The organism is Mesorhizobium sp. M0029 (assembly GCF_040323735.1).
Lineage (GTDB): Bacteria > Pseudomonadota > Alphaproteobacteria > Rhizobiales > Rhizobiaceae > Mesorhizobium.
Map to the genome: position 1 here is coordinate 1 of NZ_JAMYVF010000007.1, position 113,876 is coordinate 113,876.

Genomic DNA, 113,876 nt, shown 5'->3' on the forward strand with positions numbered 1-113,876 from the left:
TGTATTGCGTCATGTGGCGGCGGGCCGGGGTCGAACTCAAAATATTCGCAACCCCCGTCAAGCTGCTCCCGGCCGGCGTCTACACCGGCGGCGTGTTGAAACAGGCGCGCGGCAAGCCGGAGCCCGGCGACACGATTTCGAGCTATGCGTTGCGCCAGGCGGCGTTCTCGCGCGACATCTGCGTCGAGGCGGTCCGCGGTGCCTTGGACGGAAAGTTGGCCACGATCAAGCCGGACCTGCCCTCGAAACAATGGTACCACCCGACGATCTGGTTCTATCTCTGGACCGGTGTGCGCCGGGGTGTGTGGTAAGGCACTGTCAATCTGACGGCTTGTATGCTATTGTCATACAGAAAGCGAGTTTGCCGATGTCAAATATGGCCCCCCTCAGTGTCCGCGTCACCTCTGATGAACGTGACATTCTTGAAGCCGCCGCCAGTCAGGCAAACACCAATCTCAGCGACTTTGTCAGGCGCAAGGCGGTCGAAGCCGCCGAAATGGAGGTACTGGACGGACGTATCGTGACGATTCCGGCCGCCGATTGGGAAAAGTTCGAGGCGTGGGCGAAGTCTCCCGCGAAAACCCGTCCCGGGCTGCGGAGGCTCGCTGCCTCACGACCTGTATGGCAGGACTAACGCCTCCCCGGCCTCTTGCGGCGGATGACGACAGAGAGGCCTTCGATTGCGGTCGCGAGTCGCTCAACAACTGGCTTCGCCGCCATGCCTGGCGCAATCAACAGGATGGGACCTCGCGCACCAGCATCATTTGTGATCTCGCGACCGGGGCTATCGCCGCCTATGTCACCTTAAGCACGGGTCAAATCGAGCGCGCCCATCTGCCAAAATCGGCGCAACGCAACCGCCCCGATCCCGTTCCAGTTATCTTGCTCGGCCAGCTTGCCGTGGACCGGCGGTATCAAGGTCATGGCTGTGGACGTTCGCTTCTCCTTTTCGCCTTGAGAACAGCGGTGCGGTTCTCAAGGGAAATAGGCTGCTTCGGTGTCCTGACGCATCCGCTCGATGATGCTGTAAGAGGCTTCTATCTCGCCTTCGACTTTGAAGATCTCCCATTCGACCCAAAACGCAGCATGATTGTTCGGATCGCGGATTTGAAACAAAACGGCTTCGAGGACGAATGACGACGCTGTTGGAAAGCGGCGATGTTCACCCTGCCAGGCGGTTTGTACGCACCCTCTTACCCTCGCCTCAGGCCATCTCAGCCCGTAACAAAGTCAAAGATTCTCGCCTTTCTTTTTGCGACTTCCAATAGCGTCGCTTTTGAATGCGCGCGCGTCGTCCCACAACAAGCAGCCCCACTGCGCATCCGGCAATGCTCGCACCTGCTGGACAAAGTGGTGGAGCGTCGTTTCCCTCATGGACGCACGGCGCTCTACAGGGAGTGAGAGAATTCATGGCCGATCTGATCGTCGTCTATTGGCGCGACATCCCCGCCCAGGTCATCGTCAAGAAGGGCCGGCAGAACGCCAAGCGCGAACTGCCGCTGCGCTTCACCGAGGCGATCGATATGTGCGCCATGCGCACCGGCGCCGGCGGCACCGACGATTACCTCGCCGAATGGCGCAAGGCCGATCCGATCCCGGTCGGCGACGACCTCGAAGCCGAGGTCGAGAAGGCATTCAGCGACATCGACGCGAAATACGACCGCGAGCGGCTGGTCGCTCTAGTCAAGGCAGGCGGGAAAGAAAATGTCTGAAACCACTCCTGCCAAAGAGGGGCCAAGGGTTACCCAGCCGGTTACCCAGGCCACTCAGGTCAAGAAAGCAGCGCCGAAATCCGACTACAAGCCGGCCGACGTATCGCCGCAGCGGCGCGTGCAGCGCTCGTTTGCGATCAGGCTGTGGTCGATCCGCCATTCGCGATTGCTCGAATGGTTCTACTCCAGATTCGCAGACATGTTCCTGCTGCTCCATCCGCTGTGGAAAGGCCTTGGCTACGGCCGCGTCGAAGCGCCGATCAAGTTCGTTGAAAAACGCGTAAAAGGCTTCATGTTCGACTGCCGCATGTGCGGTCAGTGCATATTGTCCTCGACCGGCATGTCGTGCCCGATGAACTGCCCCAAACAGCTGCGCAACGGCCCGTGTGGCGGCGTGCGCGCCAACGGCAATTGCGAGGTCGAGCCCGACATGCCTTGCGTCTGGGTCAAGGCCTGGGAAGGTTCGCGGAACATGGAGCATGGCGACAGGATCCTGACCGTTCAGAAGCCCGTAGACCAGTCGCTGCGCGAAACCTCGGCCTGGCTGCGGGTGACGGCGCAGTCGGCAGCGGCCCGTGAAGCCGCTGCCAAAGCCAACACTGGAGCGGCCGCGTGATCGGCCGCCAGCGCGACGAAAACCCGGCCGGCATCCATCTGCCGCTCGATCCCCTGCCCGGCCACTCCTCACGTGGCCGACTGGAGCGTGTGCTGCGGCGCGGCGAATTCGCGGTTACCACCGAGCTCAACCCGCCCGACAGCGCCGATCCCGAAGACGTCTATAACCGCGCGAAAATCTTCGACGGCTGGGTCGACGCCATCAATGCCGTCGATGCCTCCGGCGCCAACTGCCACATGTCGTCGGTCGGCATCTGCGCGCTTTTGACCCGCATGGGTTACGCGCCGATCATGCAGATCGCCTGCCGCGACAGGAACCGCATCGCCATCCAGGGCGACGTGCTGGGCGGTGCCGCCATGGGCGTCGCCAACATGCTGTGCCTCACCGGCGACGGCGTCCAGGCCGGCGACCAGCCCGGCGCCAAGCCTGTCTTCGACCTCGATTCCATGTCGTTGCTGGAAACCTGCCGCATTATGCGCGACAACGGCAAGTTCCTGTCCGGCCGCAAGTTGACGACGCCGCCGCAAATTTTCCTCGGCGCCGCCGTCAACCCCTTCGCGCCACCCTTCGATTTCCGCCCGATCCATCTCGGCAAAAAGATCGCCGCCGGCGCGCAGTTCGTGCAGACGCAGTATTGCTTCGACGTGCCGATGTTCAGAACCTTCATGCAGAGGGCGCGGGACTTGGGGCATACGGAAAAAGTTTTCATCCTGTGCGGCGTCGGCCCGCTGGCTTCGGCCAAGACGGCCAAATGGATCCGCTCCAACGTGCCGGGCATTCATATTCCCGACGCCATCATCAAGCGGCTGGAAGGCGCCCAGGACCAGAAGAAGGAAGGCAAGCAGCTCTGCACCGACATCATCAACGAGGTGAAGGAAATTCCTGGCGTCTCCGGCATCCATGTGATGGCGTACCGCCAGGAGGAATATGTCGCCGAGATCGTCGACGAATCGGGTGTGCTGAAAGGCCGCCAGCCATGGAAACGCGAGATCCGCCACGACGATCAGATGGTCGCCGACCGGCTCGAGAGCATACTGCACGACGACATTACCGAAACGCAGGTGGATATGGTGAAGACCGCGCACTGACAGCGCGGACGGCCAGCCATTCGCTTGAATGAAACCAGACAACGATATAAAGAAATCTTTATATCAGGCGGAGAGACTTCATGACCCGGACCATCGTCGCCTCGGCGACACGAGAGATCATCATCGGCTTCGACCAGCCTTTCTGCGTCATCGGCGAGCGCATCAACCCGACCGGCCGCAAGAAGCTGGCCGCCGAGATGATCGCCGGCAATTTCGAGACCGTCATCAAGGATGCGCTGGAACAGGCCGCCTGCGGCGCCACGATGCTCGACGTCAATGCCGGCGTCACCTCCGTTAATCCGAACGAAACCGAACCCGGCCTGCTGGTGCAGACGCTGGAGATCGTCCAGGGCCTGGTTGACCTGCCGCTGTCGATCGACTCGTCGGTGACCGCCGCCATCGAGGCAGCGCTCAAGGTCGCCAAGGGCCGGCCGCTGGTCAACTCCGTGACCGGCGAAGAGGAAAAGCTCGAAGCCATCCTGCCGCTGGTCAAGAAGTACAATGTTCCGGTCGTCGCGATCTCCAACGACGAGACCGGCATTTCGATGGACCCGGATGTGCGCTTCGCCGTCGCCAAGAAGATCGTGCAGCGCTGCGCCGATTTCGGCATTCCGGCGCATGACGTCGTCGTCGACCCGCTGGTGATGCCGATCGGCGCGCTGGGCGATGCCGGCCGCCAGGTGTTTGCGCTGCTGCGCCGTCTGCGCGAAGAGCTCAAGGTCAACACCACTTGCGGCCTGTCCAACATTTCGTTCGGCCTGCCGCATCGCCACGGCATCAACGCCGCCTTCATCCCGATGGTGATCGGCGCCGGCATGACCAGCGCTATCATGAACCCGGTTCGCCCGCAGGAAATGGAAGCCGTGCGCGGCGCCAATGTGCTCAACGGCACCGACGAGAACTGCACCAACTGGATCCGCACCTACAAGGATTACAAACCGGCCGAAGGCGGCCAGGCGGTCGCAGCGCCCACCGCGGTTAACGCTCCGGGCGAAGGCGGCGGCAATGGCGGTCGCCGGCGCGGCGGCCGTGAAGCCCGCATGGCCAGGGGATAAGCGCGAGACAGGGCAGCATTCTCTTGACGGATCAGGATCGCAAAAAGCTCGAAATGCCGGACTGGAAGATACCACTGACGGTGGGTTTTTGCAGCGTGTTCATGGTGTTGCCTGGAGCCTTCGCATTTGGCTACAAGAGCCGTGATTACCTCCGGTATTTCGATCTGTGCATTTACGCGACTTGCCTGATAATGGGTGCGCTGCTCGTTGTGCCGCTATGTCTCAGCGTAATTCCCATAAGGATATTGGACCGACAGAAATTGGAGAACTTCTCCATTTTTTGGCTGCGTTGGTATCCGTTGCCGCTCATAGCTTCCTTTCTGGCAAGCCTCGCATATGTGAAGTCTTTTCCTAGTGCCGGCTTGGTCGAGTAATGAAAATATGAATTCGCCTGCAAACATTACCGATCCGCTCGTGCTGTTCATGCCGTCAGGCAAGCGCGGGCGGTTTCCTGTCGGCACGCCGGTGCTCGATGCCGCGCGCCAGCTCGGCGTCTATGTCGAAAGCGTCTGCGGTGGCCGCGCCACCTGCGGGCGCTGCCAGATCGAGGTGCAGGAAGGCAATTTCGCCAAGCACAAGATCGTCTCCTCCAACGACCACATCTCGCCCAAGGGCGCCAAGGAAGAGCGCTATGAGCGCGTCCGCGGCCTGCCCGAGCGGCGCCGCCTGTCCTGCTCGGCGCAGATTCTCGGCGACCTCGTCATCGACGTGCCGCAGGACACGGTCATCAACGCCCAGACCATCCGCAAGGATGCCGACACGCGCGTCATCGCCCGCGATGCGGCGATCCGCATGTGCTATGTCGAGATCGAAGAGCCCGACATGCACAAGCCGCTGGGCGATCTCGACCGCCTCAAGATCGCCTTGATGAAGGATTGGGGCTTTAAAAACCTCGAATTCGATTTCTACCTGATGCCGCAGATGCAAGGCATACTGCGCAAGGGTAACTGGACCGCGACCGCGGCCATCCACAAGGATGCCGAAAGCGACATCGCCCGCGTCATAGCACTCTGGCCCGGCCTCAAGAACGAGGCCTATGGACTGGCCTGCGACATCGGCTCGACCACCATCGCCATGCATCTGGTGTCGTTGCTGTCGGGCCGCGTCGCCGCTTCGTCGGGCACCTCCAACCCGCAGATCCGCTTCGGCGAGGATCTGATGAGCCGCGTCTCCTATGTGATGATGAACCCGGACGGCCGCGAAGGCATGACGGTCGCCGTGCGCGAGGCGATCTCGGGCCTTGTCGACAAGGTCTGCGCGGAAGGCAATGTCCAGCGCAACGACATCCTGGATTCCGTCTTTGTCGGCAATCCGATCATGCACCATCTGTTCCTCGGCATCGATCCGACCGAACTCGGCGGCGCGCCCTTCGCACTCGCCGTCTCGGGCGCGGTGCGCATCAAAGCCTCCGATATCGGCCTGAAGCTCAACCAGGGCGCCCGCCTCTATATGCTGCCTTGCATTGCCGGCCATGTCGGCGCCGACGCCGCAGCCGTGACGCTGTCGGAAGGCCCGCACCGCCAGGACGAGATGATGCTGATCGTCGACGTCGGCACCAATGCCGAGATCGTGCTTGGCAACCGCAAGCGGGTGGTCGCAGCCTCCTCGCCCACCGGTCCCGCCTTCGAGGGCGCGGAAATCTCCGGCGGCCAGCGCGCTGCCCCCGGCGCCATCGAACGCGTGCGCATCGACCCCGATACGCTGGAGCCGAAATACCGCGTCATCGGCTCTGAACTCTGGTCCGACGATCCCAGCTTCCTCGACAGCGTGCAGGCGACCGGCGTCACCGGCATTTGCGGCTCCGGCATCATCGAGATCGTGGCCGAAATGTACCTCGCCGGCATCATCTCCGAGGATGGAGTGATCGACGGGTCGCTGGCCGAGCGGTCGCCGCGCGTCACGGTCAACGGCCGCACCTTCTCTTATGTCTTGAAGGAAGGCGAACCCAAGATCACCATCACCCAGACCGACGTGCGCGCCATCCAGCTTGCAAAGGCGGCGCTCTATGCCGGCACCAAGCTTCTGATGGAAAAGCAGAACACCGAACACGTCGACCGCATCCATTTCGCCGGCGCGTTCGGCTCGTTCATCGATCCGAAATACGCCATGGTGCTCGGCCTGATCCCGGATTGCGACCTCGACAAGGTCTCGGCCGTCGGCAACGCCGCCGGCGCCGGTGCGCGGATGGCGCTGCTCAATCGTGGCTATCGCCGCGAGATCGAGGACACGGTCAGCCACATCGAGAAGATCGAGACCGCTCTGGAGCCGAAATTCCAGGAGCATTTCGTCTACGCGATGGCGCTTCCCAACAAGGTCGATCCGTTCCCGAAACTGTCGGCGGCGGTGAAATTGCCGCCACGCAAGACCGTCAGCGAGGATGGCGTCGCCGGCGACGCCGCCCCGCGCCGGCGTTCGCGCGAAGGCCATGCCGCCAGGCGCAGCCGGGAATAAGCCGCCTTACGAAGGCCGCCAATTCGCCCAATTTCATTTGTATGCAAATGTTTCCAGATCGCACCGATCTGGAAACCGAAACGCTGTTTTGGCGCAATCCGTCCGATACAGACGTGAAGCATTTAACGGACATCGAATGGCGGACCGGACTATTCCGCCGCCACAACGCTCCAAAGGAGAATAGAGATGTTCGAGACCCTGGGCCGTTTTCGTGCGGCCATGAAGAATGCACAGGCCGTGCGCGCCATGAACAACCTGCCACCCGAAATCCAGAAGGACATCGGCTGGCCCGTGTCGCCGCGCATCGACGCCCAGACCAACCTGTCGCGTCTGATCCTGGGCTCGGGCCGCTGATGACCTTCGCCGACAAGTGCAAATTGCTGACCAAGCGCCGGGGCCGCCGCATGGTCCCGGCTGCGACCGACATCAAGCTGCGCGCCGCGCTGCTGCCCCGGCGCTGAGCCGCGCTGCGCAAAACAGCGGACCTGGCTGATCAAACAACCGTGTTGGCTTGGGCCAGAATCTTGACATTTCGGCTGGAGGTACGATCTTCGAGACAGTGGGGGAATTCTCTTAGTCGGCTGCGGCCGAGCTTGTGTACGCGAATGCCCAGTTTCAAAAGCCACCTCGTTTCCTTCATCCTCCGGCACAGCCGCAAGAAGGCATTTGCCAGCCCGGAAAACCTGCAGCGCTGGATCGCCTATGCCCGCAAGACCGAGGATCATCATCCCCCGGCATTGCTGCGGGAGCAGCTCGATATCACCGAGCGCAGCGTCGATGGCTTCCCTGTCTATGAAATCGCGCCGAAGGCCGGCGAACGCAGGCGCATCCTCTACATGCATGGCGGCGCCTATGTCTTCCAGATCACATCCTATCATTGGGGGTTGATCGCCGAGGTGGCCGAGCGCTTGGGTTTCGGCATCACCGTGCCGATCTATCCCATCGCGCCGGAGCATGATTTCCACGCCATGTTCGGCATGGTCGGCGACGTCTACCGGCAGATGCTGGATGAGACCGACGCTGAAGACATCGTCTTCATGGGCGATTCCGCGGGCGGCAACATGGCCGTCGTGCTGACCATGATGGCGGCTGAGGAAGGCCTGCCCTTGCCGTCGCGCCACGTGCTGATTTCACCCGGCCTCGACATGTCGCTGTCCAACCCCGAAATGTTCGAGGCGGAACGCAACGATCCGTGGCTCGGCATTTCCGGCGGGCTGGAAGCGATCCGCATGTACAGTGCCGGCATCGATCGCAGCGACTGGCATATCAGTCCGCTCTATGGCGACCTCTCGGTGCTGCCGCAGACCCTGCTTCTGACCGGCTCGCACGACCTGCTCAGCCCCGACAATCTGATCTTCGCCAAAAAGGCACGCGCTGCCGGCGTCGATATCGACGTCGTCTATGAGGAAGGCATGTTCCACGTCTGGCCGCTGATCGAGATGCCGGAGGCGCGTCGCGCCAGGGACAGCATCGTCGCCTTCCTTGAAGGTGAGCCCACCAAGCGGCGCGCAACTGCGCGGCGCACGGCGCGACCCGCTCTCGCGGCGCGCCCCGCCCAAGCAGCGGAATAGCAGAGCAATTCCAGGAAAAGTGTAAAACGGTTTTCCCGGGAAAGCGTGTAGCGCTTTCCCTTGGGAATTGAGTCAAAACAAGGAGTTAGAGCGGCTCGCCGTTTCCGTGAAACGGTGAACCGCTCTAGAACTTGCCGGTTTCGCGGAAAAGCTCGAACGTCGCACGGATATGGTCGGCGACGGCCTTGACCGGCGCGCTGGCGTCCGGCGACACCACCATCGCCAGATTGTAGGTGCCGATATCGGGCATGCCGTCCTTCGGGCAAAGCTCGACCATGTCGTTGCCCAGGAACGACTTCGGCAACGGTGCAACCGCGAGATCCGACATGATGGCGGCGCGCTGGCCTGCCGTGTGGGCGCTCATATAGGCGATGCGGTAATTGCGGCCTTCACGGCTCAGCGCATCGAGCGCGCCGGCCCGCCAGGCGCAGCCCTCTTCCCACAGCGACACCGGCAAAGGCTCGCGCAGATGCGCGCTGCCGCCCTTGGCGCCGGCCCAGACGATCGGCTCGGTGAGCAGCACCTCGGCGCCGAGTGCGCTGGTCTTGTAGGAATTGGTCAGCAGCGTGATGTCGAGCGCCCGGTCGTCCATGCGGCGGCGCAGATTGCTGCTCTGGTCGATGGTGACGTCGACGGCAATCGACGGATGCGACTGCGCGAAACGCTTCAGCACATGCGGCAACACGCGCTCGCCATAGTCGTCCGGCGAGCCGAGCCGCACCACGCCGACGATCTCAGGGATGATGAACTTCGACACCACCTCGCGGTTGATCGACAACAGCCGGCGGGCATAACCGAGCAGCATCTCGCCATCCGTGGTCAGCGTCACCGAGCGCGCATCCCGCGCGAAGACAGAGCGCCCGAGAATGTCCTCGAGCTTTTTGATCTGCATGGAGACCGCCGACGGGGTGCGGAACACCGCATTGGCCGCCGTGGTGAAACTGCCGGTCTCGGCAATGGCCACGAAGGTGCGCAAAACGTCGAGATCGAGCAGCGGCAGCGGATGATTGAGTGGGGCATTCATCGGGATCGACCTTCAATTTTTCTGATGTGAAGCATCATTCCATTTCGTTTGATTGAACATCAGATTGGGAGGATAGTCAACTCCATCGAAGGCAGGACGTGCCATGGCCCCAACGCTCCTGACACGGAATTGCACTCGATGCGGAATATCCAGGCGACGGAACGCGTTCATGCGGGACGTGCCACAACCAAAGGAGAATGAAATGTCTATCCTGTCATCCATCGGTCGGCTTGCGATCGAATTCAGCGCGGCCCGCGCTCGCTTCCAGACCGAACGTGCGATCCGCTCGCTGCCGATCGAACTGCAGAAGGATATCGGCTGGCCTGAAGCTGCCGACACCAAGACCGGTGCACGCCGCGGCGTCGGATCCTGGGCTGGAGCAAAGTAAACCATTGTGTACCATGCGCTGAAGGCCTGCCGCGCAGACCAGCCCGGCAGGCCTTCTCTATTTTGCCCCGCAGGCTTTCTCCAACTTATTTGCATTCAAATGATTTTCAGAGCCATGTCGCCGCTGCATGGCGTATATGCGTCACTTGCATGGCGCCTCAATGTCGCCGGTAACACGCTGTAAGTAATCGTAAATTTTGGGCACCATGCCCAATAATGTCGCAAACGATGTCGCATTTCCATTCAAGCGCTTCGCATTTGCGATTTAGTTTCTGCTCACGCAGGCCTATATCGACGCCAGCAAACGAGCTGCCCCACTCCATCAAGCGAAGGCGACCCGTCTGAGCAACCGATAGGAGATGATGATGAAGCTTTTTGCCCGCCTCTTTGCCCGCCGCGAAATGAACCTGACGACCGCTCTCGAGCGCCAGCGCCTTGCCAATACCATGCCCGGCCAGACCGGTGCCATGAATGCGGTGCGCCTCGGTTTCGTTGCCTGAGATAACGGCTAGCGCTCAGCGCTTCCCTGCCGCTGCCGATAGTCGATAACAGCGCCGCTTCGGCTTGACCGAAGCGGCGTTTCTCATTTTTGGCACCTATGCCGCCGCCACCATGCCCAATCCGTCGGCAGCCCGTGCCTGTCATCCCGGACGATTGCTCATTTGCGACCCATGTCGCAAATATAGTTTCCGCTTAGCCCCCTAGCCGATTGACAGGAATGGTTTTTCCTGATGTCGCTGTGCTGTTCGCGACATCCTGTTCGCGCCATGGCCGCGTGAGGTTCCCTTGAACGCCGTAAAGCATCCGATCAAGCGATCGTTTGTATTCTTCCTTGTCCCGGACTTCACCATGATCGCCTTTGCGACGGCGCTCGACCCGCTGCGCTCGGCCAACCGCATGCTCGGCTATGAGGCCTATCGCTGGCGCCTCGCCAGCATCGACGGCAAGCCGGTGCGCGCCTCCAACGGCGTCGAATGCGCCGTCAACACCTCGCTCGAGGAAGAGCGCAAGAAAATGGCCGGGCCGGATCGGCCGAACATGGCCATCGTCTGCAGCGGCATGAATGTCGAGCGCTACCAGAATAGGTCGGCCTTCGCCTGGCTGCGCGAGGAATACAACAGAGGCGTCGCCGTCGGCGGCCTGTGCACCGGCGCGCATATCCTTGCCGCCGCCGGCCTGCTCTCCAACAAGCGCTGCGCCATCCATTGGGAAAACCTGCCGGGCTTTTCCGAGGCCTTTCCCAAGGCCAACGTCTTTGCCGACCTCTTCGAGATCGACCAGAACATCTACACCTGCGCCGGCGGCACCGCCGCCCTCGACATGATGCTCAAGCTGATCGGCGACGATTTCGACGACAATCTGGTCAACCGCGTGTGCGAGCAGGTGCTGACCGACCGCGTGCGCAGCCCCACCGACCGCCAGCGCCTGCCGCTGCGCGCCCGCCTCGGCGTGCAGAATTCCAAGGTGCTGACCATCATCGAACTGATGGAAGGCAATCTCTCCGAACCGCTGTCGCTGATCGAGATCGCCGACCATGTCGACCTGTCGCGCCGCCAGATCGAGCGCCTGTTCCGCACCGAGATGGGCAGATCCCCTGCCCGCTACTACTTGGAAATCCGCCTCGACCGCGCCCGGCACCTGCTGATCCAGTCCTCGATGCCGGTGGTCGAGGTAGCGGTCGCCTGCGGCTTCGTCTCGGCGTCGCATTTCTCCAAATGCTACCGCGAACTCTATGCCCGCTCGCCGCAGCAGGAGCGCGTCGACCGCAAGCAATTGCTGGCGGCCTGATCCGAAAACGCACTCAGGCTTCGGCGGGCTGCGCCTGTACTGTGCGCATCGCCTCGACGCGGATATCCTCGGTCAGCCGCGCCTTGAGCGCCGAGAACTCCCGGCTGGTCTTCAGCGTATAGTGACGCGGATGCGGCAGGTCGATGGCGACATCCGACTTGATGCGGCCTGGCCGCGCGCTCATCACGATCACCCGCGAAGCCATGAAGATCGCCTCCTCGATGTCGTGGGTGACGAACAGCACTGTCTTCTTGCGCCGCTCCCAGATGCCGAGCAGCAGTTCCTGCATCAGTCCGCGCGTCTGGTTGTCGAGCGCACCGAACGGCTCGTCCAGCAACAGGATTTCGGGGTCGTTGGCCAGCGCCCGGGCGATCGCCGTGCGCTGCTGCATGCCGCCGGACAGCTGCTTTGGCCAATGGTTCTCGAAGCCCTTGAGCCCGACGAGGTCGACATAGGAAGCGACGATCCCGTCTCGCTCCTTTTCGGCCATGCCACGTTCGCGCAGGCCGAAGGCGATATTCTGCGCCACCGTTAGCCACGGAAACAGCGTGTAGGACTGGAACACCATGCCGCGATCCGGTCCCGGCCGCGTCACCGCCTTGCCGTCGAGCAGCACACGGCCTTCGCTCGGCGCTTCCAGGCCGGCAACGATCCTGAGCAGCGTCGACTTCCCGCAGCCGGACGGCCCCAGAATGGTGATGAAGTCGTTGGCCGCGACCGCAAGGTCGACCGGCATCAGCGCCTTGACCGGCTGCCCGCCGCGCACGCCGGCGAAGGTTCGCGAGACGCCTTCGATAAGCAACTTGCTCATGCCAGGCTCCAGGGAAAGAGCCAGCGATTGAACGCCTTGAAGGCGAAGTCGGACAACAGTCCGATCAGCCCGATGACGATGATGCCGAAGATGATCTGCCCTGTCGCCAGCCGCGACTGGCTGTTGATGATCATGTAGCCGATGCCTGAGGACGAACCGATCAGCTCGGCGACGATGACATAGGTCCAAGCCCAGCCGAGCACCAGCCGCAGCGTCTCGGCAATCTCGGGCGCATTGGCCGGCATGATGACCCGTTTGACGATGCCATTGTTGGTCGAGCCCAGCGTATAGGCCGCCTCGACCAGGTCGCGCCGCGTCGAGCCGACCTTGACCGCGACGATCAGGATGATCTGGAACACCGAGCCGACGAAGATGACCAGCAGCTTTTCCAGCTCGCCAATGCCGGCCCACAGGATGAGCAGCGGAATGAAGGCCGAAGCCGGGAGGTAGCGGGCGAAGGAGACGAACGGTTCCAGAAACGCCTCTATTGGCTTCCAGGCGCCCATGGCGATGCCGATCGGCACGGCGACGATCGACGCCAGCAGGAACCCGCCGAAGACCCGCCAGATGGTGATCAATATGTCGAGCCAGAAGCGATCCTCGACCAGCAGCCGCCAGCCATCCCGCAGCATTGACAGCGGATCGGCGAGGAAGATGCGGTTGACGTGGCCGCCAAGCGTGATCCACGCCCAGAAGGCGACGAACAGCACGAAGAAGGAAATGCCAAGCACGGTTCGAATGCCCGGCGACACCGGATGCAAGGGGCGCATCTTCAGATCGTCCGCATCGTCAGATCGTCCCCATGCTCAGTCGCGTTGCCCGGTAGAAAGCGGCGGCGCGCTGGCACCGCCGCATGATGGTCAAAGGCAGGACTATCAGTTCGCCACCGCGCTGGTATCGGCAAGCGCTGCAACATCTGGCGCTTCCTTGATCAACCCCATCTGCAGCAGAAGCTCGCCGGCGGTCTTGGAAAAGTCCTGGAATTCCTTGGTGAAGAACTGCTTGTTCTCCGCCTTGTCGGCCCATTTCAGGTATTTCGCCGAATCCTCGAATTCTTTCGCAGACTGCTTCACGTCGGCGCCCATGATCTCGTAGGATCTCTGCGGATCGCTCTTGATCAGCTCGAGCGCTTCGAAATAGCTGTCGGCCAGCGCCTTGGCGGCGTCGGGATTGGCGGTGAGGAATTCAGGCGTGCAGCCGACCGTGTCGAGCACCATCGGGTAGTCGAGCGTGGTCGCCAATATGTGGCCCTGATCGGACTTGTCGCGCACCGCCGAGATGAACGGCTCATAGGTGACCGCCGCATCGTTCTGGCCGGCGAGGAAGGCTTGCGCCGCCGCATCCGGTTCCAGGTTGACGACGGTCACATCCTTGGTCGACAGGCCGTTCTTGTTCAGCACCCAGGCCAGCATGAAATAGGGCGACGTGCCCGGCGCCGAGGACGCGACATTCTTGCCCTTGAGGTCGGCGACGGTCTTGATGTCGTTGCGCACGACAATGCCGTCGGCGCCATAGGATTTGTCGAGCTGGAAGATCTGCTTGGTGGTGACGCCGCTGGCGTTCCACACCAGCCAGGTCTCGACCGTGGTGGCGGCGCATTGCAGATCGCCGCTGGCGATGGCGAGCGGCCGGCTGGCCTGCGGCACCTTCTTCAGGGTCACGTCGAGGCCATGCTTCTCGAAGATGCCGGCCTGCTTGGCGAGCGTCAGCGGCGCAAAGCCGGTCCATCCGCTGATGCCGATGGTGACCGATGTGGCAGCCTCGGCCGGCACGGATATTGCAGCCGCAAGCGCCAATACCGCGGCAGCGACGATGGTCTTGTTCATGTCGGTTCCCCTTGTTTTTTCGGATGCCGAATTGTGTCACAGACGCCCATGGGCTTGTCAATGAAACCGGCCCTTCACGGCAGCGTGATGATGCGAACGCTAACGCGCATCGAACATCCAGCTGCGGTCGCGCCACATCTTTTCGCCGACCTGGCAGTCGGTCGGCCGGTCCTGCGCCAGCACCACCGGCGGATGCCCGGCCTCCTCGCGCGCCCGTTGCGGCGAAGCGGCGCCGGCCAGCTCCAGCACCAGCTTGCGGCGGATGGCTTCGGGAAACTGCGTCCAGTCATTGACCGGGATCATGAAGGATCCGGGACCGCCGATGACGCAGTCGCTGTAGTAGCGGTCGAGATTGTTGACGTCATAGGCGCCGCCGAACCCGCCGCGCGTCATCAGCGGCAGGCCGTTGATGATGATGCCTTGCTTGACCACCGCGTCGCGGGTGATGTCGACGGGCGCGCCCTGGTTGTTGGGCCCGTCGCCGGAAATATCGATGACGCGCTTTGTCCCCTGAAAACCGCTTTCGGCGAACAGATCGCTGCCGAATTCCAGCGCGCCGGAAATCGAGGTGCGCCGGGCGCTGGCCGGCGGATGGGCGGAAAGCTGCGCGGCCACCCGCTCGGCATCGGCCCGGCTGGCGATCACCGTCCACGGCACGACGACCTGCTGCGTGGTCGCTCCCGCCCATTCGACATAGGTGACGGCGACCTTGCCGTAGGCGCCATCGGCGATGGCCTGCAGAACATTGTCGTGCGTCAGCGCAGCAGCATAGCCGTGACGCTGGATTTCAAGTTCGCCCGGCGACATCGACAGCGACACGTCGACGGCCAGCACCAGCTCGACGTCGACCGGCTCGGCGGCTTGAACCGGCGGCACCAGCCAGAGCCCCAGCGCCAGCGCGGCGCTGCCTGAAAACAAATGTCGTGCGCAAGAAAATGCAGACATGCCCGAAGGTAAGCGAAAATCGGCTGCTGACAAAGCGAAAAGCCCGGCGAGGTGCCGGGCTTTTCGATGTGTTGGTTGGAACCTATGACGCTCAACTCCTCGGCTTCAAATTCTCTGGATCGTAGAGCGGCTTGTAACCAACCGCCGCCACCTCGACCGGGTAGGTCTCGCCGAAATATTCGATGGCGAACTTGCGGCCCTCCTGGGCATGGGCCCAGGGCAGATAGGCGAGGCCGATGTTCTTGCCGATGGTCGGGCCATAGGCCATCGACGTGGTGAAGGAGCGGCGGCCGAGTTCGTCGACCAGCGTCTCGCCGGTCTTCGGATCCATCACCGGCATGGTGCCGACGGGATAGCGGGCAACACCCTTCGAATCGACGTTTTCCGTCATCACCAGTGTGCACAGGATCGCCGGCTGGTGCTCGCGGGCGCGGTATTCGACATGTTTGGCCTTGCCGCAGAAATCGTTCTCCTTGACCTTCGGTCGGGCAAGGTCGGCCTCAAGCAGATTATACTCGGTCAGAAGGTCGGCGTTCTGCAGGCGCAGGCTCTTTTCCATGCGCCGCGTGTTGGCATAGGTCTCGACGCCGAACGGCATGACGCCGGTCGAGCGCAGCGCGTCCCAAACGGCCAGGCCGTCCTCGTAGCGCATGTGCAGTTCCCAGCCCTGCTCGCCGACATAGGAGATGCGGAAGGCGGTGACGTCCTTGCCGCCGATCCTGACCGGCTTGATCGCCGCGAAGGGGAAGTTCTCCAGCGAGAGACCATCCGGATTTTCGACCACTTTCCGCAGTGTCGCCCGCGCATTCGGTCCCCAGATGCCGATGGTGACATATTTTTCCGTCACGTCGGTGATGGTGACGTCAAAGCCTTTATCCTGCGCGGTGCGCTGCATGTAGCGGAAGTCGCGCGGGCCGGCGTCGGCGCCGTCGATCAGCCGGCAGCGGTCGGCCATGCGGATGACGGTGAAGTCGGCGCGCACCATGCCTTCCTCGTCGAGAAAGTGGGTGTAGATACCCTTGCCGATATTGTTGTCGCCACCAATCTTGGCCGCGCACAGCCACTCCAGCAGCGCGACATGGTCCGGCCCTTCGATGTCGTACATCGAGAAATGCGAGAGGTTGACGATGCCGCAATCCTCGCTCATCGCCAGGTGCTCGGCATTGGACACCCGCCAGAAATGGCGATTGTCCCATTCGTTCTCACGTATGGGAACCCGGTTGCCATACTTCTCCAGCAGATGCTCGTTGGCGGCATAGCCATGCGCGCGCTCCCAGCCGCCCAGCTCCATGAAGTAGCCGCCAAGCTCCTTCTCGCGCTCCCAGAACGGCGAGCGGCGGATGTTGCGGCCTTTGGAGAACGGCTCGCGCGGATGCACCGCTGGATTGTAGACCTTCATCGCCGTCTCGGTGCAGCGATCCCAGATGAACTGCTCTTTCGTCTGGTGCGGATAGAAGCGCGCATAGTCGATGGCGTGATGGTCGATTTCCGTGCGGCCGTCCGTCATCCAGTCGGCGATCAGCTTGCCCATGCCGGGGCCGTCCTTGACCCAGATGGCGACGGCGTACCAGAGGCCCCTCACCTTCTGGCTCTCGCCCATGGACGGGCCGCCATCGGCGGTCACCTGCAACAGGCCGTTGAAGGAATGGCTTTCATTGTAGCCGAGTTCGCCCAGGATCGGCGTCAGTTCCATGGCGCGCTCAAGCGGCGCCAGGATCTGCTCCATGTCGAGATCGCGCTGCGACGGCGACAGCCGCGCCTGATCCTTTTCCAGCAAATCGCGCGGATGGCAAAGACGCGGATTGGTCTCTTCGTAGTAACCCCATTCGATCTGGCCGCCCTCGGCAGTCTTGGGATCGCCGGTGTCGCGCATATAGGCCGAATTGCCTTGGTCGCGCAGCAGCGGCCAGCCGATCTCCTTGCCGGTGCCGGCGAACTCGTTGTAAGGCCCGAAGAAAGTCAGCGGATGGTCGATCGGCATGACCGGCAGGTCTTCGCCGACCATTTCGGCGATCAGCCGGCCCCAGATGCCGGCGCAGACGATGACATAGTCGGCCATGATCGTGCCGCGGTCGGTGACGACGCCCTTGATGCGGCCTTCCTCGACAATGAGGGATTTGGCCGGCGTGTTGGCGAACGACTTCAACTTGCCGGACGCTTCCGCCTGGTCGACCAGCTTGCCGGCGACGGTCTGCGAGCGCGGGATGACCAGGCCGGCATCGGGATCCCAAAGGCCACCCTGCACCATGGACTCTTCGATCAGCGGGAATTTTTCCTTGATCTCGGCCGGTTCGATCAGCCGGGCGCGGGTGCCGAAGGATTTGGCCGAGGCGATCTTGCGCTTGATCTCGTCCATGCGGCTGTCGTCGCCGACGCGCGCCACTTCGAGGCCGCCGATGCGGGCATAATGGCCCATCTTTTCGTAGAAATCGATCGAGTAGAGCGTCGTCCAGCACGACAGGAAATCATGGCTGGTGGTGTAGCAGAAGTCCGAGGCATGCGCCGTCGAGCCGATGTCGGTCGGGATGCCCGATTTGTCGATGCCGACAATGTCGGTCCAGCCGCGTTCGATCAGATGATGGGCGATCGACGCGCCGACAATGCCACCCAGGCCGACGATGACGACCTTCGCCTGTTTCGGAAACTCTGCCATTGCCGCGACTCCAAGGGGATAAAGCGGGCGTGTCCGCGCCCGTTCGAATGGCGCACAATATGCAGAGGACGTGGATGGAGCTACCGCCTGTTTGCGACACGTCGCGGATGCGACGCGACCCGGCGCGCCGGCGTGCCGCCAGTGGCGATCTATCTCAGGCGAAGGCCCAGATGTCCTCGGCCTGGAAGCCGACCTGGTAGCCTGATGTCTTGAGCTTGACCACTACCTCGCCGATTTCGGCCGCCGGCAGCGCGCCGACCTCGACCTTGATCATGCCCGGACGATAGCGCTTGAGATCGAGCTGTTCGAAGACGATCCAGTCGGCGCCCTCGCAATCGACCAGGAAGGCGTCGATATGCGTGATGCCGTTGCGGTCGAGCAGCGTCTGCAGCGTTTCCGACGGCACCTCGATATCCCTGAGGTGCGGCGCGAACTTGTTGAAATTGGCGTCGGCCTCGCCCCAGGCATTCTTGCCCGACATCAGATTGGTGTGGGTGACCGATGAGCAGCCGATGAACTCGACCGGCAGCGTGCCGGCCTCGAGTGCCGCGGCATCGAAAGTGTGGACGGTGATCGTGCCCTTGGTTTTGGTCACCGCGACCGGCTCGATGACGAACCGTTCCGTATCGGGATAGTTGGCGCGCAGCCGCTTCTGATTGTACGGGATCGGCTCGACCAGCACGGCCTTTGCGCGCGGGATGCGATGCAGCCACGGCGTGACGTCGTCGAACAGCGCGCCGTCGCAAGCGCCGACATTGACCATCTGGAACGGTTGCCAACCGCCAAACCGCGCCTTCAGCGCCGCCTTGGCCAGGAATTTCGTGCCACGCAACGCCGGCCCGCGATCGAGCAGACCGGCCGGCAGGCCGAGTGAAAGGGCGATGCGCGCCAGCCCGGAAATGGAACTCATGGCTTATCTCCAGGTATGGCGATGGGCCGCCTTCCATTCAGGCTTGCCGACGCCCACAGCGCCATGATCGGGCCGACGAGCAAAAGGTAGGGCGGCAGAAGGTTCGGGAAGTAGATGCGGGTGTCGTGGATCGGAAAGACGGTGAATTTCGCCAGCACGCCAAGCACCAGTGCTGCAAGCAGAATGCCGGCGCGACGATCGAGCCGGAAGCCGGCGCGGCCGAGCGCAAACCACCCGGCCAGCGCCAGAACCGAGACGCCGACCCAACTGTTGAGGCTGATGGCGCGAATGAAGGATGCGGCGAACGCCTTGAGATAGGCGCCAACCGAGAACGGCGGCTCGAAGCCATCCATATTGTAGTGCTGCTCGATGCTGGAGAACCACAGATGCGGCCACCAGCCGGGATGCTGCGCCCAATGCGAAATCGCGAAATAAGCGACGAAGGACGCGGCAAAGCCGGCCAGCGCGCCCCACGCCCGCTGCCGGAAGACCAGCAGCAGCACGGCGAAGATGGGCAGAAAAACAATATTGTCCGGCCGCGCCATGAAGGCCAGGAAAAGCAGGACAGCGGTCGCTGCCTCGCGGCCGCGCACATAGGCAAGCAGCCCGCCGAGGAACAGCGCCGAGCACAACAGATCCGGGGTCGAGGCGCGTGCCGCGTCGCCGAAATCGGCCATGATCAGCACCGCGCCGGCCACCGGCGCCAGCGCCAACGCGCCTTCGGTTCGCAGCCACAGCAGCGTGATCATCCCGAACAGCAGCACCGAGACCACCTGCAGCACCCGCATCGCCTCGACAGGCGACATCACCGAACTCATCGTCGAAAGAATCTCGGCGTAGAGGAACTTGATCCGGTACATGCCAAGCAGCGAGTGAAAGTCGGCGGCATTTTGCGCCATATGGCTGCGGAAACCGCCACCATCGTCGGTCAGCGTCTTGTAGTCGCCGGCCGACACGCCGGCCTGGACCGTGCTGTAGGCATAGTCATGCAATGCCTGCGCATCGGGATAAGCGCCCTCCTCGGCGATGGCGAGATAGGGCAGCATGTCCCAATTGGCGTCGGGCATCGTCAAGGCCATGAACGCCGTCAGCAGGATATAGAGCGAAAACGCGATCGCGCCGACCGGAGCCGCCCATCGCGCATAAGTCCCCTCGCCCCACGCGAGAGCGGCCGCAGTCAGCCGGTCGAGTGTGTTTTGCGGGGCGGGAGACTTGCTCAGCATTGTCGGACTCAGGACTTCGCTCAACGGACTTCTTTTAACGGACTTGGCTTTTGACGAAATCCTTGACGATTCCCACGATGCCGCGCGACAGCAGGCTGTCGAAGGCATCGACGAAACGGTCGACATGCTCGCGCTGGCAGATCAGCGGCGGCTCGAGACGGATGACGTTGCGGTTGTATTCGGTGAAGGCGACGAGCACGTCATAGTCGCGCAGCAACAGCGCGCCGACGAAGCCCGACAGCGAGCCCTTCAGCTTGTCGTCGAGGACGCTGACGATCGGACGCAGCACCATCGGCAAGGTCTGCGAGAAGTCGTGGAACTCGAGCCCGACCATAAAGCCTTTGCCGCGCACATCCTTGATGATCTTCGGGTACTTCTGCTTCAGCGCCTGCAGGCGCTGCAGCAGATAGTCGCCGGTAGTGGCGGCGTTGTCGATCAGCCCCTCATCATAGAGCACGTTGATGCCCTCGATCGCGGTGACGCAGGCCTCGCCCATGCCGCCAAAGGTGGCCATGGCATGGATCATCGCCGTCTTCGGCGTGCCATAGGCCTTCATATAGACCTCGCGCCGGGCGATCATCGCGCCGACCGCCGCCTTGCCGGCGCCGAGCGATTTCGCCAGCGCCGTCACATCGGGCACGACGCCATAATGCTCGAAGGCATAGAAGCGTCCCGAACGGCCATAGCCGCACTGCACTTCGTCCGCCACCCACAGCACGCCATACTGGTCGCAGAGCACGCGCAATTTCTGCCAGTATTGCGCCTCTGCCTGGATGATGCCGCCGCCGCCCTGGATTGTCTCAAGCACTATGACGCCGACCTCTGGGTCGGAGCGGAACAGCCGCTCGACCGCTTCGATATCGGCGAACGGAATGCGAACGGTGTTCTCAGCCATCTTGAAGTCCGCGCGGTAGAGCTGGCCATCGGTAATGCCGAGCACGCCCTTGGTCTTGCCGTGGAAGGAATTCTCGGCATAGACGATTTTTGGCCTCTTCGGCCCGGCGGCGCGCTCGGCGAGCTTCACCGCCGCTTCCATCGCTTCCGAACCCGACGAGCCCAGAAACACCATGTCGAGATCGCCGGGCGAGCATTTGGCGATGTTGTGCGCAAGGGCCGATGCATATTGCGACATGAAGGCGATGGCGATTTCCTGGCGCTTCTCCTCCTGGAATTTGCGCCGGGCCTCCAGGATGCGCGGATGGTTGTGGCCGAAGGCCAGCGAACCGAAGCCGCCGAAGAAGTCGAGAATCTTGCGGCCGTTCTGGTCGATGTAGAACATGCCTTCGGCACGCTCGATCTTGATCTTGTGGAAGCCGAGCAGCTTCATGAAATGTAGCTGGCCCGGATTGAGATGCGCCTTGAACAGGTCGGTCATGCGCGCGACATCCATCGCCTTCGCCTGCTCGACGCTGATCAGGTCGGGCTTGGCGATGGCGGTAGGCGACAACGCCGGCGCGCCGGCCATGGTGCGCGCGTTCGTCTGCTCAGGCTTGGCCATGACGGTCATTTCGGAGTTCTCCTGGTCGTCCCACTTATTCGGCGGGGACATGATTGGCGGTGACGGCAAGCCCGTCTTTCTTGGCGCGGTATTCGCTGTAGGCGGCGATCAGCATGTCCTCGTCGCGATATTGCGGCACCCAGCCGAGCTGGCGCTCGGCCTTGGATACGTCGAGCACGCACTCCTCATCGGCGATCAGATATTGTTCGGGATCCATGATCGGCATGTTCATGAGATCGAGCAGGTCGAGGGTGCGCTTGACCGCCCAGCCCGGCGTCGGGATCAGCAGCGATTTCGAGCCGGCATGCTTGATCAGGTCGCCCAGCAATTTCTTCACCGGCGGCGGATTGAGGGAGCCCAGATTATAGGCCTGGTTGGGCACGCCTGCCTTCCAGGCCGCGCGGGCAGCTTCCGCGCAATCGAACACCGAGATGAACTGATAGGGGTTCTTGCCCGAGCCGATCATCGGCACAGGAAAATTCCAGTCGATCAGTTTGAACAGCTTTTCCAGGATCCCGAGCCGGCCGGGACCGATGATCAGACGCGGGCGAAACAGCGAGATCGACATGCCGCGCTTGCGCCATTGAGCGGCGAGCTCCTCGGTCTTCTGCTTCGACCAGCCATATTCGCCGAGCGGCGCGACCGGGTGCTCCTCGGTCATCGGCTGGGTGACCGTGTGGCCGTAGATCATGTCGGTGGTGTAGTGGACGAGCTTGGACGCGCCGGCCTTGTCCATCGCCTGCATGATGTGTTCGGTGCCGTGGAAATTCACCGGAAAGAAGAAGTCGTGACGCTTGGCCCGCACCTGGATCGGCGACAGCATTTTGGCCGACAGGTTGTAGACCATGTCGTCGGCCTTCAATCCGATGTTGGCCACCGAGGCCGTATCCGTGACATCGCAGGTGACGAAGCGAACGTTGCGATAGTGCGTCAGGTCGCTCTTGACGATGTCGGCAACGACAACCTCTTCACCATCGGCCAAAAGCTTCGGGGCAAGATGACGGCCGACGAAGCCGTCGCCGCCGAAAATAACATGTCTCATCGAACGATCTCGCTGGTCTTGTCGGGGATGATGGAAGCGGTTTGGTCGTCATGCCCGCGCCCGCCCAAGTCTCGACCGCTTTGCGCGATCAGCACGGTGCCGACGCAGATGAAGGCGATGCCGGCAATGCGCCAGGCATTGAGGTCCTCGCGGAAGATGAAATAGGCGAAGATCGCAACCGCGACATAGGCAAGGCTGAGGAACGGATACGCAAAGCTGAGCTCGACCTTGGACAGCACATAGAGATGCGAAGCCATCGAGATGACGAAGGTGCACAGGCCGAGAAACACCCATGGGCTGAAAACGACCTGCAACAACTTCAACAGCGGATTGGTGCCTTCGAACGAAATGGGACCGAGCGACATCATGCCTTGCTTCAGCATCAGCTGCGCGGCGGCATTGGTCATGACCGTGAACAGAATGAAGACGATGTATTTCATGTTTTGCACCCGCCACTCGCAACGGTCCTATTACTAACCTGCAAACATTTCGTGAAGTCACGACAATGCTTTGAGTAAACCACGGAACTCACGATCTATTCACCATGACTTATTCGGATTGTACCTATTCAGCTGCCTCGACACGCCCTGGCCGGACGTTGAGCTTTTTCGCCGTCCGCAGCCAGAAACTGGACACGAACGCCGGGTCGCGCAGCGCTTCAAGCCGCTGCCAATTCGGGAAGGAGGCCGCGAAAGTATCAGCGCCCATGCGCGCATCCTTGTACGGGTTGACCGCGCCGCCGGCCGCGACCGTGATGCGGTCGAGTTCGCTGAGCAGGGCCAGCGTCCTGTCGCCGCGATTGGGGAAATCCAGTGTCAACGTGAAGCCTGGCCGCGGAAAGGACAGCAGCCCCGGCGAGCGGATCGAGCCGAAGCGCTTCAACACGGTGAGGAAAGAGCCCTGCCCGGCCCGTCGCGCCGCCTCGAGCAGCGCCGGCACGGTCTGACGCGCGACATTTTCCGGCACCAAGCTCTGGTGCTGGTAGAGACCTTTCGGGCCATACAGCCGGTTCCAGTCGCCGAGACCATCAAGCGGAAAGAAAAAGCCCTGGTAGCCGGTTTGGCTCGGCCCCGGCGAGCGCCCCTTCTTCCACCGATAGGCGGCGTTGAAGGCGGTGAGGAACGGCCGGTTGAGCACATTGAACGGCGGCTGGAACGGCACTGAAAAACGGGAGCCGGCGCGAGACGCCGCGTGCGAGCCGTACTCGGCATGATTGCCTGTCAACAACAGGCCGCGCCCGCGGCCATGGCCGCCGGCAAGCTGGTCGATCCAGGCGACGGCATATTCATTCGCCTGGTCGGCGGCCTCGGCCAGTTCGAAGAATTCGCTAAGATCGGCAAACCGCGTTACCTTCTCGGCGATATCGAGCGAATGCACCCGCATCAGCCGGATCGAGGCCGACAGGATCAGGCCGGTCAGCCCCATGCCGCCGATCGTCGCCGCAAACAGCCTTGCATTGTCGGTTGCCGAGCAGGTGTAGGTCCGCCCGTCCGAGCGCAGCAGCGTGAACGACTCGACATGGCAGCCAAAGGTGCCGCGCCGGTGATGGTTCTTGCCATGGACGTCATTGGCGATCGCGCCGCCAAGGGTGACGAACTGGGTGCCTGGGACGACAGTCGGAAAGAAACCGTAAGGTGCAGTGTGCGCAATGATATCGGAGAGGAACACGCCGGCCTCCGCCTCGAGCAGGCCGGTCTCGGCATTGAAGGCGCCGATGCGGTTCAGCGGCCGCATGTCCACGACCGCACCTGGCTCGTTCTGGCAGGAATCACCGTAGGAGCGGCCATTGCCATAGGCGAGCAGAGCGTTCTTTGTCGCCTTGCCGCTTCGCATCAGCGCGATGGCATCGTCGGCCGCGATGGCTCGCTTTGCGGCCGGCGTGGCGAGGCCAAAACTCCGGTACCGTTCGCCGGCCATGCCCTACCAGCCTCCCGCGACCAGAAGGGCGGCGCCGATCACCACGACGATCTGGCTTCGCCAGTCGCGAATGATGAAGATGACCGGATCGTCATTCATCTCGTTGCGGCGCGCCAGGATCCAGACCCGCATGGTCAAATACAGCACGATCGGCGCCAGCGGCCAGACCAGCCAGGGATGCGGATAGAGTTCGCGTACCGCGACGCTGTCCATGTAGAGCGCCAGCACCAGCGCCGAGGAGAAGGCCGACGCCATTCCTGCCTGGGCGACGATCTCCTGATCTTCGATGCGGTAGCCGCGACCGGCAATGCGCTCGCCCACCGGAATGGCTGTGGTGCGCAGTTCGACATAGCGCTTCACCAGCGCCAGCGACAGGAAGAAGAAAATCGAGAAGGCGAGCAGCCAGAACGAGACTTCGACCCCGGTCGCCGCAGCACCTGCCAGCACACGCACCGTGTAGAGCCCGGCCAGCGTCAGTACGTCGGCTAGGAGCATGCGCTTGAACGACAGCGAATAGGCTGTGGTCACCACCAGATAGCCGGCGAGCACGCCCAGGAACTCGATCGGCAACAGAAGCCCGGCGGCAATGCCGATCGCCAGCAGCACCGCCATCGCGCCGAGACCGAACGGGATCGACAAAGCGCCGCTGGCGAAAGGCCGGTTGCGTTTGGTCGGATGCTTGCGGTCGAGCGCAAGGTCGAAGAAATCGTTGAGAATGTAGATGGCGGAAGCCACGGCGCTGAAGGAGACGAACGCCAGCAGGCATTGCCAGATCATGTTAATGTTGAAGTATTCATGCGACAGCACCATCGGCACCGCGACCAGCGAATTCTTCAGCCACTGATGCACCCGCAGCATCTTGACGAATGTCTTCAATGTCCTTTTCGGCGCCGGCATCCTTTCGGCGCTATGCGCGGCCTGCCAGCGCTTCGCATGGCGGTCGGGCGCCACGACGATGGCGTTGCGCGCGGCTCCGAAAACCTTGAGGTCGTGCCGGCTGTTGCCGGCATAGTCGAAACCGCCGTCGCCATAGGCGGCGATGAGCGCGTCGCGCTTGCGGCCCGAGGTCATGTTGTGGGGACCGTCGGTCGCCAGCACATAGTCGAAGACGCCCAGATGCGCGGCGATCGTCTCGGCGAACTTGCGTGGCGTACCGGTCGCCAGCACGATCTTGCGTCCGTCGCTATGGTCGGCGAGCAGCCGCTGCAGCAGCGCTTCGCGATAGGGCAGCGAGGCCGGATCGATGTCGATGCGGTCGGCAATCGCTTGTTTCAGCCGCGCCGGGCCGGCGGCCAGCCAGAACGGAACCAGGAAAACATACAGCGGATTCTTCTTGAGCAGGATGAACAGGCCTTCCCAAAGAAGATCGGTCGCAATCAGCGTGCCGTCGAGGTCGACCGCAAGCGGGATTGCGTTCTTGTCCGACCGCGCATCCATATCTTTCCTGCCCAGCTCAAAAACCCGTCGCGCCACGTTTCGGCGGCTTGGTATCCGGCATAGCGAGCAACGGCGCAACGAACGTTAAAACGTCTGGTTGCAACGGATATGCGCCGGGGTATTTCCCTCGTCATCGTTAAGCAACCGTTGCCGTAGACGAGAAAAGGCCGGGCATTGCCCGGCCTCTGCAAGAGCTGCCTGCCGACGTTACTTGATGCGGGCAACGCCACCCGAGATTTCGACCGTTTCCGAGCCGGTCAGGGCCTCGAGGTCACCATTGGGCAAGGTGACGAAACAGCCGTTAGGGCAGAATTCCACGGTTTCGCCGGCCGCCAGCGCCAGCTCCGTCTTGCCGCCGCCTTCCGTCACGATCAGCGTACGGGTCTCAGCATCCTTGTTGACCGCGCTGGCGGCAAAGGCCGAGCCACTCGCTGCGGTAAGAGCGATGGCGACGACGAGCGACTTCCACATTTTGCAATATCGGTGTTTCCACACCGCCTCTGTTGCATTTCGCAAGGCATTCTCGCCTTTGCATGTGAGCTTATATGAGATGCAAGCTGAACCGCAACTGAATGCCGCATTCATGCCGCAATTGGTTTGGGAGGGGCTTGGGGCCCTAGCTAGGATCGGGTTTGCGGGCCTTGCGACCAGTCTTGGCCAGCCGCTTCGCCTCGGCGGCGGCTCTGGCCTTCGCCTGCTCCTTCTCGGCGAACTCGACCTCGATCTTGTCGTCGTCGATCGGCCATGCGTCGGTCTTCTTGACCTTGACCTCGGCGCGCGGCGTCGAGGGGATTTCTATGTGCTCGGCGTCAAAAGCATCGAGAACGGCAAAGCGGATATCGTTCTGAACGATGGCGCCGTTCAGCACATCGGCCAGGAACACGCGGATCTCGAACTCGAGTGCTGCCGGCCCGAAATTGGTGAACAGCACGAAGGGTTCCGGGTTCTTCAGCACCAGCGCATGGCCGCGCGCAATCTCAAGCAGGACCGCGTGTACCCGCTTGACGTCGCTGCCATAGGCGACCCCGACCTTGATCTCCACACGTCCGAGCTTGTTGCGGTGCGTCCAGTTGCCGACGGCGTTGTTGATGAGGTTCGAATTGGGCAGGATCACCGATTGCCGCTGGAAGGTCTCGATTTCGGTGGCGCGCACGCTGATCTTCTTGACCGTGCCTGATGTGTCGCCGGCGACGATCCAGTCGCCGACCTTGAACGGCCGCTCGGCGAGAAGGATCAGGCCCGACACGAAGTTGGACACGACATTCTGCAGGCCAAAGCCGATACCCAGCGAGAGTGCGCCGGCAACGAGCGCCAAATTGGAAAGATCGATGCCCGCCGCCGAGATGCCGACCAGGCCGGCGAGCGCGACGCCGGCATAGCCGACCGCCAGCCGGATCGAGTTGCGCACGCCGGTATCGACCTTGCCGCGCGCCATAACCGAGCCGTCGAGCCAGCCCTGGAACCAGCGGGTCAGGAAATAGCCGATGATGAAGACGACGATGCCGGTGAGGATGCCGGTGACCGAAATCGTCACCGAACCGACGGTGACGCCTGTCGCCAATTTATAGCCCCAGGCCTGGATATCGCCGGGCTGGAAGCCCCACATCAACAGGATCAGCGGCAGGAACACCAGCACGATCATCAGGTTGATGGCGACGCTGACGACGAGGCCGAGTTGGTCGAGCGCGGTGTCCTCATAGCTGGAATTGGTCTTCAGCCAGCGCCCGATGGACGTGCCGGCGAAACCACCCTCCTCGCCGATCTCGCGCGCCGACAGGAAGCCGATATAGGCGGTGAGCAGGATGGTGCCGGTGACCACGACCTGCAACGAGACGAAGATGGCAAGACCGATATAGCCGAACAGCGCCGCCGCAATCGTGAACAGGCCGAGCGCGACACAGGTGTAGCGCAGCCAGGCCGGCCAGGGGCGCCAGCGCCCGTCGGCGTCCTTGTAAGGCTTCAGCAGCGCCATAAGGATCAGGATGACGCCGACGATGACGGTGGCGACAAAACTCCTGGCCACCGTCAGCGACAGGGGCGAGCCCATCTTGTCGTTGACGATCGACAGGAAATTGTTGATGCCGATGACGACTGCCATGGCCGTCGTCAGCCGCACCAGCCAACGCGCCGGGCCGGTCTCGACCTGGATCAGGCGCCAGTTCGGCATGCTAGGCGACAGCGCCGCATTGGTCAGGCGGTTGACACAGAACACTATGGCGATGACGGCTGCCAGCGCGTTGAGGAACACGCCTATGTCGCCGCGCAGCACATTGTAATAATTGTACAGGAACACCGTCGAGGCGAGGAAGGCGCTGACCGCCAGCGTCGGCAGCAAGGTCGACCAGAACGCCACCGACAGGCGACTGAGATACGTCGGATCTTCAACCGACGCGTCGGCCTCGAAGATGCGCCCAAACAGGCGGCGCCCACCGACCAGAAGCACCACGGCCAACGCGAGCGCCATGAGGGTCGCCGCGAGCATCGCCTGGAACTTGAACTTGAAGGCAAAGCTCAGCCACGATGACACCGCCCTGTAGAAGTTGGCGTATTCGTCCCTGGCGTCGGAAAACACTTGCGGGCTCAGTGCATCGGACAGCACATAGCGCTTGGTCAGCCCGCTGCGAAACAGCTCGCTACGCATATTGCCGATCTTCTCGATCAGCGCATTGATGCGGATCGACAGGTTCTGCGCGCCGGCGATGACGGCGTTGATCTCCGCCTTTTCCGACGCCAGCGCCTGGCGCTCGCCGGTAACGATATCCGGTTCAGGCGGCTGTCCGGCAGCCGGGGGCGCACCAAGCTGCTCAAGCCTCGAATTGATCTCCCCCAGCCGGGACCGGAACGCCAGCGCGCTGTTCAGCGCAGCGCGCGACAGCTCTTCCAGCTGCAGGCGGATCTCGACAAGGGTGGTGTCGTCGAGGCCGTCCTCCTGGACTTTCTTCTCCAGAGCGTCGGTTTTCGTCGTCAAACCCTGCAGGATTTTCTGCTGGTCGGCGACCAGCCCGGCAGGCGCCTGGCCCAGCCCCTGCGCCATCGCGCCGAACGAATGCGGCGCCAAGGCAACGAGCGCGAGGACCAGGATCAGGCGAAAGAAGCGAAAAAGCATAATGGTGGCGACTCAAAGGGCGGCAAGGCCGCTTCTAAAGCGGTCCTTGATAGAGACGCTCATCCCGTGGGGCAAGTCGTGGCGAAGTCATCGCAGTTGGGCGCCTTGCGGGAGTCGGCCAGTCGAAAAGCCATGGCGCAATCTTGGCTTTGCGCCCGCCGCCTGCTCTATAGTCTGCCGCATCGCGCCGAGCCGGAAGGTTTCAGGTCTGTCCGACCTGAAACCTTCCGGCTCTAGAAATCAAAGATATAGAGCATGATGTCGTTCGAAAACCGCTTCACACTTTTCGGCATCATGCTCTAGGGATGACATGAAGAATGGCGGAATATTCAGCCCTTTCGCTTCTCACGAACGCGCTCAAGGGAAACAAGGACTGGAAGCCGGCCTGGCGCAAGCCCGAGCCCAAGGCCTCCTATGATGTCATCATCATCGGTGGCGGCGGTCATGGCCTGTCGACGGCCTACTATCTGGCCAAGGAGCACGGCATCAACAATGTCGCGGTGCTGGAAAAGGGCTGGCTGGGTTCCGGCAATGTCGGCCGCAACACCACGGCGGTGCGCTCCAACTACCTTTTGCCGTCCAACACCCGCTTCTACGAACATTCGATGAAGATGTGGGAGAACCTGTCGCACGACCTCAACTACAACGTCATGTTCTCGCAGCGCGGCTGCCTGAACCTGGCTCACACGCCGGCCCAGTTCGACGACTTGGCCAGGCGCGGCAACGCCATGCGCCATCTCGGCGTCGATGCCGAGCTGATGAGCACCGCCGAGATCGCGCGCCTGGTCCCGGCGCTGGACATGTCGGCCTCCGCGCGCTTTCCCATCGTCGGCGGCCTGATGCAGCCGCGCGCCGGCACCGCCCGTCACGATGCGGTTGCCTGGGGCTATGCGCGCGGCGCCGACCGCCGCGGCGTCGACATCGTCGAGAATTGCGAGGTCACCGGCTTCCTGCGCGACGGCGACCGCATCACCGGCGTGCAGACGACGCGCGGAGAGATCCGCGGCAAGAAAGTCGCCGTGGCCGTTGCCGGCAGCACCGGACGGGTGATGCAGCTTGCCGGCATCGACAGGATGCCGATCGAGAGCCATGTGCTGCAGGCCTTCGTCACCGAATCGCTGAAACCTTTCGTCGACACGGTGCTGACCTTCGGCATGGGTCATTTCTACATGTCGCAGTCCGACAAGGGCGGCCTCGTCTACGGCGGTGACATCGACGGCTACAACAGCTACGCTCAGCGCGGCAACCTGCCCATCGTCGATGAGGTGATGAGCGAGATGCTGGCGCTGTTTCCCGGCCTTGCGCGTGTACGCATGCTGCGCTCCTGGGGCGGCGTCTGCGACATGTCGATGGACGGTTCGCCGATCATCACCACCGGCCCGCTGCCCGGCATGTATCTCAACTGCGGCTGGTGCTATGGGGGCTTCAAGGCCACGCCGGCCTCGGGCTGGTGCTTCGCATACACCATCGCCAAGGACGAACCGCACGCGTTCAACGCGCCGTTCACGCTCGACCGTTTTTATCGCGGCCTGGTGGTTGACGACAAGGGCCAGGGCGCAACGCCCCGGCTGCATTAGGGTTCAAACAAATGCTTATCACTTGTCCCTATTGCGGCCCGCGCGACGTCATCGAGTTCACCTATCAGGGCGACGGCAACCGCGAGCGCCCGCAGCCCAACTCGCAGGACCTCGACGCCTGGAACGCCTATGTCTACGATCGGCTGAACCCGGCCGGCGACCACAATGAGATCTGGCAGCATTCGGGCGGCTGCCGCACCCATCTGAGGATGGTGCGCAACACGGTCACGCATGAGATTTCCAGCACCGGTTTCGCCCGCGGCGACCACAATGCCGCCGCCCGGCACAAAGCCGGAGGCAAGTCGTGAGCCCGCGCCGCACCGAGACCGGCGGCCGCGTCGATCGCATGCGCACCATCCGCTTCACCTTCGACGGCACGCCCTACACCGGCCATGCCGGCGACACGCTGGCCTCGGCGCTGCTTGCCAACGGCGTCACGCTTTTCGGCCGCTCATTCAAATACCACCGCCCGCGCGGCCTGCTCTCGGCCGGCGTCGAGGAACCGAACGCGCTGGTCACGGTGCTGCGCGGCGAAGTGCGCGAGCCCAACATCGCCGCAACCATGGTAGAGATCTATGACGGGCTGGTGGCCGTCAGCCAGAACCGCTTTCCCTCGCTCGCCTGGGACATCAACGCCGTCAACCAGCTCGGCGGCAAGATCCTGGCCGCCGGCTTCTACTACAAGACCTTCATGGGCCCTGTCTTCGGCCCCTTGAAAGGCACCCGCTTCTGGATGTTCTGCGAGCATTTCATCCGCCGCGCCGCCGGCCTGGGCCGCGCCGGTATTGCCGCCGACACCTCGCGCTACGAGCGCATGAACGCGTTTTGCGACGTGCTGGTGGTCGGCTCCGGCCCGGCCGGCCTGTCAGCCGCCAAGGCCGCTGCCGACCAGGGCGCGCGCGTCATCCTGGCCGAACTCGAGCCGCGTTTCGGCGGCTCGGCCAACTGGTCCGGCGAGGCCATCGACGGCGCGCCGGCCGCCGACTGGGCGGCGCGCGCCGTCAGCCAGCTCGAAGGCCATGACACGGTCCGCCTGCTGCCGCGCACCACGGTGTGGGGCTATTATGACGGCAACACGCTAGCCGCGCTCGAGCGCGTCACCGACCACAAGGAAAGGCCCGGCAAGGGCGAGCCGCGCCACCGCTACTGGGCCATCCGCGCCAAAACGGTGGTGCTGGCCACCGGCTCTTTCGAGCGGCCGCTTGTATTCCCCGGCAATGACCGGCCGGGCGTCATGCTGGCGCATGCCGCCGACCGCTATGCCAACGACTATGGCGTGCTGCCCGGCGACAGGATCGCGCTGTTCACCAACAATGACAGCCCCTATCGCTCGGCGCTGGCGCTGAAAAAGGCCGGCGCGGCGATTGTTGCCATCGTCGATGTGCGCCCCGAACTGTCGGCCGAGATGCGCAGCCTGGCCACCGAGGCCGAAGCCGAAATCCTCTCCGGCCATGCCGTGGTCGCCACAGAGGGCGGCAAGGCGCTCTCCGGCCTGAAGGTGCAGCGCTTCGACATGAACTCGGGCACGCTCAGCGGTGATACCCGTAGCATCCATGCCAATTGCCTGCTGATGTCGGGCGGCTGGTCGCCGACCATCCACCTCGCCAGCCAGGCTGGCGCGAGAGCCGAGTGGAATCCTGCCCGCCAGGCCTTCCTGCCGCCAAAGCAAACGCAACAGCGCTGGCCAAATCAGCAATGGATTGGTGCGGGTGCTTTCAACGGCAGCTTCTCGACTATCGAAGCGATCACTGAGGGCCGCGCAGCCGGCCTGTCCGCAGCGGGCGGAGCGGCTGCGCCGGCAGCCTTGCCGGATGTCGAAGCAGCCCCGGGAAACCCAGATCCGGCCCCGGTGTTCGAGATCAAGGCGAAAGGCAAAAGCTTCGTCGACTTCCAGCATGATGTCACCGCCGAGGACGTGCGGCTGGCGCATCGCGAAGGCTTCGTCTCGGTCGAGCACCTGAAGCGCTACACCACGCTCGGCATGGCGACGGACCAGGGCAAGAATTCCAACGTGCCGGGTCTCGCCATCATGGCCGAGGCGCTGGGCAAACCGATCCCCGAAGTCGGCACGACCCGCTTCCGCCCGCCCTATTCGGCGGTCTCCATCGGCTCGCTCGCGGCCGAGCGCTTCGGCGATCTGAAACCCGAGCGGCTGACGCCGATGCATGACTGGCACCTCGCCAATGGCGCGACGATGTATTCCGCTGGCCTCTGGTATCGACCAATGATCTACGGCCTTGCCGGCGAGACGGTCGAGCAGGCCTATGTCCGTGAAGCCAGGGCGACGCGCGAAAGTGCCGGCATCGTCGACGTCTCGACGCTGGGCAAGATCGCCGTGCAGGGACCGGATGCCGGTGAATTCCTCGACCGCGTCTACACCAACATGTTTTCTACCCTCCCCGTCGGCAAGGCCCGCTACGGCCTGATGCTGCGCGAGGATGGGCTGGCCTTCGACGACGGCACCACATGGCGGCTTGGCGAACAGGATTTCCTGATGACGACCACCACGGCCAACGCCGGCAAGGTGATGCAGCATCTGGAATATTTCCTCGACGTCATCTGGCCGGAACTCAAAGTGCATGTCACCTCGGCAACCGACGAATGGGCGGGCGCGGCCATCGGCGGGCCGAAGGCGCGGGCCATCCTCGCCGCCTGTGTCACCGGCACTGCGGTCGACAACACAGCCCTGCCCTTCATGGGCATCGTGCGCGGCGAGATATCAGGCGTGCCGGTGATGATTTGCCGGCTGTCCTTCTCCGGAGAAATGGCCTTCGAGGTCTATTGCGGCGCCGGCTACGGCACCCATGTCTGGGAAGCCCTTATCGAAGCCGGCAAGCCGTTCGGCCTGGTCACCTACGGGCTGGAGGCGTTGGGCACGATGCGCATCGAAAAGGGCCATGTCACCGGCGCGGAGATCGACGGCCGCACCACGGCGCGCGACCTGCATCTCGACTGGATGCTGTCGAAGAAGAAGCCGTTCATCGGCTCGGCGATGATGGACCGAGAAGGCCTGATCGCGCCCGAGCGGCTGCAGCTGGTCGGTCTGGTCTCGCTCGACAATCGGCCGTTCAATGGCGGAGCCCACCTCGTCGAGGAACTGGACGAAGCCAATCCGCACGACTCCATCGGCCATATCACCGCCTGCTGCTACTCGCCGGCGCTGGGCAAGCACATCGCGCTGGCTTTGGTCGAGGGCGGCAAGGCGCGCCATGGCACCCGGGCATTCGTCTCCGATCCGCTGCGCAAGCGGTTCGGGCCGGTCGAAATCGTCTCCAACCATTTCTACGACCCGGACGGGAGCCGCATGCATGGCTGAGCGCCAATCAACCGAACGCCAATCACCCGAGCGCCTCTCGCCGCTCGAGCCGGTGTTCCATCGGGGTTCGCACGGCAATTTCGAGCATGGCGTCGATGTCATCCTGACCGAAATCAGGCCAGGCTCGATCCTGCAACTGGCCGCATGGCCGGGCGCGGAAAAGCAGCTGATCGAGGCGATCGGCAAGGTCACCGGGCTCGCTTTGCCCGACGGTGCCGGCGGCGGTCTCGCCAAGTTCGGCAAGGCCGTGTTCGGTTTCGCGCCTGGAAAATTCACGGTCGTCGACGATGCCGAGGGCCTGGCGGCGCGTTTTGCCGGGGACGTAACCCCGGCAATCGGCACGATCACCGACCTGTCGCATGGCCGCACCGCTATCCGCATCGCCGGCCCTAAGGCCGAATGGGTGCTGGCGAAATTCTTCGCCATCGACTTTGCGCTGCCCGCCTTCCCCATAGGCTCCGGCCGTTCGACCACCCATCACGACGTCTTTGCGCAGATCCAGCGCACCGGCGCCGACCAGTTCGACATCTATGTCTTCCGCTCCTTCGCCCGCTCGTTCTGGAAGGCGCTCTGCCATGCCAGCGAGGAGGTCGGCTACGAGGTTCAGTAGGGCCGACAGCCGTTCTGGCCTCAAGGCCAGCCGGTTCTGCCGCTAGAGAATGCTCCAATGGAAGCCCATGGTGGGGAACGTGGCCCAACCGGCCCAGGGGATTAAAAAGATCCCGTCTCATAGTCGGCATCGTCGTTTGGTTCGAACATCCCCATGACCGCAGAACTATCCGCCGGCGCCACGGATCGCGCCGATGTGTCGGCCACAGCCTTGCTCCTGCTGCCGCTGACGGTCGCCTGCGGCGTGTTCATGACCAGCCTCGACCAGAATGTCGTGGTCACCGCCCTGCCCGGTATCAGCGACAGCCTCGGCCGGCCGCCGAGCCAGCTCGGCCTGTTGATCACCGTCTATGTCGCCAGCCTGATCATCTCGATGCCGCTCGGCGGCTGGGCGGCCGACCGCTTCGGCCTGCGCAACGTTTACTGCTTCGCCTTGCTGGTGTTCGCCGCGTCATCGGCGCTGTGCGGATTGTCCAACGACATCTGGACGCTGGTCGGCGCCCGCGCGCTGCAAGGCTTCGGCGGCGCCTTGATGGGGACGCTCGGCCAGGTCGTCATCCTGTCGACCTTCCCGCGCAGCCGCACGCTGAAGATCAACATGTATATTTCGCTGGCCGGCCAGTCCGGACCGCTGGTCGGCCCGCTGGTCGGCGGCGCGCTGACGACTTATATCTCCTGGCGCTGGATCTTCTTCATCAACGTGCCGTTCGCGCTGGCGGCGGCCGTTCTTGCCGCCTCGCTGTTTCCGACTGTTACCAAACCGGTGCGCACGCCGTTCGATTTCCCGGGCTTCCTGCTGGTCGGCAGCGGCATGGTCCTGCTGGTCTTCGGCATGGATTCGCTTGCGGCCAAAGACGCCGCCGGCAGCATGATCGCGGCCGAGCTGACGCTGGCGATCGTCATCCTGACGCTTGCTTCCTTCTACTGCCTGCGCGCCCGCAACCCCTTGCTTGACCTGAAACTCCTGCGCATCCGCACCTTTCGCATCTCCTTCCTCACCGGTGGTGGGCTGGACACGATCGGCCTGAGCTCGGTCGTTTTCCTTTTGCCGCTGATGTTCCAGCTCGGCTTCGGCATGAGCGCGGTGCAGGCGGGATCGCTGACTTTCGTCGCCGCAATCGGCTCGCTGATCATGCGTGTGTTCATGCCGCGCCTGCTCAACCGTTTCGGCTTTCGCCGCGTGCTGGTCGTCAACACGCCGATCGTTGCTGCCATGGTAGCGGGCTTCGCCTCGATTGAGGCGACAACGCCGGTCTGGATCGTGCTCGTCTATATCTTTGCCTTCGGCGTTCTGCGCTCGGCGCAGTGGGCTTCGACCGGCAACCTCGCCTATTCCGACATCGCGCCCGACCAGCTCGCCCGCTTCAGCGCGCTCTACTACATACTGTGGCAGTTGGGGGTGGCGATCAGCGTCGGCCTGGCGGCGGCGCTGTTGTCGTTCCTGGCTGGCGGCAGGCCGGCGGTGACCAACGATTTCCGCATCCTGTTCGTGGTCGAGGGCGTCATCACGTTGTGCGCGCTGATCGCCTATCTCAGACTGACACCGCAGGACGGCGCCCATGTCAGCGGCCACGGCGCGCAGATGAACGTGGAATGAGGCCCCGGTAGCCGAGTCCTAGCCGCTGAATGTCACCCACTCTTCCAGCGGCACGCGGTCGGTGCGGAAGTCGTTTTCGGGTTTCGACGTATCCTCGAGGCCGAGCGCCATGCCGCAGACGACGATCTCCTCATCGGGGATGTTGAGCACCGGCCGGATCTGCCGGTGATAGGGCGCGAAGGCGGCCTGCGGGCAGGTGTGCAGGCCCCTGCCTCGCGCGGCCACCATGATGTTCTGCAGGAACATTCCGTAGTCGATCCACGAGCCCTGGTTCAGCCGCCGGTCTATGGTGAAGATCATGCCGACCGGCGCGTCGAAGAAGACGAAGTTGCGGTCGTGCTGGGCGCGCATCTTGTCGACCTCGCGGCGGCCGATGCCGAGTGCCCCATAGAGCCCGAAACCGTTGGCGCGGCGGCGGGTGAGATACGGCTCGAAGAACTGGGTGGGGTAATAGCGATACTCGTCCCAATCGGCCTTTTCGGCCCGGATACCGGAATTCAGGATGGCATCGGTGATCTGCTGCTTGACCTCGCCCTTGACGACATAGACCCGCCAGGGCTGCATATTGGTGCCCGAAGGCGCGCGCGCGGCGACGCCAAGAATGGCTCGGATCGTCTCGTCATCGACCATGTCGGGCAGGAAGGCGCGCACCGAACGGCGCGAGATGATCGCCTCGTCGACAACAGCCGCGTTATGCGCTGCCAGGCCGTTTTTTTCCAGCATGGGCCGTCCCTTTGCGCACACTTCGAAAGCCGAACCGGCTATCGGAAAAGACCTTGCGCAGATTTCAATCCTTGGTCGCCGACCCGCATTCCCACACCCGCCGCTCGTGCCAGAGCCTTTGCATGAACCGCCAAAATCGCGCAAGCAAATCTTGTGTGTACATGAAAATTCGCTTGATTTTTTCACGGACGTGAGCTCTCATGAAATTCATTTCCAGTTTTTCCTCAAGTGAGCGTTTTGCCCCCAGCTATCCCCAAAACATTGCAGGGACCTGACGAGCGCCTGCTGGCGAGCGACATCCGTGCGCTGCGCAAGGCGCGCGGGCTGACGCTGGCTGAGATCGCGCTGAAGCTTGGTCGCTCCGTCGGCTGGGTCAGCCAGGTCGAGCGCGGCCTGTCTATCCCTTCGCTTGGCGACCTCAGGGCTTTCGCAGACCTGTTCGGCGTGCCGCTCAGCCTGTTCTTCAGCCACGACGTGCCGATCGAAAAGGAGCGCGGCTTTGTCGTGCGCGCCGGCAGCCGGCGCACGCTTGGCACAAGCGAATCCGGCCTCGTGGAAGAGCTTCTGTCGCCCGATCTCGGCGGTAGTTTCGAGATGGTGCGTTCGATCTTTGCGCCGGGCGCCGAGATGAAGAGCGAGCAGCTGCGGCCGACCGAGGAAGCCGGCTACATCGCCTCTGGCATTTTCGAGATCGAGATAGCCGGCGTCTGGCACCGGCTCGGCGAAGGCGATTCCTTCCGCTTCGAGCGCAAGCCGTACCGCTGGCGCAATCCCGGCAGCGAGCCGGCCGTGGTCATCTGGGTGGTTTCGCCGCCTGTTTATTGAATGCATGTCGCCCAAAGTGTGCAGCGGTTTGGGAAACGACATGCATCAAGCAAAAAGATAGAAGCGCAGCGCGCTTCAGGTTTGGGAGAAGAATATGGCCGGTTTGCCGACCACGGCACGCGTGGTGATCATCGGAGGCGGTGTCGTCGGCACCTCCTCGCTCTACCATCTGTGCAAGGCGGGTTGGACCGATTGCGTGCTGCTTGAAAAGAACGAGCTGACATCGGGCTCGACCTGGCATGCCGCCGGCAATGTGCCGACCTTCTCGTCGTCCTGGTCGCTGATGAACATGCAGCGCTATTCGACCGAGCTCTATCGCGGCTTGGCTGATGCCGTCGACTATCCCATGAACTACCACGTTACCGGCTCGCTCCGCCTCGCCCACACCAAGGAGCGCATGCAGGAGTTCCAGCGCGCCAAGGGCATGGGCCGCTACCAGGGCATGGACATCGCCATTGTCGGCCCTGATGAGATCAAGCGCCGCTATCCCTTCATCGAGACGCATGACCTCAAAGGTGCGCTCTACGATCCAAACGACGGCGACATCGACCCCGCGCAGCTGACGCAGGCACTGGCCAAGGGTGCGCGCGACATGGGCGCCAGGATCGTCCGCTTCTGTCCGGTGTCAGGTGTGCGCCGCGAGAACGACGAATGGGTTGTCGGGACGCCGCAAGGCGAGATCCGTTGCGAGATCGTCGTCAACGCCGCCGGCTACCGAGCCGCGGAAGTCGGCAAAATGTTCGGCCGCGACGTCCCGATGATGGTGATGAGCCATCAGTACATTTTGTTCGAGGAAATCCCCGAACTGGTGGCCTGGTCGAAGGAGCAGGGCAAGAAACTGCCGCTGCTGCGCGACGTCGACACATCCTACTATCTGCGCCAGGAAAAGAACGGCATGAATCTCGGTCCCTATGAGCGCAATTGCCGCGCGCATTGGGCAACCCACAACGACCCGATGCCGGAGGACTTTTCCTTCCAGCTCTTCCCCGACGATCTCGACCGTCTCGAGCACTACCTTGCCGATGCCGTAGCCCGCGTGCCGATCCTGGGCACTGCCGGCCTGTCCAAGGTGATCAACGGGCCGATCCCTTACGCGCCGGACGGCAATCCGCTGATCGGTCCGATGCCCGGCGTTCCCAACGCGTTCGAGGCCTGTGTCTTCACCTTCGGCATCGCCCAGGGCGGCGGCGCCGGCAAGGTGCTGGCCGAATGGGTGACGCAGGGCCAGACCGAATGGGACATGTGGTCTTGCGATCCGCGCCGTTTCACCAGCTTTGCGGCCGCCACCGACTATAGCGTCGCCAAGGGCATGGAGATCTACGGCAACGAATACGCCATCCAGTTCCCGCGCCATGCCTGGCCGGCCGGGCGCGACCGTAAGCTGTCGCCGATCCACGATCGCATCAAGGCGCTCGGCGCCCAGTTCGACGCCTATAATGGCTGGGAGCGTGCCACCTGGTATGCGCAACCCGGTGACGACACGTCGGAAGAAGCAACACTCACCTTCCGCCGCGACGGGCCATGGCAGCACCGCGTGCGCGAAGAATGCCTGGCGGTGCGCGACGCCGCCGGCATTCTGGACCTGCCCGGCTTCTCGCGCTTCAACCTCGAAGGTCCTGGCGCAGCCGAATGGCTGGCGCTGCAGGTCACCGGCCTGGTGCCCAAGCCCGGCCGAATCGGCCTCGCCTATTTTGCCGACGACAAAGGCCGCATCGTCACCGAGATGTCGGTGGTGCGCCATGGCGAAGAGCAGATGACTCTGATCACCGCGGCGGTAGCGCAGTGGCACGATTTCGAATGGCTGAAGTCGCGCCTGCCGAAGGACGCAGCTTTCACCCTCACCGACAGGACCGAAGACTATTCGACGCAAATCCTCGCCGGCCCCAATTCGCGCAAGATCCTGGCCGAGGTCTGTGGCGCGGATCTCTCGCTGCCCTGGCTGACGCATCAGGAAACCACCATCGCCGGCCGCTGGGCGAAGCTGGTGCGGGTATCCTTCGCCGGCGAACTCGGCTGGGAAATCCACACCAAGGTGGGAGACACCGCCGCCATCTTCGACGCCGTCTGGACGGCGGGACAAAAACACGGTCTGAAACCGTTCGGCATGTATGCGCTGGATTCGCTGCGCCTCGAAAAGGGCTACCGGACCTGGAAGGGCGACCTGTCGACCGACTATACGGTCCTGCAGGGCGGGCTCGAGCGCTTCGTAAAATGGGACAAGCCCGACTTCCGCGGCAAGGCAGCCCTGCAGAACGAAAAGCAGCAAGGCGTAAAGAAGCGCTTCGTCACGCTGGTGGTCGAAAACCCCGGCGATTGCGACGCGCCGTCGGTGTCGACGCTCTGGCATGACGGCAAGATCGTCGGCGAGACGACGTCCGGCGGCTGGGGGCATCGCATCGACAAATCGATCGCGCTCGGCATGCTGCGCGCCGACCTGGCTGAACCCGATACCGCGATCGAGATTGAAATTTTTGGCGATCGTTTCAAGGCAGTCGTGCAGAAAGACGAGCCGCTGTGGGATCCGAAAAACGAAAGACTGAGAGCATGAAGAAAGTCATTCTCACCGATGGCGGCATGGGCCAGGAACTGGTCCGCCGCAGCAGCTCCGAGCCGACGCCGCTCTGGTCGGCCAGGGTGCTGATCGACGAGCCGGATCTGGTGCGTGACCTGCATGCCGAATTCATCCGGGCCGGCGCTCGCGTCATCACCATCAACACCTATTCGGCAACGCCGGAGCGGCTCGCGCGGGAAGGAGCAGAAGACCTCTTCAAGCCCTTGCAGAAGCGCGGCATCGAATTGGCAAGACAGGCATGCGACGAGGCAGGCGATGCAGCGATCGCCGGCTGCCTGTCACCGCTGTTCGGCAGCTATGCGCCGGCGCTGACCATATCGTTCCAGGAGACGCTGGACATCTATCGCCGCATCGTCGCAGAGCAGGCCGATGGCGTCGACCTGTTCCTGTGCGAGACCATGGCCTCAGCCGAGGAAGGCCGTGCGGCCGTTACCGCTGCGTCGGAAAGCGGCAAACCTGTCTGGGTATCTTGGACGCTCGCCGATCACGGCGCGCCGCGGCTGCGCAGCGGCGAAACAATAGCGGCAGCGGCGGACGCCCTCGACGGCCTGACGGTTGCAGCGCGCCTGGTGAATTGCTGCCGGCCAGAAGCTATCGCCGCGGCACTGCCCGAATTGATTGCTCTCGGCGGCCCGGTCGGCGCCTATGCCAATGGCTTCACCTCTGTCGAAGCGCTCAAGCATGGCGGAACGGTCGAAGTGCTGCACGCACGCCACGACCTTGATCCGGATGCCTATGCCGACCAGGCGCTCGGCTGGGTCGCCGCTGGCGCCACCATCGTCGGCGGCTGCTGCGAAGTCGGCCCTGCCCACATCGCCGCCTTGCGCGACTGGCTCGAACAGGCCGGCCACGAAATCTCGGGAGTATCCTGATGCCCAGACCGTCATCGCGCATTTCCGGCATCGTGCCTTCGGGCAAGGATGGCTGGGAGGTCCACACCGAGGCATGGGCCCGCAAGGAGGCCGGACAGGACATCATCATGCTGTCGGTCGGCGACCATGATTTCGATACGCCGAGCCAGACGATCGAAGCCTGCGTGACGGCGGTTCGCGGCAGCAACCATCACTACACCCCGCTGTCCGGCGTTCCGCGCCTTCGCAGGGCGATGGCGGCGGCCTCGACCGCTTGCACCGGGGTCGAGACGGCACCTGACCAAGTCATCGCCACGCCGGGCGGCCAGGCTGCCCTTTACGCGGCCGTGCAGGCCGTTCTCGACCAGGGCGACCACGCTATCGTGGTGGCGCCCTACTACGCGACTTATCCCAACACGTTCAGCGCCGCCGGCGCCAGCTTCACCGTCGTCGAGACACCGGCCGAAGACGGTTTCCAGCCGCACGCCGAGATGATCCGCGCGGCGCTCAAGCCCAACACGCGCGCCATTTTGATCAACACGCCGAACAACCCGACCGGCGCCGTCTATTCGCGCGAGCGGCTGGAAGAGCTGGCCGAGATCTGCCGCGAGCACGATCTCTGGCTGCTGTCGGACGAGGTCTACTGGACGCTCGGCGGCGGCGAGCACATCTCGCCGCGCGGCCTGCCCGGCATGGCGGAGCGCACGCTGGTCATCAATTCGATGTCCAAGAGCCATGGCATGACCGGCTGGCGCATGGGCTGGCTGACCGGCCCGGCGCAGATGATCACGCTGTTGACCAATCTCAATCTGGTGACGACCTACGGCCTGCCGGCCTTCATCTCGATCGCCTGCGCCGAGGCGCTGGAGAACCGCTTTGGCGTCAAGGAGATCGCCGAACGCTATGCGGCGCGCCGCACCGTCCTGCTCGACGCCGTGCGCGGCATGAACAATGTCAGCGTGCACGGCTCCGAGGGCGGCATGTATGTCATGCTCGACATCTCCGCCGTCGAGCCCGACGACGAGAAATTCGCCTGGGCCTTTCTCGACCAGGAGAGTGTCGGCGTCATGCCGGGTTCCAGCTTCGGCAAGGCCGCTGCCGGCCACATCCGCATCAGCCTCTGCCAACCGGAACCGGTGCTTCAGGAAGCCGCAAAACGCCTGCGCCGCTTCGCATCCGGCTATCGCCGCGAGGCCGCATGACCAGAAGCATTCCCACCAAGGCCCGCGCGGTTATTATCGGCGGCGGTGTCTCCGGCTGTTCCGTCGCCTACCACCTGGCCAAGCTCGGCTGGACCGACATCGTGCTGCTGGAACGCAAGCAGCTGACCTCGGGCACGACCTGGCACGCCGCCGGCCTGATCGGCCAGCTGCGCGGCTCGCAGAACATGACGCGGCTGGCGAAATATTCGGCCGACCTCTACGTCAAGCTGGAGGCCGAAACCGAAGTCGGCACCGGCATGCGCCAGGTCGGCTCGATCACCGTGGCGCTGACCGAGGAGCGCAAGCACGAGATTTATCGGCAGGCCTCGCTCGCCCGCGCCTTCGATGTCGATGTGCGCGAGATTTCGCCTGGTGAAGTCAAGGAGATGTACCCGCATCTCAACGTGTCCGATGTGGTCGGCGCCGTGCATCTGCCGCTCGACGGCCAGTGCGATCCGGCCAACATCGCCATGGCGCTGGCCAAGGGCGCCCGCCAGCGCGGCGCCGCCATCGTCGAGAATGTGAAGGTCACCAAGGTCCATACCAAGGCCGGTCGCGTCACCGGTGTGTCGTGGGCGCAAGGCGAGGATCAGGGAACGATCGAGGCCGACATCGTCGTCAACTGCGCCGGCATGTGGGCGCGCGAGCTCGGCGCCCAGAACGGCGTCACCATCCCGCTGCATGCCTGCGAACATTTTTATCTCGTCACCGAGCCGATCCCCGGGCTCGGTCGTCTACCGGTGCTGCGCGTTCCCGATGAATGCGCCTACTACAAGGAAGATGCCGGCAAGATGATGCTCGGCGCTTTCGAGCCTGTGGCCAAGCCCTGGGGCATGGACGGCATCCGCGAGGATTTCTGCTTCGACCAGTTGCCGGAGGACATGGAGCATTTCGAGCCGATCCTCGAAATGGGCGTCAACCGCATGCCGATGCTGGCAACCGCCGGCATTCACACCTTCTTCAACGGCCCCGAAAGCTTTACCCCCGACGACCGCTATTATCTCGGCGAGGCCCCGGAACTCCGTGGCTACTGGATGGCGACCGGCTACAATTCCATCGGCATCGTCTCGTCCGGCGGCGCCGGCATGGCACTGGCGCAATGGATCAACGATGGCGAAGCGCCCTTCGACCTCTGGGAAGTCGACATCCGCCGCGCCCAGCCATTCCAGAAGAACCGTAGGTATCTCAAGGAGCGTGTCTCCGAAACACTCGGCCTGCTCTATGCGGATCACTTCCCCTACCGGCAGATGGCAACGTCCAGGAATGTCAGGCGCTCGCCTTTGCACGAGCATCTGAAGGCGCGCGGCGCCGTGTTCGGCGAAGTCGCCGGCTGGGAGCGCGCAAACTGGTTCGCCCGCGAGGGACAGGAGCGCGAATACCGCTATTCCTGGAAGCGGCAGAACTGGTTCGACAACCAGCGCGAGGAGCACCTGGCGGTCCGCAACAAGGTCGGCCTGTTCGACATGACCTCGTTCGGCAAGATCCGTGTCGAAGGCCGCGACGCCTGTGCCCTCCTGCAAAGGCTGTGCGCCAACGATATGGACGTGGCGCCGGGCAAGATCGTCTACACCCAGATGCTCAACCAGCGCGGCGGTATCGAAAGCGACCTGACGGTGTCGCGGCTATCTGAGACCGCCTACTTCCTCGTCGTGCCGGGCGCGACGCTGCAGCGCGATCTCGCCTGGCTGCGCCGGCATGTCGGCGACGAATTCGTCGTCATCACGGATGTCACAGCAGCTGAGGCGGTGCTCTGCCTGATGGGTCCGGATGCGCGAAAACTGATGCAGAAGGTCAGCCCTAATGATTTTTCTAATGAGAACAATCCGTTCGGCACCTTCCAGGAGATCGAGATCGGCATGGGCCTCGCCCGTGCCCACCGCGTCACCTATGTCGGCGAACTCGGCTGGGAACTTTATGTCTCGACCGACCAGGCGGCTCATGTCTTCGAGGCGATCGACGAGGCCGGCGGCGATGTCGGCCTGAAACTTTGCGGCCTGCATACGCTGGATTCCTGCCGCATCGAAAAGGCGTTTCGGCATTTCGGCCACGACATCACCGACGAGGACAATGTGCTGGAGGCCGGCCTCGGCTTTGCGGTCAAAACCGCCAAGGGCGAGTTCATCGGCCGCGATGCGGTGCTGAAGAAAAAAGAAGCCGGCCTGTCGCGCCGGCTGGTGCAGTTCCGTTTGAAAGACCCTGAACCCCTGCTCTTCCACAACGAGGCGATCCTGCGCGACGGCAAGATCGTCGGCCCGATCACATCGGGGAATTACGGCCACCATCTCGGCGGCGCGATCGGACTGGGCTATGTGCCCTGCCAGGGCGAGAGCGAGGCGGATGTGCTGGCCTCGTCCTACGAGATCGAGATCGCCGGCGAGCGTTTTGCGGCGGAAGCATCGCTGAAGCCGATGTACGATTCCAAGGCGGAACGGACGAGGATGTAGCACCTTTTTACCCTCCCCTTGTGGGGAAGGTCGGCTCGCAGTCGGAGCGAAGCGGCGATTGCGAGACGGGATGGGGGGTGCGCCCTACGAGACCCCCCACCCCGCTTCGCAAAAGCCGCCTTGCGGCATTTGCTGCGCTACCCTCCCCACAAGGGGGAGGGTGAAGAAGCTCAAAACCGCTCCAGCTTCGCCCGCACCTTCACCAGAAACGCCGCCCTCGTCCTTGGCGTCGAGGCGTCCATCAGGTAGTGCGCCAGGAAAAACGTCCGGCAGCGGCGGGCGCACAGCGCGCGCATACCGCGCAGCAAGGTCTTGCGGCCGGGCTGGCCGACGACGACGCTCCACCAGGTCGGCGCGCCGCAGGTGGTGATGACGCCAACCTTGGTGACATGCGTCATCAGCGACGTGATACGCCCCTTGCCCAGCTTGAAGGCGACATCGGTCGCCCAGACCCGGTCGAGCCAGCCCTTCAGCATGGCCGGCAGCCCGTACCACCAGGTCGGATAGATGAACAGGATCGCCTCAGCCCAGGCGAGATGCTCGAAATGCGGTTTTAGGGCCGGATCCTCCGGCGCCCGCTCATTGTAGGCGCGCCGCTCCTCGCTACCCATCACCGGGTCGAATTTTTCGGCATAGAGGTCGAGCAGCCTCACCTCCCAGCCGCGTGCCTTCAGCACATCGACGGCGGCATCTCTGATGGCGGCGCAAAAGCTTTCGGGCACCGGATGGCAATAGACCACCAGCACGCGCATCAGAATTCATCCATCCCGGCCGCGACCTTGGCCATGAAGGCTGCCCGCGTCTCGTCGGTCGACAGGTTCATCGAATAATGAGCGAGGTAGGACACCGAGGCGCCGGGCCTGATCGTCGCGCGCAGCATCCGCTTGACCAATTTGCGCGGCGGATCGCCCATCAGCATGGCGCGGAACCGGCTGCCGCCATAGGTGGTGACGGCGGTCAGCTTGCGGATGTTGTGGAGCGAAGGCTGCGCCTTGCCGTCGACCAATTTGAACGACACGCCGGGCAGAAACACGCGGTCGAAAAAGCCTTTCAGGATGGCCGGGAAGCCGTAGTTCCAGACGGGATATGACAGCACCAGCGCCTCGGCCTTGAGCAGCCGCTCGACATAGGGCGCGGCCAGGTCCGCAGGGCTGCGTTGGTTATGATAATCCAGCCTCTCCCCGCGCGTCAGCCGGGGGTCGAAATCCTCGGCATAGAGATCGCAATCGTCGACCTCATGGCCGGCGGCCGTCAGCCGCTCGACGATCGTGCGGTGCAGACCTGCATTGAAGCTGGTCTCCACCGGGTGTGCGTAGAGGACGAGGACTTTCATGGGGAAATACTTGCGAGGTGGGCGCGAGGCACCCCCCTCTGCCCTGCCGGGCATCTCCCCCGCAAGGGGGGAGATCGGACTGCCGCATCGCTTTCACTAATTGTCAGCGTGTCAGATTGGCCGCGGCGTTCAGGCTGCCAATCTCCCCCCTTGCGGGGGAGATGTCCGGCAGGCCAGAGGGGGGTGTTCAAGCGCAAACCTCTCACCCCGCCCTCTGCAAACCCTTGAACAAAAAAGTCCGGCCCGAGCGATAGTCGTAATCCGGATTTTCCCAGGCGATCATCTTGCCGGGATTGAGCAGGCCTTGCGGATCGGTCTCGCGCTTGAAGGCGAGCTGGATTTCATCCGTCTGCTTCATGCCGCCCTCTTCCAGCGTGTAGCGGTGCGGGTTGAAGATCGGGCAGCCGTTCTCCTCATGCAGCCGGATGATTTCGTTGAGCCGCGCCTCGGTGGTGAATTTCACCAGCGGCAGGCCAAAACAGGTGATGTTGCCGTCGAGGCGCACGAATTCGAGATGCGAAAAGACCTCGTTCGGAAACATCGCGTCCATCTTCTCCACCAGCGCCAGCTGGTTGGGAAACGGATAGAGCGATTGCAGATAGGTGATCGCGGGATCGACCCGCAGTGCCCTGAGCGTGGTGTGGTTCCACGCCAGTTCGAAGCCCGGCGGCAGGCCCTTTTTCTCTTCGTCCGTGGCCGTCGCCGCATTGAAGATGACTTCGCCGCCGGTACGGCGGGTGAAGGCGAGGAACGCGTCTAGCCCATGCCGGGCAACCATGACGACGCAGATGCTTTGCCCGTCCCGGAAGAACTTCTGGTGGCGCTTGAAATAGAGCTGCGGCACGGGCGCGGCGATCGGCGTGATCAGCTTGGTCAGGATGCCGTCCTGGCGTGCCAGCGCGTTGCCGTAGCGGGCTGCCGGCATGAAAGCGTCGAAGCCGACGATCACGTCGATCCATTCATAGGCTGCAGTCAGCGGCATCTCGACCTCGGTGATGATGCCGTTCGTGCCATAGGCGTGGGTGACCTTGTGCAGGTCCTCGCCGGTGAGTTCGAGCGCCTTCGGCTCCGCCTCCATAGTGACGACGCGCAGGCGCAGCACATTGCCGAAATCACGCAGACCGCCGAAATTGATCGAACCGACGCCGCCCGAGCCGCCGGCGATGAAGCCGCCGATCGAGGCGGTGTTGTAGGTCGACGGCGACAGCCGCAGTTCCTGCCCGGAATGCGCGCGCGTCGCTCTGTCGATGTCGGCGAGGATCGCGCCCGGCCCGGTCACCACGCGGCCCGGCGCTATGGCCTTGATCTCGTTCATCTCGGCAAGGTTCAAAACCACGCCGCCCGATAGCGGCATCGCCTGACCGTAATTGCCGGTGCCGCTGCCGCGCGGCGTCACCGGAACGCCATGACGGTGGCAAGCGGCAAGCACGCGGATCAGTTCGGCCTCGTTCCTGGGCGTCACGATCAGGTCGCCGGTGACGTGGTCGAGCTGCTGCTTCAGCACCGGGCTGTACCAGTAGAAGTCGCGGCTCTTCTGCTGGACGATGGCCGGATTGTCGTCGAGCTTTATCCCGTCGAGATCGCGTTTGAGCGCCGAAACATCCATCATTCCACCATCAGTTCGTCGAGCTCGGCATAGTCGGGCACTTGCCTGTCGATCGCTCGGCCGTTGCGCACGACGATGCGATCCGATTCGGGTCGCGACAGCAATTCCGTCCAGCTCCGCCCTTTGAAGACGATGAAATCGGCGCTGCCACCGGCTGCCAGTGTCCCGACACCGTCGAGCCGCATCACCTTGGCCGGCGTCGCCGCCACCGTCTGCGGCCAGTCGCCGACCGGATGGTCGAAATGCAGGATGCGCGTCGCCATGCGGTAGACCTCCAGCATGTCGAGATCGCCATAGGCATAGAACGGATCGCGGGTGTTGTCGGAGGCGACCGCCACCGCAATGCCCCTCGCCTTCATCTCGTGCAGCAGCGTCACGCCGCGCCAGCGAGGCGTGGTCTGGTCGGCGCGCCGGTCCTGCAGATAGAGATTGCACATCGGCAGCGACACCACGGCAAGCTTGGCCTTGGCGACCTTGTCCAGCGTATCGAGCACGTCGAGGTCCGGCTGGCGCGCCAGCGAGCAGCAATGTCCCACCAGGATGTTGCCCTCAAAACCGTTCCAGAGTGCAGCCTCGGCAATCTTCTTCAGCGAGATCGCCGCGATGTCGTCGGTCTCGTCGGCGTGGAAATCGAGATCGAGCCCGTGCTTGTTCGCCTCGGCGAACACCTTGTCTAGAAGCTCCTCGAGATCCGGCACCATATAGGTGACGACGCCGAGGACGCCCTTGGCCGCAGCCACGCGCTTGGCCAATTTCTCGAACCACTTGCTGTTGCGCACGCCTTCGATGCCGAGCAGGCAGGCCGCCTGCAGCTCGATGCGACCGCGCCATTTCTCCCGCATCGCCTCGAACACCGGCCAGGAGATCTCCTCCTGCGGCGGCACGCTGTCGAGATGCGTGCGCAGCGCCTTGGTGCCGTGCGCGTAGGCCGAGCGCAAAGAGAAATCCATGCGCCGCGCCACGTCCTCGGCGCTCCAGCGCGCCGCACGGTCGGCGCCGGTCGCATTGAGCGCGCCCATGAAACTGCCGTCGGGATTGGGTTTGCGCGGCCAGATATGGCCCTTGTCGATGTGGGTGTGGCAGTCGACGAAGCACGGCAGCACGATGCGGCCGGCGAGATCGACGGCATCGGTCGGCGCCTTTGATTTGTAGTGCGCGGCGATGGCCGAGATCTTGCAATCGGCAACGGCAATGTCGGCCAGCGCGAAACCGTCGGTGTCGTAAGTGGTGGCAAGACCTGATGTCAGCGACCGGTGAAGGCGGACGTTGGTGAGATGGTACGAGCCAGAGGTCGGTATCAAGGACCGCCCCCCTCTGCCCTGCCGGGCATCTCCCCCTCAAGGGGGGAGATTGGCAGCTTTTCCGACAGCACCCGCCTTCCAACGTCGATAATTGGCGAAATCCCGGATGACGTCCAATCTCCCCCCTTGAGGGGGAGATGGCCGGCAGGCCAGAGGGGGGTGTTTCGCGCCAGCATCTCAATCACGTCACCCAACCCCCTACCGCTCATGCTTCAGCGCGCTCTCGTGCCAGCGGCGCAGGATGAGATGCGACACCAGCGACAGCACCAGGAAGATCAATATGCCGGTGAGCGAGATCAGGATCAGCGCCGCGAAAAGCCTTGGCGCGTTGAGCCGGTAGCCGGCCTCGATGATGCGCGAGGCGAGCCCTGAGGATTGTCCCTGCGCGCCGGCGACGAACTCGGCCACCACGGCGCCGATCAGCGACAGGCCGCCGGCGATCTTCAGGCCTCCTAGAAAATACGGCATGGCCGCCGGCAGTCTGAGATAGCGCAATTGCTGCCAGCGCGTCGCGCCGTTGAGCTTGAACATGTCGCGCAGATTGCGGTCGACCGAATTGAGGCCGAGCGTGGTGTTGGACAGGATCGGGAAGAACGCGACGATCCAGGCGCAAAGCAAAAGCTTCACCGTCTGGTTGTCCACATAGATGTTGATGAGCGGGAAGACCGCCACGATCGGCGTTACCTGCAGCACGATGGCGAAGGGAAAGAACGACATCTCCACCCATTTCGATTGCGCAAACAGCACCGCCAGTCCGACGCCGCCGACCACTGCAAGCAGCAGACTGAGAAAGGTTATGCGCAACGTGACCAGCAGCGCGGAGAACAGGAGCCCGGCATCGCTATAGAGCGTCCACAGCACCACGCCGGGGCGCGGCAGAATATATTGCGGGATCGCGTTCCACACGCAGATGCGGTCCCACAGCCAGATCGCCAGGATCATGATCGCCAGCGGCAAGACCCACCGGCCGATCCGCTCCAGCCGCTCCTGGCGTACGCGGCCCGCCTCTTCCGCGTCGAGCGTTGCGGCATTCTGGTCAATGGCCGTCATGGTGCGGTCCGGCTGATGTGTTGATGGCGTTGACCAGGATGTCCGAGGCCTGGCGGCAGAGCGCGGCATAGTCGGGCGAAGTGCGGAAAACCTCGTCTCGCGGATAGGAGGCGTGGATGGCAAGCTCGGCATGGACGCGGCCCGGCCGCGCCGCCATGACGACGACGCGTTTGGACAGGAACACGCTTTCGAAGACGCTGTGAGTGACGAAGACGACGGTGAAACGCTCGTCCTGCCACAGCTCCAGAAGGTCGTTGTTGAGCTTGAAGCGGGTGATCTCGTCGAGGGCGGCGAACGGCTCGTCCATCAACAGAATGCGCGGCTTCGTCACCATCGCGCGTGCGATCGAGACGCGCATCTTCATGCCGCCGGAAAGTTCGCGCGGCACGGCGTTTTCGAAACCGGTCAGGTGCACCCGCTCCAGCATCTCCATCACCACCGGCGCCGCCTTGGCACGCGACACGCCTTTCAGCCTGAGCGGCAGCCAGACATTGTCGAAGACATCGGCCCAAGGCAGCAGCGTCGGTTCCTGGAAGACGAAGCCGATATTGGCGCGGTCGATCGAACCGCCCCAGTCGAGCTGACCGGATGTCGGCGTCGACAGGCCCGCGATCAGCCTCAACGCCGTCGACTTGCCGCAGCCGGACGGCCCGAGCAGGCTGACAAAATCGCCCTCGCGGATGGCGAGATCGACGTCGCTCAATGCAGTCACGCCATTGGAAAACACCTTGCCGACATGGCGCAGCGTCAGCAGCATCGGGCCTTCACCCGATGCCGTCATGGGCGCCTGCGCCATCTTTTCCAGCTTCACGATTACTTCTTCAGCTCGATTCCGACACCTTTGTTGATGAAGGCCAGCGTGTAGGCCTTCTTGATATCGATGCCCTCGGGCGTGACCTTGGCCTTGACCATCTTGTCATAGAAGCTCTTGATCCGGTCTTCGTTCATGGCGCCGATGCCGAGCTTTTCGGTGTCGCCGGAATCGGCCAGGCCGAACTTCTTCATCTGCTCGATCGAGAAGGCAATCTGCTCGTCGCTCATGTCGGGGTTGTCTTTCTTGATCATCTCGTTGGCGGCCTTGTTGTCGCCGTAGAGGTAGTTGTACCAGCCCTTGGCCGAGCCATCGACGAAGCACTGGACCACCTCCGGCCGCTTGTCGATCGTGTCCTGCATCACCTCGATCGTCGTCGAATAGGTGTCCCAGCCATAGTCGGCGAGCAGGAACTGGTTGGGCACGAAGCCGCCTTCCTTCTTGACCGCAAAAGGCTCCGAGGTGACGTAACCCTGCTGGATCGACTTCTTGTTGGCCAGGAATGGAGCGGTGTTGTAGGTGTAGGGCACGCGCTTGGCGGCATCGAAACCGAGTTCGATGACCATCCACTGGAAGAAGGTCTGGACGCCCTCGTCGCCGAGAATGTACTGGTCGGCGTTCTTCAAGTCCTCCCACTTGTCCAGCCCCTGCCCCGGGTGGGACATGATGACTTGAGGGTCCTTCTGGAAATCGGCGGCGACGACGCGCATCGGGATGCCCTGCTGGACGGCGTCGAAGGCCGACAGCAGATTGCCGCCCATGTAGAAATCGAGCTTGCCGGCCAGCAGCAGCGGCCGCCCGCTGACCTGCGGACCTCCCTGCGAAATCGTCACGTCGAGGCCACATGCAGCGTAGGTGCCGTCGGCGACGGCCTGGTAGTAGCCGCCATGCTCGGGCTCGGCCAGCCAGTTGGTGCCGAAGGTGACCTTCTCGTTTGCTGCCGCGCCGAACGTGCCGGCTCCAAGCAGCGCGACCGCAAGCGCTGAAATCTTCTGTTTTCCGTACATCGACACCACCCTTTGTTGGCTCCGGAGCGTCACGCGCCGGGCTCGACACCATTGATCCAAGAAGCAAGACACATGCCACCGCCCGGGCCGCCTGCTTGCGCGGCAGTCACTGCCAACACCGGACGGGTCATGCTGTGCGGGAGGCATCGTGCCTATTTTTTGGACGCCTGTCCACAATCGCCCTTGTGCCATGCACCACATCTTGAACGTACTATCGGTCACGTCTTAGGCTGGTCTCGCAGACAGGAGATTGCCATGTTCAGATACCTCGCGCCGAAGTCGATCAAGCCGCCTTTCGCCCGCTATAGCCACGGCGTCGAGGTGCCGCCAGGCAAGCGGCTGGTTCTGTGCTCCGGTCAGGTCGCCATCACGGCGGACGACCAGATCCCCGAGGATGCCGGCGCGCAGGCCGAGCTCTGCTTTCAAAACATAGCGGCGATTCTGGCTGAAGCCGGGCTGGGGCTAGGCGACATCGTGCGCATAAGCGCCTACGTCACCGACCGCGCCTTTCTGCGGCCCTATATGGACGTCCGCGACCGCTTGTTTGCCAGCCCCGCGCCCGCCTCGACGCTGATGATCGTGTCAGGCTTTGCGCGGCCGGAGTTCAAGGTCGAGGTCGAGGCGATTGCGGCTGGGTGATCGACAGGCGACGTTTGGCGCGCTAGGTCTCCCTCACAGTCAAGAGGCATGACATGACCGTTGCAAACAGACGCGTTTGGTGGGGCGACTACCGGACCACCGAATACGCCGCGATCGATCCGGAGGCGACGATTGCCGTGCTGCCGGTGGCGGCGATCGAGCAGCACGGCCCGCATCTGCCTGTATCAACCGATACCTCGATCATGAACGGCATGCTGGAGACGGTCATCGCCCGCCTGCCCGGCGATCTCGACATCCGCATCCTGCCGGTCCAAACGGTCGGCAAGTCGAACGAGCATCTGCAGGCGCCGGGCACGCTCACCCTGCCGGCGGCCACCCTGGTCGATGCCTGGACCGAGCTTGGCCTGTCCGTTGCCCGCGCAGGCGTAAGGAAACTGATCGTCGTCAACTCGCATGGCGGCAATGAAGAGATCATGGGCATCGTCACGCGCGAGCTGCGCGTGCGTGAGAGGATGCTGGCGGTGAAGACCAGCTGGCAGCGCTTCGGCCGCCCCGCCGGCATGTACACCGAGCTGGAAGACCGCCATGGCATCCATGGCGGCGACGTCGAGACCTCGTTGATGCTGCATTTTCGCCCGGAGTTAGTCGACATGGCCAAGGCCGACAATTTCGCCTCCAAGGTCGCCCGCGCCGAAACCGAATTTGCGCTGCTGCGCCACACCGGAACGCACGCTTTCGCCTGGATCGCTGGGGATCTCAACCCCAACGGCGTGGTCGGCGATGCCAGCATTGCCACGGCCGAGAAAGGCCGACTGACGGCGGAGCATCAGGCCGACGGCTTCATCACCCTGTTGAAGGATGTGCGCAAGGCGAAGCTTGCGGACTGGCTGGCATAGCGGCCGCCTTAGCCGTCGATCTTCAACACGAAAGGCGTACCCTCAAAAGCATCGGCGCCGCGTCCGATCGCCTCGATCGCTTCGATCATGCGGCCTTGTCGTGAGAGCAGAGCATCCGCGACGGCGATCAACCGTGGATTGGGTGTCGCCGAGGGCGAAAGCTTCCGCAATGTCTGCGCAAGTTCGACTTCGTCGCGCTTCGGGGCGAGCGCCGCCGCAATGATATAGGCCGAGGCGGTCGAGCGGCTGATGCCGGCATAGCAATGGACGACCATGGGTTTGGCGCGGTCCCATTTCCGGGCGAAATCGAGCAGATTGCGCACATGGTCTTCGCCGGGCATGGTCATGCCGTCCTGCGCCACCGCGATGTCGTGCATGACCAGATGCAGGTGGTTTTCCCTCGCGATTGAGGCCGGCCGCGTCACCTCGGTGCCGGCAGCGAGCAGCGACAGCACGCGCTCGGCGCCGCTTTTGGCCACCGTCTCCTCAAGCTTTGCCAGCGAACAGATATGGATCATGGCGCGATCTCCTTCGACCCATCGTCGCGCCGTGCGTGCCAGTCGGCAAGCGCCGATTCGAGCCGCTGCCATTCCTCCTGACTTCCAGGCAGCCCCGCGCGGAGCACCTGGGGACGCTCGGAAAAATGCCTGAGCAATATGCCGCGCTCACCGAGCGTCGAAAACAGCCCCGGTGCATCGGCAAGCCGGAGATAGCGAAACAGCGTCGTGCCGCCGGCGACAGCAACGCCAAAGCGCGAAAGCAGCGCATCGAGCCGCGCCGCATCCTGCGCCAGCCGCCGCCGCATGCCGGCCTGCCAGCCGCTGTCGGCAAGCGCGCGGATGCCGTATTCGAGCGCTGGGCCGGCGACCGCCCAAGGGCCGAATTGCGTTTCAAGCCTTTCGACCGTCGCTGCATCGGAAAGTGCGAAGCCGAGCCGCAGGCCGGCGAGACCGAAGAACTTGCCAAACGAGCGCAGCACGACGATGCCGCCCCGCCCGACATCGCCGGCCAGGCTTTCCGCGTGCGGGCCGACATCCATGAAGGCTTCGTCGACGACCAGCAGACCGCCTATGGCGCGCAATGTCTCGGCAAGCCGAAGCAGCCTTTCCCGCGACACGACTCGCCCGTCGGGATTGTTGGGATTGACGACGATGGCAATTTCGGCTCCGGCAAGCGCCTCGAAATCGTCGACCTCCGCCACCGCATGGCCGGCAATCGCGGCGGCCCTGGCATGCTCGGCATAGGTCGGCCCGAGCACCAGCGCCTTGCCGGGGCTGACCAGCGAGGCGACGCGCGGCAGCAGGATCTGCGTGCCCGGGGCGACCGTCACATTCTCGGCCGAAGGCGCGCCATAGGCGCCGGCCGCGACCCTGGCCAGTTCACGCAGGCGCGCGGCCTCCGGCAATCGTGACAGGGCGGTGGCGGGCAGCTCGAAAAGCGGGTAGGAGTGCGGATTGATACCTGTCGAGAGATCGACGAAAGGTTGTGGCGCGTGAGGGAAGAGCGCCCTCGCCCGGCCAAGGGATCCACCGTGATCCACCACAGTAATCGCTCCATCAGAAAGCTTCATGTCGATCCTGATCGCTTTCCTGTCGCTGGCCATCGAACGCATCCTGGGTTACCCGGACTGGCTGTTCCGTGCCGTCGGCCATCCCGTCACCTGGTTCGGCAGGCTGATAGCCTTTCTCGACCTCAGGCTCAACCGCGACACTGATTCCGACGCGCTGCGTCGCCGCCGCAGCGTGCAGGCGCTGCTGGTGATCGTGCTGGTGCCGGCGGCAATCGCCTTCATCGTGCAAATCCTGCTCTGGCAGCTCTTTCCTGCCGGCATGATCATCACGGCAATCCTGGCCTCGTCGCTGCTGTCGCAAAAGAGCCTTACCGAACATGTCGAGGCGGTGGCCGATTCGCTGGATACCGGCGGGCTGGCGCTCGGCCGCATTGCGGTTGCGCGCATCGTCGGCCGCGATCCAGAGAAGCTCGACCATGCCGGCGTCAGCCGCGCCGCCATCGAAAGCCTGGCCGAGAATTTCTCCGACGGCATCGTTGCGCCCGCCTTCTGGACAGGTGTCTGCGGTCTGGCCGGCGGTGTCGCCTACAAGGCCGCCAACACCGCCGATTCGATGATCGGCCACCGCACCCCGCACCACGAGGCCTTCGGCGGCGCGGCGGCACTCTTCGACGACTGGATCAACCTGCCGGCGTCCCGGCTGACCGCGTTGCTGATCGTTGCCGCCGCCTTTCTCGTTGACGGCGCCGATCCCCGCAACGCCTGGCAAGCAGTGCGGCGCGACGCCAAAAAGCACCGCTCACCCAATGCCGGCTGGCCGGAAGCAGCAATGGCCGGCGCACTCGGCCTGGCGCTCGCCGGCCCGCGCAGCTATGGCGGCGTTGTCGTCAACGATGCCTTCATGGGCGAAGGCGGCCGCCGCGAGGCGGAAAGTCTGGACATCAGGCGGGCGCTGAAACTTTATCAGGTCGCCGACTATCTGCTGATTGGGCTGTTCGGGTTGCTGTCGGCGGTGCTTATCGCGGTAACGTTCTGAGAGCTTACCGTCGCCCTTCCTTTACCCTCCCTTGGGGGGAGGGTCGGCGCGCAGCGCCGGGGGGGGGGGCGGCGCCCAACCAGGACCGGCCCCCCCCCCCCCCCGGCGGGGGGGCCCCCCCCCCCCCCCCCCCCGCCCCCCGCGGCGCCCCCCCCCCCCCCCCCCCCCCCCCCCCCCCCCCACTGCGACCTACGAGGACCCCCACCCCGATCCGCTTCGCGGATCGACCCTCCCCACAAGGGGGAGGGTAAAAGGTGAGGATAGCCCCTCAGAACTCGATCCCCTGCTGCGCCTTCACGCCGGCCGAAAAATGATGCTTGGTCACGCCCATCTCCGTCACCAGATCCGCCGCCTCGACCAGCGCCGGCTTGGCGTTGCGGCCGGTGACGACGACATGCAGCCCTTCGCGCCGCGCTTTCAGCGCCGCCACCACTCTGTCGAGATCGAGATAGTCGTAACGCAGCGCGATGTTCAGTTCGTCCAGCACGACGAGGCTGATCGAGGGATCGGCGATCAACTCCAGCGCCTTGGCCCAGGCGGCTTCGGCCGCCTTAATGTCGCGCTTCAGATCCTGCGTCTCCCAGGTGAAACCCTCGCCCATCGTGTGCCAGACGACGCGGTCGCCGAACGCCGCGAAGGCATCCTTCTCGCCGGTGTGCCATTTGCCCTTGATGAACTGGACGATTCCGACGCGCTTGCCATAGCCGAGCATGCGCAGCGCCAGCCCGAAGGCAGCCGTGGTCTTGCCCTTGCCGGGTCCGGTGTTGACGATCAGCAGCCCCTTCTCGACCGTCTTTTCCGCGACCTCGGCGTCCTGCACCGCCTTGCGCTTGGCCATCTTGGCGCGATGGCGCTCTTCGTCTTTTGTGTCGATATCGGTCATCTCATTTCACCTTGAGCGGCAGCCCCGCCACCATCAGAAGCACCATATCAGCTACGACCGCGATCTGCTGGTTGAGCCGGCCGGCGGCATCGCGGAACCGGCGTGCCAGCGCATTGTCGGGCACGATGCCTTGTCCGACTTCGTTGGAGACCACGAACCACGGTCCGCGCGGCCGCGAAAGCACATCGGCCAGCCGCCGGCACTCCCCCTCCAGATCATGATCGGCCAGCATATGATTGGTCAGCCACAGCGTCAGGCAGTCGACAAGCACCGGCTGGTTGTCCGGCAATGCCTCGAGCGCACCGGCAAGATCAAGCGGGGCGTCGATGGTCGCCCACCCCTCGCCACGGCGCGAGCGGTGCTGCGCGATGCGCTCGCGCATTTCGCCGTCATAGGCTAGCGCGGTGGCGATATAAGCCCATGGCGGCGGCAACGCCGTCGCCAAAGTTTCGGCATGCGCGCTCTTGCCGGAGCGCGCCCCGCCGATGATGAAGGTCAAACTGCGATCAGGCAAAGCTGTCGCGCAGGCTGGTCGCGGTGCCGGCGAAGCGCGCGCGCACTATGCCGACAACTGCGCCGAGCACCAGCCAGAACACCAGATTGGTCAGCGTCACCGCCACCACGAACTGATGATGCAGGCCCTCCGGGATCGGCGTTACGAAACTGTCAGGCTGCGGCGCGCCGACAATATGCGGGGCGACGATCAGGACGACGGCGAGCACGGTCAGGGGCGCCGACGTGCGGAAGGTGATAAGGGCAAGACCGATCGCCGTTGTCATCACCGTTGCCCACCACCAGATCTGGCGCTGCATGAGATCGGCCGCCGGCATTGCCGGCAGTTCCGGCGGCAGGCCGAGGCCCGGCGCCAGCGTGAACACGGCAAAGCCGGCCAAGCCCCAGAACACGCCCTGGCGCCAGCTGCCGATGCCGCCGGCGAACTCGGAAACCGCCACCAGGACCAGCGCGAAGCCGATGCCGGTGACGATATTGGCGACGACACTGAAGGCGAAACGCTCGAAGCCGTCGGCCGGCGCCCAGCCTTCGTCCTCCGCCGGCGCGGCTGCTTCAGCCGGGGCTGCGCTGCTCACCGCATTTTCCGCCGGCGCGGCGGTGCTCATGGCATCGGTGTCCGCAGCGTTGGCGGCGGGCGCCGCGGCATGCTGATGCTCATGGCCGCCACCAGCCTTTTCGTAGACCTCCGCCTTGAGGATCAGCGGCACGGTGGCGTAGGCCTGCATGCAGGCGAGAGCGACACCCGCCACGAGCCCTGCGATCGCCGCGATGAACACGACGTTGCGAAACAGGTTCATGATGTCAGATCCTCGTCAGTGGCAGGGAAACGCCATCGAATGGCGATAGTCGTGCGCCGCATTGTGGACCGCATCGATATGCGAGAAACCGACAACGCCGACGACGAAAATGCCCAGAAACGCGCTAAGCACGAGCTGCATGAAGCGCGACTGCGAGGAGACGGATGCGCCGAGGGAGACGGAAGCGGTATTCATATCTTGTCCTTTCGCCCTCCACCCGAGGGCATCGAAGTCAGTTCCCTGTCGCCGGCAGGTCTCCTGGCTCGCGGATCAGCGCCCTTCCCCACCTTCCCGAGGAAAAATCCTCAGTGGCTTGGAGAGGACTACCGCACACAGTTGCGGGGGCAGCCACGGCATTGGGCAACAAGTCAGCCCTCACCGCATTCCCTCTTGGTCCCTAACGGAACCGACGACATGCATGACTATAGGCTGAAACGGCCGCATCCGGCAAACCAAATTCCGCCGGCCAACAGCGCGAATGCGCCATGCGGCGTTACGGGTTCAACGCGGTGATCCGCTCGGCAACCAGCCGCTGCAGCCGCCACAGATGGCGATCGTGAATGCCGCGCTCTTCAAGGTTTTTCACCGTGTTGTAGAGATAGTCGGCGCCCGATCCCCAGTGCCCGCAGGACGTGGCCAGCCTTTCGACGATCTTGCCTTCGTCGAGCGGGCCGGAATAGGTCAGGCCGTTGCGGTTGATCACGAAGGCCAATGCCCTGAGCGGTCCGGCCTCGCTTGCAAGCTTCAGCATGCGCGGCCGGTAGCTTGTCGGCTTCAGCGTGACTTCGCGCCGGAAAAGCCGGCCCAACTGCTCGCGCCGGTTATTGTCGGTCAGCCGAAAGGCGACGCCCTTGCATTGTCCGCCACGGTCCAGCGCCATCATCAGGCCGGGGCTGACCTTGGTGCCGCGCCAGCGCGTCATGTTCATGCAAAAGGACCGATGCCAGCCGCGCGCCAGCGCAACGCGGTCCTCGACATAATCTATTTCCGGTTTCCAGATCAGCGATCCATAGCCGAACAGCCATAGCGGTTCGCTATCCGGGAGTTCGACCTGCAATTCATCCAGAAGCGCGTCATAGTCGGCTTCATCGAGATGCATCGCGTCCGGATCAGGCCCGGGGTCCCTGATCTCGCGCCAGCAGCGCGCGACCAGCTCCGGCGTAAGCGACATCTGTCGTGCGGCCACGTCCGAATCCCCCCAATTCCGAATGTCCCATGTCCACGACATGATTATGCGCCGCGCCTGCAACCGGCAATGCGGCACTCTGATTGACAAACGATTTGCCGGGGTGTCGGCTGACGCTTCATAGGAAGCCAGCCATGCATCCCAACCCGAGCGAGCGCGACCCCTATAACGGCCTGAGCCGGGCCGAACCGACGCTACCGTCATCGGCCTATTGGGATAGCGAGGCTTACCAGCGCGATCTCGAGGCCATCTGGTACAAAAGCTGGCTGCTCGTCTGCCGCGAGGCCGATCTTGCCCAGCCTTTGGCATTCAGGACATTCCGCGTCGGCACGCAGGAAATCGTCGTGCTTCGCGACGACACCGGCGAGTTGCGCGCCTTCCACAACACCTGCCGGCATCGCGGCTCGCAGCTTTGCCAGGAAAGCGAGGGCCGGCTGAAAGCGCGGCTCATCACTTGCCCCTACCATGCCTGGTCCTACTCGCTGCGCGGCGATCTCGTGCGCGTTCCCTCGAAATCGCTGCCAGATGGTTTCGACAAGGCAGATCATCCGCTCTACCGGGTGGCGCTGTCGGTGTGGCGCGGCTTTGTCTTTGTGAACCTTCAGCAGGCGACGGCCGGCTCCGCCGAGACCTCCTTCGATCCCGCATCCGGCGACCTCGCCAACTGGCCGCTGGAAACGCTGGTATCAGGCCATGTCCTGCGCAAGGTGATGAACTGCAACTGGAAGATCTTCTGGGAGAACTTCAACGAGTGCCTGCATTGCCCAGGCGTCCACAAGGACCTGTCTCGGCTGGTGCCGATATACGGCCGCGGCCTGATGAGCCGGCACGACGACCCCGACTGGGTCCGCCATGCCGACAATGACGCACCGGAGTTTTCGGGTGGCCTGCGCGCCGGCGCCGAGACCTGGTCGCGCGACGGACATGCCCATGGCCCGGTCTTCCCGGGCCTGACGCCAGCCGAGCGTGCGGCCGGACAGACCTATGCCACCAGCCTGCCCTCGATGTTCATCGTCGGCCATGTCGATTATGTCAGGACGGTGCGACTGATGCCGCTCGGTCCCGAACAGACCGAACTCACCGCCGAATGGCTGTTCGCGCCCGAGGCGCTGGCTGAGACGGACATCGACAATGTCGTCGCCTTCGGCACCCAGGTGCTGGAGGAGGATGCCGCGATCTGCGAGATCAACCAGAAAGGCCTGCGCTCCATGCGTCACGCGGCCGGCGTGCTGATGCCGGAGGAGTACGATCTGCACCGCTTCCACAACTGGGTGCGCGAGCGGCATGCAGCGCTTGAGGCAACCGCCTGATCGGCGACTAAAGCGACTTCGGCAGATAGCGCCAGGTGATAAAGCCGCAAACAGCGGCCAGAATGCCCAGCGTCACGAACACCGAGCCGAGGCCGAAAAACGCCAGCACCACCGAATAGACCAGCGGCGGCGTCAGCTCGGAAAAGTCGAGATAGGTGCGGTAGACCGCGGCCATCTGCGCCCGCTCATAGGACCGCACCGAGCGCATGAAGGCGGTCGAGCCCAGTGCATCGAGCGCGATGGTGAAGAAGGCGCCGCAGAGCAGGAAAAAGCCCGTAAGCAGCGGCGCGGTAGTGCCGACCGCGCCCGCCGCAAGCAGCGTCGCCGACATCGCGAAATAGGCGAAGGTCATGGTGCGCCGGCCGCCGAAGCGTTTTCCCGCTTTGCCCCAGAAGATCGCCATGAACAACAGCGCATTGCCGGCCGAAACCAGCAGGCCGCCGGCAAGCTTGCCCTCGCCGGTAATCACCATGAACAGCGGCCCGTAGACGAAGAACGTCGTCCAGAAGCAGGAGCGGCCGAAGGCGATCAGCCAGGCCAGCCTGAGCCTGGGTTGTGCTACGAAGCGGCCGATATTGGCCAGCGGATTGGCCGGCCGTGTCTTGCCCGGCCGGATCGACCGGTTGTCGCCCAGCCTGTAGGTCCAGAACAGCGCCAGCAAGGCCAACGCAAACACCGCGACCGCGCCATGCGCGGCATAGATGCCGTAGCGTGTGTAGAGGAAGATGCCGAGTGTCGGCCCGCCGGTCCAGGCCAGCATCGACCACGCCATGCGCAGCGATTCGGCCTGCATGAAATCGGTCTTGCGGATGTGGTCCATGATGTAGAGGTTGAGCGTGATCGACAGGGCGCTCGCCCCCATGACGCGGCACAGCATGCCTGTCAGTTGCCCGGCAAGCGTGTGGGTGACGAAGAACAGCGAGCCTATCGCCAGCAGGCAGGCGCCGGCGGTATAGACCCAGCGCCGGGCAAACCTGCGGATCAACATCGGCATGAACAAGGTCACCGACAGGCCGAGCAGCGCCACGATGGTGTAGAGGATCGAGACGATCTGCTCGTTGTGCAGAATCTCATAAGCCTGGATCGGGATGACGCTCGATACCGTGGCGCGGGCGAAGGATTCGACCGCATAGAGCGAGGCAAAGGTGCGGGCATCCGCCGGACGCAGGGCCGGAAGCCAGATCGGATGGCGCACATGGGTGGACATTTGATCCCCAAATCAGACTCGCGGCGTCAAATCTGCGCTGGCGCTTCCTCCGCCGGTAACAGGAAACCGACCCCTTCCCGGCAAAAAGCGAATTCGGCCAAAGGCTTTCCGGCTCTGGCCTAAAGCGCCGCCCGATGCAGCCGCACGGCGCGACCCGGAGCGTAGAGGGCGGCCTTCTTTTGTCCGGTGCAACCGTGATAGTCGTCTTTGGGGCTGAATCAGATCGCGAGACCATGAGCATCCATACCGCACCCCCTGGAGATCAACTGAAGCGAGATCAACCGAAGCGCATCGTCGCCATCGATGTCGTACGCGGCATCGCGCTGATCGCCATGGCGAGCTACCACTTCACCTGGGATCTCGAAAATTTCCACTACACCGATCCCGGCCTCACCGCCGTCGGCTGGTGGAAGATCTATGCGCGCTGCATCGCCTCGACCTTCCTGTTCCTGGTCGGCGTCAGCCTGTTTCTCGCGCATGGCAGGCAGATCCGCTGGACCGGCTTCTGGAAACGCTTTGCCATGGTCGCCGTCGCGGCCGCCGCTATATCGGCGGTCACGTACTTCATCACGCCGGACAGCTTCATCTTCTTCGGCATCCTGCACGAGATCGCGCTGGCCAGCCTGCTCGGCCTTTTGTTCTTGCGGCTGCCGTCCTTGCTGACGCTTGTCGTGGCGGCGGTGGTGATCGCCGGGCCGATCTATTTCCGATCCGAAGCCTTCGATCATCCGGCGCTGTGGTGGGTCGGCCTATCGGCGATCAACCCGCGCTCCAACGATTACGTGCCGCTGTTTCCCTGGTTCGGCGCCGTACTTCTCGGCATCGCCGCGGCAAAGTTTGCGTCCACCACCGGCCTGCTGGCGCGGCTGGCCACGCTGGGATCAGGAAGCTGGACCAGGCCGCTCACCTTCATCGGCCGCCACAGCCTGGCTTTCTATCTGATCCACCAGCCGCTGCTGTTCGGCTGCGTCTGGCTGTTCTCGCAGATCGCGCCGGCGCCGGTCGAGACACGGGAAGTGGTCTTCCTCAAGGAATGCCAGGTATCCTGCGAACAGCAGCGCGACACGGAGTTCTGCACCAGCTATTGTGTGTGCATGCTGGACACGCTGCAAAGCGAAGCGGCATTCGACCGGCTCTACAATGGTGACCAGACCCCGGAGTTCAAAGCGCATCTCGGTGAACTCGCCGGCATCTGCACCGCAAGGACGGAGGAGAGTCCGATGACGCAGGGAGGGCAACAATGACCGACAAGCTCACAAAACCCGGGCTGGCAAAACCCGATCTACCGAGACCACGGCTGATCCCATGGCCGCCGCTGATCTACATCGCCGCCATCGCCATCAGCATCGCGCTCGGCCTGTTCTATCCCCTGCCCTGGATCGGCGACCTCTTGGGCGACCTTTTGTTTGCCGCCGGCTTTGTGGTGCTGTTTGCCGTCGCAGCCCTCTGGTTCACCGCTATCCGCACCATGATCCGGGCCAAAACGACGATGAACCCCAATGGCGTGCCGGATCATCTGGTGACGTCCGGCCCGTTCGGCGTGACTCGCAACCCGATGTATCTGGCCAACACGCTGCTTTTGATCGGCGCCGCCTTCGTCTCGGGGATCATATGGTTCCTGCCGCTGGCCCTGATCGCGGCTTTTGCAACGCAGAAGGTCGCCATCGAGAGCGAGGAGAAGGTGCTGTTCGCCAAATTCGGCAAGAAGTACCGCGACTATACGAAGCGGGTGCGCCGGTGGATTTGAGGCGGGTGTGATCGCTGGCAGGGTTCGCATGCCTTGGCGACTAGCCGAACGCCCATCTCTTCGTCATCCACGGGCGGAGCAAGGAGCGTAGCGACGCAGCACAGACCCGAGGATCCATGCCGCGACGTACAGCAGTTGCCACGGTCCAGAATTCTGCACCGCTGCACTCCACGGCCAATGTCACGGAATGGATTCTAGGGTCTCCGCGACGGAGCCTCGCTCCTGCTTCGCCCTAGAATGACGAAGTGTGGAAGGGCTCCGCTAATCGCGAACGTTTGCGACGGGCGCGCAAACGCTCGACGATCCGCTCAGGTATTTACCCCCAACTCCACCAGCCGCTCGACGCAAGACTCCTCCGCCTGGTCGAGCTCCGCCAGCGTCTCCTCGAGATCGCGGCGCTTCTGGCGCAAATCCTCGCGCTTTTCCTCGATGCGCTTGATCATCAGGTTGAGTTGACCGACCTCGCCGGGCGGTTCCTTGTACATCTGGATGATTTCGCGGATCTCGTTGATCGAGAAGCCGAGCCGTTTTCCGCGCATGATCTGACGGATCAGATGCCGGTCAGATGGGCGAAACAGCCTTGTGCGGCCCCGCCGGACCGGTTGCACCAGCCCCTCGTCCTCATAGAAGCGCAGCGTCCGCGTCGACACGTCGAATTCGCGGGTCAGTTCGGTGATCGAATAATATTCCCGCATCTTTGCTCCAAATGTCGGAACATCGGAAAACGCCCGGTCGCCCGGGATTTCCAACGCATTCCGATCAACCCCGTTCCAAGCCGGACTCGGCACGAAACCCCGCGCAAGCCTCGCACCACATTTACGTAAAAGTCAATTGAACCCGCAACGCCTCTTTCTCAAGGGATAGCGAACCACCAGGTGGCCAGCCCGAGGAAGGCAAAGAAGCCAACGACGTCGGTGACCGTAGTGACGAAAACCGCCGACGCCACCGCCGGATCGATCTTGAACCGGTCGAGCAATAGCGGGATCAGGATACCGGCAAGGGCTGCCACGAACATATTGATGATCATCGCCGCCGCTATGATGCCGCCCAGATTGGCATCGCGGAACCAGACGGCCGCGACGATGCCGATCAGCACGGCGAAGATGATGCCGTTGATGGAACCCACGCCCATTTCGCGGCGGATGATGCGGCCGGCATTGTAGATGTCGAGATCCCTGGTCGCCAGCGCGCGTACCGTGACGGTCATGGTCTGCGAACCGGCATTGCCGCCCATGCCGGCCACGATCGGCATCAGCACGGCCAGTGCCACGATGTGCTCGATGGTGCGGTCGAACAGGCCGATCACCGACGCCGCCAGGAACGCCGTCAACAGGTTGACCAGCAGCCAAGGCACGCGCGAGCGCGAGGTCGAAAAAATGCTGTCGGACAACTCTTCGTCGCCGACGCCGCCCATGCGCAGCAGATCTTCCTCGGCCTCCTGCTGGATGACGTCGACGACGTCGTCGATGGTCAGCACGCCGACCAGCCGCTCGTTCTCGTCGACGACGGCGGCGGACAGAAGATCGTATTGCTCGAAGTCCCGCGCCGCCTCTTCCTGGTCCATGGTGGCCGGAATGGCGTGCCTCGTCTCGTGCATCACGTCTCCGACCTTGGTCGTGCGCTTGGTGCGCAGGATCTGGTCGAGGTCGATGGCGCCGAGCAACTTGAAGCTTGGATCGATGACGAAGATCTGGCTGAAGCGCTCGGGCAGGTTCTTGTCTTCGCGCATGTAGTCGATGGTCTGGCCTATGGTCCAGAACGGCGGCACGGCGACGAACTCGGTCTGCATGCGGCGACCGGCCGTCTCTTCCGGGTAGTCGAGCGAGCGGCGCAGCCTGATCCGCTCGGTGAACGGCAACTGCGACAGGATCTCGTCCTGGTCTTCCTTTTCAAGGTCTTCGAGAATGTAGACCGCGTCGTCGGAATCGAGGTCCTGCATGCCCTGGGCAATTTGCTCATTGGGCATATTGTCGACGATATCGCGGCGGATCGCCTCGTCGACCTCGGTCAGCGACGAGAAGTCGAAGTCGGCGCCGAGCAGTTCGACAAGGGCGCGACGCTGTTCGGGGTGCAGGGCCTCGAGCAGATCGCCAAGTTCCGACTGGTGCAGGTCGTCGACTTCGCGCTTCAGCGTCAGCGTATCGCGATCGGCGATCGCCGCCCCGATCTGGGCGAGGAATGATGACAGGACGGCGCCGTCCTCGCCATAGATGTCGGCGTGGGCATCGTCAGCGGCTTTGGCGCCGGTCGTGTGGTCGTCCTGGCGTTCCACCAGCGGCTCCCGCCATGGGAATTTCGGAAAAGGTGCCTGTCAGGTCTAGCGCGCAACGCACGGGAATATCAAACGAAATGCGCCCCGCCCTGCATATGGGCGAGAGTGATTTCATCAGGATATGACTCCGCCCAGGCTTCAGCCGGCGCGACAGCACATGTCGCTGGGGAAAGAGCACCCCAGCACGGTTGGGGCAGAATTGTCATGATGCAGGTCCAGGCAAAGGCCGGACCCGCCCAGGCGACAACCAGAACAGCCGGAAGCCCTTGAAGATCAGGTCGCAGACGCAGAAGGCAATCGAGGAACGGCGCGTACGCGTGGTCGTCGCCGAACGCAATCCGCTCGTCATATCGGCCCTGCGCGACATGCTGGACTGCGACGGGCGCTTCGATCTCAGGGCCTGCGTGCAAAGCGGCAGGCATTTTCTGGAATTGGCAGCGGAAGGCGAATTCGACGTCGCCGTTATCGGCTGGAAGCTCTCCGACATGGACGGCGCCGATGTGCTGGCCGAGGTTCACAGCCGCAAGCTCGGCGTGCGCATCGCGGTGTTTTCCAACGACCACGACATCGGCATCCTGAAGCAGTGCGTGCGGCTCGGCGCCCAGGGCTACTGCTTCCAGTTCGACGATCCGGCGATCATCTTCGAGACCATCCTGGCCGTCGCGCATGGCCGCATCTGCATCCCCTACATCGACATCAACAAGGTCAACGACACACCCTTGTCGCTGCTCACCGTGCGCGAGCGCGAGCTGCTGGCGGTGCTGTCCGACGGCTGGACCAATCTGCAGATCGCGACGCGCACCGGGATTTCGGAGAACACGGTGAAATACCACCTCAAGAATCTCTACGACAAGCTCGACGTCCGCAACCGGGCGATGGCCGTCGCGCTCTACGCGCGGGAGAGGCGTACCCAGAAGCAGCCGTTGGGGTAGGCGAGCGACTGGCCGCGGGTAGGTCACCCGGGTAGGCAACCCTCACCCGCGCGCGGCAAGATGTTACCCCTTGAGGTGTTGTTGCCATTAGCCGTCGAGACGAAACTACCCTCACCGCTTTGCTGGATCAGGAGGAGTTCGCGACATGGCCGGTTTCACCCATCTTTTCATTCCCGGACCGACCAACATCCCCGAACAGGTCCGGCAGGCGATGAACCTGCCGATGGAGGACATGCGTGCAGCATCCTTCCCCGATCTCACGCTACCGCTGTTCGAAGACATCAAGACGGTGTTCAAGAACGAGATCGGCCGCGTTTTCATCTACCCCTCCTCCGGCACCGGCGCCTGGGAAGCGGCGATGACCAATGTGCTCAGCCCCGGTGACCGCGTGCTGATGTCGCGCTTCGGCCAGTTCTCGCATCTGTGGGTCGACATGGCCGAACGGCTCGGCTTCGAGGTCGATGTCATCGACTGCGAATGGGGAACCGGCGTGCCGCTCGAGCTCTATGCCGAGCGGCTCAGGGCCGACAAGGCGCACCGCATCAAGGCAGTCTTCTGCACCCAAAACGAGACCGCGACCGGCGTGACCAGCGACGTCGCCGGCTGCCGCGCCGCGCTCGATGACGCCAACCACCCTGCTTTGCTCTTCGTCGACGGCGTCTCGTCGATCGGCTCGATCGACTTTCGCCAGGAGGAATGGGGCGTCGATTGCGCGGTTAGCGGCTCGCAGAAGGGTTTCATGCTGCCCGCCGGCCTCGGTTTCCTCTCCGTCAGCAAGAAGGCGCTGGTCGCCTCGCGGAGCGCCACCCACCGCCGCTGTTTCTTCTCCTTCGAAGATATGATCCGCGCCAACGATGCCGGCTACTTCCCCTATACGCCGGCTACGCAGCTGCTGCGCGGCCTGCGCGCCTCGCTCGACCTGATCGCCGAGGAAGGGCTGGAAAACATCTTCGCCCGCCACCATCGCCTCGCCGAAGGCGTGCGCAAGGCGGTCGACGCCTGGGGCCTGAAGCTCTGCGCCAAGACGCCTAAATGGCACTCCGACACCGTCAGCGCCATCCTGGTGCCGGACGGCGTCGACAGCGGCGATGTGGTCAAGCGCGCCTACCAGAAATACCAGACCGCGCTCGGCGGCGGCCTCAACAAGGTGATCGGCAAGGTCTTCCGCATCGGCCATCTCGGCTGGCTGAACGAGGTGATGGTGCTGGCCTCGCTCTCGGCCGCCGAAATGGCGCTGCTCGACTGCGGCGTACGGCTGGCGCCCGGCTCCGGCGTCGGCGCCGCCATCCAGCACTTCCGCGCCTCGGCCGCCGTGCCGGTCGCCGAAGCCGCCTGAGGAGCCGACAATGAGCCACACCATCAACCACCTCAAGAAATTACGGCTGCAGCGCAGCGAGCTGGCGGTTCCAGGCTCCAGCCCGGAAATGATCGACAAGGCGGCCAACAGCGCCGCCGACTTCATCTTCCTCGACATCGAGGATGCGGTCGCCCCGCCCGACAAGGAACGCGCCCGCAAGAACATCATCCAGGCGCTCAACGACATCGACTGGCGCGCCAAGGGCAAGACCGTCTCGGTGCGCATCAACGGCCTCGACACGCACTACATGTACCGCGACGTGGTTGACGTCATGGAGCAGGCCGGTGACCGGCTGGACACCATTTTGGTGCCGAAGGTCGGCGTGCCGGCCGACCTCTACATGGTCGAGGCCATGGTCAACCAGATCGAGATGGCAAAGGGTTTCAGGACCCGCGTCGGCCTCGAAGCGCTGATCGAGACCGCGCTCGGCATGGCCAATGTCGAGGCGATTGCCGCGACACCCGGCCGGCTGGAAGCCATGCATTTCGGCGTCGCCGACTATGCGGCAAGCTGCAAGGCGCGCACGGTCAACATTGGCGGCCTCAACCCCGACTATCCCGGCGATCAGTGGCATTTCGCTCTGTCGCGCATGACCGTCGCCTGCCGCGCCTATGGCTTGCGCGCCATTGACGGGCCGTTCGGCGACTTCTCCGATCCTGAGGGCTACATCGCTGGCGCCAGGCGCGCGGCGGCGCTGGGCATCGAAGGCAAGTGGGCGATCCACCCCTCGCAGATCGCGCTTGCCAACGACGTCTTCTCTCCACCGGAAAAAGAGGTCACCCGCGCCCGGCGCATCCTCGAAGTGCTGAAGGAGGCGGAGGCGCAGGGCAAGGGAGCGGCCGCACTCGACGGCAAGATGATCGACGCAGCGTCGGAACGCATGGCGCGCAATGTTCTGGTGGTCAACGAGGCAATCGAACGGGCCAGCCAATTCTCTAGCGAGCCGCGCGTCGCCACGCATTGACTGTTCAGGGAGGACAAAATGGACATCCACGAATATCAGGCCAAGGAACTGCTGGCACGCCACGGCGTGCATGTGCCGCGCGGCGGGCTGGCCTACAGCCCCGAGCAGGCGACCTACAGGGCCCGCGAGATCGGCGGCGCCAAATGGGTGCTGAAGGCGCAGGTGCATTCCGGCGCCCGCGGCAAGGCCGGCGGCATCAAACTGTGCGCCAATGACGAGGAGATTTCCAGCGCGGCCGAGGGCATGCTCGGCCGCAAGCTGGTGACACAGCAGACCGACCCGCGCGGCAAGCTGATTTCGCGCCTCTATCTCGAGGAAGCCGTCGACATAGCGCAGGAGCTCTATGTCGGCTTCGTGCTCGACCGCAAGGAAGAGCGCGTCATGATCGTGGCGTCCGCTGCCGGCGGCATGGAGATCGAGGACATCGTCGAGAAGGCACCGAACTCCATCCTGCGCACATCGGTCGATCCCGGCGTCGGCATGCAGCGTTTCCAGGCGCGCGAGATCGCCTTCGGGCTCGGCCTCGACCACAATCTGATCGGCAAGGCGACCGAAACCATCTTCGCCTGCTATCAGGTGTTCCGCGACTACGACGCCTCGATGCTGGAGATCAATCCGCTGGTGGTGACCCGCGACGGCAATCTGATCGCGCTCGACGCCAAAATGTCGTTCGACGAGAACGCGTTGTTCCGCCGGCCGGAAATCTCCGAGCTGCGCGACAAAAGCCAGGAAGATCCGCGCGAAACTTTTGCCAGCGACCGTGGCCTCTCCTATGTCGGCCTCGACGGCAACATCGGCTGCATCATCAATGGCGCAGGGCTCGCCATGGCGACCATGGACATGATCAAGATCGCCGGCGGCGAACCGGCCAACTTCCTCGACATCGGTGGCGGCGCCTCGCCCGAGCGGGTGGCGAAATCCTTCCGCGCCGTGCTCGGCGACAAGAATGTCGAGACCATCCTGGTCAACATCTTTGCCGGCATCAACCGCTGCGACTGGGTCGCCGAAGGCGTCATCAAGGCGATCCGCGAGGTCGGCGTCAACGTGCCGCTGGTGGTCCGTCTCTCCGGCACCAGGGCCGAGGAAGGCCGCCGCATCCTGGCTGATTCCGGCGAGGCGGTGATCGTTGCCGGCACGCTTGCAGAAGCCGCCGAAAAAGCCGTCGCCGCATGGCGCTCGGCCACCAAGAAAAAAGCAGCCTAGAGCCGGATGATTTCAGGTCGAATCGACCTGAAATCTGAATCCGTCTCTAAAATCAAACAGATGGAGCATGATGTCGTCCGAAAACCGCTTCACACTTTTCGGCATCATGCTCTAGGGAGGTCGAGAAAATGGCAATCCTGCTCAACCGCAGCACCCGCGTCATCGTCCAGGGGTTCACCGGCAAGATCGGCAGCTTCCATGCCGACGACATGAAACGCTATGGCACCAAGCTGGTCGGCGGCGTCACCCCCGGCAAAGGCGGCCAGAAGCATCTCGGCCTGCCTGTCTTCAACACGGTCAAGGGCGCGGTGCGCGAGACCCGCGCCGAGGCCAGCATCGTCTTCGTGCCGCCGCCCTTTGCCGCCGATTCGATCATGGAAGCGGCGGACGCCGGCATTAAACTCTGCGTCTGCATCACCGACGGCATCCCGTCGCAGGACATGATGCAGGTCAAGCGCTACATGCTGCGCTACCGCTACGAGGACCGCATGCGGCTGATCGGCCCGAACTGCGCCGGCGTCATCACGCCCGGACAGGCGCTGATGGGCATCATGCCCGGCAGCATCTACCTCCCCGGCCGCGTCGGCATTGTCGGCCGCTCGGGAACCCTGGGCTACGAGGCGGCGTCGCAGATGAAGTCGCTCGGCATCGGCGTCTCGACCAGCGTCGGCATCGGCGGCGACCCGATCAACGGCTCCTCCTTCAAGGACGTGCTGAAACTGTTCGAACAGGATGACGACACCGACGCCGTGGTGATGATCGGCGAGATCGGCGGACCGCAGGAAGCCGAAGCCGCGATCTGGGCGCGCGACAACATGAGGAAGCCGCTCATCGCGTACATCGCCGGCCTCTCCGCCCCCAAAGGCCGCCGCATGGGCCACGCCGGCGCCATCATCTCGGCCTTCGGCGAGTCTGCGCAGGAAAAGGTCGAAATCCTGAAAGACGCCGGGGTGATCATCGTGCCGACGCCGTCCTCGTTCGGCGAGGTGGTGGCGGATACGCTTGCGGGGATGAAGAAGGCGGCGTGACAGCAGCCCCCGAGTCCGACTGCGCCAGCCCGAACCTCAGGCAGCCTTGTCGGCTGCCGGCTTCGCGACCTTGGTGCGGGTGGCGCTGCGGCGGCCGTCGACGCTGACCGGAACGTCGCCGTCGACCGTGGCGCGACGCACCACCCGGTGCTGGTCGCCATAGTCGTTGACGGCGTAGTGCTGCGTCGCGCGGTTGTCCCAGATCGCCACATCGCCGGCCTTCCAGCGCCAGCGCACGGTGTTCTCCGGCGCCGTGACATAGGACTGGAAAACCTCGTAAAGCTTCGCCGAATCGCTTTTGGAAAGGCCGATCAGCCGTTGCACGAAATTGCCGAGCAGCAGCGTGCGCTCGCCTGTTTCGGGATGGACGCGGACGACGGGATGCTCGGTCTCGTAGATCGTCGAGGTGAAGATTTCCTCGAAGTGCTTCTTTTCCGCAGCACTCGCACGCGGCCGCACCGCGGCGTAATCGTAGGCGTTGCTGTGCACCGCCCAGAGATTGTCGGCCAGCAGCTTCAACGGCTCGGGCAGGTCCTGATAGGCGGCCGCGGTGTTCGACCAGATGGTGTCGCCGCCGGCCGGCGGTATGACGACGCCGCGAAGAACGGAGAATTTCGGATAGGCGTCGACGAAGGTGACATCGGTATGCCATTGGTCGGCGCGACCGCCGCCACGGCTGGAATCGAGTTCGAGAATGGACGCCGTTCCCTTGACGGGACCTTGGGTCGGATGCGGGACGAGGTCGCCGAGACACTGGGCAAAGCGCTCCTGCCCGGCATCGTCGAGATGCGCCTGGTCGCGGAAGAACACCACCTTGTGCCGCAACAGGATCTGGTTGATCGCGCGACCGTCTGCTGCGGCAGGTCGCCGGAGAGCCGAATGTTCCTGATCTCTGCGCCGACGCGTCCGGTAAGCGGGACAATATCGGCATCCGGGATGATCTGCTCTACGGGGGTAAGTCTGGTCATGGGAACCTCTTCCTCTAAAGCCGCGGGGCTGCTGGCAATGCTCCGCCGTCTGCCGGCCGCATAGCGATCGGCGAGCAACTCCCTCATCGGGAGCCGACTTGCTTGGTAACGAGAGCACTGATCTCAACTCAGGAGGCGAAGGCCGCCAAGGCTGGCGAGCAGTACCGAGATCCCATTCAAAGCGTAATTCTACAAATTCCATAGACATTTCTTTTCAAAGTTCGGCGGCCCTGAGAAAAATGCCTTCTGTCCAATTCGTTCGTGAGCAGCAGGCGGTGGAGCGCTGCGCGACGCGGCCCGCACCAGTAGTGACGCTGTCGTATCCCCTTCGATATTGGAGATGGCGGGTGAATTGCATGCCTGATATTGATGGCTTCCACGCATCACGCAGGCGCCGAGATGACAGACTCCGATAAGGCTGACGCTGTCGAGCAATTGCTCGATACGCCTGACCTCGCCACCGCGCTGGAAAGCGACCAGTTCAAGAAATTTCTCGACCAGATGCCGATCGCGATCGCCGTCTCTGAATTGATCGCGAAGGAACGTGTCGTCTACGCCAATCCCGAATTCGAGAAGCTCTCGGACCTCAAGGCGCCGAAGCTTGCGCGGGAAAACTGGGCGGCCCTTTCCGGCAGGGGGCTTCATCGGCAGAAGGACAGGCCGCTCGCCGAGGCTGTCGTTGAAGACACCGATTTCGTCGGCACATTTCGTCTTGAGCGCGGCGAGGACAAGCCGGCAATCGTCGACGTTTATTCCAACGTTATCGAGGACGACAACGGCAAGCTCTGCTTCCGGCTGGTGGCGCTTGTCGACGTCACGGCACACGGCGAGACCGAGGACCCGCGACCCGCGGAGGAGCTCATCCGGGAGAAGGACACCCTGTTGCGCGAACTGCAGCACCGGGTGAAAAACAACCTGCAGATGATCACCGCTTTGATCCGGATGGAAACCCGCAACGCCACCGAACCGGACCAGAAGCGTTTCGAAAGGCTTGCCGGCCGGGTAGACGCATTGGCAATCCTCTACCAGACCTTGTCGGCTGACCAGCAGAAGGATGAGGTGGATCTTGGCGTGTATCTTAGCCAGATCGCGTCCGCCGTCATGGCGTCGCACGCAGTCGAAGGTATCCGCCTCGACCTTAAGGTGGATACCTATCCGGTATCCATCAACGTTGCCATGCCGACAGGCCTGGTCGTCAATGAGTTGCTGACCAACGCTCTCAAACATGCATTCGTCGGGCGCGACGGCGGCACGATCACGCTGCACAGCGTCGTCAGCGGCGATGGTTGCCGGGTGACTGTCGCCGATGATGGGATCGGTCTGCCGACGGGTGAGACCTGGCCCAGGCCAGGCAAGCTCGGCTCCCTGATCGCGCGGTCGCTGACCGAAAATGCCAAGGCGCAATTCGACGTCAAGTCGAGTGCCGGCGAGGGAACCAAGGTCACCATCGTCTTCAAGCGATCGGCGGCGACGGACTGAGGCTATGTAACGACGCGCCGACAAATCCCGGCCGGACAGGTGCTTCGGGCGCTCGCGGGTGTGGCCTTAAGTCGCAAACGATTTGGCTGCAAAAGCGGGGCGCCGGGCTTCTTTGACGGTGCGATCAGCACCATATGTGGTCCACAGCCCTCCAAACGAGAGAAGCTAGCTCCGACGGGTCGCACCGCGGTCGTCAGCCGGCAATGGCTATGAACCAGGAAATTGAAAACCATCATGCGTGAAAATATCAGACCAGCGTCGAGAGACGTCCCCCTCATTCAGCTAGGCCTCAACCAGTGCCGCTTCCCGGTGAGCGAAGACCGGTTGGTACCCGGTGGTTACCGTTTTTGTGCCGGGCCGACGTCGCCGGATCGCGTCTACTGCGATCACCACCACACCGTCGTGACGGCCGTTGACCCTCGTCGAGCCCGTCCGGGTCTCCATTTCCCGCAACGACGCGCCGCTTAGGTCACCCACATCCCCTGCCCCGCCACCGGCAAAGCCGGGGACTCGGGTGCAGGAGGCTGGCCGGTGCGAGCCAAGCGGCGTTCGCGTGCGGCTCTGCGACCTCTTGTTGCAACTCTGCTGCGGCCGGTTCAAGCGCCAAAGGCGATGATTTGGCGTCGACGGCCTGAGAAGCCGCAATGATTTCAATGGCCGAAAAATTATGGTGCGGTCGAGAAGACTCGAACTTCCACGGGTTGCCCCACAGCGACCTCAACGCTGCGCGTCTACCAATTCCGCCACGACCGCCCGTGGTAGGAGCCGGAACGAACCGGCTCGCGGCGTGTAGCAAATCGTTTCCTGCGAAACAAGGGCGCGGCGCGCAATAATCGCCGCGAATTGGCATATCGGCCTCTACAGCGCCGCGCGTCCTGTGGGACGCGCAAAGGACGGCGAACTGGACGTTTCAGCCGGATACCGCCATATGAAGGGCAAATGCATTTGACCCCAGAGCGCAAGGCGGTTTCGCCAAGCCGGTGTGCATCACGCGAAAAACGAAAAAGCCATGACCGAACGCAGCCAGATCGCCACGTCGTTCCTGCCCTTGCCGGGTTCGGCGCCGGTCGAATGGCGCATCGAGCCCGGCCTGACCGGCTACACCGATGCGCTGGCCCTGATGGAAGCGCGCGCCGAGGCGATCCGCACGGGTGCGGCCGCCGAGATGGTCTGGCTGGTCGAGCATCCGCCGCTTTACACCGCCGGCACCAGCGCCCGCATCGAGGACTTGATCGACCCCGACCGTTTCCCGGTCTTTGCCGCCGGACGCGGCGGCGAATACACCTATCACGGGCCGGGGCAGCGGGTTGCCTATGTCATGCTTGACCTGAAGCGCCGGCGCGAGGATGTGCGCGCCTTCGTCGCCGCGCTCGAGCAGTGGATCATCGGCACGCTTGCCGCCTTCAATGTGCGCGGCGAACGCCGCGAGGACCGCGTCGGAGTTTGGGTGGTGCGGCCCGATCGCCCTTCCCTGCCCGACGGCTCGCCGGCCGAAGACAAGATCGCCGCCATCGGCATCAGGCTGCGGCGCTGGGTGAGCTTTCATGGCATCGCCGTCAATGTCGAGCCGGATCTCAGCCATTTCAGCGGCATCGTGCCATGCGGCGTGTCGGATCACGGCGTCACCAGCCTCGTCGACCTCGGCCTGCCCGTGACCATGGGCGATTTCGACCTGGCGCTGAAATCCGCCTTCGAGGATGTTTTCGGGGCAGCGGAGTCAACTTCTGCAGAACCGGCTCGCAAGGCCGGCTGAGTCTCGCCTCGACCAACGCTCAAAGCAACCGCGCCGAGGCCCACAACAACCCGAAACCGTGAATGGCGAAGACGGCCAGCAGCGCGCCGGCCATGGCGAAACGGTCGAAGATGCGGATCGGCTTCAATTCGTGGCGCGGTTTTACCCCGCTACCCACTGTCATCAGGCTGAGGATGGCAAAGACGGCGCCTGCCACCAGCAGAAAGCTTTGGGAAAAGCCGGCCAGCCAGCCAAGCCACAGCAAGGCCGAGAGCAGGGAAAACGAGGCGAGCGCCAGGGCGACCGGCCCCGGGCAGATCTGGCGCAGTACCTGGCCGCCGTCGAATTTCCAAACCGGCACCAGATTGGCGATGTTGAACAATGCGGCAAAGCCGGCAAGCGTCGCCAGAAGGGCCGCGGCAAGCCGATGTCCCTCGCCGGACGCGAGCCCGCTGGCGACGATCAGCAGCGGAACCAGGAACGCGGAAAAGCCGGCGCCCATCAGCGCCACGAAGGCGACCTCGAAGCGGCTGTCATAAGGCCGGCCACCAATGGCGAGGCCGCCGAGCAGCGGGATAAAGATCATCCGCGCCTTGCGATGACCGGTCAGCCGAAAGGCCGCCATGTGGCCGAACTCATGCAGGGCGACCACCGAGGTCAGGATCGCGGCCAGCGCCAGGCCGCCGAGATTGAGCCCGAAGAACGGCCAAAGGATGAAAGCCGACAGAACGGCGAAACCGACCTGGCTCAGCGGATGCTCGAACCAGCCGCCCTTGCGATACTGTCCGGTCGTCGCCCAGACCTCCAGCTTGCCGAGCTCGCGGCGCATGGCGAAGTAGCGGAACACCAGGAAGGCTACGCCGCGATAGCGATCGGTCTGACTGAGCGTCACCCGCGTGCCGGCACCTTCCGAGGTGAGTTCAGCGGTCTCGTAAAAATCCTTCCAGAACGACGCGTCGAGCGCGGTATCCTCGATGACCCGCATCGAAAAACGACTGCCTTCGACGACGTCCTCGAAGCGCGACCTGCGCTCGATCGGCTGGCCGTCCCGGCCTTCCCACGACAGGAGGATGCGGGCCGTGCCCTGCCCGTCCAGCGGCTGGGCCGAGAGTATCTCGCCGGACCAGCCGGCATCGCTGCCGAGCGGCCACAGCGCCTGCCAGAGGCGCTGCCGGTCCATTGCGACCACGCGGCTGAGCCTCACCGTGCGCAAACCGAGCGGCGCGGTCATCAAAAGGAAAATCAATCCGAGATTACCGGCCACGAGAAGGGCCGTCACGATCGGCGACACCTAAGGTTTTGCTCCCTGTATTTGGCAGGGCACCCTAGCGGCACGGCGGCAAGAAAGGCTTAACGGCACCACGCCCTCCTGCCCGCCTAAAATACTGCGGCGAACAGCAGTTGCATCACATGGCGCCGATCCAGACGGCCATGGAAACCAGAAACGCACTCATGCACACCAACGAAACGACGTCCTGAACAAGATCGCTCATAACTCTCTCCTGTTGTTGCTATGTTCGTATTTTGTTCTAACTTTGTTCGAAAGTCAATGAGCGGAAAGCGGCATGCCGACGAATCCTGACAGCCGGTTTGGGCAGGGTTAAGGAAAGGTTGACGGGGTGACGGCAGTGCTGACGGAGGGCGCATCGCATGCCTTTGCGATCGGCCGACACGCACCAGTTGGGGCCTACAACGGAACGACCTTGCCGTCCGCCAGCGTCACCCGGCGGTCCATGCGCGAGGCGAGCTCGTGATTGTGGGTGGCAATCAGCGCGGCAAGGCCGGACTGCTTGACCAGCGCGCCAAGCGCCTCGAAGACATAGGACGCGGTGACCGGGTCGAGATTGCCGGTCGGCTCGTCGGCCAAAAGCAGCAAGGGCGCATTTGCGACCGCGCGAGCAATGGCGACGCGCTGCTGTTCGCCGCCGGACAGCTCCGACGGCCGGTGCGACGCGCGCTTGCCAATCTGCATATAGTCGAGCAGCTGTGCTGCGCGCTCCGACGCCTCCTTGCGCGAAAGCCCTTTGATCAGCTGCGGCATCATGATGTTTTCCAGTGCCGAAAACTCCGGCAGCAGATGATGGAACTGATAGACGAAGCCGACATCGTTGCGGCGGATTGCCGTGCGTTCGTCGTCGGAGAGCCGTCCGCAGGCGCGGCCGGCCAGAATGACGTCACCGGCGTCGGGGCGCTCGAGCAGGCCCGCCGTGTGCAGCAGCGTCGACTTGCCGGTGCCCGACGGCGCCACCAGCGCCACCATCTCGCCGCGCTTCAGCGAAAAGTCGGCGCCGTTCAAAATGGTGAGCTTGCGCGGCCCCTGGACATAGTGCCGCTCGACGCTCTTCAGCTCGATAATGATCTCGGACTTCATTCGTATCTCAAGGCCTCGACCGGATCGAGCCGTGCGGCGCGCCATGCCGGAAACACCGTTGCTAGGAAGGACAGGCCGAGCGCCATCAGGATGACATAGGTGGTCTCGCGCGGGTCCATCTTTGCCGGCAGCTGGCTGAGGAAATAGAGCTCCGGGTTGAACAGCACCTTGCCGGTCATCCAGGAGAAGAACTGGCGGATGGATTCGATGTTGGTGCAGATGAGCACCCCGAGCAGCACGCCGGCCAGCGTGCCGGTGACGCCGATCGCAGCACCCGTCATCAGGAAGATGCGCAGGATGGCGCCGCGCGAGGCGCCCATTGTGCGCAGGATGGCGATATCGTGGCCCTTGTCCTTCACCAGCATGATCAGGCCGGAGATGATGTTGAGCGCCGCCACCAGCACGATCAGCGTCAGGATCATGAACATGACGTTGCGCTCGACCTGCAGTGCTGAAAAGAACGTCTCGTTGCGCTGGCGCCAGTCGACCATGTCGATCGGCCGTTGCGCCGCCGCATCCACCAGCGGTTTCAGCGCGTCGACATTATCGGGATTGTCGACATAGATCTCGATCGTCTGCGCCCTGCCGTCCATGTTGAAATAGAGCTGCGCTTCGGAAAACGGCATGTAGACGATGGAGCTGTCATATTCCGACATGCCGACCTCGAAGATCGCCGCCACCTTGTAGCCCTTCAGCCGCGGCGTCGTGCCCATCGGCGTCACATCGCCGTCCGGCGAGATCAGCGTGATGGTGTCGCCGAGCACAAGGCCGAGATTCTCCGCCATGCGCTTGCCGATAGCGACGCCCTCGCCGGAGTCGAAGCCGTCAAGCGTGCCTTGCTTGACGTTCTGGGCGACGATGGCGATCTTGCCGAGGTCTTCGGCCCTGATACCGCGCACCAGCGCGCCCATGCCGCCGCCGACATTGCCTTGCGCCAGCACCTGGCCGTCGATCAGCGGTATCGCGTATTTGACGCCGGCCACGCCGTTGATGCGGGCGGCGACCTGCGCATAGTCCTCAAGCGGCGAATCCAGCGGCTGCACGATCAGATGGCCGTTGACGCCAAGGATGCGGGTCAGAAGTTCGGCTCGAAACCCGTTCATGACAGCCATGACGACGATCAGCGTGGCGACGCCCAGCATGACGCCGAGGAAGGAGATCGAGGCGATGACCGAGATCACCGTCTCCTTGCGGCGCGACCGCAAATAACGCCAGGCGACCATGCGTTCGAACATGGAGAACGGGCCGGCGACCGGAGACTTGGTGACCGGAGACTTGGCGACCGGAGACTTGCCAACCGGAGACTGGGCTACCGAAGACTTCGCTGCCGCGGCTTCGCTCATACGGTTGCACCGAAGCGTTTCCTGGCCTCCGCGACCGGCAGCGTCTCGCGCTCGCCGGTCCGGCGGTTCTTGATCTCGATCTCGCCGGCGGCCACGCCGCGCGGCCCGACGATCACCTGCCAGGGCAGGCCGATCAGGTCTGCGGTGGCGAACTTGCCGCCCGGCCGCTGGTCGGTGTCATCGTAAAGCACATCCTTGCCGGCGCTGGTGAAGGCGGCGTAGAGCTCGCCGCAGACGCGGTCGCACTCGGCGTCGCCGGCCTTCATGTTGATCAGGCCGATGTCGAACGGCGTCACCGCTTCCGGCCAGATGATGCCGTTATCGTCATGGCTGGCCTCGATGATCGCTGCGACCAGCCGCGACGGACCGATACCGTAGGAGCCGCCGGAAACGAAATGATCCTTGCCGTCGGGCCCGGTCACCTTGGCGCCCATGGGCTTGGAATATTTGTCGCCGAAATGAAAGATGTGGCCGACCTCGATGCCGCGCGCCGAGACCCGGTCGGCCTCGCCAAGCTTGTCCCAGGCCGCCTCGTCATGCATCTCGTCGGTGGCGGCGTAAGGCATCGTCCACGTCTTCACGATGTCGGCGATCTCGCCGTCATTGCCGAAGTCGGTTTTCTCGCCGGGCACCTGCAGCGACAGATATTCGCGGTCGCAATAGACCTGGCTCTCGCCGGTGTCGGCCAGGATGATGAATTCATGGCTGAGATCGCCGCCGATCGGCCCGGTGTCGGCCCGCATCGGAATGGCCTGCAGCCCCATGCGCGTGAACGTTCGGAGATAGGATACGAACATGCGGTTATAGGCGGCCTTCGCGCCCTCGAAATCGAGGTCGAAGGAATAGGCATCCTTCATCAGGAATTCGCGCGAGCGCATGACGCCGAAGCGCGGCCGCACCTCGTCGCGGAACTTCCACTGGATGTGGTAGAGGTTTAGCGGCAAGTCCTTGTACGACTTGACGTAGGCGCGCACGATCTCGGTGACCACTTCCTCATTGGTCGGACCGTAGAGCATGTCGCGGTCCTGCCGGTCCTTGATGCGCAACATCTCCTTGCCGTAATCGTCATAGCGGCCGCTTTCGCGCCACAGATCGGCCGACTGGATGGTCGGCATCAGGATTTCCAGAGCGCCGGCGCGGTTCTGCTCCTCGCGGATGATGCGGCAGACCTTGTCCAGCACCAGCTTGCCCAGCGGCAGCCAGGAAAAGCTGCCCTGCCCCTGCTGGCGGATCATGCCGGCACGCAGCATCAGCCGGTGCGAGACGATCTCGGCCTCGCGCGGATTTTCTTTCAGGATGGGCAGGAAAAACTGCGACAAACGCATGGACAGGTCCGTGAGAGAGGAGGCTGCGCCGGAATCGGCGCGGCTGGCTTGCTTGCCCCGGCTTCATAGCTATTTCGTGACGGAATGGAAACCCGACCGGCCGTATCGGCCCGAAATCGCAAAAATCGATTCTTCTTCCAAAGACCTTCGCACCGAAAACGATAATGCTTCTGACGCAAAGTGATCGCCTGACTGCAAAGTCCTCACACACGCTTTGCGCGTCCGGGCGACGCGGCACACCTGACCAGATTAAGGCGGCAGCCCCGGTGTTGTTCGTTTCGCAAGCAAAGCCTGCCGCACTATTGTGCACTGCAGCACAGATTGCCCGATTGCGGGCAAAATTCTGCGTGACAATTTCATCAGGGTTAGGCTAGTGTGCCCCGATAACCGAGAGGGTAGAGAAAAATCTGCTCTCCTACGCGGTCAAAGTCTTGGGAGGATGCGATCTAGGCGCGGTTACCCGCTGCCGCCGGAAACCGGAAAACAGATCGGAACGCGTTTAAATTGCAAGGCCTTGTGCCTTGCATTTTTTTTGCCCGATCATCTGGTTAGATCAACCTGTTCCCAAATCACGTGAGCTTGCGTCAGCCTGACACCAAGGCGTGATTCTAATGCGGGTGGGCCATGCCTGACCGCCGATTGCGCATCGCAAGCTGGTGAGACAAAACCTGAGTTTGGCGCTCCGAAACAGGCACAAACATCCCAGCCGATCTGCCGGCGTGAAAGTGTTTAGTTAGCCGGTGCCTGGCTGGCTTCGGGGATGATGTGCGGGACTTCGTCGAGGCTGTAGCCCAGCCCGTGCGTCAGGCTGTAGAAAACCCCCATGACGACAGCCGTGACGATGGTGGTGCGGATCACGGCGCGCAGCATATGCGGCCCGCGCGGCGCACTCGCAACCGTGCCCAGCGTCACGTCCTGGTCGTCATCCTGCGTCTTGACGCTGAACGGCAGCACGATGAACAGCATCAGCCACCAGGTGATGAAGAACAGCGCGGCAAACGAAATCCAGCTCATGCCTGCTCCAGTTCGACCAGCGTGCCGAAGAAATCCTTGGGATGCAGGAACAGCACCGGCTTGCCGTGGGCGCCGGTTTTGGGATTGCCGTCGCCCAGCACGCGGGCGCCGCTCGCTTTGAGGTGATCGCGCGCGGCAAGGATGTCGTCGACCTCGTAGCAGACATGATGCATGCCACCCGAGGGGTTCTTGTCCAGAAAGGCCGCGATCGGCGACCCCTCGCCCAGCGGCTCCAGGAGTTCGATCTTGGTGTTGCCGACATCGACGAACACCACGGTAACGCCATGCTCGGGCAGCGCTTGCGGCGCGGTGACCTTCGCGCCAAGCGTATCGCGATAGGCCGCAATCGCCGCGGCCAGGTCCGGCACGGCAAGCGCTATATGGTTCAGGCGTCCGAGCATGAAGTGCTCCACAAGTTAAGAGAGTAGGGAATGGGCAGTAGGCAGTAGTGATACATCTGCATTTTTCTCCACTGCCTACCGCCTACTGCCTATTCCCTCACCTCGTCACAAACACCGTCACCAGCGGCTTCTTGCCCCAGGCCTCGTTGGCGGCGCCGCGCACGGCGCGGCGCACCGCTTCCTGCACCAGATCGAGGTCCTTGCGGCGCTGGCGAGGGATCGAGTCGACCGCGCCGACGGCCGCGTCGAGCATCAGATCTTCCATGTTTTCGCCACGGGCATCGGCCTCGGCGACGCCGATGGCGACCAGATCGGGATCGCCGGCGAGCTCATATTTGTCGTCGAGCACGACATTGACCGCGACATGGCCGGCAAAGGATAGCTTGCGCCGGTCGCGTATGCCCATCGCCTGGTCGGTGCCGATCAGCCTGCCGTCCTTGTAGATGCGGCCGAACGGCACCTGGTCGATGATCGTGGCCGGACCCGGCGCCAGCCGCAGCATGTCGCCGTCGCGCACTTGCGCCACCTGGCCGATGCCCGACGTCGACATCAGCGACCCCTGCGCCACCAGATGCGCGGCTTCGCCGTGCACGGGAACGCCGATCTGCGGCCGCACCCATTCATACATCCTGCGCAATTCGCTGCGGCGGGGATGGCCGGAGACATGCACAAGCGCGTCGCCATCCTCGATGATCTTGATGCCGAGGTCGATGAGGCGGTTCTTGATCTCGAGGATCGCCTTCTCGTTGCCGGGAATGGTGCGTGAGGAAAACACCACCGTGTCGCCGGCCGTCAGCGACACCGATTTCATCTCGTCGCGCGAAAGTTTTGCCAGTGCCGCCAGCGCCTCGCCCTGGCTGCCGGTGCAGATGATGACGAGGTTCTCGCGCGGGATGAAGCCGAAATCCTCTTCGGCGATGAACTCCGGCAGCCCGTCCATGTAGCCGAGCTCGCCGGCGACATCGATGACCCGCTTCAGCGAGCGGCCCAGCACCAGGCACTGGCGGCCGGCATCGCGCGCCGCCTTGGCGATCGAGACGATGCGCCCGACATTGGAAGAGAAGGTGGTGACGGCGACACGGCCGACAGCGCTCTGGATGACGCCCCTGAGGCCTTCGCCCACCGCCACTTCCGACGGCGATTCGCCTTCGCGCAGCGCATTGGTGGAATCGCAGACCAGCGCCAGAACGCCCTTGTCGCCATAGGCGCGAAACCGCGCCTCGTCGGTTTTCGGACCGATCGTCGGTTCCGGATCGATCTTCCAGTCGCCGGTATGGATGACGGTGCCGGCCGGCGAGGTGATCGCCAGCGACATCGGCTCGGGGATCGAGTGCGCCACCGGAATGGCCTCGATCGAGAACGGGCCGACAGTGAATGTTTCGCCTGCCCGGTAGATCGTCACCGGAATTTTCTTCGGCGCGCCCTGCTCGCCCTGGCGCTTGGCGTCCAGCAGTCCGGCGCTGAACGGTGTCATCCACACCGGCGCCTTCAGCTTCGGCCAGATGTCGAGCAGCGCCCCGTAATGGTCTTCATGCGCGTGGGTGATGATGATGCCGCGCAGGCCGGCGAGGTTCTCCTCGATGAAGCGCGTATCGGGCAGGATCAGGTCGACGCCAGGATGCGCCGCATCGGGAAAAGTCACGCCGACATCGACGACGATCCACTCGCGCGCGCTAGGCGGCCCATAGCCGTAAAGGGCGAAGTTCATGCCGATCTCGCCGACGCCGCCGAGCGGCACGAAGACGAGTTCGGCGTTTTGCGCTTTCGCCATCAATTTTCCCTTCCCGGCCCTTGCGGCCAGCCCCTAAATCTTTGCCGACGCGACGGCGCCGAAATGCACGTCGCCGGCGGCTACCGTCACGACCGACCCCTCATCATCGCGGATCACGAAACGGCAGTCCGCGTCAATGGTTTCGAAGGTACCGCGCACCACATTCCCGTCAATCCTGACAGCAACCTCGCCGCCAAGCCCCGCCGCGCGCGATAGCCAGCGACGCCGGATGGCGTCGAGCCCGCGTCCGTCATCCCACAGCCGGGCATTGTCGGTCCAGGCATCAGACAGCGCCAAGAACAGCGTTTCGGCGTCGCATGTCGCGCCCAGCGCCTGAAGCGATGTCGCCGGATACGGCAAATCCGGCGGATGCGCCACCACATTGACGCCGATGCCCACCGCCACCGCGAAACGGCCGCCATCGAGAATGGCCGATTCCAGCAGGATGCCGGCCAGCTTGGCGCCGGAGGCCAGCACATCGTTCGGCCATTTCAGCTCGAAGCGATTCTGCCCCTGGCTGGCGCCGTCGAGGCCGATAGCGATCCTGCCCTTCGGCACCAGGGCGTCGAGCGCATCGGCCAGCGACAGGCCGGCGACGAAGCCCAGCGTCGCCGCCAGACGCAACTCACCGCCGGTGATGACCAGCAATGTCGCCGCCAGATTGCCCTCGGGCGATACCCAGGCCCTGCCGCGGCGGCCACGGCCGCTTTCCTGCTTCTTGGAAACGACCCACAATTTGCCGGGATCGCCTGCCCTTGCATGGTCCAGCGCCAGCGTGTTGGTGGAACCCACGCTGTCATGGGCCTCGAGCCGGAACCCTTCCGTCTCAGAGGTCGGAGCCAGCCGAAATGCCATCCGTTCAGAAAAATGTCTTGGCGGCGGCTTCGGCGTAGGTCGCGATCGGCCCGCCGATCAGCACATAGAACAGCACGAAAGCGCCGGAGACACCAAGCACGAGGCGCAGCTCAACCGCCATCGGCACGAAGCCGCCGGCCGGTTCGTCGAACCACATGATCTTGATGATCCGCAGATAGTAGAAAGCGCCCACCACAGAGGCCAGCACGCCGATGATCGCCAGCGCATAGAGATTGGCGTTGATGGCGGCGAGGAACACGTACCATTTCCCCCAGAAACCGGCGAGCGGCGGGATGCCGGCCAGCGAGAACATCAGGATGGTCAGGATCGTCGCCATGATCGGGTTGGTCGACGACAGACCGGCGAGATCGCTGATCTGCTCGACATTGCCTTCCTTGCGCCGCATGGCGAGGATGAAGGCGAAGGTGCCGAGCGTCATGACGAGATAGATCAGCATGTAGATGGCGACGCCGCGCACGCCGGCCTGGCTGTTGGCGGCTAGGCCGACCAGCGCGTAGCCCATATGGCCGATCGAGGAGTACGCCATCAGCCGCTTGATGTTGGTTTGGCCGATCGCGGCGAAGGAGCCGAGCGCCATCGAGGCGATCGAGATGAAGACGATGATCTGCTGCCAGTCGGAAGCGATCGGCTTGAAGGCGCCCATGGTGACGCGCACGATCAGCGCCATTGCCGCCATTTTGGGGGCAGCCGCCAGGAAGGCGGTGACCGGCGTCGGCGCGCCCTCGTAGACATCGGGCGTCCACATGTGGAACGGCACCGCGGAAATCTTGAAGGCAAGGCCGGCCAAAACGAAAACCAGGCCGACGACGAGGCCGAGCTGGCGCTCACCGCTGCCAAGCGCCGAGGCGATTTCCTGGAAGCCGACATTGCCGGTGTAGCCGTAAATGAGGCTGATGCCGTAAAGCAGCATGCCCGACGACAGCGCGCCCAGCACAAAATACTTCAAACCGGCCTCGGTCGAACGCAGATTGTCGCGATTGATCGCGGCCAGCACGTAAATCGCCAGCGACTGCAGCTCGAGGCCGAGATAGAGCCCGATCATGCCGTTGGCCGAGATCATCAGCATCATACCGAGCGTGCAGAGCAGGATCAGCACCGGGTATTCGAACTTGTCGAAATGCTCCTGCCTGGCGAAGCGCATCGACATCACCAGCGTCACCGCCGAACCGATCAGCGACAGCACCTTCATGAAGCGGGAGAACGGATCCTGGATGAAGGCGTTGCCGTAGGCTGCGCCCTGTCCCGTGGGAAAGATCAGCCATAGGCCTGCGATCACCAGCACGGCGACGGCAAGGACAGTCACCAGAATGGCAGTGTTGGCGCGCGAATAGGCGCCCACCATCAACAGCGCCAGCGCGCCGATGGCGAGGATCAGCTCCGGCGTCGAGAGCGAAAGGCTGGAGTAAAGGTCCGGCGTCATGGTTCGCAAAACCTCTGGTCAGTTCGCCGCCGCGGTCTGCGCGGCGCCGATGGATGCGGTGACATTGGTGACGAGCGCCTTGACCGACTGGGCCGTGGCATCGAAGACGGGAGCGGGATAGACGCCGAAGAAGATGACCAGCACGACCAGCGGGTAGATGATCGCCTTCTCGCGCGTCGACAGATCGAGCAGGCCCTTCAGGCTTTCCTTGGTCAGCGCGCCGAAGATCACCCGGCGGTAGAGCCAGAGCGCGTAGGCCGCCGACAGGATGACGCCGGTGGCGGCGAAGAACGCCACCCAGGTGTTGACCCGGAACACGCCGAGCATGGTCAGGAACTCGCCAACGAAGCCTGACGTGCCCGGCAAGCCGACATTGGCCATGGTGAAGATCAGGAACACCGTGGCGTATTTCGGCATGTTGTTGACCAAGCCGCCATAGGCGTCGATCTCGCGTGTGTGCATGCGGTCGTAAATGACGCCGACGCACAGGAACAGCGCGCCCGAGACGAGGCCGTGACTCAGCATCTGGAAGATCGCGCCCTGCACGCCTTCCTGGTTCATGGCGAAGATGCCCATGGTGACGAAGCCCATATGGGCGACGGAGGAATAGGCGATGAGCTTCTTCATGTCCTCCTGCATCAGCGCCACCAGCGAGGTGTAGATGATGGCGACGACCGACAGCGTGAACACCAGCGGTGCGAACATTTCCGACGCCAGCGGGAACATCGGCAGGGAGAAGCGCAGGAAGCCGTACCCGCCCATTTTCAACAGTATGCCCGCCAGGATCACCGAGCCCGCCGTCGGCGCTTCGACGTGCGCATCGGGCAGCCAGGTGTGCACCGGCCACATCGGCATCTTCACCGCGAAGGAGGCGAAGAAGGCTAGAAATAGCCATGTCTGCATGTGGGCCGGGAAGTTGTGCGTCAACAGCGTCGGGATGTCGGTGGTGCCCGCCTGGAAGAACATCGCCATGATGGCGAGCAGCATCAGCACCGAGCCGGCCAGCGTGTAGAGGAAGAACTTGAACGAGGCATAGACGCGGCGCTTGCCGCCCCAGACGCCGATGATGATGAACATCGGGATCAGGCCGGCCTCGAAGAAGACGTAGAACAGCACGATGTCGAGCGCGCAGAACACGCCGATCATCAGCGTTTCCAAGAGCAGGAAGGCAATCATGTAGGCCTTGACGCGCTTGTCGATCGCTTCCCACGACGCCAGGATGCAGAGCGGCATCAGGAACGTCGTCAGGATGACGAACAGCATCGAAATGCCGTCGACCCCCATATGGTAGGAGATGCCGGAATCCAGCCAGGCAAATTTCTCGACGAACTGGAAGCCGGCCTGCGAATTGTCGAAGCCGGTCCAGATGAACAGCGAGATGATGAAGGTGGCTGCCGTCGTCGTGAACGCGATGGCGCGGATGTTGCGACGCGCATTCGGGCTGTCATCCCTGATGAACAGGATCAGCAGCACACCTACAAGCGGCAGGAAGGTGACCAGCGAGAGGATTGGCCAGGCGGTCATCAGAGCATCATCCAGGTGACGAGTGCGGCCACGCCGATCAGCATGGCGAAGGCATAGTGATAGAGATAGCCGGTCTGTAGCTTGACGACGCGGTCGGTGACATCGACGACGCGCGCCGAAATGCCGTCAGGGCCGAGCCCGTCGATGATGGTGCCGTCGCCGGTCTTCCACAAGAACCTGCCCAGCGCCTTTGCCGGCCGCACGAACAGGACGTCGTAGAGCTCGTCGAAGTACCATTTGTTGAGCAGGAAGGCATAGAGCAGCCGATGGTTGGCGGCGACGCTCCGGGGCAGTTCCGGCGAGCGGATGTAGAACTTCCAGGCGACGGCAAAGCCGATGATCATGGCGACGAACGGTGCCAGCTCGACCCACAGCGGCAATTCGTGGATATCGTGCAGGATGTGGTTGTCCGGCAGCGTGAACAGCGAGGCCTTCCAGAATTCGGTATAGCCTTCGCCGATGAAGGCGCCATGGAAGATAACGCCGGCAAACAGCGCGCCCGCGGCCAGGATGAACAGCGGCACCAGCATCACCGGCGGCGATTCATGGACATGGTGCATGACGTCGTGGCTCGCCCGCGGCTCGCCGTGGAAGGTCATGAAGATCAGCCGCCAGGAGTAGAAGGAGGTGAAGCAGGCGGCGATGACCAGCAGGACAAAAGCGAGGCCGGCGACCGAATTGTGGCCGGCAAAGGCAGCCTCGATGATGGCATCCTTGGAGAAGAAGCCGGCGGTGCCGATGACGGTCACCGGAATGCCGACGCCGGTCAGCGCCAGCGTGCCGATCACCATCATCCAGTAGGTCTTCGGAATGAGCTTCCGCAGGCCACCCATCTTGCGCATGTCCTGCTCGTCGGAGACGGCATGGATGACCGAGCCCGAGCCCAGGAACAGCAGCGCCTTGAAGAAGGCGTGCGTGAACAGATGGAAAATCGCCGCGCCATAGGCGCCGACGCCGAGCGCCACGAACATGTAGCCGAGCTGCGAACAGGTTGAATAGGCGATGACGCGCTTGATGTCGTTCTGAACCAGGCCGACGGTCGCCGCGAAGAAGGCGGTGAAGGCGCCGATGAAGGTCACCACCGTGAGTGCCGAATGCGACAGTTCGAACAGCGGCGACAGCCGCGCCAGCATGAACACGCCGGCCGTGACCATGGTGGCGGCATGGATCAGCGCGGAAACCGGGGTCGGTCCTTCCATGGCGTCCGGCAGCCAGGTGTGCAGCGGCACCTGCGCCGACTTGCCCATAGCGCCCATGAACAGCAGCAGGCAGACGATGGTCATGGCCGCCTGCTTGTCCAGCGCATAGCCGAGGAAGGTCAGTACTGCCGCCCCTTGCGGCGCGCCTTCGGCCGGAATGAACGTCGCGGCATTGGCGAAGATGGTGCCGAGATTGACCGAGCCGAACAAAACGAAGACGCCGAAAATGCCGAGCGCAAAACCGAAATCGCCGACGCGGTTGACGACGAAGGCCTTGATGGCCGCGGCATTGGCCGACGGCTTCTTGTACCAGAAGCCGATCAGCAAATAAGAGGCGAGACCCACGCCTTCCCAGCCGAAGAACATCTGCACCAGATTGTCGGCCGTCACCAGCATCAGCATGGCGAAGGTGAACAGCGACAGATAGGCGAAGAAGCGCGGTCGGTTCGGATCGTGGTGCATGTAGCCGATCGAATAGATGTGGACCAGCGCCGACACCGTGTTGACCACCACCAGCATGACCACCGCCAGCGTGTCGATCCTGAGCGCCCAGGACGCGTCGAGCCCGCCCGACTGGATCCAGCGCAGCACCGGCACGGTGAACACCTCGCCCTCGCCGAAGCCGACGGAGAAGAAGGCGACCCAGGACAGCACGGCCGAGATCACCAGGAAGCCCGAGGTGATGTATTCCGATGCCTTGGCGCCCAGCGAATTGCCGAACAGACCGACGATCAGGAAGCCGAGCAGCGGAAGGAAGACGATCGCTTGATACATGTTAGCCCCGTCAACCCTTCATCTGGTTCACGTCTTCGACCGCGATCGAGCCGCGGTTGCGGAAGAAGACGACGAGAATGGCAAGACCGATGGCCGCTTCGGCGGCGGCGACCGTCAGCACGAACAGGGCAAACACCTGGCCGACGAGATCGCCCAATGCCGCCGAGAAGGCAACGAAATTGATGTTGACCGCCAAAAGGATCAGCTCGATCGACATCAGGATGACGATGATGTTCCTGCGGTTCAGGAAGATGCCGAACACGCCCAGCGTGAACAAGATCGCCGATACGGTCAGGTAATGTGCGATGCCGACGACCATCTCAGAGCCCCTCGCCCGACTTGACCTTGCGGATTTCCATGCCTGTCGCCGGCGTGCGGCCGACCTGGGCGGCGATCGACTGCCGCTTGACCCCTTCCTTGTGGCGCAGCGTCAGGACGATGGCGCCGATCATGGCGACCAGCAGGATGAGGCCCGAAATCTGGAAGTAGTAGAGGTAGTCGGTATAGAGGATGTCGCCGAGTGCTGCGGTGTTTGTCCGCGCGGCAAGATCCGGGATGGGTTTGGAGACCGTCGAGGCCAGTTGCGGCGCGAAGGTGTAGCCGCCGAGCACCACGATCAGCTCGGCCGCCAGGATCAGCCCGACCAGCGCGCCGATCGGCGCATATTGCAGGGCGCCTTCCTTCATCTCGGCGAAGTCGACATCGAGCATCATGACGACGAACAGGAACAGCACCATGACCGCGCCGACATAGACGACGAGCAGGATCATCGCCAGGAACTCGGCGCCGGTCAGCATGAACAGGCCGGCGGCGTTGAAGAAGGTCAGGATCAGGAACAGCACGGAATGCACGGGGTTGCGCGACGAAATGACCATGAAGGCCGACGCCACCGCGACAAAGGCGAAGAGGTAGAAAAAGGCCGCCTCTAGTCCACTCAGCATTGGGGATCCCCCGGGTTCCTGTCCAAACAGGACATCCGTCCTGTTTGATTTCTGCGACCGCCTCCGGCCGGCAAGTTGCGTTGTCCTTAGACGAGGCCCCTCGCCCCGTCCATGCGTCAAATGTCAGCGGTAGGGCGAGTCCAGCGAGATGTTGCGCGCCAGTTCGTGTTCCCAGCGGTCGCCATTCGCCAGCAGCCTGTCCTTGTCGTAGTAAAGCTCTTCGCGCGTCTCCGTCGCGAACTCGAAATTCGGCCCCTCGACGATGGCGTCGACCGGGCAGGCTTCCTGGCAGAAGCCGCAATAGATGCACTTCACCATGTCGATGTCGTAGCGCACGGTGCGCCGCGTGCCGTCATTGCGGCGCGGGCCGGCCTCGATGGTGATTGCCTGCGCCGGGCAGATCGCCTCGCACAGCTTGCAGGCGATGCAGCGTTCCTCGCCATTGGGATAGCGGCGCAGCGCGTGCTCGCCACGGAAGCGCGGGCTGGTCGGCCCTTTCTCGTGCGGATAGTTGATCGTTTCCTTCGGCGCGAAGAACTGGCGCATCGACAGGAAGAAGGCGCTGACGAAATCCTGCAGCAGCAGCGATTTTGCGGCCTGGCCAAAAGCGGACATCACGCAAACCCCGTGATTTTGAGGAAGGCCGCGGTGGCAACGACCATGAACAGGGAGATCGGCAGGAACACTTTCCAGCCCAGCCGCATCAGCTGGTCGTAGCGGTAGCGCGGCACGAAGGCCTTCACCATCGAGAACATGAAGAACATCAGGCAGATCTTGAGCACGAACCAGATCACGCCGGGCACCCAGGTGAAGGGGGCGAAGTCGAAGGGCGGCAGCCAGCCGCCGAGGAACAGGATGGTGGCCAGCGCGCACATCATCACCACGGCGACGTATTCGCCGAGGAAGAACAACAGGAACGGCGTCGAGGAGTATTCGACCATATGGCCGGCGACGAGTTCCGACTCGGCTTCCACCAGGTCGAAGGGCGGGCGGTTGGTCTCGGCCAGCGCCGAGATGAAGAAAATGACGAACATCGGGAACAGCGCCAGCCAGTGCCAGTCGAGGAAGCTGTTGGGCAGGCCAAGCTTGGTGCCCAGCCCATCCTGCTGCGACAGCACGATGTCCGACAGGTTGAGCGAGCCGACGCAGAGCAGCACGGTGACGATGACGAAGCCGATCGAGACTTCGTAGGACACCATCTGCGCCGCCGAGCGCAGCGCGCCGAGGAACGGGTATTTCGAGTTGGACGCCCAGCCGCCCATGATCACGCCGTAGACCTCGAGCGAGGAGATGGCGAAGACGTAGAGGATGCCGACATTGACGTTGGCGATCCCCCAGCCGGCATTGACGGGAATGACCGCCCAGGCCGAGATGGCGAGCACCGCCGAGACCAGCGGCGCCAGCAGGAACACGCCCTTGTTGGCGCCGGACGGGATCACCGGTTCCTTGAAGACGAATTTCAGCAAATCGGCGAAGGCCTGGAGCGTGCCCCACGGGCCGACGACGTTCGGGCCGCGGCGCAATTGCACCGCCGCCCAGATCTTGCGGTCGGCGTAAAGCAGATAGGCGACCCCGATCAGCAAAACGACGATCAGCACGACCGACTTCAAAAGGATGATCAGCGTCGGTAGCACGTAGAAGGAGAAGAAGGTGTCCATGTCTACTCTGCCGCGTGCCTGAAGCCGTTTTTCGCCAGCGCCGAGCATTCCGCCATGACAGCGGAGGCCCGCGCGATCGGGTTGGTCAGATAGAAATCCGTGACCGGCGAGGTGAAAGTGCCCTTGTTCAGCCGCCCGCCGAGCTTCGCCACCTTAGCGACGTCATCGGCATTGCCGGCTTCGACATGATCGATGCGGGCGAGATGCGGGTATTCGCCATAAAGTTTGGCGCGCAGCTGCTGCAGCGAATCGAATGGCAGTTTCTTGCCGAGCACATCCGACAGCGCCCTCAGGATCGCCCAGTCTTCGCGCGCATCGCCCGGCGCGAAGCCGGCGCGGTTGGTCTGCTGCACGCGTCCCTCGGTGTTGACATAGGTGCCGGACTTTTCGGTGTAGGCGGCTCCCGGCAGGATGACATTGGCGCGGTGCGCACCGGCGTCGCCATGCGTGCCGACATAGACGACGAAGGCGCCGCCGGTCTTGGACATGTCGACCTCGTCGGCGCCGAGCAGGAACAGAACCTCGCTCTCCCCCAGCATGCCGGCAACGTTCTTGCCGCCCTTGCCAGGCACGAAGCCGACATCGAGACCGCCGACGCGCGCGGCCGCAGTGTGCAGCACGGCAAAGCCGTTCCAGTCGGCGCGCGCAGCGTTGACGGCCGTGGCGAGTTTCGCCGCCTGGCCGAGCACCGCCGCGCCGTCGGCACGCGACAGCGCGCCCTGGCCGACGATGATCAGAGGATGCGTCGCCTTCTTCAGCACCTGGAAGAACTTGCCATTGCCGTCGGCCAGATCTTTCAAGGACTCCGGACCGGCGCCGAGCTGTTCGTAGTCGTAACGCGTGTCGCCGACCTCGCCGATGACGCCGACCGGCAGATTGCCGATCCGCCAGCGCTTGCGGATGCGGGCATTGAGCACCGAGGCCTCGAAGCGCGGATTGGCGCCGATGATCAGCACCGCGTCGGCCTGCTCGATGCCCTCGATGGTCGGGTTGAAGATGTAGCTGGCGCGGCCGAGCGCCGGATCGAGTGCGGCGCCGTCCTGGCGGCAATCGGTGTTCCTTGAGCCCAACGCAGCCATAAGCTGCTTCAGTGCGTAGATTTCCTCGACGGCGGCAAGATCGCCCGAAATCGCGCCGATTTTCTCGGGCGCAGCATTCGACACCGCATCCCTGATCGCAACGAACGCTTCGGCCCAGCTGGCCGGCGCCAGCTTTCCGTCCTTGCGGACATAGGGGCGGTCGAGGCGCTGCGTTCGCAATCCGTCCCAGATGAAGCGGGTCTTGTCGGAAATCCACTCCTCGTTCACCGCTTCATTGACGCGCGGCAGGATGCGCATCACCTCCCGGCCGCGGCTGTCGACGCGGATTGCCGAGCCGACGGCGTCCATGACGTCGATGGATTCGGTCTTGGTCAGCTCCCACGGCCGTGCCTGGAAGGCGAAAGGCTTCGACGTCAGCGCGCCGACCGGGCAAAGGTCGATGACATTGCCCTGCAGCTCCGAGGTCATGGCGCTTTCGAGATAGGTGGTAATCTCGGCATCCTCGCCGCGGCCGATCAGGCCAAGCTCGGAAATGCCTGCAACTTCCGTGGTGAAGCGGACGCAGCGCGTGCAGTGGATGCAGCGGTTCATAACCGTCTTGACCAATGGGCCGATATACTTGTCTTCGACCGCGCGCTTGTTCTCGTGATAGCGCGAGGAATCGACGCCGAAGGCCATCGCCTGGTCCTGCAGGTCGCATTCGCCGCCCTGGTCGCAGATCGGGCAATCCAGCGGATGGTTGATCAAGAGGAATTCCATCACCCCTTCGCGGGCCTTCTTGACCATCGGCGTGTTGGTGAAGATTTCAGGCGCCTCACCATTCGGACCCGGACGCAGGTCGCGCACATTCATGGCGCAGGAGGCCTGCGGCTTGGGCGGCCCGCCCTTCACCTCGATCAGGCACATGCGGCAATTGCCGGCGATCGACAGCCGCTCATGGAAGCAGAAGCGCGGCACTTCCGCGCCGGCGTCCTCGGCCGCCTGCAGCAGCGTGTAGTGGTCGGGTACAGTGATCTCTTTCCCGTCGACCTTGAGCTTTGCCATCAATTGCCCCCGGCGGTCTGCGCCGTCTCATATGCCTGAAACAGATCGCTCAGCCTGATGCCATTGATCATCATGCCGGCGACTTCAGCGTTTTCTATCTTCAAATTGCTCATATTCACATTGCTGAAAAACGCGTCCGCGAGGTTCGCGTCCTCCACAACGGCCGCCGACAGGTCGACGTTGTGAAACTGCGTGTTCGACAAGTTCACATCGTCAAATCTGGAGTTGCTGACCATGGCATTGCGCACATCGAGAACATCGCTCCTGTCGTGGATCTCCATGCCTGCCACCCCTACTTCTTCGCCTTGGCGGCCAGCGTCAGCGCCGCGGCCTGGCGGGTCCACTCGTCGCGGCCGATACGGCCGGTGAGCGACAGGTAGTCCTCGACCCAGGCGATCTCTTCTGGCGCCCAGGCGGCGATCTGGGCAAAGGTCCAGATGCCGAGGCCGTTCAGCACCTTTTCCAGCTTCGGCCCAACGCCGGTGATCGCCTTGAGATCCGACGGCTTGGCCGGACGAGCCACGGCCTTGGGCTGCCTGAAATCCTCCGGCATCAACCCGGTCTTAGCGTCTTCCGCGACGGCATCGGCCGGCTCGGCCTCGACGGTGCGGGCGGCAATGTCGGTCACATCCTGGGCAAAAGTCTGCGCCTCGGCGATCAGGGTTCTGGTCGCCGCGCGCGCCTTGGTGGCGGGGGCGGTCTCGGCGAACCCTTGGCTGCGCTGTTCGAAATCGTCGATGATCGGCTGGAAAATCCGCTGCGATGCCTCGGCAGCACCCGACAAGGCGCCTAGCCACACGCCAAAGGCATGGTTGGCGAGGCCGAAGCCCAGCGCCGACATCGCGGCGGCACCCGCGACAGGATGCGCGAGAAGGTTGACGGCGCTGGCCATCTCCTTCGGCATCATCCTTGTCAAATCCTGGTTCATCTTCTCAAGCTGGTCCAAATTGGGCATCAAAGGGTTCGAATACGGCGCCATAGACATCTCCTGGTCGTTTCTTCGTCTTCCCCGCCCCTATATTTCGGTCCCGGGCTTGCGCCCGTATTTTAAATCTACTCCGCCGCCACCATCACCGGTTCGGCCCGGTGCGCGTTGCGGGAAAGCTCGTCGATGCGCCGCTCCACCTCGCCGCGGAAATGCCGCATCAGGCCCTGGATCGGCCATGCCGCGGCGTCGCCCAGCGCACAGATCGTATGGCCCTCCACCTGCTTGGTGACGTCGAGCAGCATGTCGATCTCGCGCTTCTGCGCCTCGCCGCGCACCAGCCGCTCCATCACCCGCCACATCCAGCCGGTGCCTTCGCGGCATGGCGTGCACTGGCCGCAGCTCTCATGCTTGTAAAAATAGGACAGCCTGGCGATCGCCTTCACGATATCGGTCGACTTGTCCATGACGATGACAGCCGCCGTGCCGAGGCCGGATTTCAGGTCGCGCAAAGCATCGAAATCCATGGGCGCATTGATGATCTGCTCGGCCGGCACCAGCGGCACCGAAGCGCCGCCCGGAATGACCGCCAGGAGATTGTCCCAGCCGCCGCGAATGCCGCCGCAATGCGTCTCGATCAGCTCGCGGAACGGGATCGACATCGCCTCTTCGACGGTGCACGGATTGTTGACGTGGCCCGAGATACAAAACAGCTTGGTGCCGACATTGTTGGGACGGCCGAAGGACGAGAACCAGGCGGCGCCACGGCGCAAAATGGTCGGCGCCACCGCGATTGACTCGACATTGTTCACGGTTGTCGGACAACCGTACAAGCCGACATTGGCCGGGAATGGCGGCTTCAGCCGGGGCTGGCCCTTCTTGCCTTCGAGGCTTTCCAGAAGTGCTGTTTCCTCGCCACATATATAGGCGCCGGCGCCGTGATGCATGTAGATGTCGAAATCGTAGCCGGACGTGTTGTTCTTGCCGATCAGCCTGGCCTCGTAGGCCTCGTCGATGGCGCGCTGCAGCGCCTCGCGCTCGCGGATGAACTCGCCGCGCACATAGATGTAGGCGGCGACCGCGCCCATGGCGAAGCCGGCGATGAACGAGCCCTCGACCAGCGTGTGCGGATCGTTGCGCAGGATGTCGCGATCCTTGCACGTGCCGGGCTCGGATTCGTCGGCGTTGACAACGAGATAGCTCGGCCTTCCGTCGCTCTGCTTGGGCATGAACGACCATTTCAGCCCGGTCGGGAAGCCGGCGCCGCCGCGGCCACGCAGGCCGGACGCCTTCATCTCGTTGACGATCCACTCGCGCCCCTTGGCGATGATGCCGGGCGTGTTGTCCCAGGCGCCGCGCGCCATCGCGCCGGCCAGCGACTTGTCGAAGAGGCCGTAGATGTTGTTGAAGATGCGGTCTTTGTCAGCCAGCATGACTTACCTCTTTCCCCGCAAGACGATCGAGACCCACACCAGCACGCCCATGCCGGTCGCGGCCATCGATTCCAGGGTATCCGAAAACGGCAATTCGACGAGGCGCCGGAGCCCCTCCAGAAGGATGTTGGCAGCAGCGATGCAGACAACGCCGATGACAATGCTGCGCAGCGTCAGCAAAGATCCGGTGCTTTGCGCTTCAGCCATCAACGTGGCTCCTTGCCGAAGACGCGGATGTATTCGGCGACGCCGCCCTTGGCGAGCGCCTTGGCCTGCTTGCCCCAGTCGTCGCGCTCGATGCGGCCCTGGAAAGCGAGATATCCATCCACCCAGTCGCGCTCGGCCTTATTCCAGGATGCGACCTGTGTGAAGGTGAATATGCCAAGCGAATGAAGGATGCCCTCGATCTTCGGGCCGATGCCCGAGATCAGCTTGAGATCGTCGACCGCGGCCGGCCTGTCGATTCCGGCCGGACGGTTCTTGTCCTCGAGCGACGGCTTTGCGGGTCTGGCTGTCGGCGCCTTGACGGCCGGGGCCACCGGGGCCTTGGCCGCTGGCGCCTTGAATTCCGGAGCGATGAAGGCAGCTGCCGGCGTGGAGGTGGTCTTCGGGCCATTACGCTGCTTGGCGACCTTCTCGACTTCAGGCGCCGCGGTGTTGGCGTTGGCGGCCGAATGCAGGGGCGCCGGGACGCTCGCCGCTTTTTCCGCCGCCGGTGCAACCTTGGCCCTGGAGGGCGACTTCAACGCCGAGCTGGTTTCCGGCGCATCGGTTTTCGGTTTGCCGGCGTTGGATGGCGCGACCGGGGCGGCCGCTGCAGGAGCGGCAGGAGCCGGAACAGGCGCCGCAATGATTGCGTCGGGCGCCGCGTGGGCAGCCTTGCTCGCCGCCCTGGCTTCCTTGTCGCGCGTTGCTTTGAGGATCGCCTTTTCGCTCTTCAGCGTCGTCAGGCCAGGCGCCGGCTCCGAGCCGGTTCTGCCGTTTTGCGGTCCCGTGGGAACCGAGGCGCCCTTGCCCGCATCGTAAAGATCGATGATTTCGGCCAGCCGCTCGGGCGTCAGATCCTCGAACGTATCCTTGAAGACCATCACCATCGGCGCGTTGACGCAGGCGCCGAGGCATTCGACTTCCTCCCACGACAGCGTGCCCTTGTCGTTGGTGTGGAACTGGTCGTGATGGATTTTCGAGCGGCACACATCCATCAGCGCTTCCGAGCCGCGCAGCATGCAGGGCGTGGTGCCGCAGACCTGGATATGCGCGCGCGTGCCGACCGGATTGAGCTGGTACTGCGTGTAGAAGGTCGCGACTTCGAGCCCGCGAATGCGCGGCATGCCGAGCATGTCCGAAATCGTCTCGATCGCCGCCTTGGTGACCCAGCCTTCCTGCTCCTGCGCAATCATCAGCAAGGGAATGATCGCCGACTGCTCGCGGCCCTTCGGATATTTCTTGATCCATTGCTTCGCAACCGCCGCATTCGCCCGGTTGAAGGCGAAGGTGGCTGGCTGGACGCTTGCTTCTGCGAGACGGCGGACTGACATTTAGCGATCGACCTCACCAAACACGATGTCGAGGGAACCCAGGACGGCAGTGACGTCGGCCAGCATGTGGCCACGGCAGAGGAAATCCATGGCTTGCAGATGCGCGAAGCCGGGCGCGCGCAGCTTGCAGCGGTAGGGCTTGTTGGTGCCGTCGGAGACGAGATAGACGCCGAACTCGCCCTTCGGCGCCTCGACCGCGGCATAGACCTCGCCGGCCGGCACGCGGTAACCCTCAGTATAGAGCTTGAAATGATGGATCAGCGCTTCCATCGAGCGCTTCATCGCCTGGCGCTTGGGCGGCACCACCTTGCCGTCGAGGTTCGACACCGGCCCGGTGCTCTCCTTGCCGAGCAGAAGGTCGACGCACTGACGCATGATCTTGGCTGACTGACGCATTTCTTCCATGCGCACGAGATAACGGTCGTAGCAGTCGCCGTTCTTGCCGATCGGGATGTCGAAATCCATCTCGGAATAGCATTCATAGGGCTGCGACTTGCGCAAATCCCAGGCAGCACCCGAGCCGCGCACCATGACGCCGGAAAAACCCCAGGCCCAGGCGTCGGCCAGCGACACGATACCGATATCGACATTGCGCTGCTTGAAGATGCGGTTGCCGGTAAGCAGCTTGTCGAGGTCGTCAAGCGACTTCAGGAACGGGTCGATCCACTTGCCGATGTCCTCGACCAGCTTCGCCGGCAGATCCTGGTGCACACCGCCCGGACGGAAATAGGCCGCATGCATGCGCGAACCGGAAGCGCGCTCATAAAACACCATCAGCTTTTCGCGTTCGACGAAACCCCACAGCGGCGGCGTCAGCGCGCCGATATCCAGCGCCTGCGTCGTCACATTGAGGATGTGCGACATGATGCGGCTGAGCTCGGAATAGAGCACGCGGATCAACTGGCCGCGCTTCGGCACTTCGATGCCGAGCAACCGCTCGGTGGCGAGCGCGAAGGCATGCTCCTGGTTCATCGGTGCGCAATAGTCGAGCCGGTCGAGATAGGGCACGGCCTGCAGATAGGTCTTGTGCTCGATCAGCTTTTCGGTGCCGCGATGCAGCAAGCCGATATGCGGATCGACGCGGTCGACCACCTCGCCGTCAAGCTCCAGCACAAGACGCAAAACACCGTGTGCCGCAGGGTGCTGCGGTCCGAAGTTGATGTTGAAGTTGCGGACGGAGTGCTCGGTCATGCTAGATTCCAAGCCTTTCCTTGGCTGACGGCGTCAGTTCCATGAAGCGGACCGTCTGCGGCCCGGCCACATATTCTTTTGCTCTCTGCTCGCATTGCTCAATGGTCTCGTTGGAAGGCTGGAGATCGGCCAGCTCTCCAGCATCGCGCAAGGCGTTCAAAATCTGGTCCAATTCAATCTGCATCGCAGGCTTGATACGAAATATCGTCGGGCAGTTCTTCACCGTGTCGTTCGCCACGACAGCTCGCGCCGCCGAATAGCAATCCACTCCAGCTACTTTGCAGTCTTTCGCAAAAGCATTCTGCAAGCCGGCACAGCAAAACAGGCTTAGTAGCGCTACGCGGATCATCGCCACGCCGCCGCCCCTACTGTTTCGCCTTCTCATCGCCCGGCAGGACGTAGTCCGTCCCTTCCCATGGCGAGAGAAAATCGAAGTTCCTGAATTCCTGCTTCAATTCCACCGGCTCGTAGATCACGCGCTTGGCTTCGTCGTCGTAGCGCACCTCGACGAAACCTGTCAGCGGGAAGTCCTTGCGCAGGGGATGGCCCTCGAAACCGTAATCCGTGAGGATGCGGCGCAGGTCCGGATGGCCGGAGAACAGCACGCCATAGAGATCGTAGGCTTCGCGCTCATACCAGTCGGCGCCGGGATAGACAGCGGTGAGCGACGGCACCAGCGTCTCTTCGTCGGCCTGCACCTTGATGCGGATGCGCAAATTCTGCTTCGGCGAAAGCAAATGATAGACGACATCGAAACGCTTGACGCGCGACGGGTAGTCGGCGCCGCAGATATCGATGATCGAAATGAACTGGCAGCCCGAATCGTCACGCAGGAAGCTTGTCACCTCGATCAGATTGTCTGTAGCAACCGAGATCGTCAGTTCGCCATAGGCAAGCACCGCATCGGTGACGCGGCCCGGCAGCTTTTCGCCGAGATAGGTCGACAGTTCGCTCAGGGATGCGGCCATGGGTCTACCGTTCGATCGTGCCGGTGCGGCGGATCTTCTTCTGCAGGAGAAGAATGCCGTAGAGCAGCGCTTCGGCGCTCGGCGGGCAGCCGGGCACATAGATGTCGACCGGCACGATGCGGTCGCAGCCGCGCACCACCGAATAGGAATAGTGATAATAGCCGCCGCCATTGGCGCAGGAGCCCATCGAGATGACGTAGCGCGGCTCCGGCATCTGGTCGTAGACCTTGCGCAAAGCGGGGGCCATCTTGTTGGTCAGCGTTCCCGCCACGATCATTATGTCCGACTGGCGCGGCGACGCGCGAGGAGCCACGCCAAACCGCTCCGAATCATAGCGCGGCATCGAGGTGTGGATCATCTCGACGGCACAGCAGGCGAGACCGAAGGTCATGAACATCAGCGAGCCGCTGCGTGCCCAGGTGATCAGCGCCTCGGTCGAGGTGACCAGAAAACCCTTGTCGGCCAGTTCATTGTTGATCTCGAGGAAGAACGGATCGTCGGAACCGACCGGACGTCCGGTATTGGGGTCGATCAGGCCTTTGGGCTTCGGCGCGACGAGCGTTCCGGAACTGTCGTTCAATCCCATTCCAGCGCTCCTTTTTTCCACTCATAGGCAAAGCCGATGGTCAGCACCGCCAAAAACACCATCATCGACCAGAAACCGAGCATGCCGATCTTCGAGAACGACACCGCCCACGGAAACAGGAAGGCCACTTCCAGATCGAAGATGATGAACAGGATCGACACCAGGTAGAAGCGGATGTCGAATTTCATCCGGGCATCGTCGAACGAGTTGAACCCGCACTCGTAGGCGGAAAGCTTCTCCGGATCGGGATTGCGATAAGCCACCAGGAACGGCGCGATGATAAGCGCCAGGCCTACAACCGCGGCCACGGCGATGAAGAGGACGATGGGCAGGTATGAACTGAGGAGTACGTTCATGCTCGGCTTTCCGTTGGCGGCCAATCCACTTTGATTACAGCAACCAACCCTAATGCGGAAGCGCGACAGTTTAACCGCTGAACCGTTTTAGGTGCCTTTGCTGCAACGCGGCGAGGGTTAGCGCACGGCTTTCAGCGAAGCAAGTCAAACCTTGTTCAAAAGACAGTGCTGGACGGCAGGCCGGGAAAAACTGGTCCGAACTCCTCCTGTTTGATTTCCTTCATCTTTCACTCCACTTTTGTCTCCTGACACATCTCCCGCCATTTGCCTGCTAGCATGACCGGAATCGCCGGCTAAAGTCGGGAAAATGGTTCGAGGCAAGACACTTTGACGAAGGACAAAATCTCACTCCCCACGGCCAGGCGCATCGCGCTCGCCGCGCAAGGATTTCTCGATCCCCGCCCGGGCGGCACGCCCGATCGCCGCCACCTCGCCCGCGTGCTGTCGCGCACCGGCTTGCTGCAGATCGATTCCGTCAGCGCGGTGGTGCGCGCCCACTATATGCCGCTCTATTCGCGGCTTGGCCCCTACCCGCTGGCTTTGCTCGACAATGCGGCCATCACCCGCAAACGCACGGTGTTCGAATACTGGGCGCATGAGGCCTCGTTCCTGCCGGTCGAGACCTACCCGCTGATGCGCTGGCGCATGCAGCGGGCCGAGCAAGGCGACGAAATGTATCTCGGCCTCGCCAAATGGGGCCGCGAGCACGCCGCCTATATCGAAGAGATCTACCGCGCGGTCGCCGAGCGCGGCCCGATTGCCGCTTCGGCACTGGAAGGCCAGAAAGGTTCGGGCGGCTGGTGGGGCTGGAGCCACGCCAAGCACGCCTTCGAATGGCTGTTCTGGGCCGGACGCATCACCACGGCGCACCGCCGTGGCTTCGAGCGTTTCTACGACCTGCCCGAGCGCGTGCTGCCGCAGGCGATCCTCGATCTGCCGGTGCCGGCGGCCGAGGACGCGCACCGCGAATTGCTGCGCATTTCCGCCCGCGCCCACGGCATCGCGACGTCGGGTGACCTGCGCGATTATTTCCGCTTGTCGCCGGCCGACATGAAGGGCCGGTTGGAGGAACTGGTTGAGATGGGCGAGTTGCTGCCGGTAAACGTCGAAGGCTGGGACAAGCCGGCTTACCTCTATAAGGACGCCCGTCTGCCGCGAAAGATCGAGGCCCGCGCGCTACTGGCGCCCTTCGATCCGGTGGTCTTCGAGCGCTCGCGCACCGAGCGCCTGTTCGATTTCCACTACCGCATCGAGATCTACACCCCGGCTGACAAGCGCCAATATGGCTACTACGTGCTGCCCTTCCTGCTCGGCGACCGGATCGTCGCCCGCGTCGATCTCAAGGCCGACCGCCCGGCCAGCGTGCTGCGCGTCCACGCCGCCTACGCCGAACCCGGCGCGCCGCCGGAAACTGCCGCAGAGCTGTTCGAGGAATTGAAGCAGATGCAGGGCTGGCTTGGCCTTGAGCGCATCGAAGTGGCGCCGGCCGGCAATCTGGGGAAACCCCTGGCCGACATCGCCATGTCGTAGCAGCGCGTTGACACAACTCCCCGCAAAAGCCTAAATCCGCTGCAGACGGTCCCCTGCCCGCAACGGCAAGGGCCAAGAGGGAATGCGGTGCGGGATTTCGGTCCCAAATCCGCGGCTGTCCCCGCAACTGTAAGCGACGAGCCAAGGCCGAAAGCCACTGGGTAACACCGGGAAGGCGGCTAACCAAGGCGACGACCCGCGAGCCAGGAGACCTGCCGTCTGAGACAAAGTATCCGATCGCCTGGCGGGTTTCCGGGCAAGGAGCACGGTTTTTGGACCAGAACAGCAGTTTTTCGGCTGGCACAGCGGACATTGCGTCCGGGGACAACGACGCCCTGACCGGCGTGACCGTCATCGTCTGCGCCTCCTGCCGCGATGAGACCGGTTCCGACGCCCATCCGCGCGCCGGCGAATTGCTGGCTGAGGACACACGCCGCGCCGCTGCCGGCGATATCCGGGTCCGCACCGCCGAATGTCTCGGCAATTGCAAGCGCCGCCTCAGCGCCGCGGTCCTGCGCGATGGCTGCTGGAGCTATGTCTTCGGCGATCTGACCGCAACCAGCGGCGCCGACCTCGTTACCGGCGCAAAGCTCTTCGCGACTTCGGCCGACGGCCTCATCCCGTGGCGCGGCCGGCCCGATAGCCTCAAGCGCGGCCTCGTTGCCCGCATCCCACCCCTCGACATGCTGAAGGACTGACGATGAACGCTTCAAACCCGGCCGCCAACCTCTCCCGTGTTCCCTGCACTGTCGTTACAGGCTTCCTCGGCGCCGGCAAGACGACGCTGGTCCGCCATCTCCTGGAAAATGCCGGCGGCAAGCGCATCGCCATCATCGTCAACGAGTTCGGCGACATCGGCATCGACGGGGAAATCCTGAAAGGCTGCGGCATCGACACCTGCCCCGAGGAAAACATCGTCGAACTGGCCAATGGCTGCATCTGCTGTACAGTCGCCGACGATTTCGTGCCCGCCCTCGACAAGATCCTCGCGCTGACACCGAAGGTTGACCACATCCTGATCGAGACCTCGGGCCTGGCTCTGCCCAAGCCGCTGGTCCAGGCGTTCCAGTGGCCGAGCGTGAAGAGCCGGGTAACCGTCGACGGTGTCATCGCCGTGGTAGACGGCCCGGCGCTGGCCGAAGGCCGAGTCGCCAACGACATGGACGCTTTGCAGGCACAGCGCGCTCAGGACGAGACGCTCGACCATGACGATCCTGTCGAAGAAGTGTTCGAGGACCAGATCGCCTGCGCCGATTTGATCATCCTGTCGAAGAGCGATCTGATGGACGCCCCCGGTTCGGCCCGCGCCAACGCCATCATCAATGAACATTCCGCCCGCGCGGTAAAAATCGTGCCGACTGCGCATGGCAAGGTCGACCCGTCGGTGCTGCTTGGCCTCGGTCTCGCCGTCGAAGACGACATCGAGAACCGCAAGTCGCATCACGACGGCGCTTTCGATCATGAGCATGACGATTTCGACACCTTCATCGTCGACATCCCCTCGATCACCAATCCGGACGAACTGGCAAAGCGCGTCGCTGCCGCCGCCGAACAGGAAAACGTGCTTCGCGTGAAAGGCTTCGTCGAGGTCGGCGGCAAGCCGATGCGGCTTTTGCTGCAGGCCGTCGGCCCACGCGTCAACCATTACTATGACCGCGCCTGGACGGCCGAGGACGATCGCCGCTCGCGTCTCGTCGTCATTGGCCTGAAGGGGCTGAACCGTCCGGCGATCGAGCGTATACTCGCCGGTTGATCTCAGGCACGAGCCGCGATGCACATACTCACCACGACCTCCGCCTCGCTCGACGATCTCGCCGAGCCGGTTGATCTCCGGCAGACGCCGGCGGATATCGTGGCGCTGTCCTTCACCGACAGCGACCTCGCCGGCCTCGCGGCGGCCTGGAAGGCCGATGCCGCCCGCCTGCCGTCGATGCGGCTGGCGGCGTTGCGCGACCTGCGTCATCCCATGTCCGTGGACCTCTGGATCGACAGCGTCGCCCGCCAGGCCAAGGTGATCTTGGTGCGCATCCTCGGCGGCTATGACTGGTGGCGCTATGGCTGCGACCAACTCGCGGTGACTGCTCGCGAACGTGGCATCAAGCTGGCGCTGCTGCCTGGTGAAAGCCATGACGAGGACCTCAGGCTGATCGAAGCCTCGACGCTGCCGCGCGAGGAGCAGGACGGCCTGCTGGGCTATTTCCGCGAGGGCGGGCCGGAGAATATGGCAGCGCTGATGCAGCGGCTGGCGGGGTTGGCTGGGCAGGATGCGGCGGCGGCTGAGCCGGTCAGCGTGCCGAAAGCTGGCTACTACGAGCCAGGCTGCGGCGTCGTAGGCAAGTTGGATTTTGCCGATGTCGGCGTTCCTTCACACCCCCCTCTGTCCTGCCGGACATCTCCCCCGCAAGGGGGGAGATCAGCCGGCGCGGACCTCGGCACTTTTTCTGCCCAGCCGATAATAGATTCCTCTGCAACATCCCCGATCGGCGAAAGCGTCGATGACAGCGCAATCTCCCCCCTTGCGGGGGAGATGTCCGGCAGGACAGAGGGGGGTGGGCGGGAACTCGGCGCAGACAACATCAACCCTCCCATCATCCCCATCCTCTTCTACCGCTCGATGCTGCTGGCCGCCGATGTCGCGCCAATCGATGCCCTCTTTGATGCACTCCGCCAGCGCGGCATGAGACCGATCCCGATCTTCGTCTCCAGCCTCAAAGACCCGACCTCCCTGGCCTTCGTCGAAACTGCTCTGGCCGCGCTCAACCCCGCCGCCATCATCACCGCGACCGCCTTCGCTTCCGGCGCCGAACCGGGCGTCGAAACCTTGTTCGACCGCGCCGGCGTGCCTGTCTTCCAGGTCATCGTCGCCACCACCCGCCGCGACGTCTGGGACAACAACCAGCGCGGCCTGGCGCCCGCCGACCTCGCCATGCATGTCGTGCTGCCCGAACTCGACGGCCGCATCCTCGCCAGCGCGATTTCCTTCAAGGGCGAGAGCGAGACCGACCCGGCGCTCGGCCACCGCGCCTTCGCCAACCGCCCGGAACCGGATCGCGTGGCGCAAGTGGCGGACAGGCTAGCGGCGTTCACACGGTTGCAGCAGACGCCCCGCGCGACGCGTAAGTTGGCGATCCTCATTCCGGACTATCCGAGCGCGCCCGGCCGCACTGGCTATGCAGTGGGCCTGGATGTGCCGTCCAGCGTGCTGGCCATGCTGCATGACCTGAAGGAGCAGGGCTATCGCGTTGACGGGATTCCAGAAACGCCGCGTGCGCTGCTGGACGCGTTGGAGCGGAGCGATGGTGGGCTGGGGCTGGAAGAGTATCTGGACTTCTCGAAGGATTTGCCGGCTGAGGCACTGGCTGCAGTCGAGGCGGCATGGGGTGCTCCTTCACGCTCCCCCTTGTGGGGAGGGTCGGTTCGCGACATTCGCGAAGCGGATGGCGCGAAACGGGGTGGGGGTAGCGGTGCACCACCCCCACCCGGCCCTGCGGGCCACCCTCCCCACAAGGGGGAGGGCAAGAGCGGCTTCCCTTTCCGCGCCGCCACCTTCGGCAACATCACTGTCGCTCTCGCCCCCGACCGTGGCCGCTCGGCCGACCGCCGCGCCGACTACCACGACCCGACGCTGCCGCCGCGCCACGATCTGCTGGCCTTCGGCCTGTGGCTGCGCAAATCGCTCCGCATCCATGCTCTCATCCATGTCGGCGCCCATGGCACGCTGGAATGGCTGCCCGGCAAGACGGTAGCGCTCTCACAAAACTGCTTCCCCGAGATCGTCACCGGCTCGTTGCCCGTCATTTACCCCTTCATCGTCTCCAATCCCGGCGAAGCGGCGCAGGCGAAGCGGCGTATCGCCGCCGTCACGCTTGGCCATCTGCCGCCGCGGCTGACCGGTGCCGGCCTCGACGAAGGGCAGCACAAGCTCGAACGCCTCGTCGACGAATATGCCCAGGCCGACGGCCTCGACCGCCGCCGCCGCGATCGTCTGGCCAAGCTGATCGTCGACACGGCGCAAAAGACCGGCTTCGCCTCCGAAGCCGGCGTCGCCGGAACCGATGCGCCCGACGAGGCGCTGCGCCGCATCGACGCCTGGCTCTGCGACCTCAAGGATTTCGCCATCAAGGACGGCCTGCATATTTACGGCCGCGCGCCAGACGACGAACCCGACGCCATGCGCCGGCAAAGCGCCGAAGCCGAGAAGGCCGCGCTGCTGGCGGCGCTCGACGGCCGTCACATCAAGGCGGGTCCGGCGGGCGCACCGGCGCGTGGCCGCTCCGACGTGCTGCCCACCGGCCGCAACCTGTTCACCTCCGACCCGCGCACCATGCCGACGCCGACCGCCTACGATCTGGGAAAGGCGGCGGCAGAAGAAGTCGTGCGCGGCTATATGCAGTCGCATGGCGACTGGCCGCGCTCGCTGGTCATCGACCTCTGGGGCTCGGCCTCGCTGCGCACCGGCGGCGAGGAGATCGCGCAAGGCCTGGCGCTGATGGGCTGCCGGCCGCAATGGGATTCGGCCACCGGCCGCATCACCGGCATCGAAGTGCTGCCGCCGGCCACGCTCGGTCGCCCGCGCGTCGATGTCACCTGGCGGATTTCGGGTCTGTTCCGCGACATGTTCCCGACCCAGATCGCGCTGATCGACGCCGCCGCCAACGCCGTTGCCGCGCGCGACGAGGACGATTCGGAAAACCCGCTCGCCGCCAGAACCCGTGCCGATGGCAAGATCGGCCCGCGCATCTTCGGCACCTCGCCCGGCACCTACGGCGCCGGCGTCGAGGACCTGCTGTCCAGCGGCGACTGGGTCGGGCGCGAAGAAATCGGCCGCGCCTATCTCGATGCGACATCACATGCTTATGGCGGCGCAGAGGGCGAAGGCATCGCCTCCCCCGGCGCTTTCGAGACCCGCGTCGCCGAGGCCGATCTGCTGGTCCACACCGGCGACGATCCCGGCCGCGACATTCTCGAGGGCTCCGCCGACGTCGCCTTCATCGGCGGCTTTTCGGCCGCCCTTGCGGCATTGGGCCGAAATGCCGACGTCATCGTGCTCGACACCACCGACCCGCAAAAGCCGAAGCCGCGCTCGGTCGGCGAGACTGTGTCGCGGGTTGTGCGGGCGCGAGCCGTCAATGCGCGCTTTATAGCCGGCCAGATGCGGCATGGTCCGCGCGGCGCTTCCGAGTTTGCCGAAACCGTCGACCGCCTCATCGGCTTTGCCGAAACCACGCACGCCATTTCGGGCGCGTTGATCGAGGCCGTGCATGACGCCTATGTCGGCGATCCCGATGTCCGCGCCTTCATCCTGCGTGAAAATCCGGCCGCTGCCAAAGTCATCGCCGAGCGCTTCCTGTCGGCGCGCCGGCGCGGTCTCTGGCATCCCTTGCGCAACGCGATCGACGACGATCTCGCGGCGTTGATCGCCGAGGCCGAGGCGCTCGGGGTCGCGGCATGAACGCCTTCTCGCGCCGCGGCGCCTGTCCGGCTCTCTCGGCGCCGATGCAGACCGGCGATGGCCTGCTGGTGCGGCTCAACCCGGTTGCTGGAGGGCTTTCCCCCAAGTCGCTGATCGGACTCTGCGAATCCGCCTTGAAGCGCGGCAACGGCATCATGGAAGTGACCGCACGAGGCAGCCTGCAGATACGCGGCCTGACGGCGGAAAGTGCCGTGCTGTTGGCGGCGGAGGTCGATGCACTGGGGATTGCAGTGCGTACCGGCGTGCCGGTCGAGACCGGGCCGCTGGCCGGCATCGATCCGCGGGAGATTGCCGATCCGCGAGCTTTGGCTGAGCGGATCAGGGCTGCGGTCGAGGAAGCTGGGCTGACGCCAAGGCTCGGACCGAAGGTGTCGGTGGTTGTCGATGGTGGCGGGCAGCTGACGATGGATGGGGTGACGGCCGATGTCAGGCTGAAGGCGGTGCTATTCAGCGCTAGCGTTCTGTGGACTGTATCTGTCGCTGTTGACGGCCAAAGCGCGAGACTGCTTGCGACGGTTGGGGACGATGCAGCGCGCGATATCACTGTCGCTGCTCTTCGAATGGTTGCAGAGAAGGGCCGCGACGCCCATGCAAAGGATTTGTCTGAGAGGCAATTGGCATCTCTTGCCGATTGGCTATGTTTGACAAGTTTGCGCGAGGCGCCCCCCTCTGTCCTGCCGGACATCTCCCCCTCAAGGGGGGAGATTACGCTTTCACCGATGATTTCACTAATCTCCGGTGTTGTTAAGGAAAAGCCGGCGTCGAAGCTGCCGATCTCCCCCCTTGAGGGGGAGATGTCCGGCAGGACGGAGGGGGGTGTGCAGGATCGCCGGCCTATCGGTCTTTTCCCCTTATCCAACGACACCACCGCTCTCGGCATAGCCCTCCCCTATGGCAGCATGCCGGCCGAAAAACTCATCGCCCTCGCCCAAAGCGCCCTGTCCCTCGGCGTCGCCGAAATCCGCCTCGCCCCCGGCCGCGCCTTGCTGTTCCTCGGCCAACCGTCGTCCGCAAACCACCCCCTGCGAGCCACCGCCGCCGCGCTCGGCTTCGTCACCACCGCCGCCGACCCGCGCACCCGCATCGCCGCCTGCCCCGGCACTCCTGCCTGCGCATCCGGCCGCATCGCCACGCGCGATATTGCCGAGACAATCGCCGCCGAAAACGCTGATATCCTCGACTTCACACTGCACATTTCCGGCTGCGCCAAGGGCTGCGCTCACCCCGGCTCTGCTGCGCTAACAATCGTCGGCGGCGAAAACGGAGCCGGACTTGTCGTGAACGCGACGGCAAAGGGCCTTCCTGCGGGCTACAGGCCGGGCTATGACGCCGCGCGCGGCATCGGTCGCGTCGCAGCGATGGTCCGCAGCGCTCGATATCCAGGTGAAACCGCCGCCGCCTGCCTGACAAGGCTCGGACCGGCGGCAATCGCCAAGGCTTACCGACAAATTGAACAACGGAAATGAGCATGGCCGCCTACGACTACATCCATGACGGCAACGCGATCTATGAACGTTCCTTCGCCATCATCCGCGCCGAGGCCGACCTGTCCCGGTTCTCCGAGGCGGAAGCCGACGTCGCCATCCGCATGATCCATGCCTGCGGCCAGGTCGAAGCATCAAGTCATTTTGTCTTCTCCAGCGATTTCGTCGCCGCCGCCCGCAGCGCTTTGGCGGCCGGCGCACCGATCTTCTGCGATGCCGAAATGGTCTCGCATGGCGTCACCCGCGCCAGGCTGCCGGCCGGCAATGAGGTGATCTGCACCTTGCGCGACCCGCGCACGCACGACATCGCCAAGCAGATCGGCAACACCCGCTCGGCCGCCGCGATCGACCTCTGGGGCGAACGCATGGCCGGTTCGGTCGTGGCCATCGGCAATGCGCCGACAGCGCTCTTCTATCTCCTGGAAAAGCTGCGCGATGGCGCGCCGAAACCGGCCGCCATCATCGGCATGCCGGTCGGCTTCGTCGGTGCCGCCGAATCCAAGGATGCGCTGGCTGAAAACTCCTACGGCGTGCCCTACGCCATCGTGCGCGGCAGGCTTGGCGGCAGCGCCATGACTGCAGCCGCCCTCAATTCGCTGGCGAGGCCCGGCCTGTGAACGCAGCCGTCAAAGAAGATCTGGCAAAAGGCCGTCTTGTCGGCGTCGGCACGGGGCCTGGCGACCCCGAGCTGCTGACGCTGAAGGCCGCGCGCGTTCTGGCCGAGGCCGATGTCGTCGCCTACTTCGCCAAGCGCGGCAACAACAGCAATGCGCGCGCCATCGTCGAGGCGCGCTTCCGGCCCGATATGCTGGAACTGCCGCTGCTCTACCCCGTCACCACCGAGATCGACAAGGATCACGACGACTACCGTTCGCAGATCACCGATTTCTACGAGGAGTCGGCCGAGAAGGTCGCCGAACACCTCGAAGCCGGCCGCATGGTCGCCGTGCTCTCCGAAGGCGACCCGCTGTTCTACGGCTCCTACATGCACCTGCATGTCCGCCTCGCCCATCGCTTCCCGACCGAAGTCATCCCCGGCGTCACCGCCATGTCGGGCTGCTGGTCGCAGACCGGCGTGCCGATCGTCCAGGGCGACGATGTCCTGACGGTTTTGCCCGGCACGACGAGCGAGTTCGAGCTGACGCGCCGTCTCGCCGACACCGACGCCGCCGTCATCATGAAGGTCGGCCGCAATCTGCCCAAGATCAGGCGGGCGCTGGAGGCCACCGGCAAGCTCGCCCGCGCCGTTTATGTCGAGCGCGGCACGATGGCCGGTAGCATCTCGATGAAGCTTGCCGACAAGCCGGACGACAAGGCGCCCTATTTCGCCATCGTGCTGGTCGCCGGCTGGTCCGGCCTGCCTGGCGTTATGGGAGCCAAGCCATGAGCGGCCGCCTCACCGTCATCGGCCTTGGGCCCGGCAATGCCGACCAGGTGACGCCGCAAGCCAGCCGCGCCGTCGCCGAGGCAAAGTTCTTCTATGGCTACAAGCCTTATCTCGACCGGCTTGATCTTCGCGCCGACCAAACCCGCGTCGCCTCGGATAATCGCGAGGAACTCGCCCGCTCCAAGGACGCGCTGGTAAAGGCGGCGGACGGCCATGACGTCGCCGTCGTCTCCGGCGGCGATCCCGGCGTGTTCGCCATGGCGGCCGCCGTCTGCGAGGCGATCGAGGCCGGTCCGGCCGAATGGCGCACCGTCGATGTCACTGTCGTGCCCGGCGTCACTGCCATGCTGGCGGTTGCCGCCCGCATCGGCGCGCCGCTCGGCCATGATTTCTGCGCCATCTCGCTGTCCGACAATCTGAAGCCGTGGGACTTGATCGAACTGCGCCTGCTCGCTGCCGCCGGCGCCGGCTTCGTCACCGCGCTCTACAATCCGATCAGCAAGGCGCGCCCTTGGCAGCTCGGCCGTGCCTTCGAATGCCTGCGCGCCATCCTGCCCGGCACCACGCCGGTCATCTTCGGCCGCGCCGCCGGCCGCCCGGACGAGCGCATCGAGGTTTTTCTGTTGGCCGATGTCGAGGCGGAAAGGGCCGACATGGCGACCTGCATCATCATCGGCTCGCCGGAGACAAGGATCATCAAGCGCGGTGACAAACCGGCGCTGGTCTACACACCGCGTTCCGCGACGGGGTCGAGACCATGATCGATCATCGCGGCCAATGCTTCGACAGTTTCGGCCGACGGCACCTCCGGCAGGATGGGCCTGCGCACCATCACCACCTCGATACCGAGCGCCCGCGCCGCCGCGATCTTGCCGTAGGTGGCCTCGCCGCCGCTGTTCTTGGATACGACGACATCGATGCGGTGCTCCTCGAGCAGCGCGCGTTCATCCGCCTCGCGAAACGGCCCACGCGCCAGCAGGTAGGTCGCATCAGGCACCGCCAGTTTCGGCTCGACCGGATCGACGCTGCGGACAAGGTAATGATGCTGCGGCGCCGCCTCGAAAGCCGCGACCTCCTGCCGGCCGAGCGCCAGGAAGGCACGGCGCGGCGGCGACCCAAGCGCGTGCACCGCATCGCCTGTCGTATCGACCTGCGTCCAGCGGTCGCCATCTATTGGCTCCCAGCCAGGGCGGCGCAAAGCAAGGATCGGCACAACCGAAGTGCGCGCGGCTTGCGCCGCATTGGCGGAAATTCGCGCGGCATAGGGATGCGTCGCGTCGATCAGCAGATCGGTTCGCGTCTCCTTGAGATAGGCCGCCAGCCCGTCGGCGCCGCCAAAGCCGCCGCTGCGCACCGGCACGCCTTGCGCGACCGGGCTTTCGGTACGGCCGGCCAGCGACAGAGTGACGAGGAAATCTTCCACCAGTTTTCCGGCCAATTGGCGCGCTTCTGTCGTGCCGCCAAGGATCAGAATCTTCTTCATGAGCACCATGTTGAACAGCGTCTGCGCTGCCCCTCACCCCTACCCTCTCCCCCTGAAGAACGGGGAGAGGGAGGCGTCAGCGCCGGAGCGTCTCCCTTCTCCCGGTCACTACACGGGGAGGTGAGGAGTGGTCTGGCTGGCAGACGAAAAGTCAATTGCTTGACTTTTCGAACGACGAACGCCTCAGGCGGATAAGGGGCGGCGCGACATGTCAAAAAAACAGCCCACGCCAAAATGGCTTACAATCGTCGGCATCGGCGAGGACGGTTTAGCGAGTCTCGGCGACGAGGCCAAGCGGCAGATCGCTGACGCCGAGACCGTCTTCGGCGGCAAGCGGCATCTGGCGCTGGTGGCTTCGCTCATCAAGGGTGAGCAGCGCCCATGGCCGGTGCCCTTCGATGCCGGCATGGCAGACGTGCTGGCGCTGGCCGGCCCGCGCGTCTGCGTGCTCGCCTCCGGTGATCCATTCTTCCACGGCGTCGGCGCCACCCTTGCCCGCAAGGTCAAGCCTGAAGAGATGCATGTCATCCCCGCGCCATCGGCGATTTCGCTGGCTGCCGCCCGGCTCGGCTGGGCGTTGCAGGACATCGAGACGATCTCGCTGCATGGAAGGCCGCTCGACCTGATCCGGCCGCTGCTGCATCCCAGGGCGCGCATCCTGGCGCTGACATCGGACGGCGACGCACCAGCGACAATAGCGCGCCTGCTCGTAGAGCTCGACTTCGGCGGTTCGCGGCTGACCGTTCTGGAAGCGCTGGGCGGACCGAACGAGAAGCTTCGCTCGGCACGTGCCGACGCTTTCGATCTCAGAGACATCAATCCGCTCAACGTGCTGGCGCTTGAGCTTGAATCGACACAAGAGGCCCGCATCCTGCCGCTGACCGTTGGCCGCGCCGACCATCTGTTCGAGCACGACGGCCAGATCACCAAGCACGACATCCGCGCCATCACGCTTGCGGCGCTGGCGCCGAGGCGTGGCGAATTGCTGTGGGACATCGGCGCCGGTTCCGGCTCCATCGGCATCGAATGGATGCTCGCTCACCCCTCGATGCGCGCCATCGCCATCGAGGCCAACAGCGACCGCGCCGCCCGCATCGTCCGCAACGCCGCGCATTGCGGCGTGCCCGGTCTTGTCGTGGTGGAAGGGTCGGCGCCCAAGGCACTGGCCGGGCTGGACACGCCGGATGCGATCTTCATCGGCGGAGGTGGCAGCGACGCCGGCGTACTGAACGCCGCCATCAAGGCGCTGCCATCCCGTGGCCGTCTCGTTGCCAATGCGGTGACGCTGGAGATGGAGGCGCTGCTTCTCGCGGAGCA

The 113,876-nt window shown here is 63.6% G+C and carries 107 protein-coding genes, 1 tRNA gene, 1 pseudogene and 2 riboswitches (1 of these 111 running past the window's edge); of the genes and pseudogenes, 47 read left to right on the plus strand and 62 right to left on the minus strand.

Annotated features, from left to right (window positions below; translation table 11 throughout):
- The 11 genes from NKJ76_RS13745 to NKJ76_RS13795 all read left to right on the plus strand — a co-directional run.
- On the plus strand, nt 1-311 hold a 311-nt coding region (locus tag NKJ76_RS13745), incomplete at its 5' end, for a PDZ domain-containing protein (protein WP_502902304.1).
- A 56-nt stretch (nt 312-367) separates the two neighbouring features.
- Entirely contained in the window at nt 368-634 is a 267-nt protein-coding gene (locus NKJ76_RS13750; protein ID WP_352537667.1) for a type II toxin-antitoxin system TacA family antitoxin, read from the plus strand.
- Nucleotides 622-1,137 carry a GNAT family N-acetyltransferase gene (locus NKJ76_RS13755; protein ID WP_352537668.1) on the plus strand — a complete coding sequence of 172 codons (516 nt, stop codon included), beginning with the start codon at nt 622-624 and terminating at the stop codon, nt 1,135-1,137. Before NKJ76_RS13750 ends, NKJ76_RS13755 begins: the two co-directional genes overlap by 13 nt.
- Before the next feature lie 272 nt (nt 1,138-1,409).
- Nucleotides 1,410-1,712, plus strand: a complete 303-nt coding sequence (locus tag NKJ76_RS13760) for a virulence factor (protein WP_023670397.1) — start codon at nt 1,410-1,412, stop codon at nt 1,710-1,712.
- Nucleotides 1,705-2,328, plus strand: coding sequence for a methylenetetrahydrofolate reductase C-terminal domain-containing protein (locus NKJ76_RS13765; RefSeq protein WP_023696447.1), 624 nt, complete (start codon nt 1,705-1,707; stop codon nt 2,326-2,328). Before NKJ76_RS13760 ends, NKJ76_RS13765 begins: the two co-directional genes overlap by 8 nt.
- On the plus strand, nt 2,325-3,416 hold the full coding sequence (locus NKJ76_RS13770; RefSeq protein WP_023681780.1) for a methylenetetrahydrofolate reductase: 1,092 nt from the start codon (nt 2,325-2,327) through the stop codon (nt 3,414-3,416). The genes NKJ76_RS13765 and NKJ76_RS13770 overlap by 4 nt, the downstream gene beginning before the upstream one ends.
- An 80-nt stretch (nt 3,417-3,496) precedes the next feature.
- Entirely contained in the window at nt 3,497-4,471 is a 975-nt protein-coding gene (locus tag NKJ76_RS13775) for a methyltetrahydrofolate cobalamin methyltransferase (RefSeq protein ID WP_023670394.1), read from the plus strand.
- Nucleotides 4,472-4,494: 23 nt separating this feature from the next.
- Nucleotides 4,495-4,845: a hypothetical protein gene (locus NKJ76_RS13780; RefSeq protein WP_352537669.1), complete on the plus strand. Its 351-nt coding sequence runs from the start codon at nt 4,495-4,497 to the stop codon at nt 4,843-4,845.
- Between the two features lie 7 nt (nt 4,846-4,852).
- Nucleotides 4,853-6,922 (plus strand): ASKHA domain-containing protein, encoded by a 2,070-nt coding sequence (locus NKJ76_RS13785; protein WP_023805468.1) that lies wholly within the window; start codon nt 4,853-4,855, stop codon nt 6,920-6,922.
- A gap of 186 nt (nt 6,923-7,108) precedes the next feature.
- Nucleotides 7,109-7,276 carry a hypothetical protein gene (locus NKJ76_RS13790; RefSeq protein ID WP_196813564.1) on the plus strand — a complete coding sequence of 56 codons (168 nt, stop codon included), beginning with the start codon at nt 7,109-7,111 and terminating at the stop codon, nt 7,274-7,276.
- Nucleotides 7,277-7,527: 251 nt separating this feature from the next.
- A complete protein-coding gene (locus NKJ76_RS13795; protein WP_352537670.1) occupies nt 7,528-8,493 on the plus strand; it encodes an alpha/beta hydrolase in 966 nt (321 codons plus the stop codon).
- Between the two features lie 124 nt (nt 8,494-8,617).
- On the opposite strand, the gene NKJ76_RS13800 is transcribed toward NKJ76_RS13795, so the two are convergent.
- On the minus strand, nt 8,618-9,517 hold the full coding sequence (locus NKJ76_RS13800) for a LysR substrate-binding domain-containing protein (protein ID WP_023670389.1): 900 nt from the start codon (nt 9,515-9,517) through the stop codon (nt 8,618-8,620).
- A gap of 202 nt (nt 9,518-9,719) precedes the next feature.
- Here NKJ76_RS13800 and NKJ76_RS13805 point away from each other — a divergent pair, with 202 nt between their 5' ends.
- The 3 genes from NKJ76_RS13805 to NKJ76_RS13815 all read left to right on the plus strand — a co-directional run bounded on the left by NKJ76_RS13805 (nt 9,720) and on the right by NKJ76_RS13815 (nt 11,692).
- Complete coding sequence (locus NKJ76_RS13805; protein ID WP_023670388.1) at nt 9,720-9,905, plus strand: hypothetical protein; 186 nt, start codon at nt 9,720-9,722, stop codon at nt 9,903-9,905.
- Between the two features lie 364 nt (nt 9,906-10,269).
- Nucleotides 10,270-10,404, plus strand: coding sequence for a hypothetical protein (locus NKJ76_RS13810; RefSeq protein WP_023681787.1), 135 nt, complete (start codon nt 10,270-10,272; stop codon nt 10,402-10,404).
- Between the two features lie 349 nt (nt 10,405-10,753).
- Entirely contained in the window at nt 10,754-11,692 is a 939-nt protein-coding gene (locus NKJ76_RS13815; RefSeq protein ID WP_348524244.1) for a GlxA family transcriptional regulator, read from the plus strand.
- A gap of 13 nt (nt 11,693-11,705) precedes the next feature.
- Here the strand turns inward: NKJ76_RS13815 and NKJ76_RS13820 are convergent, their stop codons facing one another.
- From NKJ76_RS13820 to NKJ76_RS13885, 14 genes are all read right to left on the minus strand, one after another.
- Nucleotides 11,706-12,503, minus strand: coding sequence for an ABC transporter ATP-binding protein (locus tag NKJ76_RS13820; protein ID WP_023696446.1), 798 nt, complete (start codon nt 12,501-12,503; stop codon nt 11,706-11,708).
- Nucleotides 12,500-13,273 carry an ABC transporter permease gene (locus NKJ76_RS13825; protein ID WP_023670383.1) on the minus strand — a complete coding sequence of 258 codons (774 nt, stop codon included), beginning with the start codon at nt 13,271-13,273 and terminating at the stop codon, nt 12,500-12,502. The genes NKJ76_RS13820 and NKJ76_RS13825 overlap by 4 nt, the downstream gene beginning before the upstream one ends.
- Nucleotides 13,274-13,378: 105 nt before the next feature.
- Nucleotides 13,379-14,329, minus strand: coding sequence for an ABC transporter substrate-binding protein (locus NKJ76_RS13830; RefSeq protein ID WP_023700334.1), 951 nt, complete (start codon nt 14,327-14,329; stop codon nt 13,379-13,381).
- 99 nt (nt 14,330-14,428) lie between these two features.
- Nucleotides 14,429-15,274 carry a DUF1194 domain-containing protein gene (locus NKJ76_RS13835; protein WP_352537671.1) on the minus strand — a complete coding sequence of 282 codons (846 nt, stop codon included), beginning with the start codon at nt 15,272-15,274 and terminating at the stop codon, nt 14,429-14,431.
- 91 nt (nt 15,275-15,365) lie between these two features.
- Nucleotides 15,366-17,927: a GcvT family protein gene (locus NKJ76_RS13840; protein ID WP_352537672.1), complete on the minus strand. Its 2,562-nt coding sequence runs from the start codon at nt 17,925-17,927 to the stop codon at nt 15,366-15,368.
- Between the two features lie 154 nt (nt 17,928-18,081).
- On the minus strand, nt 18,082-18,837 hold the full coding sequence (locus NKJ76_RS13845) for an FkbM family methyltransferase (RefSeq protein ID WP_352537673.1): 756 nt from the start codon (nt 18,835-18,837) through the stop codon (nt 18,082-18,084).
- Entirely contained in the window at nt 18,834-20,060 is a 1,227-nt protein-coding gene (locus NKJ76_RS13850) for a hypothetical protein (protein ID WP_352537674.1), read from the minus strand. The genes NKJ76_RS13845 and NKJ76_RS13850 overlap by 4 nt, the downstream gene beginning before the upstream one ends.
- A gap of 34 nt (nt 20,061-20,094) precedes the next feature.
- Nucleotides 20,095-21,525, minus strand: coding sequence for an aspartate aminotransferase family protein (locus NKJ76_RS13855; RefSeq protein ID WP_352537767.1), 1,431 nt, complete (start codon nt 21,523-21,525; stop codon nt 20,095-20,097).
- A gap of 67 nt (nt 21,526-21,592) precedes the next feature.
- Nucleotides 21,593-22,600: an NAD-dependent epimerase/dehydratase family protein gene (locus NKJ76_RS13860; RefSeq protein WP_352537675.1), complete on the minus strand. Its 1,008-nt coding sequence runs from the start codon at nt 22,598-22,600 to the stop codon at nt 21,593-21,595.
- The gene (locus NKJ76_RS13865; RefSeq protein ID WP_023699265.1) at nt 22,597-23,040 is read right to left on the minus strand and encodes an EamA family transporter; all 444 of its coding nucleotides are present in this window, start codon (nt 23,038-23,040) and stop codon (nt 22,597-22,599) included. The genes NKJ76_RS13860 and NKJ76_RS13865 overlap by 4 nt, the downstream gene beginning before the upstream one ends.
- Nucleotides 23,041-23,164: 124 nt before the next feature.
- Nucleotides 23,165-24,517, minus strand: coding sequence for an FAD-binding oxidoreductase (locus NKJ76_RS13870; protein ID WP_352537676.1), 1,353 nt, complete (start codon nt 24,515-24,517; stop codon nt 23,165-23,167).
- A 3-nt stretch (nt 24,518-24,520) separates the two neighbouring features.
- Nucleotides 24,521-25,954: a UbiA family prenyltransferase gene (locus tag NKJ76_RS13875; protein WP_352537677.1), complete on the minus strand. Its 1,434-nt coding sequence runs from the start codon at nt 25,952-25,954 to the stop codon at nt 24,521-24,523.
- Nucleotides 25,955-26,161: 207 nt separating this feature from the next.
- Entirely contained in the window at nt 26,162-26,425 is a 264-nt protein-coding gene (locus NKJ76_RS13880) for a hypothetical protein (RefSeq protein ID WP_023670370.1), read from the minus strand.
- A 145-nt stretch (nt 26,426-26,570) separates the two neighbouring features.
- Complete coding sequence (locus NKJ76_RS13885; protein WP_352537678.1) at nt 26,571-29,060, minus strand: mechanosensitive ion channel family protein; 2,490 nt, start codon at nt 29,058-29,060, stop codon at nt 26,571-26,573.
- Between the two features lie 317 nt (nt 29,061-29,377).
- Between NKJ76_RS13885 and NKJ76_RS13890 the strand changes: the two genes are divergently transcribed.
- The 5 genes from NKJ76_RS13890 (at nt 29,378) to NKJ76_RS13910 (ending at nt 36,159) form a co-directional block, all read left to right on the plus strand.
- Complete coding sequence (locus tag NKJ76_RS13890) at nt 29,378-30,637, plus strand: sarcosine oxidase subunit beta family protein (RefSeq protein WP_352537679.1); 1,260 nt, start codon at nt 29,378-29,380, stop codon at nt 30,635-30,637.
- A gap of 11 nt (nt 30,638-30,648) precedes the next feature.
- Entirely contained in the window at nt 30,649-30,945 is a 297-nt protein-coding gene (locus NKJ76_RS13895; protein ID WP_023670367.1) for a sarcosine oxidase subunit delta, read from the plus strand.
- A complete protein-coding gene (locus NKJ76_RS13900; RefSeq protein ID WP_352537680.1) occupies nt 30,942-33,953 on the plus strand; it encodes a sarcosine oxidase subunit alpha in 3,012 nt (1,003 codons plus the stop codon). Before NKJ76_RS13895 ends, NKJ76_RS13900 begins: the two co-directional genes overlap by 4 nt.
- A complete protein-coding gene (locus NKJ76_RS13905) occupies nt 33,946-34,563 on the plus strand; it encodes a sarcosine oxidase subunit gamma (RefSeq protein WP_050587437.1) in 618 nt (205 codons plus the stop codon). Before NKJ76_RS13900 ends, NKJ76_RS13905 begins: the two co-directional genes overlap by 8 nt.
- 153 nt (nt 34,564-34,716) lie before the next feature.
- Nucleotides 34,717-36,159 carry an MFS transporter gene (locus NKJ76_RS13910; RefSeq protein ID WP_352537681.1) on the plus strand — a complete coding sequence of 481 codons (1,443 nt, stop codon included), beginning with the start codon at nt 34,717-34,719 and terminating at the stop codon, nt 36,157-36,159.
- 18 nt (nt 36,160-36,177) lie between these two features.
- Here NKJ76_RS13910 and NKJ76_RS13915 read toward each other — a convergent pair whose 3' ends face one another.
- Nucleotides 36,178-36,882, minus strand: coding sequence for a nitroreductase (locus NKJ76_RS13915; RefSeq protein WP_023670762.1), 705 nt, complete (start codon nt 36,880-36,882; stop codon nt 36,178-36,180).
- Between the two features lie 261 nt (nt 36,883-37,143).
- On the opposite strand from NKJ76_RS13915, the gene NKJ76_RS13920 reads away from it, so the two are divergent.
- From NKJ76_RS13920 to NKJ76_RS13940, 5 genes are all read left to right on the plus strand, one after another.
- Entirely contained in the window at nt 37,144-37,707 is a 564-nt protein-coding gene (locus tag NKJ76_RS13920; RefSeq protein ID WP_081726057.1) for a helix-turn-helix domain-containing protein, read from the plus strand.
- A gap of 94 nt (nt 37,708-37,801) precedes the next feature.
- The gene (locus tag NKJ76_RS13925; protein ID WP_352537682.1) at nt 37,802-40,255 is read left to right on the plus strand and encodes a GcvT family protein; all 2,454 of its coding nucleotides are present in this window, start codon (nt 37,802-37,804) and stop codon (nt 40,253-40,255) included.
- Entirely contained in the window at nt 40,252-41,151 is a 900-nt protein-coding gene (locus tag NKJ76_RS13930) for a homocysteine S-methyltransferase family protein (RefSeq protein WP_023739110.1), read from the plus strand. The genes NKJ76_RS13925 and NKJ76_RS13930 overlap by 4 nt, the downstream gene beginning before the upstream one ends.
- Complete coding sequence (locus NKJ76_RS13935; protein WP_023739111.1) at nt 41,151-42,332, plus strand: pyridoxal phosphate-dependent aminotransferase; 1,182 nt, start codon at nt 41,151-41,153, stop codon at nt 42,330-42,332. Before NKJ76_RS13930 ends, NKJ76_RS13935 begins: the two co-directional genes overlap by 1 nt.
- The gene (locus tag NKJ76_RS13940) at nt 42,329-44,776 is read left to right on the plus strand and encodes a GcvT family protein (protein ID WP_352537683.1); all 2,448 of its coding nucleotides are present in this window, start codon (nt 42,329-42,331) and stop codon (nt 44,774-44,776) included. The genes NKJ76_RS13935 and NKJ76_RS13940 overlap by 4 nt, the downstream gene beginning before the upstream one ends.
- A gap of 170 nt (nt 44,777-44,946) precedes the next feature.
- Here NKJ76_RS13940 and NKJ76_RS13945 read toward each other — a convergent pair whose 3' ends face one another.
- The 7 genes from NKJ76_RS13945 to NKJ76_RS13975 all read right to left on the minus strand — a co-directional run bounded on the left by NKJ76_RS13945 (nt 44,947) and on the right by NKJ76_RS13975 (nt 51,884).
- A complete protein-coding gene (locus NKJ76_RS13945; RefSeq protein ID WP_023670768.1) occupies nt 44,947-45,528 on the minus strand; it encodes an NAD(P)H-dependent oxidoreductase in 582 nt (193 codons plus the stop codon).
- On the minus strand, nt 45,528-46,109 hold the full coding sequence (locus tag NKJ76_RS13950; RefSeq protein ID WP_023670769.1) for an NAD(P)H-dependent oxidoreductase: 582 nt from the start codon (nt 46,107-46,109) through the stop codon (nt 45,528-45,530). The genes NKJ76_RS13945 and NKJ76_RS13950 overlap by 1 nt, the downstream gene beginning before the upstream one ends.
- 202 nt (nt 46,110-46,311) lie before the next feature.
- Nucleotides 46,312-47,715: an FAD-binding oxidoreductase gene (locus NKJ76_RS13955; protein WP_352537768.1), complete on the minus strand. Its 1,404-nt coding sequence runs from the start codon at nt 47,713-47,715 to the stop codon at nt 46,312-46,314.
- On the minus strand, nt 47,715-49,016 hold the full coding sequence (locus tag NKJ76_RS13960; protein ID WP_352537684.1) for a cytosine deaminase: 1,302 nt from the start codon (nt 49,014-49,016) through the stop codon (nt 47,715-47,717). Before NKJ76_RS13960 ends, NKJ76_RS13955 begins: the two co-directional genes overlap by 1 nt.
- Nucleotides 49,017-49,214: 198 nt before the next feature.
- Complete coding sequence (locus NKJ76_RS13965; RefSeq protein ID WP_023690276.1) at nt 49,215-50,066, minus strand: ABC transporter permease; 852 nt, start codon at nt 50,064-50,066, stop codon at nt 49,215-49,217.
- The gene (locus NKJ76_RS13970) at nt 50,053-50,877 is read right to left on the minus strand and encodes an ABC transporter ATP-binding protein (protein WP_352537685.1); all 825 of its coding nucleotides are present in this window, start codon (nt 50,875-50,877) and stop codon (nt 50,053-50,055) included. The genes NKJ76_RS13965 and NKJ76_RS13970 overlap by 14 nt, the downstream gene beginning before the upstream one ends.
- Before the next feature lie 2 nt (nt 50,878-50,879).
- Nucleotides 50,880-51,884 (minus strand): ABC transporter substrate-binding protein, encoded by a 1,005-nt coding sequence (locus NKJ76_RS13975; protein ID WP_023670774.1) that lies wholly within the window; start codon nt 51,882-51,884, stop codon nt 50,880-50,882.
- A gap of 255 nt (nt 51,885-52,139) precedes the next feature.
- Here NKJ76_RS13975 and NKJ76_RS13980 point away from each other — a divergent pair, with 255 nt between their 5' ends.
- Both NKJ76_RS13980 and NKJ76_RS13985 read left to right on the plus strand, forming a co-directional pair.
- Nucleotides 52,140-52,523, plus strand: a complete 384-nt coding sequence (locus tag NKJ76_RS13980) for a RidA family protein (protein WP_352537686.1) — start codon at nt 52,140-52,142, stop codon at nt 52,521-52,523.
- Between the two features lie 53 nt (nt 52,524-52,576).
- Entirely contained in the window at nt 52,577-53,380 is an 804-nt protein-coding gene (locus NKJ76_RS13985; protein ID WP_023670776.1) for a creatininase family protein, read from the plus strand.
- A gap of 8 nt (nt 53,381-53,388) precedes the next feature.
- Here NKJ76_RS13985 and NKJ76_RS13990 read toward each other — a convergent pair whose 3' ends face one another.
- Together NKJ76_RS13990 and cobD are read right to left on the minus strand one after the other, a co-directional pair.
- A complete protein-coding gene (locus NKJ76_RS13990; RefSeq protein WP_023706115.1) occupies nt 53,389-53,898 on the minus strand; it encodes a tyrosine phosphatase family protein in 510 nt (169 codons plus the stop codon).
- Nucleotides 53,895-54,950: a threonine-phosphate decarboxylase CobD gene (cobD, locus tag NKJ76_RS13995; protein WP_023735901.1), complete on the minus strand. Its 1,056-nt coding sequence runs from the start codon at nt 54,948-54,950 to the stop codon at nt 53,895-53,897. Before cobD ends, NKJ76_RS13990 begins: the two co-directional genes overlap by 4 nt.
- On the opposite strand from cobD, the gene cbiB reads away from it, so the two are divergent.
- Nucleotides 54,949-55,926, plus strand: a complete 978-nt coding sequence (gene cbiB, locus NKJ76_RS14000; RefSeq protein WP_023739123.1) for an adenosylcobinamide-phosphate synthase CbiB — start codon at nt 54,949-54,951, stop codon at nt 55,924-55,926. The genes cobD and cbiB overlap by 2 nt on opposite strands.
- A 268-nt stretch (nt 55,927-56,194) precedes the next feature.
- On the opposite strand, the gene cobO is transcribed toward cbiB, so the two are convergent.
- The 5 genes from cobO to NKJ76_RS14025 form a co-directional block, all read right to left on the minus strand.
- On the minus strand, nt 56,195-56,809 hold the full coding sequence (cobO, locus tag NKJ76_RS14005; RefSeq protein ID WP_023739124.1) for a cob(I)yrinic acid a,c-diamide adenosyltransferase: 615 nt from the start codon (nt 56,807-56,809) through the stop codon (nt 56,195-56,197).
- 1 nt (nt 56,810) lies between these two features.
- Entirely contained in the window at nt 56,811-57,323 is a 513-nt protein-coding gene (cobU, locus tag NKJ76_RS14010; protein WP_023739125.1) for a bifunctional adenosylcobinamide kinase/adenosylcobinamide-phosphate guanylyltransferase, read from the minus strand.
- Nucleotides 57,316-58,119, minus strand: a complete 804-nt coding sequence (locus NKJ76_RS14015) for a CbtA family protein (protein ID WP_023739126.1) — start codon at nt 58,117-58,119, stop codon at nt 57,316-57,318. Before NKJ76_RS14015 ends, cobU begins: the two co-directional genes overlap by 8 nt.
- Nucleotides 58,120-58,134: 15 nt before the next feature.
- Complete coding sequence (locus tag NKJ76_RS14020; protein ID WP_023670784.1) at nt 58,135-58,314, minus strand: CbtB domain-containing protein; 180 nt, start codon at nt 58,312-58,314, stop codon at nt 58,135-58,137.
- Between the two features lie 36 nt (nt 58,315-58,350).
- Nucleotides 58,351-58,545, minus strand: a riboswitch (cobalamin riboswitch).
- A 67-nt stretch (nt 58,546-58,612) separates the two neighbouring features.
- Nucleotides 58,613-59,305 carry a gamma-glutamylcyclotransferase gene (locus tag NKJ76_RS14025; RefSeq protein WP_031199063.1) on the minus strand — a complete coding sequence of 231 codons (693 nt, stop codon included), beginning with the start codon at nt 59,303-59,305 and terminating at the stop codon, nt 58,613-58,615.
- Nucleotides 59,306-59,439: 134 nt separating this feature from the next.
- On the opposite strand from NKJ76_RS14025, the gene NKJ76_RS14030 reads away from it, so the two are divergent.
- Nucleotides 59,440-60,615, plus strand: a complete 1,176-nt coding sequence (locus NKJ76_RS14030) for an aromatic ring-hydroxylating oxygenase subunit alpha (protein WP_023670786.1) — start codon at nt 59,440-59,442, stop codon at nt 60,613-60,615.
- Between the two features lie 7 nt (nt 60,616-60,622).
- On the opposite strand, the gene NKJ76_RS14035 is transcribed toward NKJ76_RS14030, so the two are convergent.
- Nucleotides 60,623-61,822, minus strand: a complete 1,200-nt coding sequence (locus NKJ76_RS14035) for an MFS transporter (protein WP_352445494.1) — start codon at nt 61,820-61,822, stop codon at nt 60,623-60,625.
- A gap of 233 nt (nt 61,823-62,055) precedes the next feature.
- Here NKJ76_RS14035 and NKJ76_RS14040 point away from each other — a divergent pair, with 233 nt between their 5' ends.
- Both NKJ76_RS14040 and NKJ76_RS14045 read left to right on the plus strand, forming a co-directional pair.
- A complete protein-coding gene (locus tag NKJ76_RS14040; RefSeq protein WP_352521993.1) occupies nt 62,056-63,066 on the plus strand; it encodes an acetyltransferase domain-containing protein in 1,011 nt (336 codons plus the stop codon).
- A complete protein-coding gene (locus NKJ76_RS14045; protein ID WP_352537687.1) occupies nt 63,063-63,569 on the plus strand; it encodes a methyltransferase family protein in 507 nt (168 codons plus the stop codon). The genes NKJ76_RS14040 and NKJ76_RS14045 overlap by 4 nt, the downstream gene beginning before the upstream one ends.
- A 308-nt stretch (nt 63,570-63,877) precedes the next feature.
- Here the strand turns inward: NKJ76_RS14045 and NKJ76_RS14050 are convergent, their stop codons facing one another.
- A complete protein-coding gene (locus NKJ76_RS14050) occupies nt 63,878-64,264 on the minus strand; it encodes a MerR family transcriptional regulator (RefSeq protein ID WP_023685221.1) in 387 nt (128 codons plus the stop codon).
- Between the two features lie 158 nt (nt 64,265-64,422).
- Nucleotides 64,423-65,841 (minus strand): magnesium transporter, encoded by a 1,419-nt coding sequence (gene mgtE / locus NKJ76_RS14055; RefSeq protein WP_023739127.1) that lies wholly within the window; start codon nt 65,839-65,841, stop codon nt 64,423-64,425.
- Nucleotides 65,842-66,107: 266 nt separating this feature from the next.
- Here mgtE and NKJ76_RS14060 point away from each other — a divergent pair, with 266 nt between their 5' ends.
- The 5 genes from NKJ76_RS14060 (at nt 66,108) to sucD (ending at nt 71,325) form a co-directional block, all read left to right on the plus strand.
- Nucleotides 66,108-66,773, plus strand: a complete 666-nt coding sequence (locus tag NKJ76_RS14060) for a response regulator transcription factor (RefSeq protein WP_023739128.1) — start codon at nt 66,108-66,110, stop codon at nt 66,771-66,773.
- Nucleotides 66,774-66,918: 145 nt separating this feature from the next.
- On the plus strand, nt 66,919-68,109 hold the full coding sequence (locus tag NKJ76_RS14065; protein ID WP_352537688.1) for an aminotransferase class V-fold PLP-dependent enzyme: 1,191 nt from the start codon (nt 66,919-66,921) through the stop codon (nt 68,107-68,109).
- Nucleotides 68,110-68,119: 10 nt separating this feature from the next.
- Nucleotides 68,120-69,094 (plus strand): HpcH/HpaI aldolase/citrate lyase family protein, encoded by a 975-nt coding sequence (locus tag NKJ76_RS14070; protein WP_023670793.1) that lies wholly within the window; start codon nt 68,120-68,122, stop codon nt 69,092-69,094.
- Nucleotides 69,095-69,112: 18 nt separating this feature from the next.
- The gene (locus tag NKJ76_RS14075) at nt 69,113-70,297 is read left to right on the plus strand and encodes a malate--CoA ligase subunit beta (RefSeq protein WP_023739131.1); all 1,185 of its coding nucleotides are present in this window, start codon (nt 69,113-69,115) and stop codon (nt 70,295-70,297) included.
- A gap of 128 nt (nt 70,298-70,425) precedes the next feature.
- Nucleotides 70,426-71,325, plus strand: a complete 900-nt coding sequence (sucD, locus tag NKJ76_RS14080) for a succinate--CoA ligase subunit alpha (RefSeq protein WP_352499753.1) — start codon at nt 70,426-70,428, stop codon at nt 71,323-71,325.
- Between the two features lie 36 nt (nt 71,326-71,361).
- Here the strand turns inward: sucD and NKJ76_RS14085 are convergent.
- A pseudogene (locus NKJ76_RS14085) lies at nt 71,362-72,293 on the minus strand (TauD/TfdA dioxygenase family protein).
- Between the two features lie 399 nt (nt 72,294-72,692).
- Here NKJ76_RS14085 and NKJ76_RS14090 point away from each other — a divergent pair.
- Nucleotides 72,693-73,772: a sensor histidine kinase gene (locus NKJ76_RS14090; protein WP_023714319.1), complete on the plus strand. Its 1,080-nt coding sequence runs from the start codon at nt 72,693-72,695 to the stop codon at nt 73,770-73,772.
- A 234-nt stretch (nt 73,773-74,006) separates the two neighbouring features.
- A complete protein-coding gene (locus NKJ76_RS14095; RefSeq protein WP_081727347.1) occupies nt 74,007-74,240 on the plus strand; it encodes a GcrA family cell cycle regulator in 234 nt (77 codons plus the stop codon).
- 200 nt (nt 74,241-74,440) lie between these two features.
- Here NKJ76_RS14095 and NKJ76_RS14100 read toward each other — a convergent pair.
- A tRNA-Leu gene (locus tag NKJ76_RS14100) sits at nt 74,441-74,525 on the minus strand.
- A 256-nt stretch (nt 74,526-74,781) separates the two neighbouring features.
- On the opposite strand from NKJ76_RS14100, the gene lipB reads away from it, so the two are divergent.
- Nucleotides 74,782-75,525, plus strand: coding sequence for a lipoyl(octanoyl) transferase LipB (gene lipB / locus NKJ76_RS14105; protein WP_352537689.1), 744 nt, complete (start codon nt 74,782-74,784; stop codon nt 75,523-75,525).
- 19 nt (nt 75,526-75,544) lie between these two features.
- Here lipB and NKJ76_RS14110 read toward each other — a convergent pair whose 3' ends face one another.
- The 26 genes from NKJ76_RS14110 to NKJ76_RS14235 all read right to left on the minus strand — a co-directional run bounded on the left by NKJ76_RS14110 (nt 75,545) and on the right by NKJ76_RS14235 (nt 101,202).
- Nucleotides 75,545-76,795 carry a site-2 protease family protein gene (locus NKJ76_RS14110; protein ID WP_352537690.1) on the minus strand — a complete coding sequence of 417 codons (1,251 nt, stop codon included), beginning with the start codon at nt 76,793-76,795 and terminating at the stop codon, nt 75,545-75,547.
- Between the two features lie 396 nt (nt 76,796-77,191).
- Nucleotides 77,192-77,875, minus strand: coding sequence for an ABC transporter ATP-binding protein (locus NKJ76_RS14115; protein WP_023685211.1), 684 nt, complete (start codon nt 77,873-77,875; stop codon nt 77,192-77,194).
- On the minus strand, nt 77,872-79,110 hold the full coding sequence (locus NKJ76_RS14120; RefSeq protein WP_031197678.1) for a lipoprotein-releasing ABC transporter permease subunit: 1,239 nt from the start codon (nt 79,108-79,110) through the stop codon (nt 77,872-77,874). Before NKJ76_RS14120 ends, NKJ76_RS14115 begins: the two co-directional genes overlap by 4 nt.
- A gap of 104 nt (nt 79,111-79,214) precedes the next feature.
- On the minus strand, nt 79,215-80,543 hold the full coding sequence (gene proS / locus NKJ76_RS14125; RefSeq protein WP_023714314.1) for a proline--tRNA ligase: 1,329 nt from the start codon (nt 80,541-80,543) through the stop codon (nt 79,215-79,217).
- Between the two features lie 729 nt (nt 80,544-81,272).
- Entirely contained in the window at nt 81,273-81,557 is a 285-nt protein-coding gene (locus NKJ76_RS14130; RefSeq protein ID WP_023670803.1) for a DUF1467 family protein, read from the minus strand.
- A complete protein-coding gene (gene mce, locus NKJ76_RS14135; RefSeq protein ID WP_023698333.1) occupies nt 81,554-81,958 on the minus strand; it encodes a methylmalonyl-CoA epimerase in 405 nt (134 codons plus the stop codon). The genes NKJ76_RS14130 and mce overlap by 4 nt, the downstream gene beginning before the upstream one ends.
- A gap of 97 nt (nt 81,959-82,055) precedes the next feature.
- Nucleotides 82,056-83,729, minus strand: coding sequence for a ribonuclease J (locus NKJ76_RS14140; protein WP_023690300.1), 1,674 nt, complete (start codon nt 83,727-83,729; stop codon nt 82,056-82,058).
- Nucleotides 83,730-83,762: 33 nt separating this feature from the next.
- Nucleotides 83,763-84,584: a biotin--[acetyl-CoA-carboxylase] ligase gene (locus NKJ76_RS14145; protein ID WP_352537692.1), complete on the minus strand. Its 822-nt coding sequence runs from the start codon at nt 84,582-84,584 to the stop codon at nt 83,763-83,765.
- Between the two features lie 4 nt (nt 84,585-84,588).
- Entirely contained in the window at nt 84,589-86,025 is a 1,437-nt protein-coding gene (gene nuoN / locus NKJ76_RS14150; RefSeq protein ID WP_023706136.1) for an NADH-quinone oxidoreductase subunit NuoN, read from the minus strand.
- An 18-nt stretch (nt 86,026-86,043) separates the two neighbouring features.
- Nucleotides 86,044-87,549, minus strand: coding sequence for an NADH-quinone oxidoreductase subunit M (locus NKJ76_RS14155; RefSeq protein WP_023670808.1), 1,506 nt, complete (start codon nt 87,547-87,549; stop codon nt 86,044-86,046).
- Nucleotides 87,549-89,522, minus strand: a complete 1,974-nt coding sequence (nuoL, locus tag NKJ76_RS14160) for an NADH-quinone oxidoreductase subunit L (protein WP_352537693.1) — start codon at nt 89,520-89,522, stop codon at nt 87,549-87,551. The genes NKJ76_RS14155 and nuoL overlap by 1 nt, the downstream gene beginning before the upstream one ends.
- A 10-nt stretch (nt 89,523-89,532) precedes the next feature.
- Nucleotides 89,533-89,841 carry an NADH-quinone oxidoreductase subunit NuoK gene (nuoK, locus tag NKJ76_RS14165; protein ID WP_023670810.1) on the minus strand — a complete coding sequence of 103 codons (309 nt, stop codon included), beginning with the start codon at nt 89,839-89,841 and terminating at the stop codon, nt 89,533-89,535.
- 1 nt (nt 89,842) lies between these two features.
- On the minus strand, nt 89,843-90,463 hold the full coding sequence (locus NKJ76_RS14170) for an NADH-quinone oxidoreductase subunit J (RefSeq protein ID WP_023690957.1): 621 nt from the start codon (nt 90,461-90,463) through the stop codon (nt 89,843-89,845).
- Nucleotides 90,464-90,586: 123 nt separating this feature from the next.
- The gene (gene nuoI / locus NKJ76_RS14175) at nt 90,587-91,078 is read right to left on the minus strand and encodes an NADH-quinone oxidoreductase subunit NuoI (protein WP_352537694.1); all 492 of its coding nucleotides are present in this window, start codon (nt 91,076-91,078) and stop codon (nt 90,587-90,589) included.
- Nucleotides 91,078-92,121: an NADH-quinone oxidoreductase subunit NuoH gene (gene nuoH / locus NKJ76_RS14180; protein ID WP_023685202.1), complete on the minus strand. Its 1,044-nt coding sequence runs from the start codon at nt 92,119-92,121 to the stop codon at nt 91,078-91,080. Before nuoH ends, nuoI begins: the two co-directional genes overlap by 1 nt.
- A 2-nt stretch (nt 92,122-92,123) precedes the next feature.
- A complete protein-coding gene (nuoG, locus tag NKJ76_RS14185; RefSeq protein ID WP_352537695.1) occupies nt 92,124-94,205 on the minus strand; it encodes an NADH-quinone oxidoreductase subunit NuoG in 2,082 nt (693 codons plus the stop codon).
- Entirely contained in the window at nt 94,205-94,486 is a 282-nt protein-coding gene (locus NKJ76_RS14190) for a pentapeptide repeat-containing protein (RefSeq protein ID WP_023741635.1), read from the minus strand. The genes nuoG and NKJ76_RS14190 overlap by 1 nt, the downstream gene beginning before the upstream one ends.
- An 11-nt stretch (nt 94,487-94,497) precedes the next feature.
- Nucleotides 94,498-95,184, minus strand: a complete 687-nt coding sequence (locus NKJ76_RS14195; protein ID WP_023741636.1) for a helix-hairpin-helix domain-containing protein — start codon at nt 95,182-95,184, stop codon at nt 94,498-94,500.
- A gap of 74 nt (nt 95,185-95,258) precedes the next feature.
- A complete protein-coding gene (gene nuoF, locus NKJ76_RS14200; protein WP_352537696.1) occupies nt 95,259-96,563 on the minus strand; it encodes an NADH-quinone oxidoreductase subunit NuoF in 1,305 nt (434 codons plus the stop codon).
- A gap of 3 nt (nt 96,564-96,566) precedes the next feature.
- Nucleotides 96,567-96,770, minus strand: coding sequence for a hypothetical protein (locus NKJ76_RS14205; protein ID WP_352537697.1), 204 nt, complete (start codon nt 96,768-96,770; stop codon nt 96,567-96,569).
- Nucleotides 96,770-98,101: an NADH-quinone oxidoreductase subunit E gene (locus NKJ76_RS14210; protein ID WP_352537698.1), complete on the minus strand. Its 1,332-nt coding sequence runs from the start codon at nt 98,099-98,101 to the stop codon at nt 96,770-96,772. The genes NKJ76_RS14205 and NKJ76_RS14210 overlap by 1 nt, the downstream gene beginning before the upstream one ends.
- Nucleotides 98,102-99,292 carry an NADH-quinone oxidoreductase subunit D gene (locus NKJ76_RS14215; RefSeq protein ID WP_023712705.1) on the minus strand — a complete coding sequence of 397 codons (1,191 nt, stop codon included), beginning with the start codon at nt 99,290-99,292 and terminating at the stop codon, nt 98,102-98,104.
- 1 nt (nt 99,293) lies between these two features.
- Nucleotides 99,294-99,647: a hypothetical protein gene (locus tag NKJ76_RS14220; protein ID WP_156933208.1), complete on the minus strand. Its 354-nt coding sequence runs from the start codon at nt 99,645-99,647 to the stop codon at nt 99,294-99,296.
- A gap of 10 nt (nt 99,648-99,657) precedes the next feature.
- Nucleotides 99,658-100,260, minus strand: a complete 603-nt coding sequence (locus NKJ76_RS14225) for an NADH-quinone oxidoreductase subunit C (protein ID WP_023670823.1) — start codon at nt 100,258-100,260, stop codon at nt 99,658-99,660.
- 4 nt (nt 100,261-100,264) lie between these two features.
- On the minus strand, nt 100,265-100,846 hold the full coding sequence (locus NKJ76_RS14230; RefSeq protein ID WP_023670824.1) for a NuoB/complex I 20 kDa subunit family protein: 582 nt from the start codon (nt 100,844-100,846) through the stop codon (nt 100,265-100,267).
- Nucleotides 100,837-101,202 carry an NADH-quinone oxidoreductase subunit A gene (locus NKJ76_RS14235; protein ID WP_023670825.1) on the minus strand — a complete coding sequence of 122 codons (366 nt, stop codon included), beginning with the start codon at nt 101,200-101,202 and terminating at the stop codon, nt 100,837-100,839. Before NKJ76_RS14235 ends, NKJ76_RS14230 begins: the two co-directional genes overlap by 10 nt.
- 327 nt (nt 101,203-101,529) lie before the next feature.
- On the opposite strand from NKJ76_RS14235, the gene NKJ76_RS14240 reads away from it, so the two are divergent.
- The 8 genes from NKJ76_RS14240 to NKJ76_RS14275 all read left to right on the plus strand — a co-directional run bounded on the left by NKJ76_RS14240 (nt 101,530) and on the right by NKJ76_RS14275 (nt 111,837).
- Complete coding sequence (locus tag NKJ76_RS14240; protein ID WP_352537699.1) at nt 101,530-102,732, plus strand: winged helix-turn-helix domain-containing protein; 1,203 nt, start codon at nt 101,530-101,532, stop codon at nt 102,730-102,732.
- A gap of 29 nt (nt 102,733-102,761) precedes the next feature.
- A riboswitch (cobalamin riboswitch) is annotated at nt 102,762-102,966 on the plus strand.
- 38 nt (nt 102,967-103,004) lie between these two features.
- Entirely contained in the window at nt 103,005-103,430 is a 426-nt protein-coding gene (locus NKJ76_RS14245) for a DUF1636 family protein (RefSeq protein WP_352537700.1), read from the plus strand.
- A gap of 2 nt (nt 103,431-103,432) precedes the next feature.
- Nucleotides 103,433-104,485, plus strand: coding sequence for a cobalamin biosynthesis protein CobW (cobW, locus tag NKJ76_RS14250; RefSeq protein WP_352522010.1), 1,053 nt, complete (start codon nt 103,433-103,435; stop codon nt 104,483-104,485).
- A gap of 18 nt (nt 104,486-104,503) precedes the next feature.
- Nucleotides 104,504-108,184 (plus strand): cobaltochelatase subunit CobN, encoded by a 3,681-nt coding sequence (cobN, locus tag NKJ76_RS14255; protein ID WP_352537701.1) that lies wholly within the window; start codon nt 104,504-104,506, stop codon nt 108,182-108,184.
- Nucleotides 108,181-109,671: a precorrin-3B synthase gene (cobG, locus tag NKJ76_RS14260; protein WP_023741637.1), complete on the plus strand. Its 1,491-nt coding sequence runs from the start codon at nt 108,181-108,183 to the stop codon at nt 109,669-109,671. Before cobN ends, cobG begins: the two co-directional genes overlap by 4 nt.
- Nucleotides 109,672-109,673: 2 nt before the next feature.
- Nucleotides 109,674-110,306, plus strand: coding sequence for a precorrin-8X methylmutase (locus tag NKJ76_RS14265; RefSeq protein WP_023746866.1), 633 nt, complete (start codon nt 109,674-109,676; stop codon nt 110,304-110,306).
- Complete coding sequence (locus NKJ76_RS14270; RefSeq protein WP_352537702.1) at nt 110,303-111,076, plus strand: precorrin-2 C(20)-methyltransferase; 774 nt, start codon at nt 110,303-110,305, stop codon at nt 111,074-111,076. Before NKJ76_RS14265 ends, NKJ76_RS14270 begins: the two co-directional genes overlap by 4 nt.
- The gene (locus NKJ76_RS14275; RefSeq protein WP_352537703.1) at nt 111,073-111,837 is read left to right on the plus strand and encodes a precorrin-3B C(17)-methyltransferase; all 765 of its coding nucleotides are present in this window, start codon (nt 111,073-111,075) and stop codon (nt 111,835-111,837) included. The genes NKJ76_RS14270 and NKJ76_RS14275 overlap by 4 nt, the downstream gene beginning before the upstream one ends.
- Here NKJ76_RS14275 and NKJ76_RS14280 read toward each other — a convergent pair.
- The gene (locus NKJ76_RS14280) at nt 111,801-112,559 is read right to left on the minus strand and encodes a cobalt-precorrin-6A reductase (RefSeq protein ID WP_032905140.1); all 759 of its coding nucleotides are present in this window, start codon (nt 112,557-112,559) and stop codon (nt 111,801-111,803) included. The two genes, NKJ76_RS14275 and NKJ76_RS14280, sit on opposite strands and share 37 nt — an antisense overlap.
- A 208-nt stretch (nt 112,560-112,767) precedes the next feature.
- Here NKJ76_RS14280 and cbiE point away from each other — a divergent pair, with 208 nt between their 5' ends.
- Nucleotides 112,768-113,876, plus strand: partial view of a precorrin-6y C5,15-methyltransferase (decarboxylating) subunit CbiE gene (gene cbiE, locus NKJ76_RS14285; RefSeq protein ID WP_352537704.1) — the 5' portion only. It continues 118 nt past the right edge of the window; only the first 1,109 of its 1,227 coding nucleotides appear in the window; its start codon is at nt 112,768-112,770; its stop codon lies beyond the right edge, outside the window.

Coding starts and splice junctions, on each gene's coding strand:
- nuoK (WP_023670810.1), bottom strand. CDS start 89,841: ATGGTCGTCGGCATCGCACATTACCTGACCGTATCGGCGATCTTGTTC.
- NKJ76_RS14035 (WP_352445494.1), bottom strand. CDS start 61,822: ATGTCCACCCATGTGCGCCATCCGATCTGGCTTCCGGCCCTGCGTCCG.
- NKJ76_RS13975 (WP_023670774.1), bottom strand. CDS start 51,884: ATGTACGGAAAACAGAAGATTTCAGCGCTTGCGGTCGCGCTGCTTGGA.
- proS (WP_023714314.1), bottom strand. CDS start 80,543: ATGCGTTTGTCGCAGTTTTTCCTGCCCATCCTGAAAGAAAATCCGCGC.
- NKJ76_RS13845 (WP_352537673.1), bottom strand. CDS start 18,837: ATGAGTTCCATTTCCGGGCTGGCGCGCATCGCCCTTTCACTCGGCCTG.
- NKJ76_RS13885 (WP_352537678.1), bottom strand. CDS start 29,060: ATGCTTTTTCGCTTCTTTCGCCTGATCCTGGTCCTCGCGCTCGTTGCC.
- NKJ76_RS14130 (WP_023670803.1), bottom strand. CDS start 81,557: ATGAGCTGGATTTCGTTTGCCGCGCTGTTCTTCATCACCTGGTGGCTG.
- NKJ76_RS13800 (WP_023670389.1), bottom strand. CDS start 9,517: ATGAATGCCCCACTCAATCATCCGCTGCCGCTGCTCGATCTCGACGTT.
- NKJ76_RS13930 (WP_023739110.1), top strand. CDS start 40,252: ATGAAGAAAGTCATTCTCACCGATGGCGGCATGGGCCAGGAACTGGTC.
- NKJ76_RS13890 (WP_352537679.1), top strand. CDS start 29,378: ATGGCGGAATATTCAGCCCTTTCGCTTCTCACGAACGCGCTCAAGGGA.
- NKJ76_RS14215 (WP_023712705.1), bottom strand. CDS start 99,292: ATGACCGAGCACTCCGTCCGCAACTTCAACATCAACTTCGGACCGCAG.
- NKJ76_RS13810 (WP_023681787.1), top strand. CDS start 10,270: ATGAAGCTTTTTGCCCGCCTCTTTGCCCGCCGCGAAATGAACCTGACG.
- mce (WP_023698333.1), bottom strand. CDS start 81,958: ATGCTCGGACGCCTGAACCATATAGCGCTTGCCGTGCCGGACCTGGCC.
- nuoF (WP_352537696.1), bottom strand. CDS start 96,563: ATGCTGGCTGACAAAGACCGCATCTTCAACAACATCTACGGCCTCTTC.
- NKJ76_RS13785 (WP_023805468.1), top strand. CDS start 4,853: ATGAATTCGCCTGCAAACATTACCGATCCGCTCGTGCTGTTCATGCCG.
- NKJ76_RS14145 (WP_352537692.1), bottom strand. CDS start 84,584: ATGGCATTTCGGCTGGCTCCGACCTCTGAGACGGAAGGGTTCCGGCTC.
- nuoL (WP_352537693.1), bottom strand. CDS start 89,522: ATGTATCAAGCGATCGTCTTCCTTCCGCTGCTCGGCTTCCTGATCGTC.
- nuoG (WP_352537695.1), bottom strand. CDS start 94,205: ATGGCAAAGCTCAAGGTCGACGGGAAAGAGATCACTGTACCCGACCAC.
- NKJ76_RS14040 (WP_352521993.1), top strand. CDS start 62,056: ATGAGCATCCATACCGCACCCCCTGGAGATCAACTGAAGCGAGATCAA.
- NKJ76_RS14095 (WP_081727347.1), top strand. CDS start 74,007: ATGCGTGAAAATATCAGACCAGCGTCGAGAGACGTCCCCCTCATTCAG.
- NKJ76_RS14275 (WP_352537703.1), top strand. CDS start 111,073: ATGAGCGGCCGCCTCACCGTCATCGGCCTTGGGCCCGGCAATGCCGAC.
- NKJ76_RS13835 (WP_352537671.1), bottom strand. CDS start 15,274: ATGTCTGCATTTTCTTGCGCACGACATTTGTTTTCAGGCAGCGCCGCG.
- NKJ76_RS13990 (WP_023706115.1), bottom strand. CDS start 53,898: ATGATCCATATCTGTTCGCTGGCAAAGCTTGAGGAGACGGTGGCCAAA.
- NKJ76_RS13865 (WP_023699265.1), bottom strand. CDS start 23,040: ATGAAATACATCGTCTTCATTCTGTTCACGGTCATGACCAATGCCGCC.
- NKJ76_RS13775 (WP_023670394.1), top strand. CDS start 3,497: ATGACCCGGACCATCGTCGCCTCGGCGACACGAGAGATCATCATCGGC.
- sucD (WP_352499753.1), top strand. CDS start 70,426: ATGGCAATCCTGCTCAACCGCAGCACCCGCGTCATCGTCCAGGGGTTC.
- NKJ76_RS13875 (WP_352537677.1), bottom strand. CDS start 25,954: ATGGATGCGCGGTCGGACAAGAACGCAATCCCGCTTGCGGTCGACCTC.
- NKJ76_RS13790 (WP_196813564.1), top strand. CDS start 7,109: ATGTTCGAGACCCTGGGCCGTTTTCGTGCGGCCATGAAGAATGCACAG.
- NKJ76_RS14230 (WP_023670824.1), bottom strand. CDS start 100,846: ATGGGATTGAACGACAGTTCCGGAACGCTCGTCGCGCCGAAGCCCAAA.
- NKJ76_RS14210 (WP_352537698.1), bottom strand. CDS start 98,101: ATGTCAGTCCGCCGTCTCGCAGAAGCAAGCGTCCAGCCAGCCACCTTC.
- NKJ76_RS13980 (WP_352537686.1), top strand. CDS start 52,140: ATGTTCAGATACCTCGCGCCGAAGTCGATCAAGCCGCCTTTCGCCCGC.
- NKJ76_RS14265 (WP_023746866.1), top strand. CDS start 109,674: ATGGCCGCCTACGACTACATCCATGACGGCAACGCGATCTATGAACGT.
- NKJ76_RS14140 (WP_023690300.1), bottom strand. CDS start 83,729: ATGGCGAAAGCGCAAAACGCCGAACTCGTCTTCGTGCCGCTCGGCGGC.
- NKJ76_RS13910 (WP_352537681.1), top strand. CDS start 34,717: ATGACCGCAGAACTATCCGCCGGCGCCACGGATCGCGCCGATGTGTCG.
- NKJ76_RS14015 (WP_023739126.1), bottom strand. CDS start 58,119: ATGAACCTGTTTCGCAACGTCGTGTTCATCGCGGCGATCGCAGGGCTC.
- NKJ76_RS13755 (WP_352537668.1), top strand. CDS start 622: ATGGCAGGACTAACGCCTCCCCGGCCTCTTGCGGCGGATGACGACAGA.
- NKJ76_RS14205 (WP_352537697.1), bottom strand. CDS start 96,770: ATGGCTGAAGCGCAAAGCACCGGATCTTTGCTGACGCTGCGCAGCATT.
- NKJ76_RS14090 (WP_023714319.1), top strand. CDS start 72,693: ATGACAGACTCCGATAAGGCTGACGCTGTCGAGCAATTGCTCGATACG.
- NKJ76_RS14190 (WP_023741635.1), bottom strand. CDS start 94,486: ATGGAGATCCACGACAGGAGCGATGTTCTCGATGTGCGCAATGCCATG.
- NKJ76_RS13850 (WP_352537674.1), bottom strand. CDS start 20,060: ATGCTGAGCAAGTCTCCCGCCCCGCAAAACACACTCGACCGGCTGACT.
- NKJ76_RS13945 (WP_023670768.1), bottom strand. CDS start 45,528: ATGCGCGTGCTGGTGGTCTATTGCCATCCGGTGCCCGAAAGCTTTTGC.
- NKJ76_RS13815 (WP_348524244.1), top strand. CDS start 10,754: ATGATCGCCTTTGCGACGGCGCTCGACCCGCTGCGCTCGGCCAACCGC.
- NKJ76_RS14050 (WP_023685221.1), bottom strand. CDS start 64,264: ATGCGGGAATATTATTCGATCACCGAACTGACCCGCGAATTCGACGTG.
- NKJ76_RS13820 (WP_023696446.1), bottom strand. CDS start 12,503: ATGAGCAAGTTGCTTATCGAAGGCGTCTCGCGAACCTTCGCCGGCGTG.
- NKJ76_RS13965 (WP_023690276.1), bottom strand. CDS start 50,066: ATGACGGCCATTGACCAGAATGCCGCAACGCTCGACGCGGAAGAGGCG.
- NKJ76_RS13855 (WP_352537767.1), bottom strand. CDS start 21,525: ATGGCCGGCGCGCCGGCGTTGTCGCCTACCGCCATCGCCAAGCCCGAC.
- NKJ76_RS13805 (WP_023670388.1), top strand. CDS start 9,720: ATGTCTATCCTGTCATCCATCGGTCGGCTTGCGATCGAATTCAGCGCG.
- NKJ76_RS13895 (WP_023670367.1), top strand. CDS start 30,649: ATGCTTATCACTTGTCCCTATTGCGGCCCGCGCGACGTCATCGAGTTC.
- NKJ76_RS13830 (WP_023700334.1), bottom strand. CDS start 14,329: ATGAACAAGACCATCGTCGCTGCCGCGGTATTGGCGCTTGCGGCTGCA.
- NKJ76_RS13825 (WP_023670383.1), bottom strand. CDS start 13,273: ATGCGCCCCTTGCATCCGGTGTCGCCGGGCATTCGAACCGTGCTTGGC.
- NKJ76_RS13765 (WP_023696447.1), top strand. CDS start 1,705: ATGTCTGAAACCACTCCTGCCAAAGAGGGGCCAAGGGTTACCCAGCCG.
- NKJ76_RS13950 (WP_023670769.1), bottom strand. CDS start 46,109: ATGAAAGTCCTCGTCCTCTACGCACACCCGGTGGAGACCAGCTTCAAT.
- nuoI (WP_352537694.1), bottom strand. CDS start 91,078: ATGTCCGCTTTTGGCCAGGCCGCAAAATCGCTGCTGCTGCAGGATTTC.
- nuoH (WP_023685202.1), bottom strand. CDS start 92,121: ATGGACACCTTCTTCTCCTTCTACGTGCTACCGACGCTGATCATCCTT.
- NKJ76_RS14280 (WP_032905140.1), bottom strand. CDS start 112,559: ATGAAGAAGATTCTGATCCTTGGCGGCACGACAGAAGCGCGCCAATTG.
- NKJ76_RS13860 (WP_352537675.1), bottom strand. CDS start 22,600: ATGAGACATGTTATTTTCGGCGGCGACGGCTTCGTCGGCCGTCATCTT.
- NKJ76_RS14045 (WP_352537687.1), top strand. CDS start 63,063: ATGACCGACAAGCTCACAAAACCCGGGCTGGCAAAACCCGATCTACCG.
- NKJ76_RS14065 (WP_352537688.1), top strand. CDS start 66,919: ATGGCCGGTTTCACCCATCTTTTCATTCCCGGACCGACCAACATCCCC.
- cobG (WP_023741637.1), top strand. CDS start 108,181: ATGAACGCCTTCTCGCGCCGCGGCGCCTGTCCGGCTCTCTCGGCGCCG.
- NKJ76_RS14225 (WP_023670823.1), bottom strand. CDS start 100,260: ATGGCCGCATCCCTGAGCGAACTGTCGACCTATCTCGGCGAAAAGCTG.
- cbiB (WP_023739123.1), top strand. CDS start 54,949: ATGTCGATCCTGATCGCTTTCCTGTCGCTGGCCATCGAACGCATCCTG.
- NKJ76_RS14070 (WP_023670793.1), top strand. CDS start 68,120: ATGAGCCACACCATCAACCACCTCAAGAAATTACGGCTGCAGCGCAGC.
- NKJ76_RS13760 (WP_023670397.1), top strand. CDS start 1,410: ATGGCCGATCTGATCGTCGTCTATTGGCGCGACATCCCCGCCCAGGTC.
- NKJ76_RS13935 (WP_023739111.1), top strand. CDS start 41,151: ATGCCCAGACCGTCATCGCGCATTTCCGGCATCGTGCCTTCGGGCAAG.
- NKJ76_RS13880 (WP_023670370.1), bottom strand. CDS start 26,425: ATGTGGAAGTCGCTCGTCGTCGCCATCGCTCTTACCGCAGCGAGTGGC.
- NKJ76_RS14235 (WP_023670825.1), bottom strand. CDS start 101,202: ATGAACGTACTCCTCAGTTCATACCTGCCCATCGTCCTCTTCATCGCC.
- cobN (WP_352537701.1), top strand. CDS start 104,504: ATGCACATACTCACCACGACCTCCGCCTCGCTCGACGATCTCGCCGAG.
- NKJ76_RS14075 (WP_023739131.1), top strand. CDS start 69,113: ATGGACATCCACGAATATCAGGCCAAGGAACTGCTGGCACGCCACGGC.
- NKJ76_RS13750 (WP_352537667.1), top strand. CDS start 368: ATGTCAAATATGGCCCCCCTCAGTGTCCGCGTCACCTCTGATGAACGT.
- NKJ76_RS14195 (WP_023741636.1), bottom strand. CDS start 95,184: ATGGCGCCGTATTCGAACCCTTTGATGCCCAATTTGGACCAGCTTGAG.
- NKJ76_RS14155 (WP_023670808.1), bottom strand. CDS start 87,549: ATGACCGCCTGGCCAATCCTCTCGCTGGTCACCTTCCTGCCGCTTGTA.
- nuoN (WP_023706136.1), bottom strand. CDS start 86,025: ATGACGCCGGACCTTTACTCCAGCCTTTCGCTCTCGACGCCGGAGCTG.
- NKJ76_RS14170 (WP_023690957.1), bottom strand. CDS start 90,463: ATGCTGAGTGGACTAGAGGCGGCCTTTTTCTACCTCTTCGCCTTTGTC.
- NKJ76_RS13985 (WP_023670776.1), top strand. CDS start 52,577: ATGACCGTTGCAAACAGACGCGTTTGGTGGGGCGACTACCGGACCACC.
- NKJ76_RS13905 (WP_050587437.1), top strand. CDS start 33,946: ATGGCTGAGCGCCAATCAACCGAACGCCAATCACCCGAGCGCCTCTCG.
- NKJ76_RS14020 (WP_023670784.1), bottom strand. CDS start 58,314: ATGAATACCGCTTCCGTCTCCCTCGGCGCATCCGTCTCCTCGCAGTCG.
- NKJ76_RS13940 (WP_352537683.1), top strand. CDS start 42,329: ATGACCAGAAGCATTCCCACCAAGGCCCGCGCGGTTATTATCGGCGGC.
- NKJ76_RS13925 (WP_352537682.1), top strand. CDS start 37,802: ATGGCCGGTTTGCCGACCACGGCACGCGTGGTGATCATCGGAGGCGGT.
- NKJ76_RS13840 (WP_352537672.1), bottom strand. CDS start 17,927: ATGGCAGAGTTTCCGAAACAGGCGAAGGTCGTCATCGTCGGCCTGGGT.
- NKJ76_RS14030 (WP_023670786.1), top strand. CDS start 59,440: ATGCATCCCAACCCGAGCGAGCGCGACCCCTATAACGGCCTGAGCCGG.
- NKJ76_RS13795 (WP_352537670.1), top strand. CDS start 7,528: ATGCCCAGTTTCAAAAGCCACCTCGTTTCCTTCATCCTCCGGCACAGC.
- NKJ76_RS13955 (WP_352537768.1), bottom strand. CDS start 47,715: ATGGATGTTTCGGCGCTCAAACGCGATCTCGACGGGATAAAGCTCGAC.
- cobO (WP_023739124.1), bottom strand. CDS start 56,809: ATGACCGATATCGACACAAAAGACGAAGAGCGCCATCGCGCCAAGATG.
- NKJ76_RS13870 (WP_352537676.1), bottom strand. CDS start 24,517: ATGGCCGGCGAACGGTACCGGAGTTTTGGCCTCGCCACGCCGGCCGCA.
- lipB (WP_352537689.1), top strand. CDS start 74,782: ATGACCGAACGCAGCCAGATCGCCACGTCGTTCCTGCCCTTGCCGGGT.
- cobW (WP_352522010.1), top strand. CDS start 103,433: ATGAACGCTTCAAACCCGGCCGCCAACCTCTCCCGTGTTCCCTGCACT.
- cobD (WP_023735901.1), bottom strand. CDS start 54,950: ATGAAGCTTTCTGATGGAGCGATTACTGTGGTGGATCACGGTGGATCC.
- NKJ76_RS14115 (WP_023685211.1), bottom strand. CDS start 77,875: ATGAAGTCCGAGATCATTATCGAGCTGAAGAGCGTCGAGCGGCACTAT.
- NKJ76_RS14120 (WP_031197678.1), bottom strand. CDS start 79,110: ATGTTCGAACGCATGGTCGCCTGGCGTTATTTGCGGTCGCGCCGCAAG.
- NKJ76_RS13915 (WP_023670762.1), bottom strand. CDS start 36,882: ATGCTGGAAAAAAACGGCCTGGCAGCGCATAACGCGGCTGTTGTCGAC.